The organism is Nonomuraea sp. NPDC001636, from assembly GCF_040298265.1.
Lineage (GTDB): Bacteria > Actinomycetota > Actinomycetes > Streptosporangiales > Streptosporangiaceae > Nonomuraea.
This window is the reverse complement of sequence record NZ_JBEOZT010000001.1, coordinates 57,353-172,695: the sequence shown is the minus strand read 5'-3', so window position 1 is coordinate 172,695 and position 115,343 is coordinate 57,353. Positions and strand designations below refer to the sequence as shown.

The window sequence follows — 115,343 nt, the reverse complement described above, 5'->3', positions numbered from 1 at the left end:
CCGAGCCGGGCACGAGGGGCTCGAACATCTGCTTGAACGCCGGGATGCCGGTGATCGACAGGGCGCCCTGAGGGGTGCCGTGGTAGGCGATCTGGCGGCTGATGACCTTGTGCTTGAGCGGCTTGCCGACGAGCTTGTAGTACTGCTTGGCCAGCTTCCACGCGGTCTCGACGGCCTCGCCGCCGCCGGTGGTGAAGAAGACCCGGTTCAGCTCGCCCGGCGCCTGCTCGGCCAGGCGGGCGGCCAGCTCGGCCGCCTTGGGGTGCGAGTAGGACCACAACGGGAAGAAGGCCAGCTCCTGGGCCTGCTTGGCGGCGGCCTCGGCCAGCTCGCCACGCCCGTGTCCGACCTGGACGACGAACAGCCCGGCCAGGCCGTCGAGGTAACGCTTGCCGTGGATGTCGTAGATATAGGACCCCTCACCGCGCACGATGGTCGGGATCTCGTTCTCCTGGTAGGCGCTGTGCCTCGTGAAGTGCAACCACAGGTTGTCCTGCGCGGCCTTCAGGACGTCGTTTTCCGGCTGCGTCATGGTTATCTTCCCTCGTGTCGAACTCTCCACAGTGTGCATCTTCACCTGCGGTTTGCCAAGCGAATCGGTCGCAGCACTATGCAAGAAAATCGAGATCCGCAGAACCGTTGTGTAACCGCAACGAAATCCGCAGGTAGATTAACGCGCGGGTCATGTCCGTTTCCATACTGTGGAACCTTCTGTGATCCAATGAGACCAAACTGCCCAGAACGACCCCCGGGGGACCGTCCCGTGACTCCTGACCAGATCGAGAGCGCCGTCGCCGCCGCGATGCCCCGAGCCATCGAGGAGCTCAAGCGGCTCGCCTCCATTCCCTCCGTGGCCTTCCCCGGGCACCCGGAGGAGCCGGTCTACGCCGCCGCGGCGGCGACGGAGGAGCTCGTGCGCTCGGCGGGCCTGCCGCACGTCCAGCAGGTCGCCGTCGAAGGCAGCTTCCCCGCGATCTACGGCGAGGCCCCGGCCCCTCCCGGCGCGCCCACCGTCCTGCTGTACGCGCACTACGACGTGCAGCCCGCCGGCGACCTGGCCGCCTGGCGCACGCCGCCGTTCGAGCCCACCCTGATCGACGGCAAGCTGTACGGCCGCGGCTGCGCCGACGACAAGTCGGGCATCATCTCCCACATCGCCGCGCTGCGCGCCTTCCAGGGCCGGTTCCCGGTGGGCATCAAGGTCATCATCGAGGGCCAGGAGGAGTACGCGGGCGAGCGCCTGGAGGCGTTCGTCGAGCGCAACCCCGAACTGCTGCGGGCCGACGCCATCGTGGTCGCCGACACCGGCAACCCGCGCGTCGGCGACCCGGCGGTCACGACGTCGCTGCGCGGCATGGCGGCCTTCACCATCGAGGTGCGCACGCTGCGCGAGGCCGTGCACAGCGGCTCGTTCGGCGGCGCCGCCCCCGACGCGCTGGCCGCCCTGATGCGCATGCTGACCGCGCTGCACGACGAGAACGGCGACATCCGGGTGCCCGGCCTGCCGCGCGGCAGCTTCCTCGGCCAGGGGCCCTCGGAGGAGGAGTTCAGGAAGACCGCCGGCGTGGCGGACGGCGTGTCGCTGGTCGGCTCCGGCTCGCTGGCCGACCGGCTGTGGGCCTCGTACGCCATCACCGTCACGGGCCTCGACGTGCCGACCGTGTCGGGCGCCGTGAACGCGGTCCAGCCTGCGGCGCGGGCCCGGGTGACCGTCCGGGTGCCTCCGTCCGGCGACCCGAAGACCACGGTCAACGCCGTGGTGGAGTTCCTGCGCCAGGTGGCGCCGTGGGGCGTGCAGGTGTCGTTCGACGACTTCACCGTCGGGTCCGGCTTCCAGGCCGACTCCGGCGGCAAGGCGCGGGCGGCGCTCAACCGGGCGATGGAGCGCGCGTTCGGCCGCCCGCCGCGCGACGTGGGCGCGGGCGGGTCGATCCCGCTGGTGAACACGCTGCTCAAGCAGTACCCGGCGGCCGAGATCCTGCTGTTCGGCGCCGAGGACGAGGACGCCGCCATCCACGCCCCCAACGAGCGGGTCGACCTTGAGGAGCTGCGCCGGGTGGCCACCGCCGAGGCGCTGTTCCTGCAGGAGCTGAGCCTGCCGTCGGCGCTCGGCGTCTGAGCCGCGTCCCTCGGGGCCTCGCCCTCGGGCGGAAATTGCGTTGCCCTTCCTGGCCGCCGTTCGTCAGGCTGCACGACGTTCCGCGGAAATCGCCAGGAGGGGCTGCGCATGTTGACCGACGAGCAGGTCGAGTCGTTCGTCGAGGACGGGTTCGTCCGGCTGCCCGGCGCGGTGCCCCGGGAGACGGCCGAGCAGTGCCGGGCCGAGCTGTGGGCGGCCAGCGGCTGCGACCCCGACGACCCGTCGGGCTGGACCCAGCCGGTCGTGCGGCTGGGCTGGATGGCGACCCCGCCGTTCCGCGCGGCGGCCAACACGCCGGCGCTGCACGAGGCCTACGACCAGCTCGTGGGCGCCGGGCGGTGGACCGCGCCCATGGGCCTCGGCACCTTCCCGCTGCGTTTCCCCAGCGACGAGGAGCCGGGCGACGACGGCTGGCACCTGGAGGCGAGCTTCGCCGGTGACGCCGGCGAGTACCGGGTGAGCCTGCGCTCGCGCGGCCGGGCCCTCCTCATGCTGTTCCTGTTCTCCGAGGTCGGCCCCGACGACGCCCCCACCCGGGTACGCGTCGGCTCACATCTGGACGTGCCCGCCCTGCTCGCCGATTCCGGGGACGAAGGGCGTGAATGGTTCCCGCTGTGCGGGGAGGCCGTGCCGCTCAGCGAGGGGCGCCGCGAGGTCAGCGTCACCGGCTCCCCCGGCGACGTCTTCCTGTGCCACCCGTTCCTGATCCACGCGGCCCAGCCGCATCGCGGCACCGTGCCGCGGTTCATGGCCCAGCCGCCGCTGATGCCCACCGGCCTGCTCGACCTCACCGGCACCGCGCCGACGCCGGTCGAACGCGCGGTCCTGAAGGGGTTGAACGGGACCGCTCCGGCTTAGAACGCCCGGCGGCCCAGGCGGCGGAGGCTTGGCGGCTTGCGCCGGGCGGGTCAGGCGTGGTGGTCCGCCAGGCGTGGTGTCTGCTTGGTCGTGCCGCGGCTGACCAGGCGCAGGCCGGTCTCCACCAGGGCCCAGCCCAGCCGTCGTTCCCAGGCGCGGGCGACCGTCCCCGGGTGTGTCCGGCCCGTTCGCCGGGGTGTCCGGGCGGCGGCGCGCAGCTCTTGCCCGCGTACTCGCTCGACAAGTAGGTATAAGTCGGGATTCATCCTGCTCTCTCCTCACGTCGTGAACGGGAACCCGTACAGGTGCACGGCCACGTTCTCGCGGCCCTCGGTGTCACCCGCCTCGCCGGCCGCCCTGCCGCGGGCCGTCCACTTCGCGACCACGTCGTCGATCTCCTGCCTGAGGTCGCGCAACTCCTCCGCGGTCAGCGACAGCAGGAACTCCGACCCGAAGGACGAGTCCTGCCAGGCTTCGCTCCAGGCCCACTGCGCGTCGAGGTAGGCGTCGTACATCTCGGCGAGCTGGCGGGCGTGCAGGCGGGACAGCGTCTGGTGGACCACGACGCCCTCGGGGCTGTCGCGGAAGTCGGAGTTGCGGGTGGAGAAGCTCTCCGCCGACGTCCGCCACCAGCGCTCCCGGGCGTCCCCCCGGCCGCCCTGCGTCTCCTCGATGAGGCCGTGCGAGGCCAGCTTGCGCAGGTGGTAGCTGACCAGGGAGACCGCCTCGTCCACCTGCTCGGCGAGCTGCGAGGCGGTCGCCAGCTCGGCGACCTTGAGCGCGCGGTACAGCTTCATGCGCAGCGGGTGCGCCAGCGCCTTGAGCGTGCCGACGTCCTGGACGCGGGGCCGATCGTGGCTTGCCATGCTCTCACGCTAGATGCGAAAGGAAAATTGCGCAATAAATGTTGCGAGATTTTTCTGTCGCAGGCGCTCGCCATACTGCGTCGGGAACAGGGACACGACGAGGGGAGCAGCAGCCATGAGCAAGGCATCGCGGGGCGTTTCCGGCACGACGGCGCGGGGGTGAGGCGGGTGGCGACGTTCGCGCTGATCCACGGCGGCGGCAGCTCCGCCTGGGACTGGCACCTGGTCGAGGCCGAGCTGCGCGCCCGGGGCCACCGCACGGTGGCCGTCGACCTGCCGATCGAGGACGAGTCGGCCGGCCTGGCCGACTACGCCGACACGGTGGCGCGGGCCGTCGGCGAGGCGGACGAGCTGGTCGTGGTGGCCCACTCGTGGGGCGGCTTCGTCGCTCCGCTGGTCTGCGACCGCCTGCCCGTCAAGCTGATCGTGCTGGTCACGGCCATGATCCCGGCGCCGGGCGAGCCGCCGGGCGAGTGGTGGGCCAACACCGGCTACCAGGGCGCCGAGGGCTTGGACACGATCGCCGAGTTCATGCACGACGTCCCGGAGGAGCTGGCGCAGGAGGGGTTGTCGCGGGGGCGTCCGCAGGCGGAGAAGTCGTCCGTCGAGCCGTGGCCGGGCGCGGCGTGGCCCGACGTGCCGACGCGCTTCCTGCTCTGCCGGGACGACCGGTTCTTCCCGCCCGAGTTCATGCGGCGGGTGGTCCGGGAACGACTCGGTGTCATGCCCGACGAGATCGGGGGCAGTCACATGGTCATGCTGTCGCGCCCGAAGGAGCTGGCCGAGCGGTTCGAGGCGTATCTCACAGCGTGACGCACCCCATCACGAGGTAATCTTTTGTACTGACCAGTCAGTTCAAGAGATGGGGTTGTGGTGATCGTCGCGGAGGGCTTGTCGATCGAGGGGGTGTACCCGGCGGTCTCGCTGAAGGCGGGCCCCGGGACGCTCACGGCGGTCGCCGGGCCGGCGGGCAGCGGGCGGACGAGCCTGCTGCTCACGCTGGCCGGGCGGATGAGGCCGACGACGGGCACGCTCTCCGTCGCCGGGCACACCAGGCCGCGGGCCATCCGCAAGGCGGCGGCGCTCGCGCTGGTCGACGGCGTCACGGATCTCGATAGAGCGCTGACGGTCAAGGAGCACCTGCGCGAGCGCAGGCGCAAGCCGTACCAGGAAGTCCTGAAGCGGGCGGGGCTCGCGGCGCCGGACACGACGCCGGTGAGCGAGCTGGACCGCGAGCAGCAGGTGCGCCTCGGCGTCGCCCTGGCCCTGCTGGACGAGCCCGCGGTGATCCTCGCCGACAACGTGGACGCGGGCCTGCCCGACGACCGCGTACGAGCGCTCTGGGACCTCCTGCGCGACCTCGGCGCCGGTCTCGGCACGGCCTTGGTCGCGAGCTGCGTGCGCCCGCCCGCCCGCTACGACCACCTCGTGGAGCTGTGATGAAGGGCATGCTGCGGTCCCGGTTGACCCGGGCTGCGCTGGCGGCGGTGATCGTGCTGCCGCTGCTGTACGCCGGACTGTACCTGTGGTCGTTCTGGGACCCCCAGGGCAACCTCGACCGGGTCCCCGTCGCGCTGGTCATGGAGGACCGCCCGGCCACGGTCGACGGCAAGACCCTGCACGCGGGCCAGGACCTGGCCGACGAGCTGCGCAAGCGCCGGACGTTCGCCTGGCACGAGGCCACGCCCCGGCAGGCGGCCGACGGTGTCGCCGACGGCAGCTACTACCTGTCGCTCACCGTGCCCGCCGACTTCAGCGCCCGCCTGGCCTCGCCGTCCGACGACACGGCGACCCCCACCCCCGCCCAGCTCGGCCTGCGCGTGGACACCGGCCGCAGCTACATCGTCGGCAGCATCTCCGACGCGGTCTTCAACGAGGTGCGCGCCGCCGCCGAGCGCACGGCCATCCACGACTACTTCGACAAGGTCTTCGTCTCGATCGGCGACATCCACGAGGCCACCACCGAGGCCGCCGACGGCGCCGGCAAGCTGCACGACGGCGCGGTCAAGGCCGGCGACGGCGTCTCCCGGCTCAACTCCGGCCTCGGCACCGCCGAGAACGGCGCCCAGCAGCTCTCCGTCGGCCTGAACAGCGCCAACACCGCCACCGGCAAGCTGCGGAACGGCTCGGCCCAGGTCACCGGCGGCATCGGCAAGGCGCAGCAGGCCATCGGCGAGCTGCGCGACGGCCTGCGCAAGCTCCGCAGCGAGGGCACCTCCGAGCTGCGGAAGGGCACCCGGAAGGCGGCCGACCAGGTCCACACCCAGACGCGCGCGGTCAACCAGCTCGCCGACAAGTACGTGCCGGTGCTGAACGAGTGGGGCCCGAAGGTCGCCGACGCCGCCGAGCAGGTGGCCGACGCCGCCGACCGGCTGGCGGACGGCTCCGGCACGGGCGCCGGCGCGACCCGCGCGGCGGGCAGCGCCCGCGAGGCCGCCTCCCAGGCCCAGGCCGCGCTCGACCGCCTCGGCGCGGACGCCGACCCCGAGGTGCGCTCCCTGCTGCGCAGCGCGGCGAACGCCGCAGAACGCGCCGCCGAGCAGGCCGGCTCGGCGGGCACCGGCGGCACCGGCGGCACGGGCGGCGCCTCCGCCCTGTCCGCCCAGGCCCGCGAGCTGGCCAGGAACGCCAGGAAGATCGCGTCCGTGGCCCCGCAGATCGGCCCCAAGGTCGACCAGGTCAGGACCCAGGTGAACGCCCTGGACGACGGCCTGGCCAAGCTGGCCGCCGGCGCGGCGACCGTGGACGCGAGCCTGGCCAAGGCCGGCACCGGCGCGGGCGCCCTCTACCAGGGCGCGACCAAGCTGCACGACGGCTCGGCCCAGGTCACCAGCGGCCTCGGGCAGCTCGGCGGCGGGCTGGTCAAGCTCAGCGACGGCGCGAGCACCCTGCGCACCGGGGTCGGCCGGCTGCACGACGGCGCGGGCCAGGTGGACAAGGGCATGGACCAGCTCGCCAAGGGCTCGAAGGACCTGGCGGGCGGGCTCGGCGAGGGCGCGGAGAAGATCCCCGACTACGACGCCCAGCAGCGGGCCGCCCGCGCCGACGTGATGAGCGACCCGGTGCGGCTGGCCAAGACGGTCGACAACGAGGTCCCCAACTACGGCACCGGCTTCGCGCCGTTCTTCCTGCCGCTGGCGCTGTGGGTGGGCGCGATGATCACCTTCATGGTGCTCAAGCCGCTGAACCAGCGACGGCTGGCCGGGACCCAGGGCGCGGTGCGCATCGCGCTGGCCGGCTGGCTGCCCGCGGTGGCGCTGGGCGCGGCCCAGGTCGGCGTGCTGGCGGCGGTGCTGCGGTTCGCGCTCGGCCTGGAGGCGGCCCACTGGCTCGGGGTGATCGGGCTGCTGCTGCTGGCGGCGGCCGCGTTCCTGGCGGTGGTGCAGGCGGTCAACGCGCTGCTCGGGCCGCCCGGCCGGGTGGTGGGGCTGGCGCTGCTGATGCTCCAGCTCACCTCGGCGGCGGGGACGTATCCGATCGAGACCTCGCCCGGGTTCTTCCAGACGATCTCGCCGTGGCTGCCGATGAGCTGGGTCGTCTCGGCGCTGCGCAGGCTGATCAGTGGCGGCGATCTGACCGTGGTGTGGCAGGCTTGCGGCGTGCTGTCCGCATTCCTCGTGCTCGGGCTCGCGCTGACCACCCTCGCGGTGGAGCGGGGCCGCGTCTGGTCCATGAAGCGCCTGCACCCCGAGCTGTCGCTGTGAGCAGGCAGGACACCCGGGCGAAGGTGTTCACGGCGGCGGTCGAGCTGATCGCCGAGCAGGGCTACGCGGCCACCACGGTCGACGCGATCGCCGAGCGCGCCGGGGTGGCCAAGGGCACCGTGTTCTACAACTTCGGCAGCAAGGAGGGCCTGTTCTCCGCGCTGCTGGAGCACTCGATCGAGCGGCTGGCGGGCGCGCTGGCCGCCGCCGACACCGGCGAGAGCGGCGTGGCCGCCCTCGACTCGGTGGTGCTCGGCCAGCTGCGCTTCTTCGAGGAGCACGGCCCGTTCGCCCGGGTGTTGCTGGCCGAGATGTGGCGCACCGCCTGGCAGGAGGCGGTGGCGCGGCTGCGCGAGAGCGCGCTCGGCGTGTACGCGGGCGTGCTGCGCAGGGCGGCGGCGAGCGGCGAGATCCGCGCCGACCTCGACGTGGAGACGGCGGCGACCGCCCTGTTCGGCATGGTCCTGACGGTCGCCATCGAACGCCGCGCCCTCTACCCCGAGCGGCCGATCGAGCAGACCCACCAGACCCTGGTGGAGCTGCTCCACGGCCGCATCAGGTGAGGCGGGCTCAGCGCACCGGCAGCTCGTAGACGCGGCGCACGCTGCTGCCCAGCTTGCCGACGTCGGCGCCGTACACGTGCAGCGACACCCCGACCTCGTCGCTGGTGTTGAGCACCATGTGGATGTCGCCGGGCGGGGCGAAGCCGCTGACCTCGCCCGGCCGGTTGTCGGCGCGCCCGATCTCCAGCAGGTGGTCGCCCATGTCGCGGTAGAGCGTCTCGTGCTCGATGCCGCTGAGGATGCCGAACGTGCACCACGACACGTGGTCGTGGATCACCGTGTACTGGCCGGGACGCCACACCACGGCCACGATCGAGAACTCGTCCTGGGCGTGCAGCAGGTGGGAGGCATAGCGGTCGGGCGTGCCGAGGCGTTCCTCGGGCGTGAGGATGTCCATGCCGGGCAGCCGGTCGCGCAGCAGGTCGGCGACGGCGAAGGCGGTCTCGCGGCCGCCGAGCTTCCTCGCCACGATCTCGGAGATGCCGGACACCAGAACGTCGAGCCCTGGCCTGGTGGTGGTCGCGACCATGTTCACGGCGTCCTCCTAGGGGGAATGTGGCAATTTGTCCTCCCTCTCTACGGTGGCCCATGGCGATCGATAGGTCCAACAGAAGTCTTCTGGCCTATTGATAGATACGATTGATGAATGCTCGACGTCGCCCGGCTCCGCGTCCTCGTCGCGGTGGCCCGCAAGGGGTCGCTCACCGCGGCCGCCAAGGAGCTGCACTATTCCCAGCCGTCCATCAGCCACCACCTGGCCCGGCTGGAGGCCGAGACCGGCGCCAAGCTCGTCCAGCGGGTGGGGCGCGGCATCCGGCTGACCGAGGCGGGCCGGCTGCTGGCCGACCGCGCCGCCGACATCATCGGCCGGATCGACGCCACCGCCGAGGAGCTGGCCGCCCACGTGGGCCTGCGGGAGGGCCGCGTCCGGCTGGCCGCCTTCCCGTCGGCGCTCGGCACGTTCATCCCGTCCGCCGTCCGCCGCCTGTCGGCCGCCCATCCCGGGCTGCGGCTGGAGCTCACCGAGACCGAGCCGCCCGAGGCCCTCAGGCTGCTGCGCGCCGGCCGCGTCGACGTCGCCGTCATGTTCCGGTACGACGACACCGCCCCCGAGGACGCCGGCCTGCACCTGATCCACCTCCTCGACGACCCCAGCTACCTGGTCTCCCCCGAACCCGGCGGCGAGCTGGCCGACCACGCCGGCTCCCCCTGGATCGCCGGCTGCGACCGCTGCCGCAGCCACCTGCTCGACATCTGCGCCAAGGCCGGGTTCGAGCCGCGCATCTCCTTCACCAGCGACGACATCGTGGCCGTGCAGGCGCTCGTGGCGGCCGGCATGGGCCTGACCGTGCTGCCCGGCCTGGCGCTCAGCGCCCACCGCAACCCCGAGGTCGCGGCGACCCAGGTGCCCGGCTCCACCAGGCACGTCTACGCCGCCGTCTACGGCGAGCCGCCGCACCCGCCGGCCACCGGCGCCCTGCTCGAAGCGCTCGGCGCGAGCCTGCCGCCCGCCGCCGAAGGCCGTTGACGGCGTCCATGTGACGGGCTTGAGGAAAGCCGTTGACGGTGTCTTTACCATGAGCACATGCCGGACATCACGCATATCGCGCTGTTCTGCGGGGTCACGCTGGGACTGCTCCTCGTCCCCGGCCCCGCGGTGCTCTACATCGTCACCCGCAGCGTCTCCCAGGGCCGCTCCGCCGGGTTCGTCTCGGTGCTGGGCGTGCACGCCGGCTCCCTGGTCCACGTCGGCGCGGCTGCCGTCGGCATCAGCGCGCTGATCGCGGCCTCGGCGACCGCCTTCACGATCGTCAAGTACGTGAGCGTGGCGTACCTGCTCTGGCTCGGCCTGCGCAAGCTGATGAAGCGCGGCGGGGAGTCCGAGGAGGTCGTCGAGCTGAAGGTGCAGTCCAGGCGGCGGCTGTTCTGGGAGGGGTTCGTGGTCAACGTGCTCAACCCGAAGACGGCCGTGTTCTTCCTGGCGTTCCTGCCGCCGTTCACCGACCCGTCGGCGGGGCCGGTGGGGCCGCAGATCCTCCTGCTCGGCGGTTTGTGGCTGGTGCTCGGGATGGTCAGCGACGGCGCGTACGCGCTGCTGTCGTCGGCGGTGGCCGGACGGCTGCGCGGGTCCGTACGGGCGCGGCGGCGGCTCGACGTGGGCAGCGGCCTGGTCTACCTCGGGCTGGCCGCGTGGCTCACAACCGAGAAGGCATGACAAGCCGCGAAATTTCCCGCTCTTAATGCGATAGTGAGATCGATCGGGGGACGAAAAGCCGGGACGTAGCAGCTAGGCGGACCCATGGACGCGCCACCGCACCGCCTCGGCCTCGAACGAGTCGTCGAGGTCTACTCGGGTCACGACGACGTGGTCGGCGTGACCGGGACCGGCCATGTGATCGGCACGGATCTCGTGCTGACCGCGTCCCTCGTGGTGGACCCCGGGGCGCCCTGCCAGGTGCGCCCGCCGTGGTCGTCCCGGTGGGCGGCGGCCGAGCAGGTCTGGCGCGGGCACGGCGCGGTGCTGCTGCGGGTGCCCGGACCGCCCTGGGCCGACGTGCCCGGCATCGGGCACCTCCGGTGGGCCGCCTTGTCCGGGGAACGGGTGCCGTGCCTGGCCATGGGGTTCCCGCGGGCCCGGCGGCGGTCGGGGTTCAGGGACGTCCGGGTGCTGTCCGGAACCGCCGCCGCCCCCACGGGCCCGGCGTCGCGGACGCTCAGCATGGACGTGCCCGGCCCGCCGCCCCCCATGGAGGTGTGGGCGGGCCTGACCGGGGCCGCGCTGCTGGCCGAGCCCGCCGGGCAGGTCGCCGCCGTCGTCACGGCCTCGGCCGCCGGGCACGCCCGTGGGCGGCTCGACGCGGTGCCCGTGGGCGTGCTGCTGGGCGACGACCGGTTCCGCGAGCTGACCGGCGCTGCGCCGGGCTCCCTGGAGCGCGTCTCCGCCGGTGACGGGCGGGTGGTCCTGTCCGGGCTGCTGCTGCCGGCGCGGGAGCCGTTGCCGTCCGACTGCCCGGACTGGCGGCTGCTGCTGCCGCGGCACGCCGTGGTGCCGTACTCCGGGCGGGACGGGCAGCTCGCCGCCCTGCGGGCCTGGGCCGGGGAGCCGGCCGCGCTGTCGGTCGCGGTGGTGACCGGGCGCAGCGGCACGGGCCGTACCCGGCTGGCCGGGGAGCTGTGCGAGGAACTGCGGGAAGCCGGCTGGGACGCCGGTTTCCTGACCCTGGACGCCGCGCTCGCCGCCCTGTCCGGGCGCGCGGCGCTGTCGCTGGAGGCGGTGCGGCCCTCGCTGGTGGTCGTGGAGTCGCCGGAGCCGTCCGCTCCGCTGGTGGGCGAGCTGGTACGGCGGCTGGCCAAGCACGGGCACAACCCCCGCGTACGGGTGTTGCTGCTGGCCCGCGAGCCCGGCGAGGCGGAGTGGTGGCGGCGGCTGGACACGGCGGCGGGCGGCTGGCTGCGCCGGCTCAACACCACGACCGTGCAGCTCAACCAGGACCCGCTCACCCTGAACGAGCGCACCGAGCACGCGTTCACGGCGATGAAGGCGTTCGCGCCGAGCCGGGCCGCGCTCCCCACGCCCCCGCGCCTGGACGACCCCGAGTACGGCCTGCCGCTCCGCGTCCACCTGGCCGCCCTGCTGCGGCTGCGCGGCGGCGAGACGGAGGTGCTGCCCGCGCCCACCGTCCCGGACGCCCTGCCCGGCGGCGGGATCGGCGCCCCGCCCTACCGGACGGCGCCCGAGCCCCGCCCCGGGACGTCCTGGAACGCCTTCCGTCCCGGCGGCCGGAGCGTAACCCGGGCGCGCGCGGTGGTGACCGTCGGCGAGGAGCTGCTCAGCCGCTTCCTCGACCGCGAACGCGACCAGTGGGCCACCGTCTGGCCCGCCGGCCGCGCCCAGGTGGACGAGACCACCGCCCGGCAGTCCGTCGCCCTGCTCACGCTCACCGCCCCCACCCCCGCCGAGCTGCCCGGCCTGCTGTCGGCCGTGCCCGCCCTGCACGACGACCCGCAGGCCGCGGCGGTCGTCGCCGACTGGCTGGGACGCGTCTTCCCCGGCGTGGACCGGCTGTGCCCGCTCGGGCCGGACCTGGTGGCCGAGCAGGCGCTCGCCGAGACCGAGGGCCTGGACGCGCTGGTCCTGGCCGTGCACGACCACGAGCGGCGGACGACCGGGCACCTGGCACGCCTGCTCGACGTGCTCCGCCTGGGGGCGGATCGGGCGGAGGTGGGGCGGGCGCTGCGTTCGCTGGTGACGTCCAGGATAGGGGCGCTGGTCGCGGAGGCGGCGGCGAACCCCGCCACCCGGCTCGGCGACCTGCTCAACGCCGCGCTCACGCAACTGCCGGCCGACCGGGCGACGACCGCGGCGGTGGCCGCGCTGCCCTTCGGCGCGCCGGTGGACGCGCAGGCGGATGCGTGGGGCCCTTCCCTTGCTGGGCCGCCGCTCGGGTTGCGGGCCCTTGAGGTGACGCTGGCCGAGCTGGCCGTACGGCACTTCCGTGCAGGTGGCAGGCGGACCGCGCTGGCGGCGGCGCTGGCCCGGCTGTCGTCCCGGTTGTCGGCCGTGGGCCGGGTGGGTGAGGCGGTGGTGGCCGCCGCCGAGGCCGTGGAGATCTTCGCGGCCGCTCCCCCGTACGAGGAGGCGGCCGGGCAGGCGGAGGCGCTGTTCGTCCTGGGGGCGTGCCTGCTGCTCGCGGGCGAGTCCGGCAGCGCGCTCCGGCCCGCCCAGGAGGCGGCGACCCGGTTCCGCATCCTGTCCGAGGACGACCCCCGGTACGCGGGACGGGCCGGGCAGGCGTACCACAACCTGGCGTGCGCGCTGCTGGACTCGGGGCGGACGGCCGAGGCGGTGGAGGCGTTCGCGGCGGCGGGCGGTGCCGGCGAGGTCGCCACGGCCCTGACCGACGTCCTCACAGCGCACGCCTCCCCCACAAGCCCCACCCTCGCTCCCCCGCCCCAGCCCCCCGCGCCTGTCCCGCCATTTGCCTTTTCCGGCCCCGAGCCGGGGGCGTTGCCCGAGTTGGCCGCCTGTCTTGCCGTCGCGGCGACCGCCGCCGTGGCGGGCGCGGCGCCGACCGACAGGGATCTGGCTCAGCGGTTGTGCCTGCTGGCCGGATGGCTCGGAGCACATGGCAGGGCGGCCGAGGCCGTCGCTCCCGCCGCAGAGGCCGTCGTACGGCTGCGCGGCCTGGCGGACGAGGAGCCGGGCCTGCGGCTGATGCTGGCCGAGGCCGCGGGCCTGCTGGCCGGGCTGCACCGCGCGCTGGACGACCTGGACCCGGCCGAGCGGTTCGCCGCCGAGGCGGTGCGGAACCTGCGCTCGCTGGTCGCGCTCGAACCCGACGAGCACCGCCCGGCCCTGACCGTCCAGCTCCTCGACCTGGGCGAACTGCTGCTGACCGACGCGCGCCCCCGCGACGCGCTCGACCCGCTCCAGGACGCCGCGATCCTCGCCGCCGAACTGGACGAACCGCACACGGCCGTCAGGGCCCGCTCCGGACACCTGCTCGCCCTCTGCCTGGCCGAACTCGACCGCCCCGCCGACGCCCGAGCCCATGCGGAGGCCGCGGCCGCTCTGTACGACGCCCTGAGCACCGAAGACGCGTCCTACCGGCGACACCGGGAGGAGATCCGAGCCTGGCAGGAGTCGACGACCGATCCCACCGCCGCCACGGCCGGAGAACCCGAACAGCCCTGGATGACCAACCTGATCACCCCGCCACCCGATGTGGCCAGAGCCGAACGAACCCTCATCGAACGCCGCGCCGCCCTGGAGCCCGCGGACAGCCCTGCGTCCGCCGACGACCCTGCGGTCCTGGAAGGTCCACAGGTCGTGGGAGGGCCTGGAGCAGGGGAAGGACCGCACGTCCCCAACGGACCGCAAACCGCGGACAGGCCGCAGACCCCGGACGGGCCGCAGATCGCGCGGGTGCGAGCGTACGCCGCCGCCCAGGCAGCACTGGCCCGCGCCTGGGCCGAGACCGGACGCCCCCGCGACGGCCTCCACCTCGCAACCCAAGCCGCCGACCTGCTACGACGCCACGCGACACCTGACGACCCCGACGACGGGAATGGCGCGAACGGCGCAGGTGGCGCGGGCGCGGGCAGCGGGGGCATGAGCGGCACGGACCTGGACAACGCGGGCCTGGGCGGCTCGGGCGTGAGCGGCACGGGCGTGAGCGGCGGGGGTGCCGAGCGGGCTGGGGGCCGCGGGGCGGTGGTGGGTGGGGCGGTGGTGGGTGGGGCCGTTGTGGGGGCGGTTGGGCGGGCGCTTGTGGGGTTGGGGCGGTATTCGGAGGCGGTGCCGTATTTGCGGGGTGCTGTTGAGGCGTGCGGGCCGCAGGCCGAGGTCAGCTTCGTGGTGCAGCAGGAGCTGGCCAAGTTGCTCGTCCTGGAGGTCGTGGCGCTGGAGGCCACGGGCCGCCTGGAGGCCGCCGACGGCGAGGCGGAGCGGCTGGTCGCGGTGTGCGAGGGGCTGGTGGCCGAGCGGCTGGAGTCCCCGGTCGTGCTCGCGGGGGCGCTGCGGCTGCACGCGGGCCTCCGGCTGGCCGCCGGGAACGTGGCAGGAGCGCTCCAATCGGTCACCCGCGCGCTGGACATCCTCGTGCCCGAGCCGCCCGAGCGCACCCGTCTGCTCACCGCCACCTGCCTGGAGCTCAGCGGCCTGTGCCACGCCGACCTGGACGAACGCGACCTCGCCGCCGCCGAGCTGGCCAAGGGCGTCGCTCTGATGGCCGAGGAGGGCCCGCTCACCCGGGACCTGGCCGGCGTGCACGTGCGGGCGCTGGCCCGGCTGGCCCGGCTCCGCGTGACCGGCCACGGCCCGTCCGCCGGAACCGACCTGTACGCCCAGATCCTCCGGGTACGCCCGATGCCGCCCCCCGACGTGCTCACCACGGCCGTGGACGAGCTGTCCGCCCACCTGCGCGCGGCCACCCCGAGGACGGCGGCCAGGCTGCTGCCGCTGCTGACGGCGTTCGCCGAGGCGTTGGAGCGCGAGGCCCCGGTCAGCGAGAACCCGCTGCTGCACGAGCGGTTCGGCCACTGCCTCATGCTCGGCGGCGCGACGGCGGCTCCGGCCGTACGCGTCCTCAAGGGGCTGGCCGCGTTCGACGTCCGGCACCGGCATTCCCTGGGCCTGGCGCTGGCCGCGCTCGGCGACGCCGACCTGACCGTCCTTGAGCAGGCCGTGGACCTGTTGTCCGAGGACGGGAGGGCGCTGGCCGACACGCTGAACAGGTACGCGGTCAGGCTGTTGGAGGCCGGGCGGCCGGTGGAGGCGCTGGCCCACTCGGAACGCGCCGCCGACCTCTGCGACGAGCTGGACGAGCCCGCCGTCGCCGCCGTCACGTACGCCCAGCTCGGCGCCGCTCTGGCCGCCCTCGACCGCCCCCAGGCCGCGCTGGAGGCGGTGACCTGGTCGCTGGCCGAGCAGGAACGCGCCGCCGAGGCGCGGGGCGGCGAGGCCGGGCTGCTCGGCGTGCGCGCGCAGGCGCTCCAGGTGCGCGGGCTGGTGTTGCGCGCGTCCGGCCGGACGCAGGAGGCGCTGGCGCATTTGGTGGAGGCCATGCGCCTGCACGTCCGGCTCGCCCGGCCCGCGGCGGCGGCCGAGGTGGCCGGGACGGTCGCCGACGACCTGCTGGCCGCCGGGCGTCCGGAGGAGGCCGCCGAGTACGCCAGGATCGCCGTCACCGGCCTGCCGCCGCGCACGCTCAGGCATGCCCTGGCCACCCAGCGCCTGGTCAGGTGCCACATGATGCTGGGCGAGGCGCGGGAGGCGGGCGCGCTGGCCGAGGAGCTGATCCGGCTGGCCAGGCGGTCGCCGGGCGAGCTGACGTACCGGGCGATCCTGGCCGATTCGCTGGCGCAGAGCTCGGAGCTGCTGCCCCTGCTGCGGCCCGGCGCGGCGGCGGAGGCCGAGCAGCGGGCCCGCGAGGCCATCGCGATCTACGACGAGCTGCTGACCACGGGCATGAACGCCGAGGCGCTGCACGTCAGCCGGGCGGGCGCCGGGCTGACGCTGGCCGCCGCGCTCCGGCTGCGTGAGCAGCCGGCGGCGGCGGTGGGGCCGCTGCGCGAGGCCGTCGCCGCGCTGGAACGCCACGCCCCCGCGAACCCCCTGCTCGGCGGCGTCCTGTCCCGCGCCATGCTCATGCTGGGCGACGCGCTCATGGAGTCGGGCCGGGCGCTGGAGGCGAGCCTGGTCTTCCATCGCGGCGCCCAGGTCATCGACGACGAGCCGGCCGCCGCCGTCGCCCATGCCCGGCTCGGCTTCTGCCAGCAGGAGCTGGGCAGGGACGACGCGGCCGACACCGCGCTCCGCGTCGCGCACGGCCTGCTGCGCGGCCTCCTGACCGCCGGCGGCACCGCCCCGAACGCCGGGACCGGCGAGCTCACCGAGCTGCTGCGCGACGTGCTGCGCGGCCGGCTGCGGCTGCTGGAGAAGTCCGGCAGGCGCGAGGAGGCGGCCCAGGTGGCGGCCGAACTGCGCACGACGTAGCCCGCCGACCGGCCGGAGCCCGCGAGCGACGACGCCGCACAGGAGCAGGTCAGGTGGTGGCGGCCTCGGCGGTTTCCCTGGCCCAGCGGTAGTCGGCCTTGCCGGCGGGCGAGCGGACCATCTCCTTCACGAACGCGTACGAACGCGGCACCTTGTACCCCGACAACGACGCCCGGCAGTGGGCGTCCAGCTCGGCGGCGGTCACCTCGACGCCGGGACGCGGCTCGACCACGGCCGCCACCCTGCTCCCCCACCGGTCGTCCGGCACGCCGGTCACCACCGCGTCGAACACCGCCGGATGGCCCTTGAGCACGGCCTCGACCTCCTCGGGGAAGACCTTCTCGCCGCCGGTGTTGATGCACTGCGAGCCGCGGCCGAACACGTGCACGGTGCCGTCGGCGTCCACGGTCGCCAGGTCGCCGGTGAGCAGCCAGCGGGTGCCGTCGGGGTCGGTGACGAACGTGCGCGCCGACTTGTCCGGGTCGTTGTAGTAGCCGAACGCCACCCGCCCGGACCTGGCCACCGTCCCCATCTGCCCCGAACCCGGCGGAACGGGACGTCCCCGCTCGTCCAGGACGCTGATCCTGGCCGACGGGTTGGGCTGGTAGCGCAGCCCGGTCTCGGGCGTGGAGCCGGGCAGCGCGGAGGCGGTGTAGCCGGACTCCGTCGAGCCGAAGCTGTCCACGATCATGACGTCGGGCAGCAGGCCCTGGAGCCGGTCGCGGACCGCGCCGCTCAGGATCGCGCCGGTGGAGCTGACGACGAACAGCGACGACAGGTCGTACGTGCCCGTCTCCAGCGCCTCGGCCAGCGGCCTGGCCATGGCGTCGCCCGTGATGCTCATGGTGAGCACGCGCTCGCGCTCGACCGCCCGCCACACCTCGCCGGCGTCGAACTTGGGGACGAGCACCATCGTCCCGCCCGCCCACCAGCTGATGAAGGTGGCCATCTGCGCGGCGCCGTGCATGAGCGGCGAGGTGGCCATCATGATCATGGGGGTGGCCTTGACGGCCTCGTCGACGACCTCCTGCGGGGTGGTGCGCGGGTCGCCGTACGGGTTGCCGCCGCCGAAGGCCATGAACAGGTCCTCGACGTGCCACATCGCGCCCTTGGGCATGCCGGTGGTGCCGCCGGTGTAGATGATGTAGACGTCCTGGCCGGTGCGCGGGGCGAAGCCGCGTTCCGGCCTGCCGCGCTCCAGCGCCGCCTGGTACGGCACCGCCGAGGCGATCGACGACTCGCCGCCGACCGCGATCAGGTGCTCCAGCAGCGGCGCCTGGTGCGCGACGGCGGCCACGCGGGGGTCGAACTCGACGTCGTAGACCAGCGCGCGCAGGTCGGCGTCCTGGTAGAGGTAGAGCAGCTCGGCCTCGACGTACCGGTAGTTGACGTTGATCGGCACGGCCCGGATCTTGAGCGCGGCCAGCAGCCCGGCCAGGTACTCCACGCCGTTGTACAGGTGCAGCCCGACGTGCTGGCCCGGCCGCACGCCCAGGCCCGCGAGGTAGTGGGCGAGCCGGTTGGCCTCGGCGTCCAGCTCGGCGTAGGTGCGCCGGCGGTCGCCGCAGATGACGGCGGTGCGGTCCCCGATCGCGTCGGCGAGTGCTTCGAACAGGTCCGCGTGGTTGAACTCCATCAGGGTCTCTCCCGTCCGACGATCCACATCGCGAAGAACTGGGCTCCGCCGCCGTAGGCGTGGCCGAGCGCCGTGCGGGCGCCGTCCACCTGGTGCTCGCCGGCCTGGCCGCGCACCTGGAGCGCGGCCTCGGCGAACCTGATCAGCCCCGAGGCCCCGATGGGGTTGCTGGACAGCACGCCGCCGGAGGCGTTCCACGGGATGTCGCCGTCGAGGGCCGTGGCGCCGGACTCGGTCAGCTTCCAGCCCTCGCCCTCCGCCGCGAATCCCAGGTTCTCCAGCCACATCGGCTCGTACCAGGAGAAGGGCACGTACACCTCGGCGACGTCGATCTCGCGGCGCGGGTCGGTGACGCCGGCCTGGCGGTAGACGTCGGCGGCGCAGTCCTTGCCGCCCTGGGGGCTGACGGTGTCGCGGCCGGCCCGGAAGATGGGCTCCGAGCGCATGGCGGTGCCGTGCACCCAGGCGGGGGTGCCGGTGACCTTGTGCTCGGCGGCCAGGACCATCGCGCACGCGCCGTCGCTGGACGGGCAGGTCTCCAGGTAGCGGATCGGCTCCCAGAGCATCGGCGTGGACTCGACCATCTTCTGGTCGATGCCGGGGATCCTGAGGTGGGCGTAGGGGTTCTTCAGGGCGTTGAGCCGGTCCTTGACGGCGACCAGCGTGCCGATGTGGCCGGGCGCGCCGGACCTGCGCATGTACTCGCGGATGTGCGGCGCGAAGTAGCCGCCCGCGCCGACCACGAGCGACGCGCTGAAGGGCAGGTGCGTGGACAGCGCCCAGGTGGCGTTGGACTCCGACTGCTTCTCGAAGGCCACCACGAGCACCCGCTCGTGCACGCCGCCCTGGATCAGGCTCGCGCCGACCAGCGCCGTCGAGCCGCCGACGCTGCCCGCGGTGTGCACCCGCATCATCGGCTTGCCCGCCGCGCCGAGCGCGTCGGCGAGGTACGCCTCGGGCATCATCACGCCCTCGAACAGGTCGGGCGCCTTGCCGACCACGACGGCGTCGATGTCCTTGAACGTCAGCCCGGCGTCCTCCAGGGCCCGCAGCGCCGCCTCGCGGACCAGGCCCGCGATGGAGACGTCCCTGCGCTTGGTGGTGTAGTGCGTCTGCCCGACCCCGATCACCGCGCAGCGGTTGCCCATGATTCACGCCTCCAGGACCGTGACGAGGTTGTGCTGCAGGCAGGGGCCGCCGGCGGCGTGCCCGACGGTGCGGCCGGCGCCGCCGTCGAGGATGCGCCGCGCGGCCTCGCCGATGCGGATGAGCCCCGTGGCCATGACGGGGTTGGCGGCGAGCGGGCCGCCGGACGGGTTGATCAGCGTGTCGCCGCCCAGTTCGAGCGCCTCGCGCAGGATGAGCTCCTCGTGCGGGAACTGGGCGTGCAGCTCGGCCACCTCGACCGGGCCCTTGCCGACGCCGGCGGCCCGTGCGGCGTCGGCCGCGGAGGCCGACCTGGCCAGGTCCCGCATGCCCAGGTAGTGGGGCTCGATGCGGTGGGCGATGCCCTTGACGAAGGCGGGGCGGCTGGTGAGCCGTCCGGCCAGTTCCGCCGTGGCCAGCACGATCGCCGCCGCGCCGTCCGTGACGGGCGGCACGTCCGTCTTCCTGAGGGGTTCGACCGCGACTTCCGCGCCGTCCGGTTCGGGCAGGTCGAGCGCGTACGGGTTGCTCCTGCCGTCCGCCCTTGACCTGCGGACGATCTCGTCGAGCTGCTTCCGGTCCGCGTCGAGCGCGTTCGCCTGGAGCGCGGCCAGGGAGAGCTGGTCGAGGCCGAGGGGTTCCAGGTAGTAGGGGTCGAGCTGGAGGGTCGTGATGGTGCGCAGGTCGCCGAGCGACGACTTGCCGAATCCGTAGACCAGGGCCGAGTCGATGTCGCCGTGCTGGAGGCGGACCCACGCCTCGTACAGGGCCCAGGCGCCGTCCATCTCGACGTGGCTCTCGGAGATGGGCGGCCAGGCGCCGAGCGCGTCCAGGGCGCTGACGAACGAGAACGGCGCCCCGGCCAGGTAGTCGCAGCTCCCCGAGCAGGTGAAGCCGAACCTGGTCAGCCCGGTCCGCTCCTTGACCTCGCTGATCACGGGCAGGATCAGCTCGGGCTCGGTGAGCCCGGTGTCGTGGTCGGTGTGGACGGTCTGCGCGAACGCGACGATCGCGACCTCTCTCATGACAGCTCCACGTCGGGCTCGCCGGTGGGGGCGAACCAGCGGATGTTCGCCATGGACTTGCTCCGCTCCTCCTCGGGCACCCAGACGGCCCTGACCCGCATGCCCTGGCGCACCTCGTGCGCGGGCACGCCGCCGATCAGGGCGATCATGGGGATGTCGGCGTGGTCGAGCAGGATGTAGGCGGAGACGAACGGCACTTCCGGCGCGCGCGGATCCGGCAGGTTGTTGATGGCGAACGTGGTGATCGTCCCGGTGTCGGGGAGTTCGAGCGTCTCCGGGATGAGACCTCCGCACTGGGGGCAGGACATCCGGTACGGCACGTACACCTGGTCGCACTGCTCGCAGCGTCCGCCGAGGAAGACGCCGCGCTCGACGCCCTCCAGGAAGACGCGGAGCGAGCCGCCCGCCTGGAGGCGGTACTCGGCCCGCACGTTGGACACGATCTTCGTGACCTCGGGCGCGAAGTGGGCGATGTCGGTGATGTGGCCCGTGGGCCGGTCGCGCCACACCGGCCAGACCCGGGTGCCCTTCGACAGCGCCTTGGGGTCGTCGGCGGCGACGGCGTGCACGAGCGCGGTGTCGGCGCCGTCGAGCAGGATCGTGGCCCAGGCGAAGGGCCGGTCGAGCGGGTGGTTCTGCAGGGGCTCGGGCACCCAGGCCCAGGAGGTCACCGTGCCGGCCGGGCCGACCTCGACGTACTCGGAGGTGACGGGGTCGCCGGTGGCCGGGTCGTATTCGAGGGGCGGCACGAGCACCTTGCCCTCTTTCGTGCGCACTCCGACGATGCGGCGGCCGCGCAACTCGGTGAGGAAGCGCCCGATCACCGGCCCGGTCGTGCGGGTGTAGCCGCCGGGGAACTCCAGGACGTGCTGGGCGACCAGCGGATCGTCAGATGGCACGGTCGTGACCCTCCCAGTACGGTGCGCGGAGCTTGCGCTTGAGCAGCTTGCCGTTGGGCTCGCGGGGCATCTCGGCGATGAAGTCGACGCTCTTGGGCCACTTCATCCGGGCCAGGCGGCCCTCCAGCGAGGCGATCAGCTCGGCCGCGAGCTCGGGCCCCGGCGCGACGCCCGGCGCGGGCTCGACGACGGCCTTGATCTGCTCGCCCCAGTCGTCGTCCGGGATGCCGAACACGGCCACGTCGGCGACCTTGGGGTGGATCATGAGCTCGTTCTCGATCTCGGCCGGGTAGATGTTCGTCCCGCCGGAGATGATCATGTCGGCCTTGCGGTCGCAGAGGAAGAGGAAGCCGTCCTCGTCCAGGTATCCGATGTCGCCGACCGTGAAGTAGTCCTTGAGCCGGTTCGCGGCGGTCTTGTCGGGGTCGCCCTTGTACTCGAAGGGCACGCCCATCATCTTCATGTAGATCGTCCCGGGGGTGCCGGTCGGTACGGGTTCGCCCTCGTCGTCCGCGATCAGCAGCTCGCTGATCGGCCAGGCGGAGCCGACCGTGCCCGGGTGCGCCTTCCAGCCCTCGGGTGTGGCCAGGGTGCCGCCGCCCTCGGTGGCCGCGTAGTACTCGTAGATGCAGTCGCCCCACCACTCGAACATCGCCCATTTGACCGGGACCGGGCAGGGGGCGGCGGCGTGGATCATCCACTTGAGCGAGGACAGGTCGTACTTGGCCCTGGTGGCCTCGGGGAGCGCGAGCAGGCGCTTGAAGTGCGTGGGAACCATGTGGGAGTTCGTGACGCGGTAACGCTCGCACAGCCGGAGCGTCTCCTCGGCGTCCCATCTGTCCATGTAGACGAGGGTGTGTCCCATGTGCAGGGCGCTGCCGCCGAACTGGGTGACGGCGGTGTGGTAGCTGGGCGAGGTGACCAGGTGCGCGTTGGGCGGCCCGGCCGTGATGCCGAACAGGCCGAGCAGGAAGGTCATCAGCTCGGCGCCGTCGTCGGGGTCGAGGCCGCTCAGCGTGCGCCTGACGCCCTTGGGCCGGCCGGTGGTGCCCGAGGTGTAGTGCATGGTGGCGCCGGCCGTGCGGCCGGGCGGCGCGGTGTCCGGTTGCCCGGCGGTCAGCTCGCTCGCCGGGCGGAAGCCGTCCTGGCCGCCGTCCCCGAGGAGGAAGCGGCGGTGCGGCTCGATCGCCTCGGCTCCCCTGGCGCCCTCCTGGAGGAAGCGAGGGTGGACGAAGAACGCCTTCGCCTCGCTGTCGGACACGATGTAGCCGATCTCCGGGCCGGTGAGGTGCCAGTTGATCGGCGTGTAGTACCAGCCGGCCTGGAGCGCGGCCAGATAGAGGACGAGGCCGTCCGCGCCGTTCGGGACCAGGCCGCAGATCCCGTCGCCCGGCTCCAGGCCGAGCTCGCGTAACCCGTGGACGAGGCGGTTCGAACGGGCCAGGAGGTCACCCGCGCGGTGCTCCGTGCCGTCGGGGTCGACGGCCGCGATCCACCCGGGATCCGCCTGCGCCAGCCTCCAGAAACCGAGCGTGCCCATCTGATCTCCTCAGCTCAGGCGTAGCAAAACAGGAACTTGTTCTCGTTTGCTGTGGGGAGCGTATCCCGCGGGTAAAGTTCGTAGCAAGCGCTTGATTCAGTAGCTTCTGGGACTTGGGAGGCGTACATGGAGCTTCTGCCGATCAGCACCCCGCACTGCCGGGTGGAACGCGACGGCCACGTCCTGACCGTCACGATGAACCGGCCGGAGGCCCGCAACGCCCTCTCCTCGGACATGCTGATCGGGCTGGCCTCGGCGTGGGCGTACGCGTCGGCCGAGCCCTCGATCCGGGTCGCGATCCTGACCGGGGCGGAGGGCACGTTCTGCGCCGGGGCCGACCTCAAGGCCATGGGCCAACCCTCGACCGATCCCGAGGTTCAGGCAAGAGCCGCCCAGATCGCGAATTTTCACTGGAAAGGGCTTCTGAGGGAGGACTTGCCGACAAAGCCGATCATCAGCGCTGTCGAGGGGTACGCGGTCGCCGGCGGCACGGAGCTGCTGGTCGGGACCGACCTCAGGGTGGTGGCGGAATCGGCCACCCTGGGGCTGTTCGAGGCCAAACGCGCACTCTTCCCCATGGGCGGCTGCGCGGTCCGGCTGCCCCGCCAGATCCCGTACTGCCACGCCATGGACCTGCTGCTCACCGGCCGTTCCGTGACCGCCGCCGAGGCCCTGGCGATGGGGCTGGTCAACCGGGTCGTGCCGGACGGACGGGCGCTGGAGACGGCCCGGGAGCTGGCGGCGGACATCGCCGCTTCCGGGCCGCTGGCGGTCCAGGCCATTCTGCGGACGTACCGGGACACCCTGGGCATGCCGGAGCCCGAGGCCCTGAAGGTGTCGGACGAGCTGGGCTGGCCGGTGATCGGCTCGGAGGACGCCAAGGAGGGTACCCGGGCCTTCCGCGAGAAGCGCCCGGCCCGCTACGAAGGCCGCTGACCACTCGCCGGGAGGAGAGACGCACGTCACATCCGTTCCTGTCACATCCCGTCCGGCTGCCCCGTCCGAGAGGTGGAAGCAGTCGACGACGACAAGGAGCGCGTCATGGAAGCCCGTCTCAACCTCTTCGAGAACCAGGTCGCGGCCAAGGTCATGAAGCACCTCATCGGCACCAACAAGGTCATTATGGACTCGGGCCTGCCCCACGCCACGCAGGAGCTGGTGAAAATCCGGGCCAGCCAGATCAACGGCTGCGGCTTCTGCACCGACATGCACACCAAGGACGCCGCGCACGCCGGCGAGACCTCGGTCCGGCTCAACCTGGTCGCCGCCTGGCGGGAGGCCAAGGTGTTCACCGAGGCCGAGCGGGCCGCCCTGGAGCTGGCCGAGCAGGGCACCCGCATCGCCGACGGCGCCGGCGGCGTCCCGGACGAGGTCTGGGCGAACGCCGCCAAGCACTACGACGAGGAGCAGCTCGGGGCGCTGGTGTGCCTGATCGCCCTGATCAACACCTTCAACCGGGTGAACGTCATCATCCAGCAGCCCGCGGGCGACTACGTCCCCGGCATGTTCGGCTGACCGAGAGCTGACCGAGAGCTCCCGGGAAGCCGGTGGGGAGCCGCGGCCTGCGGGAAGGAGTCAGTCCCGCAGGCCGCCGAGGACCGTCGTCACCAGGTGCGCACGGACGCCGCCGGGGTCGTCCCGCCCGGATGCGGCAACAGCCGGGCGATCAGTCCCGGGTGATGCGGTCGAGGCGTTCCAGGGCCTCCGCGTACTCCTCCACGAGCCCGAACACCACGTCCTTCGTCGAGCGCACCTGGTTGGTCAGGCCGATGACCTGCCCGGCGGGGAAGGTGGCCAGCTCCGAGGCGTCCGAGCGGCCGATCCGGCGCAGGGCGTCCGAGACGAGCATGAACTGCAGCGGCATCGGCAGCGTGCCCGGCGACTCCTGCGACTCCCACGCCTCGGTCCACTCGTTCCTGAGCAGGCGGGCGGGCTTGCCGGTCCAGCTCCGGGAGCGCACGGTGTCGCGCGAGGTGGCCTCCAGGATGCGGCGTCGCGCCATCTCGGGGGTGTCGGCCTCCTCGACGGTGAGCCAGAGTGAGCCGGTCCAGACGCCCTCCGCGCCCAGCGCCATGCCGGCCGCCATCTGCCGGCCGTTCCCGATGCCGCCCGCCGCGAGAACGGGGACGTCCACGGCGTCCACCACCTGGGGGATGAGCACCATGGTCGAGATCTCGCCGGTGTGGCCGCCGGCCTCGGTGCCCTGGGCGACGACGACGTCCACGCCGACCTCGACCTGCTTGAGCGCGTGCCGCGGGGTCGAGGCGAGGGCGGCGACCTTGACGCCGTGCCGGTGGGCGAGGTCCACGACGTCGGCCGGGGGCGGCCCGAGGGCGTTGGCCAGCAGGGCGATGGGATGGCGGAGCGCGACCTCGACCTGGGGACGCGCGGTGGCGTCGGTCCAGCCGAGCAGCACCCGGCCGGGGTCGGCGTCGGACGTCAGGGGCGGCACGCCGTGCCTGCCGAGCAGGGTCTCGACGAACGCGCGGTGTCCCTCGGGGATCATCGCCTGCAGCCGGCCGACCAGCTCCTCGGGGGCGAAGTCGGCGCCCTCGTAGGAGGCGGGCATGACCACGTCCACGCCGTACGGTTTGCCGTCGACGTGGTCGTCGATCCACTTGAGCTCCATTTCGAGCTCTTCCGGGGTGAAGTAGAGCGCGCCGAGCACTCCCATGCCGCCCGCGCGGCTGACCGCGGCGACCACGTCCCTGCAGTGGCTGAAGGCGAAGATCGGGAGCTCGATTCCGAACATGTCCGTGACCCGTGTCCGCATGGCCCGACGATAAGCCGCCCCGCAGCCGAACTGCAACGTGTTCTACTCTAGAACCTTTCGTCGGTAGGCTTCCGACTTGGAACGCGTTCTAGCGCGGCAGCCGCCGCCAGAGCGGCCGCGGCAGCAGGCGCAGCAGGCCGAACGCCGGGCCGAGCGCCCGCGGCACCCACACGGACGACGCGCCCTCGCGCAGCGCGCGCACGGTGGCCAGGGCCACCTGGCGGGGCGTCGAGGACAGCGGCGCCGGGGGCAGGCCCTTCGTCATCCGGCCGATCACGAAGCCCGGCCGGACGATCAGCACGCGCGCGCCCGACCCGTGCAGCGCGTCGCCGAGCCCCTGCGCGAACCCGTCGAGCCCGGCCTTGGCCGAGCCGTAGACGAAGTTGGCCTTGCGCACCCGGGCCCCGGCGACCGACGAGAGCACCACGAGGGTGCCGTGCCCCTGCTCGCGCAGGACCCTGGCGGCGTGCAGGTCCACCGAGACGTGGCCGCCGTAGTTGACCGCGACGGCCTCGGCGGCGGCGGCCGGGTCGGCGTCGTAGTCGTCCTGGCTGCCGAGCACGCCGAACGCGGAGATCACCACGTCGAGGTCGCCCACCAGCTCCACAGCCCTGGCCAGGACGGCGGCGTGCGACCCCACGTCGAGCGCGTCGAACGGCAGGACGTGCACCTCGGCGGCGAGGTCCGCGGGCGGCGTGAGCTCGCCCCTGGCGGCCAGCACGACCCTGGTCGCGCCCAGCCCGACCAGCAGCCGGACGATCTCCAGGCCGATCTCGCTCCGCCCGCCCAGCAGCAGCACGCTGTCCACGGCCCCGAGCGCGTTCCTCACGACGCCCCCCGCCCCGGAGCGGCGGCCGCCCGGCTCGCGTCAGAAGTGGTGGTCACAGTCGTAGTCTCCTGGACAGGTCCGAGCGGAACAGGCCCTCCGGGTCGGCCTCGTCCCTGATGCTCCGCCATCGTTCCAGTTCGGGGTACATCGCCGCCATCATGTCGGCGCGCAGCCGGGCGTCCTTGGCCAGGTACACCCGTCCTGCGGCCTGCGCGACGCGCTCGTCGAAGCCGCGCAGGAGCCCGCTCAGGCCGCGCTGACCGGCCGGGATGTCCAGGGCCAGGGTCCAGCCGGGCACGGGGAAGGACAGGAACCCCCCCGAACCGGGTCCGAACCGCTTGAGCACGGTCAGGAAGGACACCGTCCCGTGCGCCGACAACGACCCGACGATGCCGCGCAACGTCTCCTCCGCGCCGAACGGCACCACGAACTGGTACTGCACGAAGCCGCGCGGGCCGTACATGCGGTTCCAGCCCTCGACGAAGTCGAGCGGGTGGAAGAACGGCGCGATGCCCTGCGTGACGGTCGCGCTCGCGGGCGCCTTGCGGTACCAGATCTCGTTGAAGGCGCGCACGCTGAGCCCGTTGAGCAGCCCGTCCGGCGCCCACGGCGGCGCGTGCAGCCGGGCGCGCGGCGCGAAGGCCGGCGGCGCCTTCTCCGCGTCGCGCGGCGCGTGGTCGCCCCTGGTCAGGACGCTGCGGCCCATCCGGCGGCCGCGGGCGAGCAGGTCGATCCAGGCCACCGTGTAGCGGTAGCGGTCGTCGGTGCGGGCCATGACGTCGAGCGTCTCGTCGAGGTCGGCGGTGCGCCGGACGTCCACCCGCATCCGGGACGACTCGACCGGCACGCAGCCGAACGTCGCCTCGGCCACCACCCCGGTCAGGCCCATGCCGCCGACGGTCGCCCGGAAGAGCGGATCGCCGGGGCGCAGCACCCTGGCGGCGCCGTCGGCGGTCACCAGGGTGAGCGAGCGCACGTGCGCGCCGAAGGAGGAGTCGCGGTGGTGGTTCTTGCCGTGCACGTCGGCCGCGACGGCCCCGCCGACCGTGACGTGCCTGGTCCCGGGGCTCACGGGCACGAACCAGCCGCGGGGCACCAGCTCCGTCATCACCTCGTGCAGGCTGACCCCGCCCGCCGCGGTCACCACGCCGGTGCGCTCGTCGAAGCTCCAGGCGTCCAGGCCGGTGCAGTCGAGGACGAGGCCGCCGGCGTTCTGGGCGGCGTCGCCGTACGAGCGGCCGAGCCCGCGGGCGACGACGCCGCGGCCCGGCGCGGCCACGACCAGGTCGCGCAGCTCGTCCAGGGAGCGCGGGCGGCGCAGGACGGCGGGGGTGGGCGAGGTGCGGCCCCAGCCGGTGAGGAACGTGCTCACGCGTAGATCCCGAGCCCCACCAGGACGACCAGCGCGGCGGCGAAGACGAGGGTGGGCCGGTCGCGGATCACCAGTTCCTCGGGCTCCTCGCCGCCGCCCCGCTCGACCAGCAGGTTGTGCCGGAGCACGAGGAGCAGGAACGGGACGATGCTGAGCCCGTAGAACACGTTCTCGTGCGCGTTCAGCGCCCACAGGCAGTACGTGACGATCATCGCCCCGGACGCCATGATCCGTACGTGCGTCAGGTACGCGGCCGGGTAGGCGGCCAGCGTGGCCCGCGTCCCCGACACGCCCCGCGCCCGCAGCTCGGCCTCGCGCTTGCCGGCCACCAGCTGCAGCGCGGCCAGCGAGACGACCACCAGGAACCAGCCGGTCACCGGCACCCCGACGGCGACGGCTCCGGCGTAGGCCCTGATCACGTGGCAGCCGGCGACCGCGATGAGGTCCACGACCTCCTGGTGCTTGAGCCAGGTCGTGTAGGCCAGGGTCAGGGCGACGTACCCGGCGACGACCGCGGGCGACTGCCAGCCGCCGGTGAGCCCGGCGACCGCGGGCGCGAGGACCAGCAGGACGACGCCCGCCACCCGGGCCGTGCGCACCGACACCGCGCCGGAGGCGACGGCCCGGCGGCGCTTGCGCGGGTGCAGCCGGTCGGCCTCCACGTCGGAGGCGTCGTTCAGCAGGTAGGAGCCGCTGGCGGCCAGGCAGAAGGCGGCCAGGACGAGCAGCGCCGCGAGCAGGCGGCCCGGCTGCCCGAGCACCCCGGCCGCCATGGGGGCGGCCAGGACGAGCAGGTTCTTCAGCCACTGGCGCGGCCGGGCCGCCCTGACCAGGGCCAGCACGGGCGCGGGCGACCAGGGCCGGGCGACCACGCCCTGGCTCATGCGGACCGGCGGCCGCGCAGGGCGAGCAGCAGCCCGCCCAGGAGCAGGACGACCCCGACCACGCCGAGCACGATCGGCAGCGTGGTCCTGATCAGGTTGATCTGGCTCTTGCCCTCGGCGGCGCTGTCGACCAGGCCCTTGACCGTGTCGTCGGTCATCTTGGCGGTGGCCACGAACGCCTTGGAGCGCTCGATGCCGTCCTGGCTCTTGAGCACCTCGTTGCGCACCTGCTCCTGCTTGACGGGCGCGCCGGTGGTGGGCTCGATCCAGTAGGTGACGGTGCCGGAGTAGAACCGGTTCAGCTGCACGTCGCCCGAGGTGCCCATGCCGAACCAGGCGGCGGGCGCGTTCAGCGTCTGCGTCCTGGTCTCGGGGACGGTCTGCTCGAACTTGTACGTGGCCAGCCCGTTGACCTGCTCCTCGCCGACGAACCTGGCGTCGAACGCCTTGCCCGCGCTGGCGTTGAACACCTGGTAGGTCTTCTTCTCCACGTCGAACGGGAACTTGTAGATCTGGCCCTGGAGCTGCACCGGGGCCTTGTCGATGCTGGCGCCGCAGCAGTTGAGGCCGACGCCGGAGCGCTTGTCGAAGGCGCTGCGCCGCTCGCTGAAGTTGATGCCCGGCTTGCTGTTGGTGACGTCGTTGACGGCGGTGAACTCGTCCCAGACGACGCGGTCGTCGTTGGCCTCCTTCACGTCGCCGCGGGTGGTGACGATGATGTCGAGGTCGGCGGTCAGCACCTTGCCGTCCGGGATGCTGAAGTACTGGGCGCCCGTCGCGTGCAGCTTGCTGATGCTGTACTGGTCGCCCTTGGCGGCCATGAAGGCGGGCGCGACCTGGAGACGCACCAGGGGAGCCAGAACGATGAGGAATGCCCCGACGGCGATGAGGACGCTGCCAACGACGACCCGGTTCATGGACCCTCCATGTGCGCAGGTGCACTGACGCCTGTTTGGGTGGTTAAGTACTGAAACGAACTACCTACTCGCCGGTATGTTATTGCGACGAGTGACCGACGTCACCAGGGATGCGGAAACGTGACCGAAACAGGTTCTACTTCGGGCGGGGTGCCGGTGGTCTCAGGACACCAGACCTCGCTCGACGGCGTGCGCGCCGTGGCCGCCTTCGCCGTCCTGCTGTTCCACGTGTCCATGGAGGCGGGGACGGCGCTGGACCCGGGGTTCCTGGGCGGCGTGCTGTCCAGGGGCGAGATCGGCGTGCCGATCTTCTTCACGCTCTCCGGCCTGCTGCTGTACCGGCCGTGGGCGGCCCAGGCGCTGCTCAGCGACCGCACCCCGGACACCCGCCGCTACCTGTGGAAACGCTTCTTCCGGATCATGCCGGCGTACTGGCTGGTGGTCGCCGTGGCGCTGCTGCTGTGGGGCGACGCCCACCGCGCCGACCCCTGGACGTGGGCGCAGATGTTGTTCCTCGTGCACACCTACGACATCACCCCCTGGTGGTACGGCCTCGGCCCCAAGGGGCTCGGCCAGATGTGGAGCCTCGCGGTCGAGCTGACCTTCTACCTCACGCTCCCGCTGATGGCGGCGGTGCTGCGCAGGTTCGCCCTGCGCGGCGACCCCGACCTGCGGACCAGGGGACGGCGGCTGCTCATCGGCCTGGCCGTCTTCGGCGCGCTGTCCTACGTGTACACGGTCTTCGAGTACTTCCCCGACTACCGGCCCTGGATGAACGTGTGGCTGCCGCGCTCCTGGACGTTCTTCGTGCCCGGCATGGCGCTGGCCGTGCTGACCGTCTGGGCCAGGGCCGAGGACGGCCGCGCACGGCGGCTGAGCGCCGCGCTGGCCTCCTCCTGGGGCACGTTGTGGGTCATCGCGGGCCTGGCCTACCTCATCGCCGCCACGCCGCTCACCGGGCCGCGCGCGGTCGGCCTGGGCAGCATCTGGACCGCGTTCACCGAGCAGGGCCTCTACACGCTCGTCGCCTTCTGCCTGGTCGCCCCGGCCGCGCTGGCGGCCGGACGGCCCACGCGGGTGCACGAGCTGCTCGGCGGCCGGGTGATGAGCTACCTGGGCCAGATCTCCTACGGCGTCTTCCTGTGGCAGTTCGTCATCCTCTACCTCTGGTACGACTTCACCGGCCAGCGGCCGTGGACCGGCAACCTCCTGGTCAACCTGGTCGCCGTCACCGCCGTCACGGTCGCCATGGCCGGGCTCACCCACCGCTACGTGGAGGAGCCGGCCAGGCGGCTGATCCGCCTGCTGCCTCAGCGCGCCGCCGGGCCCGGCTCGCCGAAGGCCACCGCCCTGAGGCAGAACGCCTGACCCTGCGCCCCGGCCGCGGTGATCCGCATGCCCTTGCCCGGCCCGTCGTGCGGCACGTAGAACAGCGCGCCCATGGCGCCGGTCGCGGGCAGCGTGGCCGCCCGCTGGGCCTCGCCGACCTCCACCACGACCTGCACGGGCCGCGGGCTGACGTACGACATGGCCACCACCACGCCGGGCCCGCCGAAGGACTCGACGGGGAACTCCTTGCCCGCCGGGTAGCACTTGCGGCCCTTGACCGCGTCGAAGAACGGCACCACCCGGCCCACCGGGACGAGCTTGCCCGTGTCGTCCAGCACGTACGGCTCCGCCGACGGCCGCGGGTCGCGCATGCGCTCCCTGGTCGCGTCGTCGGCCAGCGGCGCCAGCACGTACGAGGTCATCCGGCGCTCCCCGTTCCACGGCAGGACGATCTCCGGCGGCACGGGACGGGGGTAGATGTCGGCCTCCCCCGCCGCCGCGGCCAGCGAGGCCTTCGCGTTCTCCAGGTACGTCCTGACCCGGTCGCCGGTGAGCGTGTCGCCGAAGGTGTTGATCGAGATCAGCGACACGACGAGGAAGACGGCGGTCAGCGCGCCGCCGACGGCCGGCAGGCTCGCCGGCACCGGCCGGCGTAGGACGTCGGGCTCGTCCTCCACCGGCATGACGGCCAGCGCCAGGCAGAGCGCGAAGAGCACGGCGGCGTCGGCGACGTACCGGGTCTCGGCGCCGACCAGGTCCCAGGCGGTGGCCCGCGCGATCACGGTGGGCACCGCGTCGGCGACCACCACGTAGGCCGCCAGGATCGCCCACGCCCGCCAGGCCCGCCTGCGGTACACGCAGGTGGCCACGACCAGCGCGGCGAGCACCGCCCACGCCACGACCACGGTCACCGGGGCCGGGTCGGCCAGCCCGCCGGTCGAGGTGACGCCGCCCCAGCGCAGCGGGCCGCCGACCGCCCCCGTCGGGAACGTCTCGCCCAGCAGCCTGCGCAGCAGCCCCGGCACCACCTCGGCCTTCGGGCCGGTCAGCGCGTCGGCCCCGGCGGTGTCGCGGCGCAGCCAGTAGAGCAGCGCGTACCCGGCCAGCAGCAGGCCGTGCGCCCACCAGACGGGCCTGCGCAGCTCGGCGAGCAGGGCGCGGGCCCACAGGCCACGCCCGAGGTAGGCGCTGCTGACACCGAGCACCACGAACGGGATGAACACCCCCTTGGTGGAGAAGGCCATCCCGACGGCGGTCCAGGCCAGGGCCCGCCAGCGGCCCTTGCCCTCGCGTACGTACCTGACGTGCGCGGCCAGCGCCGCGATCAGCGCGAGCTGCAGCGGCACGGCGTTGAGCGCGGCCGACCACCAGCTCATGGCGGGCACGGTGAGCGGCGCGAACGCGTAGACGGTCAGCGCGGCGAGCACCGCCGCCCGGTCGCCGAACAGCCGCCGCAGCAGCACCAGGAACATGACCGAGGCCGCCCCCTGGATCGCGACGGTCACGAACGACACCAGCGCCCAGCTGTACGGCGCCACCGACGTGAGCAGCCACACCAGGCCGAGCGCGCCCGGCATGAGGTGCCCCTTGTGCACCCTCATCAGGTACTCCCAGGTCGGCCCGCTGTCGCCGGCCCCGGCCACGAAGAGGAAGTCGTCCTCGACGAAGTAGGCCTTGCTGAGCAGGCTCGCCCGGAACACCAGCGAGATCAGCACGATCAGCAGGCCCACGCCGATGACCGGCCCGGTGCGCACCGCCGGGATGGTGATCTGGAAGGGCTCGGCTCGCTTGACGTCTTCAGCCATGGACGTATCCCTCCACTGCAGTAAGCTCCGCGCCGTGGACACCGAACCGTTCCGAGCGGATCTCGGCAGATCCGTCCGGTTGCTGCGCGCCTTCCGTCTGGAGCAGAGCGACCCCGACTTCTTCTACGGCACCCTGGCCAGGGACACGGTGGCCCAGCTCGCCACCTACACCGACCTGGCCGGCGCGACCGTGGCCGACATCGGCGGCGGTCCCGGCTACTTCGCCGACGCCCTGCGCGCGGTCGGCGCGCGGCCGCTGTGCGTCGACTGCGACGCCGGTGAGATGCGCCTGCGCGACGGCGTGCCGCCCCGCGACGCCGTGCTCGGCAGCGCGCTCGACCTGCCGCTCGCCACCGGCTCGGTGGACGTGTGCTTCTCCTCCAACGTGCTGGAGCACGTGCCCGACCCGCTGCGGATGGCCGACGAGATGGTCCGGGTGACCCGGCCGGGCGGCGTGGTCTACCTGTCGTACACGATCTGGTTCTCGCCGTGGGGCGGCCACGAGACCTCCCCCTGGCACTACCTCGGCGGCCACTACGCGGCCCGCCGCTACGCCCGCACCCACGGCAAACCGCCCAAGAACGTCTTCGGCGAGAGCATGTACGCCATCGGCGTGGCCAAGCCGCTGGCCTGGGCCCGCAGGAGGCGCGACGTGGAGGTCCTCGACGCGATCCCCCGCTACCATCCACGCTGGGCCAGGCACGTCGTCCACCTACCTGGCATCCGCGAGCTGGTCACCTGGAACCTGCTCCTCGTCCTGCGCCGCAGGTGAGCGCCGCCGCGACAACCACACGGCGGCCGCCACGCAGCCCGCGCCGAGCAGGCCGCCGCCGACCGGCGCCACCGTGCCGAGCAGCAGGATCCAGCGCTTGTAGGCGGCCGCCGTCGCCAGGGCCGCGACGACGTCCGGCTCGGCGGTGCGGAAGTCCGCGTCGAGGGCGGTCAGGCGGCCCCGGCCGTCCGCGGTGACCAGCGTCTCGGTCACCTCCTCCAGCGTCCTGACCGGCAGGCCGCTGACCGGTTCGACCCAGTACGTGCGCCGGATCTCGGCGTAGCGGCCGAGGCCGATGTCGCCCTTGCCGGGCAGGCCGAGCAGGCGGCGCGGCAGCGGCGGCGTCTCGCCCGGCACGAGCCGGCGCGGCGTGCGCTGGACGTAGCGGTAGGTCTCGACGCCGCGCACCCGCTCGACCCCGTCGAAGACGGCCGTGACCGGGCGGCGCAGGCGCAGGTCGAACAGCGGGTAGTCGCGGCGCTCCGCGTTGAACGGCCAGCGGAAGGCCTGCCCGCTCTGCCGGACGGAGACGTCCTCGTCCAGGTACTCGCCGCAGCAGTTCACGATCTCGCCGGTACGCCGGTCGAAGGCCAGGCGGCGCTCGTGGTAGTCCAGGCGGTGGCCGTCGCGGGTGGCCAGGGAGACCGACTCGCCCCACACCGCGCGGTCGTCGTCGCCGGCCAGCACGTCGCCGATCAGCCACCGGGTCTGGACCAGGTCGCCGGTCGTCTGCCGCATGGTCGCCGGGTCCACGTACGTGGCCGACTCGGCGGTCGCCCTGGTCATGCTCTGCTGTTCCAGGGGGGCCTTGAGCACCCGGTCGTAGACGTACAGGCGGCTCAGCGGGATGAGCGTCAGCAGGAAGGCCCCCACGGCGGCCAGCACCAGCGCGAGGCTCCTTCGGCTCGGGGCGGTCACGGCCGGGGCACCGCCTGTCCCGGCGTCACGTCGCCCAGGCACAGGCCGGGCGGCACGTCGTGCACGACGATCCGGTCCGCGCCCGGCACGGCCAGCAGGAAGACCCGGCCGAAGCCCGCGCGCAGCTTTAGGTCGGTGGCGCGGTCGCCCATCCACAGGGTGACCGTCGTGTCGGACCGGGCCGCGTACCCCAGCCTGACCAGGGTGCCCTCGACGCGGGTGACGCGGTTGTCCAGCGGCACCTGGACGGTCCCGCCGGTCACCGGCCAGCACCGGTCGCGGGTCGTGGGCACGAGCGGGATGCCCTGCACGTCCACCGGCCGCAGGCGGCCCTGGTCGTCGAAGACCAGGCCGTCGAGCGCGGCGGGCGGCGCCTGCATCCTGGCCCTGAGCGCGGGCGTGGCCAGCGCGCCCAGCACCCGCGAGGTCAGGCTGTAGGTCCGGTACGAGTCGGGCAGCACCTCCGTCGGCACCAGCCGGTCGTAGATCACGCTGTCGGGGGCCGCCCTGGCCAGCTCGGCGCGGGCGGTCTCGATGTAGTCGTGCCGCCGCTCGGCCCCCAGGTACCCGGCGAAGAGCGTCACCGTGACCAGCGACGCGCCCGCGAACAGCCCGAGCGTCGCGCCGGCCGCCCCGGTCACCCGCTCCCGCGCCGGCAGCGCCCTGCGGTACGGCTCCTCCTCGCCGCGCAGCGGCAGCAGCACCAGGCCCACGACCAGCGCGAGCAGCGGGACGGCGTCGGCGACGTACCGGGTGTCGGTGCCGACGAACGAGCCCAGCAGGTGGACGCGTCCCCACAACACCGGCAGCGCGTCCGCGACCAGCAGGTAGCCCAGCAGCGTGGCCCAGGCCAGGACCGCCCGCCTGCGGTACCGGCTGGTGATCACCACCAGCGCGGCCAGGACGACCAGGGAGGCGATGACCAGCGGCAGCGGCGGCGAGGCCACCCCCCAGTCGCCGCCCGCGAACCACCGCCACGGCCCGCCGAGCACGGTGGTGGCGAACGTCTTGCCCAGCAGCTCCCACAGGAAGCCGAGGGCCTGGTCGAAGATCGGCAGCGCCCCGGTGCTGGGCGCCGACGAAGACCGCTGGACGTAGAGCGCGCCGAAGGCCACCAGCACGGTGCCGTACATGGCCCAGGCGGCCAGGTGACGGCGCAGCGCGGCGCGCAGGCCGCCGTGGTAGATCGCGGTGAGGGCGAACAGCAGCAGCGGCAGCGCGAACCCCTTGACGAAGCCCAGCAGCCCGACCAGCACCCACAGCGCCGCGGCCACGGCGTGCCGCAGCCGGCCCGTCCGCAGGTGGTGCCAGTGCGAGGCGACCGCCATGGGCAGCGCGACCTGGAGGAAGACGGTGTTGAGCCCGGCCGCCCACCAGGCCAGCGCGGGCACGGTCACCGGCGCGAGCAGGAAGACCAGCAGCGGCACGAGCGTCGCCGGCCGCCTGCCGAAGACCACCCGCAGCATGCGCAGCACGCCCAGGGCGGCCAGGGCGTGCAGCGCCAGCACGGTGCCGGCCGCCCAGCCCCAGTCGAAGGGGTGCAGCCGGGAGACCAGCCAGGCCACCAGGAAGCCGCCCGGCATGAACTGGCCGAAGTGGATCCGGGTCAGGTAGTCGAAGGACAGGTCGCTCTCCATCGCCCTGGCCACGAACTCGTAGTCGTCCTCCTTGAAGTACGCCTCCTGGACGACGGCCGCCTTGCCCGCCACCGCGGCGGCGACGAGCACGAGCCCGGCCAGCAGGACGCCGTGGCGGCGGGCCCACCGGGCGGCGCGCGCCACCGGGCCGGGAACCGTGATGACGGTCCCCGCCCGCGGCTTGATCGTGTCGGTCACGGAACACTCGTCATGGTCGGGCCGCCTGCGGCGACGGTGATCGGTACGGTGGTCTGCCGGGCCGGCGCGCGCCTGGCCGCCACCTCGACGAGGAGCTGGCCGAGCAGCGGCAGGCAGAGCAGCTGCGCCCACAGGCCGCCCGCGCCGAGCGCGACCGCGACCGTGGCGGCCAGGTAGAGCGCGAGCCCGCCGGGCGGCCCGAGCAGCAGGGTCCAGCGCCGTCGCCCGCGCAGGTGCTCGGCCTCCCGCAGCGGCCGCGACCAGGCGCCCAGCACGAACGCCACCCCGGCCACGCCCGCCCCCGCCGGCCCGCCGACCCAGTAGCCGAGCGCGACGGCGAACACCGCGACGTGCCGGACCCGCGGCCGGGCGGCCAGGACGGGCGCCAGATGGCGTCCCGGCCGGCCCCTGCCCACCAGGGCCAGCCCGGCGACGAGCAGCGCCAGCGCCCCGCCCGCGGCCAGCCCCGCCCGGTACGGCTCGTCCGGCTCGTAGGTGAGCGTCACCGTCCCGGCCGTGAAGGCGGGCAGGAACCAGGCCTGCCGCCAGCCGTCGAGCCGGACCGGCTTGAGCGCCGCGGCCCCCAGCGTGGCCTTCCAGCCGGTGTTGAAGTTCTCGTTGACCACCAGGTAGGCGTCGTCCTGGACGTTCACCTGGACGACCCGCTCGCCGGCCGCCCACGTGGTGACCGGCGTGCGCCGCATGACGGTGGGCCCGGCCGCGGGGCTGCCCGGCTCGTGCCGCACGACCGCCGACTCGACCCGGTACGACTCCCCCGGCCGCACCGACAGCCGGGTCGGACCGGCCACGAGCTGCAGCCGCTCGCAGGTCTCGAAGGTCACCGGCCGGCCGGTGACCACGTCGTGCAGGGTGCCGCCGGTGACGGCGGTGTGCACCTCGTTGCCGTCGACGGTGAGCGTCGGCCCGAAGCCGCACGGCAGCGTGAGCTTGAAGCCGGTCAGCGCGCCGAGCGGCCGCACGCCGGGGAAGGCCACGTCGCTGATCTCGATCGGCCGGCCGCCGGACGCGCCGAACTCCAGCGCGATCTTCCTGGCCTTCATCTCCGGGAAGCGGACGAGCCCGTCCGTGCCGACCCAGCTCTGCCGGACGCCGCCCTCCGCGCGGATCGTCACCCGGACGGGAGGGGCGCCGAGGTAGGAGTCGGGCGTGATGACGCGGATCTGCGACAGCTTCGTCTCGCGGGCCAGCTCGACGTTCAGCGTGGGCCTGGGGTCGAGCGGGTCGGCGAACCAGGCCGTCTTCGGGTCGCCGTCGAAGGCCCAGCGGCCGCCCGCCGCGCCGCTGTCCACCGCGGTGGAGGAGGCGCGCACGCTCAGGGAGTCGCCGGGCAGCGTGCTGAGGCGTTCGATCGTCGCGCGGTCGGTGACCGTGGCGCGGCCCGAGATGCCGTACGCGCCGTCCTTGCCGGTGACGAAGGAGCGGTCGAAGCCGTTGCCGTCGTCGCCCAGCACCTCGTGGCCCTTGGCGCAGCTCCAGGCGGCCGAGCCGCGGACGCAGCCGGGCACGTCGCCGGTCCTGGCCACCGCGACCGTGGCCGGCTCGCCGGTGTCCTCGCGCGGGTCGGGCACGACGATCGAGCGTCCGGGCCGGACGCCGGGGATGGCGAGCTCGGTGATGCCGACCCGGCCGCCGAGGCGGCTCGCCGGTTCGTACGCGGTGGCGACGACCTTCACCCGCAGCCGATCGACCGGCCCCTTCGGCACGGCCAGCTCCTGCGGGTCGGCGGTCGCGCGCACCTTCTGGCGCAGCGAGCCGGCGCCGGTCTCCACGACGACCTCGCTGGGCGGCGGCCCGATCGGCGAGTTCTCGAACGCCACCTGGATCGTGGGGATCGTCAGCGGCTCGGCGAAGGTCACCTCCAGCCACTCGCCGACGGCGCCGTTCCAGCCGGTGGAGCGCCAGCTCGTGCGCCGGTCGCCGTCCAGGGCGGCGAAGGGCTGGTGGCCGGGCTCGCGGCTGTTCGCCGCGGCGCCGACGTCGGCCTCGGAGCTGGAGGCGGTGACGCTCGCGACGCCGGTGAGGCCCGCCGTGGAGACGTACCGCGCCCAGCCGGGGTCGAGCAGGTCGTTGGAGGGCGAGCTGCCGCGCAGGGGCTCGTCGGCGGTGAGCGTGGCGCTGGCGTTGCGGCGCAGGTCGGCGAAGGCGACCTCCCTGCGGCGCAGCGTGTCGGTCAGGATCGTGTCGTGCGCGGGCACCTTGACCACGCCCGCGTCGTCGTTGAGCAGGACGGGCCGGTCGTCGTCCAGGAGGCCCTGCTCGGCCAGGGAGAGCACGGACTCCGGCGCGCCGCCGACGCGCAGCGGGCGGGTGGCGTCCACGGTGCCGACCAGCGGCGCGGCGCCGGCCACGCGGTAGATCTCGACGGCCGGGTAGGGCTGGTCCAGCCAGGCGGCGGCCCGGCCGTACTGGGCGATGCCGACGCCCAGCCCCATCTGGGCCACGAGCGAGACGCCGGGCGAGTCCTCCAGCGCCTGGTGCACCCGGACCGGCCAGGCCGTGCCGATCGTCGCCCGGTCCAGGTCGTTCCGGACGACCAGGTACGACACCCCCATCCGGCGCAGCGTGGCGGACAGCCCCGGCGAGCCCTTGCCGGTGGCCAGGCGGTCGTCCACGGCGGCCATGAGCCGCGAGATGCCGGCCGAGCCCCACGGCACGATCGTGTGCGTGGCCCAGCGGGCCTGCGAGAGCGCCTGCAGCGGCTCGTCCAGGGGACGGCCCCACAGGTACTCGCCGCGTTTGGCGCCCGGCACGGCCAGCACCATGCCGTCGCCGGCGTTGCGGTTGAGCCAGGTGATGGCCTGCCGCCAGTAGTCGGGGATGGCGGTGAAGCCGCCGGCGGGGGCGAGACCGGCGTACAGGACGGGCAGGCCCGACAGGGTCACGAGCCCGGCGGCCAGCACGGTCAGGGGCGTGCGCAGGCGCGGGCGGGCCAGTGAGAGCAGCCCGGCGAGGCCGAGCGCGACGGGCAGCCTGATCAGCGCGTCGAACTTGTGCAGGTTGCGGAAGGCGGCGAGCGGGCCGTCGAGCAGCCCGACCATGAGCTGCTCGTGCGGCGTACCGGGATGGCCGGTGGTGATGATGGCGATCCCGCACAGCAGGCTGATCAGCAGGAACGGCCGCTCGGGCAGCCGGCGCAGGGTGAGCCCGGCCAGGCCGAGCGCGGCCACGGCGGCGGTGACCACGATCAGCCACGGGACGGTGGACTGCTGGTGGGCGTCGGGCAGCCAGGTCTGGCCGTCCACGGTCAGGAAGCTGAGCCAGCTCGACGTGCCGCGCAGCGCGTTGACCAGCGACGTCACGCCGGTCGTCGCGGTGGCGGTCTCGATGTAGGGCAGGAAGGAGAAGATGTAGCCGCCGAGCGTGAGCAGCGGGACGACCCACCACAGCGAGGCGAGCGCGACCAGCGGCAGCCACCAGGCGATCAGGCGGCGCTTGACCGGCCCGCCGCGCCTGGTCAGCAGGTAGACCATCGGCACCACGAGCACGGCCGCCTCGGCCACCGCGTTGACGCCGCCGCAGAAGAGGAAGGCGAACGCCGACAGCGCGGCCGCCCGGCGCGGCGTCAGCTCGCCCTTGGCCCCCTTGACCAGCGGGAGCAGGATCCACGGCAGCACGGCGCTGGGCAGGAACTCCGAGGAGTTGATGCCGATGAGCGCCTGGGCGTGCGGCGCGAGCGCGTACACGAAGCCGGCCAGGACGCGGGTGTGCGGGCCGCCGACGCCGAACGCGCGGGCGAGCTGGACCACGCCGAGGAAGGCGACGCACAGCACGAGCGACATCCACAGCCGCTGGACGGCCCACGACTCCATGCCCAGCTTGAGGAAGATCGCGTAGAACGGGCCCATCGGGAACAGGTAGCCGTACGCCTGGTTCTGCAGGTGGCCGAAGTAGGCGCCGTCCCACAGGTGCAGCGCCCGGCCGAGGAAGCCCAGCGGGTTGACCGCCATGTCGAGCTTCGTCTCGGGGATGATCTTCTCGGTCGAGGTGTTGAACGCGATGGCGCCGAGCAGCAGACAGGAGGCGAGCAACCGCAGCCTGTGCCTGATCCGGGCCTCGTAGCTCTCGACGGTGGAGTCCCCGCGTTCCCCCGGGGGTCCAGGCGAGGCTTGGGTCACTGAGGGGCTCCGCCGCAATCTTGGAGTTTCGCCAGGATAAGTCCGGTCATGTTAGCCCCAGTTCGGGCCCACGTAAATTCCCCGGCCCAGGCGCGGCAGGCCGCGGCCACCTCCGCCCGCCGCCGCGGGTCGGCCAGCTCCTCCAGCGCGCGGGCGGTCACCTCGGCCAGGCTCTCGCCGTCCCGGACGAGCCAGCCGGTGACGCCGTCCCGCACGGAGTCGCGCAGCCCGGCCACGTCGTAGGCCACGGTCGGCACGCCGAGCGCGGCGGCCTCGATCACGGTCAGCCCCCAGCCCTCGAACTCCGAGGCCGTCACGTTGAGCCGGGCGGCGGCCAGCAGGGCGTTCTTGCGCGATTCGGGCAGGAAGCCGTGCAGCTCGACCCGGCCGTCCAGGCCCCGGCCGGAGATCCGGGCGGCCAGGGCGTCGTGCTCGGGGCCGCGGCCCACGACGTGCACCCGCAGGCCCGGCCAGGCGTCGCCGAGCTCGGCGGCCAGGTCCACGACGCGCTCGATGCGCTTGTGGCCGATCAGGCGGCCGGCGTACACGAGGGCGGGCTCGCCCACGGGGGCCGGCGGCTCGCTCCGCACGGGCTCGGCGCAGCCGTTGGGCACGACGGTGACCGGCGCGAGCCAGCGCAACTTCGTGGCCAGGTCGCGCCTCGACGACTCCGAGACGGTGACCGTCAGGCAGCGCCGGTAGACCAGCCGGGCCACCTCGCCCTCCACGAAGCACCCGATCCGGGCCAGCCAGGCGGGCAGGAAGGCGTGGAACTGCCGGTCGTGGACGTGGTGCACGAGGCTGATCACGGGCGTGCGGCGGCGGACGACGAGCGGGGAGAAGAAGGGGATGCCGTTCATGGTGTCGATGACGACGTCCACGCGCCGCCGGTGGATCAGCAGCCAGAGCGGGACCAGCAGGTAGACGAGGTACGGGTTGCCCATCCTGCGCAGGTCGACGCCGTCGAGCACCTCGGCGCGCCGCTGCCCGCGCTGGCGGCCGGTGACGAACACGACCGAGGCCCCCTGGGTCAGCAGGAACCGGCTGACCTGCCAGGCGTACTCCTCGGCGCCGCCGGCCGTGGACTGGCAGGGTTCGCGGAAGTTGAGCATCGCCACGCGGACGCCCGCGAGTGGCCGCTCTCCCGCCGTCGCGTCGCTGGTCCGCGGGTCGATCAGCCGTGCCGTGTCCGCCTTGCGCTCACCGGTAAAGACCACCATCACTCCTCGTCGGCGGGCATGCGGGCATGGCGGAGCCACACTCCGTGCTCGCTGTGCATGGCCCCGCGTCAAGCGGGATGGATCACCTGGTGCCGTAGTTGTAGAGCGGCTGGTTGGGCGGGGTGAGCGACGGTGAGGCCACGTTGACCACCGCGACGGAGGCTCCGACCGCCAGCAGGGCTCCTATCGCCAGGGCCACGAGAAGTCGCAACACGAAGCTCTCCCTTCCTTCCGGTGACGCGGTGTGCCGAGACTAGAACGTGTTTCGTCTTGAATCCATAACATTGGTCAAACCGTGATAAAGCAAGTTACCCTCCGGTACATCATGAAACAGCCGGTCAACGCCGCAGCAAGCGCAGCTCTTCGCCGTCGAAAACCGTTCGCCAGCCGGGCGGCGCGGACGGGAACCCGTTCTCGCCCGCGGCCATGAGGAGATACCTGGCGGGCAGGTCGCCGTAGGCGCCCGCGGCCAGCAGGTCACCGGCGATGCGGTTCAGCGGGTCCTCGCCGCGCACCCGCAGCCGGCCGCCGCCGGGCAGGCCGACGAGCAACGTGTCGTCCCAGAGCACCCGGCGCCGGAACAGCTTGGTCGCCGGGTCGAGCACCACCCGGCCGCCGTTCCAGGCGAAGGCCCGGTGGGCGCCCCACGGCAGCGACACCAGCGCGCCCGGCGCGGGGTCGCCGTCCACGATCCGCTGGACCGCCGTCCATTCCGCCGGGTACGTCACCGCCGCCAGCCGGCCGAACGCGCCCAGCGCGAACGTCGGCAGGGCCAGCACCGGGGCCAGCACCCCGACCAGCGCGAACGCGCCCGACCTCAGGACCGAGGCCAGGCCGACCGCCGTCAGCAGGGCCAGCGGGGCCAGGTACACCTGGCCGTCGCGCAGCGGCCCGAACCCGGGCCACAGGGCGATGAGCCACTTGAGCGCGTCCCGTCCCGGCTGGAAGGCGCCCAGCCCGGCGACGCAGAACCCGGCGGCCGCCGCCACCGCCAGGCCGCCCCACCAGGCGGGCCGCTCGGGGGCCGCTCGGAGGCGGGCGTAGCCGTACAGGCCGGCGAGGACCAGGAGGAGCCGGGCGGTCGCCGTCCACCACGCCTCCTGGCCCGGCAGCCCGGCCTCGGCGTTCCAGATGCCGCCGAGCGAGAGCAGGCTGCCCAGCACGCCGAAGGGCCCGTCGGCGCGGGCCGCGAACGCCTCCACGCCCGCCGGGTCGGTCACCGCGCCCGAGCCGAGCGCGGGCACCGCCCACGGCAGGCTGTACGCGACCAGCACCCCGGCGGCGACCGGCACCCTGCGCCGGGCGACGGCGATCGGCATCAGGGTGAGCCAGGACACCAGCATCGCCTGGAACCCGCCCACCGCCGCCGGCAGCAACGCCACCCCCAGCCGCCCGAACCGCGCGAACCCTCCGGGGGGCTCCCGCGTGAGCGCGCGGATCGCCCACGGAAGCCCGGCCACGCCCAGGAGCAGGGCCCACTGGCCGAGCATGAGCCGCTGGGCGAGGTAGAGGTTCCAGGCGTAGAACGCGGCGGCCACGAGCCGGGCGAGCCTGCGCTCCGGCGGCACCAGCGCCGCCGCCCCGGTCGCGGCCAGCACGAACACGGCGACCAGGGCCGCCTTCTGCACGATCTCCACGGGCAACGCCCTGGACAGCAGCGCCACGACCAGGTCGCTGGGCACCGCCCGGGGGAAGCCGCCGCGGTCGGGCCACAGGGGCGGATCGGGCACGAAGAGCAGGTCGTACCGGAGCACCAGCCCCCAGCCCAGCGCCGGGCCGAGCGCCAGCACGGCCAGCCCCAGCCCCAGCGCCGCCGGCCCCCAGCGGCCCGCACGGCCTTCGCGCACCGTGACACCGCCTCTCCCTCGTGCCAGGACCGGCAGTCCGGGCACAAGGGAGATTAGCCGCCGACGCCTCACATGTGTTACTTACCGGGCTCGGGGTCCCGGGGCAGCCCCAGCATGCGCTCGCCGATGATGTTGAGCTGCACCTCGGTGGTGCCGCCGTAGATGGTCATGGCCCTGGTCGCGAGCACCGCCCGGTTCCAGTAGCCGGCGTCGCCGAGCTTCATGTCGGCGGCCACCACGGCCTGGGCGCCGAGCAGGCCCACGGCCGTCTCGGAGACGTGCTGGGCGTGCGAGGTGGACAGCAGCTTCCGTACGGAGGCGTCGGCGCCCGGCTCGTTCCCGGCCAGCTGCTTGAGCGTGACCCGCAGCGACAGCGCGTTGATCGAGTGCCCCTCGCACACGACCCCGGCCACCTCCTGCTCCTCGGCCGGCGTGAGCTCGCGCCCGAGCCGGCCGATCAGCCCGAGCAGGTCGGGCACGGACGCGCCGGTGCCGCCCGATCCGGACGACAGCGAGACGCGCTCGTTGGACAGCGTGTTGCGGGCGACCTTCCAGCCGTCGCCGACCTCGCCCACGACCAGGTCGTCCGGGACGAAGACGTCGTCAAGGAAGACCTCGTTGAACAGGTTCTCGCCGGTCATCTCGGTCAGCGGCCGGACCGTGACGCCGGGCGCCTTCATGTCCACCAGGAAGTACGTGATGCCCTCGTGCTTGGTGCCCTCGGAGGAGTTGCGGGCGATGCAGATGCCCCATTCGGCCACGTGCGCGACCGACGTCCAGATCTTCTGGCCGTTGAGCCGCCAGCCGCCCTCGACCTTCTCCGCCTTCATCTGCAGCGAGGCCAGGTCGGACCCGGCGCCCGGCTCGGAGAAGAGCTGGCACCAGATCATCTCGCCGCTGAGCGTCTTGGGCAGGAAACGTTCCTGCTGCTCGGGCGTGCCGTACACGGCGATGGACGGCACCACCCAGGCCCCGATGATCATCGCGGGCAGCCTGACCTTGGCGGCCTTGAGCTCCTGGGCGATGAGCACCTGCTCCAGCGGCTTGGCCGCGCGGCCCCACGGCCGGGGCAGGTGGGGCATGACGAACCCGCGGTCGGCGAGCGCCCGCTTCTGCTCCTGGCCCTCAAGGCGGGCGATCTCGGCGATCTCCGCGCGGATGCCCTCGCGCAGCTCCTCGGCGCCCTCGGGCAGGTCGATCTCCATCTCCCGGCCGACGCCCTGCAGGGCGAGCGCGGTCACCGAGGCGGCCCACTCGGCCGACGAGCCGAGCAGGGCGCGCAGGGTGAGGGCGCGCCGGTAGTAGAGGTGCACGTCGTGCTCGAAGGTGTAGCCGATGCCGCCGAACGTCTGGATCGCGTCCTTGGCGCACTGGACGGCCGCGTCGGGGGCCATCACCCCGGCGACGGCGGCGGCGTACTCCAGCTCGCGGCCCTCGGCCCTGGTGGCGTCCCAGACGGTGGCGCGGGCCTGCTCAAGCGCGACGAGCATCCGGGAGATCTTGTGCTTGATGCCCTGGAACTGGCCGATCGGCCGGCCGAACTGCTCGCGCACCTTGGCGTAGGCGGCGGCGGCCGTGACGCACCAGGACGCCAGCCCGGCGGCCTCGGCCCCGAGCAGGATCGCGGCCAGGTTGAGCACGTCGGGGCTCTCCACGCCGTCGAGCACGCGCTCGGCGGGCACGCGCGCCTCCGACAGCTCCACCTTGGCCACCGGCCGGGTCAGGTCGAGCGACCGGACCGGCGTGACGGTGACGGCCGAGGCGTCGACGGCGATCCACTCCTCGCCCTCGGACGTGGTCACCGGCAGCACCAGCACGTCGGCCAGCGAGCCGGCCAGCACCGGGTCGGCCGTGCCGGACACGACCAGGGAGCCGTCGTCGGCACGGGAGCCGGTGAGCGAGCCGGACAGCGCGACGGCGCCCGTCAGCGTGCCGTCGGCCAGGGCTTCGAGCAGGTCGTGCCGCTTGGAGGCGTGGATGACCGCACTGGCCAGCACGGTCGGCACGTACGGGCCGGGGGCGAGCTTCTCGGCCAGCGCCTCGACGGCGACGGCCGCCTCCAGCAGCCCGTAGCCCGAGCCGCCGGACTCCTCGGGCAGGTGCAGGCCGAGCAGCCCCTGCTCGGCCAGCCCCGGCCAGAAGGGCGGACGTTCGTCCGACCCGGACCGCAGCAGCTCCGAGGGGATGTTCCGCTCGGCCCAGCCGCTCACCGAGTCGCGGAGCGCCTCGTGCTCCTCGCTCAATCCGATCGCCATTGCTCATCCTCCAGCCAGGTCAAAGACAGTGCCCGATGCCCAGAACCATATTCTAGAGCATGCTTCTGGCCTAGAGGGGCCGCACCTGCTGGACGAGTGTCTTCAAATCAGCCCATCGCGCCTTGTTCTTCTCGGGGATCGAGGCCAGCAACATCGCCGGCTTGGTCTTGCCCACCTCGACGACCGTCACCACGGCCTGGGCGGTCTCGGTCTTGCCGCCCGAGACGTAGGTGACCTTGTAGCCCAGCGACCAGCCCTTGCCGACCGGCACCTTCGCGGACCCGGTCCAGGAGGTCAGCTGGGCGCCCGCCGGATACTGCGTGCGCAGCGCCCAGCGGGCCGCGCGGACGGCCATCTCGCGGTAGTCGGCGTCCTTGGAGGGCTTCTTGTCCGGGGCGTCGCCGGGGAACATGGCCGAGGCGATCACGGTGTGCGGCACCGCCACCTTGCCGATGCGCTGGGCGACGGTGAACGGCGCGAACGACTTGGCGTCCCAGGGCGCGGCCAGGCGCGGGTAGCTGATGCCGCTCGTCTTGTCGGAGATGATCCCGCTCACCACGGACGCCTTGCCCGGCAACGTGGGGAACGCCTTGCTCGCCGGCACCGAGGGGAGCACGACCGGCGTCTCGCTGGGGGTCGGGGAGGCGGTCGGGGTGGCGGTCGCGGCCGGCACGGGGGCGACGGAGACCGTCGTCCCGGCGGGGTCGCCGGTCGAGGGCACGTCGCCGGAGAACACGACGAAGATCAGCAGCACCGCCGTGACGGTGACGAGGATGGCGCCCGCGAGATAGATCGCGCGGATGGGGATGTCCCCGATGCCACGCTTGTGCGGCTTGGTGACGAGCGGCGTCACGGAACCGGCGGCGCCCGGCTGGGGCTGAGGCTGCGGCGACCTGGGCGCTCCCGGCGGCCACACCTGCACGGGCTGATGCTGCGACGCCTTCCCCGGCCCCGGCCGCTGCCCCGGCCCTTGCACAAGCCCAGGCCCTTGCGCGTGCACCTGCCCCGGCCCCTGCGCAGACCCTGGCACTGGCCCTTGCGCGTTGACCTGCCCCGGCCCCTGCGCAGCCCCCGGCCCTTGCACAGATCCCGGCCCTTGCACAGACCCTGGGCCTTGCACAGGCCCTGGGCCTTGCACAGGCCCTTGCGCAGGCCCTGGCCTTGTTCCTTGTGCGAGCCCTTGCCCCGCCCCTTGCCCCGCCCCTTGCGCGACCCCCGGGCCCGGGCCCTGCGCCTGTCCCGGCCCCTGCCGGCCGGCGCCTTGGAGCTGCTGGTTCCCGCCCGGAGACTGCGGCGGGTGCGGCGGGCGTCCCTGCGGCCCGGACGGAGGCTGCGGACGCGCCTGCGGACCCGAGGGCGGCCCGGGGTAGGGACGCGGCTGCGGACCGGACTGAGGCTGCGGACCGGACAGAGGCTGAGGACCGGACGGCGGCTGCGGACCAGATGGCGACTGCGGGCCAGGCTGAGGCTGGGGGCCGGAGGGCGGCTGTGGAGTCGGCCGGACCGGCTGGGACGCACCCGGCCGCGGCGGGCGCGGGATCTTGACCGTCTGCTCCGCAGGCGGCACGACTTGCTCGGCAGGCGGCACGACGACCTTGCGAAAAGGTTGGGTGTCCTGTGCTGATCTCTCGTCGCCGACGTCCGCCATGGCCTTGAGGTTACGTCACCGAAGAGCGGGATAATTCCTCTATTCCCCCAGCAGAATCTAATTCTGTATGGTCTGCGGACATGAGGGGTTTCTACGAGATCGCGGCCGCCGACCCGGACCGTCCCGCCCTGCTCGGCGACGACGGCGCGACCTACGGCGAGCTGCTCGCCCGCGCCAACAGGGCCTCCCACGGCCTGGTCGCGCGGGGCATCCGGCCGGGCGGCGCCGTGGTGACCGTGCTGAAGAACGGGCTCGACGCCCTCACCATGATGCTGGCCACCTACCAGATCGGCGCCTACCTGGTGCCGGTCAACTGGCACTTCACGGCCGAGGAGATCGACTACATCGTCGCCGACTGCGGCGCCGACGTCGTCGTCTCCCCCGGCGCGCTCACGGTCGCCGACCTGACCGACGGCCGGCCCGGCACCGCGCCCGAGCACCGCCGGGCCGGCTCGATGATGCTCTACACCTCCGGCACCACGGGCCGCCCCAAGGGCGTGCGCCGCCGGCTGCTCGACCTCACGCCCGAGGACCTCCACCCCATCCTGATGCGCAAGAGCTGGCGGCACTTCGGCCTGCCGTCCGACGGGGTGCACCTGGTGTGCTCGCAGCTCTACCACTCGGCCCCCTACGGCCAGGCGATGATGGCGCTGCAGTTCGGCCACTCGATCGTGGCGCCGGAGCGGTTCGACGCCACCGAGGCGCTGGCGCTGATCGAACGGCACCGGGTGACGAACGCGTTCATGGTCCCCACGATGTTCCACTGGCTGCTCGCCGTGCCGGACCGGAAGAATTACGACCTGTCCTCCCTCACTCACCTCTACCACGGCGCCGCCCCCTGCCCGCCCGCCACCAAGCAGGCGATGATCGACTGGCTCGGTCCCGTCCTATGGGAGTACTACGGCTCGACGGAGGCGGCGGTGGCGACGATGGTGTCGTCCCAGGAGTGGCTGGAGAGGCCGGGCACGGTCGGCAGGGCCCTCGACGGCATGGCCTTCACGATCATCGGCGACGACGGCCAGGAGGCGGCCCCCGGCGAGCCCGGGACGGTCTACATCGGCGGCATCAACCGCTTCGAGTACCACGGCGACCCCGTCAAGACCGCCTCGGCCATGCGCGGCGCCGCCTACACCCCCGGCGACATCGGCTACCTCGACGCCGACGGCTACCTGTTCCTGCTGGACCGCAGGACCGACCTGATCATCTCGGGCGGCGTCAACATCTATCCCGCCGAGATCGAGGCCGCGCTGCTCGAACATCCGTCGGTGGCCGACGTGGCGGTGATCGGCGTGCCCGACCCCGAGTGGGGGCACAAGGTCGTGGCGCTGGTCCAGCCCGTGCCGGGCGTGACGGGCGGCGCGGAGCTGACCGCCGAGCTGCTGCGGCACTGCGCGCCCCGGCTGGCCAGGATGAAACACCCCCGGGTGATCGAGTACCAAGAGTCGCTGCCGCGCACCCCGACGGGCAAACTCAGCAGACGGGACGTCCGGGAGGCGTATCTTTCTCGCTGAGCTGGGCAGAGACCTCCCCATGAGGGAGATCGTCGCCGGACTGGCAGCCGTCGTACTGCTCACCGCCTGCGGGCGGTCCCCGTCCGTCCCGGCGTCGACCTCCACGGCCACCGCGAGCCCGGCCACGACCACGCCGGGCTCCCCGACCGCCTCCGCGGAGGCGCCGGGGAGCGCGCCACAGTCGCTGGAGAGCGCGTACGAGCGGGTCATCACGGACGTCCTGCCGTCGATCGTGCAGATCAACACCAAGGTGGGCCTCGGCTCCGGCATCGTCTACGACACGGCGGGTCACATCGTCACCAACGCCCACGTGGTCGGCGAGGCGACCGAGATGAACGTCACGATCGCCACCGGCGGCGCACCCCGCCCGGCCAAGCTGGTCAAGGCGTTCGGCGCCGGCGACCTGGCGGTGATCAAGGTCGATCGGCCCGACGGGCTGCGCCCGGCCAGGTTCGGCGACTCGGGCAAGCTGCGGGTGGGCCAGATCGTCCTGGCCATGGGCAACCCGCTGGGCCTGTCGGGCAGCGTCACGAACGGGATCGTCTCGGCGCTCGGCCGTACCGTCAGCGAGCCCCAGAGCCCCGAGTCGCCGGGCGCCACCATCAGCGGCGCGATCCAGACCTCCGCCGCGATCAACCCCGGCAACAGCGGCGGCGCGCTGGTGAACCTGGCCGGCGAGGTCATCGGCATCCCGACCCTCGCCGCCACCGACCCTCAGCTCGGCGGCGGGGCCGCGCCCGGCATCGGGTTCGCGATCCCGAGCAACACGGCCACCGACATCGCGGCCCAGATCGTCAAGAACGGCAAGGTCACCAACAGCCACCGGGCCGCGCTCGGCATCCGCGGCAGCACGGTCATCGGCGCCACCGGGCAGCCGAGCGGTGTGGGCGTGGCGAGCGTGGAGAAGGGCGGGGGCGCGGAGAAGGCCGGGATCCGGGCCGGTGACGTGATCCTCTCGATCAACGGCAAGAAGACCACGACCATGGCCGCGCTGTCGGAGGAGATCACCGCCTTCAAGCCCGGCGACCAGGTCAAGGTCGAGATCCTGCGCCCCGACGGCGGCACCCAGACCGTCACGGTGACCCTCGGCGAGCTCAAGGCCGAGTGACGGCCCGACCGGGCCGCCGCGTCACCGCCGGGCCGGCGTGACCCTGCCGGGCCGATCCCTCACTGCCGGGCCGTGAAGACGATCTCCACGCGCCGGTTCTTCGCCCGGTTCCGCTCCACCGGCTTGCCCTCGACCAGGTTGGGCAGCTTGGGCCGCGTCTCGCCGTATCCGGCCGCCTGGAGGGTCACGTTCCCGCCGCCGAGCAGGCTCTCCAGGGCCGTGCGCACGGCCTGCGCCCGCCGCCGCGACAACGACAGGTTGTACGCGTCGCTCCCCTGGTCGTCCGTGTGCCCCTCGATCCTGACGACGCCGCCCGCGCCCTCCGCCTCGACCTTCGCGGCCACGTCCGCCAGCCGTTTCCTGGCCTTGGGCGTGAGCCGCCACTTGTCCAGCGCGAACAGCACGTCGCTGGTCAGCGCGACCGTCACCTCGCGGCCCTGCCTGGTCTCGCTCTGCGCGCCGTCCATGGACTCGACCTCGCCGACGATGTCCTCGACCGGCAGCACCAGGTCCTCCACCGGCCCGGCGGCGTCGGACGGGACCGGGGCAGGCGTGGGCGTCAGCACGAGGGCCAGCGCGAGGCTAAGAGAGCGGAACATCGGTGAGCACGCCCAGCATCGGCATCTCGACGTTGACCTTGGTGACCTCCGGCGGCGGGGCGGCGAAGACCGCGTACAGCGTGCTGGACTCCCCCGCCTCCAGGAACTGGCCCTGCGTGCCGGAGCACACGCAGGTGGCGTCGGCGGCGGTGCCGTTGCGGGCGACGCGGTAACGCTTGGCGTTCACCGGGTCGATCAGGGAGACGTTGGAGACCGTGTAGTCGAAGCCGCCGCCGCCCAGGCCGTTGTGCACGTTGATCTTGCCCTCGATGGCGGTGATCGTCCAGTTGAGGGTGACGGTCTTCCCCTGGCGCAGCAGGGCGGTGATCTCGACGCGGGCCTTGCCGTACTCGTCGCCGGAGCCGACCTTGGCCTCACGACTGGCGATGACCACGTCCGCCTGCGGCGGCGCCGTCTGCGCGGGTGTCTGCTGCGGCGCGGGGGCGGTGGTGGTCACGTCCTTGGCGGCGGTCTGCGGCTGCCCGCCGGGCGACATGCCACACCCGGACAGGACGACGGCCGCCCCGACGAGCACGATCGTCTTTCGCATCTGCTGATCACCTTAATGCTCAGAAAAGGATCAAGTCAGACACACTAGCCCGGATTGCCCATTTCGGGCGGGACAAACGGCGATCAGCCGGTCGCGGACGACTGGGTCAGCCGGTAGCGGGAGGGCGGGATGCCGTACCGGTCCACGAACGCCTGGCGCAGCGTCTCGGCCGTCCCGAACCCGCAGCGTGCGGCGATCGCGGACATGGGCAACAAGGTCGAGGCCAGCAGCTGAGCCGCCCCCTCGGTACGGGCCCGCCGCACGAACCGGCCCGGCGTCTGCCCCAGATGCCTGAGGAACAGCCGGGTGAGATGGCGTTCGCTGACGCCCGCCGCGGCGGCCAGCGTGGCCGCGGTGAGGTCGGCGGCCAGGTTCGCGCTGATGTGCTCGACGATCCGCCTGACCAGGCCGTCGGCGGGCGCCGGAGGGCTGACGAACATGCTCATCTGGGCCTGGTTGCCCGGCCGTTGCAGGTAGGTGACCATGCCGCGGGCCACCGTCCTGGCCAGTTCGGCGCCGTTGTCCTCCTCGACCAGGGCGAGCGTCAGGTCGAGCGCGGCGGTGACCCCCGCGGACGTGGCCACCTCGCCGTCGCGGACGAAGATCGGGGCCGGGTCCACTGTGACGCGCGGGTAGCGGGCGGCCATGTCGGCCGCCTCCCGCCAGTGGGTGGTGGCGCGCCTGCCGTCGAGCAGGCCGGCGGCGGCCAGCACGTACGCGCCGGTGCACACCGACGCGACCCGCCTGCTCTCCCGCGCCAGCCTGCGGACATGGCCGACGACCAGCGGGTTCGCCGCGGCGTCCACGTGGCCGGTGCCGCCGGAGACGATGAGCGTGTCGAGCGGCCCGGTGATCCGCTCCAGCGTGAGCTGGGCCTGCAGCACGAGCGCGCCGGCGGTGGTCACCGGGTGACCGCCGGGGGTGGCCAGCCGTACCTGGTAGTACGGTGAGGCGCCGTGCCAGTTCGCGTTCTCCAGCGTCGAGCTGACGCACGCGATGTCGAGCAGCTCGGCCGCCTCGTAGGCGACGACCACGACCCGCCGGTACTCCATGGCACGACTGTAGGTCCACAAGACCAAGAACCCAAGTTTCCGGACATGTATGGATTCGCCCCCTCGTCCCCGTCCCCCCGCCCGGCCACAGTCGGAGCCATGACACCGACGCCCCCTGCACCCGCGACCCCCTCTGCGGCCGGACGCCGCTGGTCGAAGTTCGCCCTCCACTACGTGGAGATGATCGTCGCCATGTTCGTCGGCATGTTCGCGCTCGGCGCCCTCCAGTCGGCCGTCGGCCTCTCCGTCTCCCACGACGAGTCGCCGGAGCTCGCGTACCTGATCATGGCCGTCGACATGTCGGTGGGCATGGCCGTGTGGATGCGCTTCCGCGGCCACCGCTGGCCGGCGACGCTGGAGATGTGCGCGGCGATGTTCGTCCCGATCGTGCCGCTCTATCCGCTGCTCTGGCTCGGCGTCATCGACGGCGGCGTCCTGATGCTCGTCGCGCACGTCGCCATGTTCCCGCTCATGCTGGCCGCCATGTTCCGGCGCCTGGACGAGTACGCCGGCTGCGCCCACTAGCCCGGCCCCCTCGGCCCCGCGCCCACGGGGATCCCTAAGATGCCGCCATGGCACGTTTCGAGACCGTGACCCTGGTCTTCGCTCCCCCCGACGTGCTCTTCGACACGTCGCTGTCGGTCGAGACCCACACCGCGTCCATGGCCGGCTCGTCGGAACGTGCCGTCGCGGGCGTCACCACGGGCCTGCTCGGCCTCGGCGACCAGGTCACCTGGCAGGCCCGGCACTTCGGCCGCACCTGGCGGCTGACCTCCACGATCAGCGCCTGGGAACGGCCCGCGTACTTCGTGGACGAGCAGGTGTCCGGGCCGTTCCGCCACTGGCGGCACGAACACCGCTTCGAGGCGGCTCCGCACGCGGGCGCCACCCTCATGACCGACGTCGTCGACTTCGCCGCCCCCGCCGGCCCCCTGGGCCGCCTGGCCGAGCTGCTGGTCCTGCGCCGCCACATGACCCACCTCATCAACATGCGCAACCAGCACATCAAGACGATCGTCGAACCGTCCCGTTGACCGAACCCGCGCCGCCCGGCGATCGTCAAATGCAGCGGCAAAACCTGACGGACATCGGGACCGACCGTCCACCCGGCGGGGTCGCGTCGAAGCCGCTGCTGGTCCTGGCCCAGCTCGTCGCCGCCTGGGCGGCCGGATCGGTCTTCCTGCCGACGGCGTGGCTGGTGCTGCTGGCCGTGCTGTTCGCCGGCGACGAGGCGGTGCTCCTGGCCGCCGCCGCAGTGGGCGTGGCGGCCCTGCTCGGCTACCTGGTCATCGTGATCAGGGCCACCCGCGGCGTGTCCGTCCTCGGCGCGACGCGCGGCGGCCGGCTCCTGTGGGCGCTGCTGGTGCTGGGCCTGGGAAGCGCCGGCTGGGCCCTCGGCTGGGCGGTGATCGACGTCGCCGGCCTCGGGGTGAGCCGCGACATGCTCCTGGCGGCCGTGCTCGGCGGCGTTCCGTACGCCCTGGTGGCCGGGACGCTGCTGCGCGGGTGGCGCTGCAGCGGGGTCGCGCTCGGGCTGAGCGTGGCGCTCCTGGGGGCGGGCGTGGCCGTGCTGCGCCAGGAGCCGCCGGACGACCTGGAGGCACGCCTGGCGGCGGGCGACCTCCACCGGGAGAGCGCGTACGTGGTCGCCGTCCCCGGCTACCGGCCCGACGACCGGGACTACGGCGGCGGGCTGGGCGGCTCCGGCTTCACTCCGGCGGACCCGGCCGCCGTCCCGCCCGACCGGTACGTCAGGATCGTCGCCCACGACCGGCTCCTGCCGGGCGCCGCCGTGTGCGGCCAGCCCACCGCGCAGGACGCCGACCTGCCGACCGGATCCTGCACGGCCGAGCCCGGCGGCCTGGTGCACCGGCAGGGCGCGGTCGAGCACGGCTACCAGGTGCGGGTGGGCCGCCGGTACGTCACGGTGGTGGGCAGCACCGCCGTCCCCCGCGACCTGCTCCGGTCGGCCGCCCGGAGCCTGCGCCCGGCCACCGCCCGCGAACTGGGCGTCCAGGAACAGACCGGCGACTACTACGCGGCGCGCGTCCCGGGCTACACCCCCCAGCTCATGGGCATCCCGCCGGGCCAGGTCTACACGCCCGCCGACCACACCGGCAACGGCGGCCAGAGCGTCCACATCACGTTGTCCGTGAGCCAGGCCGACGACGACTTCTGTCATCTCGCCCGCAAGTGCACCCCGGCCGGCTCCGGCCTCACCTACGTCCGCCGCGAGGACACGCACGGTTACGCGGTGCGTCGCGGCACGGTGACCGTCCAGGTGCTCGGCGGCCTGCGGGTGGACGCGGAGCCGCTGCGCCAGGCCGCGCTCGACGCCCGCCCCGCCACCGACGACGAGCTGCGCCGCCTCCTGCCCCCGTCGGAGCCGCGCACCGCCCTCGACCGCCTCCGCCACTGGCTGCGCACGTTCTGAGAACCTCGGACGCGCACGCCCCTGGACAGCGAAAAGCCTCCGACCCGCCGAGTAATCGGCAGGTCGGAGGCTCTTGATCACGTGGAGGTGGCGGGAATCGAACCCGCGTCCTTCAACCCCAAGTCAGGGCTTCTCCGGGCGCAGCCTGCTGTGCTTTTCTCAGCCCCGGCGATCACGCAGGCGAGTCGCCGACGGGCTCAGCCACTGTTTGATTTCCCGATCTCCCCCGTGGCCGGGTCGATCGGTTGAGCCTTCTAACGATGCCAGACACCGGGCCGAAGGCGCTCCCGGGCTGACAGAGGTTTCGCTACTTAGGCAGCGAGGGCCAGGGAACCCTGGCCGACCTCAGTGCGCTTGGAATTGGCACTTATTGTTTTGCGGTCACAGGATTAACGAGGTTATGTCCGCAGTCCTCGGCCCGCTTCACCTGGCTTGCAAGATCGAAGTCGAAGCCAGTCACCCCCTGTGCAGTTGTCAACACGCCTCACGCTGATCATCACGCAGAGACGAGCAACACTGAATCTACAGGGGACAACGCCCCCAACGCCAACTTAATTCCAGCATGGCGAAACCCCCGGGAGCGTGGCACAGCAGCACGCGCTCCCGGGGGCCGACCGGCAGGGTCGAGCCGGTCCGGACGGCAGGACTTCCCCCGAGATGAAGTCCTGATCTCATCACGGCGACTGAGTCCGCAACCCCCCGAGCGGGCCCAGTCATTAAGTAAGACGCAGTCACGGCCACGGAAGGTTGCTCGCCGTCACAAGATTTTCACGCAGGGTCACGAAGGCCTGAGAAGAAGCTGCCCGCGACGGCCGCCGCGTCGTAGTTCTTGGCCAGGACGGCGATCGCCACGTCTCCCTGCCAGCCGACGAACCAGGTCATGGGCTTGTCCTGGGTGCCCGCCGTCGCGCGCACGCCGTAGACCCTGCCCCGGCCCGCCTGGGCGGGGCTGCCGATCGCCCCGGCGCGCATCATCGCGGTCAGCGCGGTGCGCACCTTCGGATCCATCGGGACGGCGTCCGGCTGCTTGGCCGGGACGACCTCCGCCGCCGGATCGGGCGACGTGGGCGAGGTCACGAGCACCGGCGGCCGCCAGGTGCCCGACCCCACGGCCGCCGCGACCAGCGCCATCGACAGCGGGCTGACCTCGACGGTCTGGCCCGCGATGGCCCTGGCCTTGTCGGCGTCGCTGGACAGTTCGGGCATCGCCCCGCTGAACGACTTCAGCGGCAGCCGCCACGGCTGGCCGATGCCGAACGCCTTGGCGCTCGCGGCCAGGCCGCCGGCGCTGGCCCGGCGGGCCAGCGAGGCCAGCGCGGTCACGCAGCCCTTGGCGAAGTTGTCCTGGAACGTGGCCGACGACGTGACCCCGGCGGCCTGGCTGGTGTGCACGAACTTGGCGCCGCCCACCGTGCGCTCGGCCGGGCAGGCCAGCCGCTGCTTGGTGCTGACGCCGCTCTTGATCAGCGCGTCGGCCGCCACGATCGAGAAGGCCGTGCCCGCGGGGAACCTGCCCGCCAGCGCGTCCTTCTCCTGGTTGAGCCCGCTGGTGCCGACCGCGAGGATCTGGCCGGTGTCGCGCTGCACGGCCACCAGCGCGCTGGTGGCCGTCTCGGCCACCGCCCGCTCGGCCGCCGCCTGGGCGCGGCTGTCGATCGTGGTCTTGACCGAGACGTTCTGACGCCCCGGCCACTCCTGCAGCTTGGCCACCTGCCGGCCGGTCTTGAGATCGAGGGTGATCACCTTGGTCTCGGTGGAGCCGGTCAGATAGTCCTGGTACGCCTGCTGCAGGCCGCTCTGGCCGATCGAGTCGCCGGCCCGCTGGGGGCCGCCGAGCTTCTGCTCGTCCTCGGGGGTGAGCGCGCTGACCTTGCCGACGATCTGCTTGGGGGCGGCCGGGTCGATGGGCTGCGGCTGCGGGTCGGTCTGGATGCCGGAGATGCCGGCCAGCTCCGACTTCATCGACAGGTAACGCGAGCGCCCGAACGTGACCAGCGGCACGAACTTGTCGGGCGGCGAGGACCTGATCCGGCTCAGCAGCCGGTCCTGGGCGTAGCCGGTGATCTTCGACAGCTTGGCCACGACGCCCTCGGCCCGGTCGCCCAGCGCGGACGGCACCACGCCCACGACGTAGACGTAGAGCTCGTTCTGCAGGGGGTCGTCGGCCCGGTCGACCACCGGCTGGCGCGGCTTGGGGTTGGTCTCGACCGCGAACCGCTGGCCCTCCTTGAGCTGCGGATGCAGCACCGACGGCGACCAGCGCACCTTCCAGCTGCCGTCGACCAGGTGCAGCGGCAGCGAGCCGTCGTACGCCCAGAGCGGGGTGTTCTCCCCCAGGTCGACCTCGGCGCGGAAGTCGGCCTTGGACTCCTCGCCGTTCACGCTCACGCTCTTGATCTTGAAGCGGAACGAGGCCGCGTCGAGCTCCAGCTTGGCGTTGGCCAGGGCCTTGCCCACCTTGGCGGGGTCGCCGTCGGTGCGGCCCGCGGCCAGGGCGTAGTCCTCGGACTGCCAGCCCACGAGGAAGTCGCGCACCGCGTCGTGCGGCGAGGACTCCTCGAAGCAGCCGGTCAGCGTCATGCTCGCGACCGCCAGGGTGACGGTCGCGGCAAGGGTGCGGCGCGCGCGTGTCATCGGTTAGAGTGCCGCCGCTCTCATCGGTTGCGGTGCCGCAGGGCCCGCGCCATCTCCCGCTTGGCCTGCTGCTCGGCCAGCGACTGCCGCTTGTCCCAGTCCTTCTTGCCCCGGGCGACGGCGATCTCGACCTTGGCCCGGCCGTCCTGGAAGTACAGGAGCGTGGGGATGATCGTGAGGCCGCCCTCCTTGGTGATGGCGGCCAGCTTCTCGATCTCCTTGCGGTGCAGCAGCAACTTGCGCTTGCGGCGGGCGGCGTGGTTGGTCCACGTGCCCTGCGTGTACTCGGGGATGTGCACGTTGAGCAGCCACGCTTCGCCGCCGTCGATGCTGGCGTAGCCGTCGACGAGCGAGGCGCGGCCCTCGCGGAGCGACTTCACCTCCGTGCCCTGGAGCACGAGCCCCGCCTCGAAGGTGTCCTCAAGGTGGTAGTCGTGCCGGGCCCGCTTGTTCTGGGCGATGACCTTCCGCCCGGTCTCACGTGGCATGCTTCGACCTTACCGGCGATTCCTCACACCCTGAGGTATCGGCGGAGCGTCACGAACGAGGCCAGCACACAGATCACGACGCCGATGGCCATGGTGAGCGTGATGGTCTGGGCCACCGCGTCCCAGCCGAGCTGGGCCATGCCGCTGCCGAAGTAGCCGGCGATCTCCTCGAACAGCAGGACCTTCGTCACGATCAGGATGATGGCCGCGAAGACGCCGCCGATCAGACCGGCGATCACGCCTTCCATGACGAACGGCAGCTGGATGTAGAGGTTCGAGGCGCCCACCAGGCGCATGATCCCCGTCTCCCGGCGCCGGTTGAACGCCGACAACCGCACCGTGTTGCCGATCAGCAGCGCCGCGGCCAGCACCAGCACGATGGCGACGGCCAGCGCGTAGAAGGACAGCTTGTCGAGCAGGTCGAAGAACTTGCCGATGAGCTGCTTGTGGTCCATCACCTGGGACACGCCCGGCTGGCCCTTCACGGCGTCGATCACCGGCTGGTAGTTGTCGGGGTCGACCAGCTTCACGCGGAACGACTGCGGCATGTCCTCGACCCTGGTGGCCTGGACGAGCGTCGGGCTGGCCTGGTAGGCCGTCTTGAAGTTCTCGTACGCCGTGCTCTGGTCCTCGTAGAAGACCTCCTTGACGCCCTGGAGGCTCTCAAGACGGGTCTTCAACGCCTTCGTCTGGGCCGGCGTGACGGCCTTGCCGTTGCACTCGGGGATCGCGGTGCCCTTGGTGCACAGGAAGACCGAGATCTCGACCTTGTCGAACCAGAAGGACTTGAGCATGGAGACCTGGGCGTTGATCATCAGGCCGACGCCCAGCATCGCCATGCCGACTGCCACGGTGATGACGACCGCGATCGTCATGGTCAGGTTGCGACGGAGGCCGATCCAGACCTCGGAGAAGATGAAGTTCGCCCGCATGTTGTGTCTGCCGCTCCCTGTCAGTACGCCTGGCCGTACACGCCACGCGACTGGTCACGGACGATCTTCCCGTCCTCCAGCTCGACGACGCGTTTGCGCATGGAGTCCACGATGGCCGCGTCGTGCGTGGCCATGACGACCGTGGTGCCAGTTCGGTTGATGCGGTCGAGCACCTTCATGATGCCGATGCTCGTCGCGGGGTCGATGTTGCCCGTGGGCTCGTCGGCCAGCAGGATCATCGGCCGGTTGACGAACGCGCGGGCCATGGCGACCCGCTGCTGCTCGCCGCCGGACAGCTCGTCGGGCATGCGATGGGCCTTGCCCTCCAGGCCGACCAGCTCGATGACCTCGGGCACGACCTTGCGGATGAACCGCCGGGGCTTGCCGATCACCTCTAGGGCGAACGCCACGTTCTCGTAGACGTTCTTGTTCGGGAGCAACCTGAAGTCCTGGAAGACGCAGCCGATGCGGCGGCGCAGGTGAGGCACCTTGAAGTTGGAGAGGCGGGCCAGATCCTTGCCGGCGACGTGAATCGCCCCGGAGTTGGGCCGCTCCTCCTTCAGGACCAGACGCAGGAACGTGGACTTGCCTGACCCCGAAGGGCCGACGAGGAACACGAACTCGCCCTTGTCCACGTCGACGGAGACGTGGTCGAGAGCGGGCCGGTTCTGGTTCGCGTAGACCTTGGTGACATTATCGAAATGGATCACGAGAGCATCACGGCATGCCAGTCTAGGGGTCAGGACGGAAGCGAGGGTGGCACATGCCCATTTCCCGCCGCCGGCCGATCGGGGGCGCCTTCTTTACTGATGATCGACGTTCCGATTGGCCAGACGACAGTCTAGGGGGAAGACTGGCATGGAACGTCCATAACGGAAACAAAACGATTGTGCGGCTAGACTTGGGGCTGTCATGAGTTGTGAACACCTCGTATGCGCGCAGTGCGCCCACCCCGTGATCGAGGGCCGCTGCCCCCTCTGCCGAGCCAACAGGGAGCGGATGCACAATCACGGCTTCGCCGGACTGTCACCCGCCCTCGTCGTCGTCCTGCTCCTCGTGCTGCTCTTCGCGACGCTGGTGCTCAGGCACCTAGTCGGTGCCTGACTCCGCCCTGCGCATCCAGCGGATCTCCGACTCGATGAACCCGTCGAGGTCGCCGTCGAGCACCGCCGACGGGTTGCCCGCCTCCGTGCCCGTGCGCAGGTCCTTCACGATCTGGTACGGGTGCAGCACGTAGTTGCGGATCTGCGTGCCCCACGACGTGGTGGTCGCGCCACGCAGCTCCGACATCTTCTCCGCCTCCTCCTGCCGCTTGCGCTCCAGCAGCTTGGCCTGGAGCACGTTCATGGCCGAGGCGCGGTTCTGGAGCTGGGAGCGCTCGTTCTGGCAGGAGACCACGATGCCGGTGGGCAGGTGGGTGATGCGCACCGCCGAGTCGGTGGTGTTGACGCCCTGGCCGCCGGGGCCCGAGGACCGGTAGACGTCGATCCGCAGGTCGTCTTCGTTGATGTCGATGTGGTCGGTCTGCTCGACGACCGGCACGATGTCGACGCCCGCGAACGAGGTCTGGCGGCGGCCCTGGTTGTCGAACGGGCTGATGCGGACCAGCCGGTGGGTGCCGTGCTCGCCGCGCAGCGTGCCGTAGGCGTAGGGGGCCTTGATGGTGAACGTGGCCGACTTGATGCCGGCCTCCTCCGCGTAGGAGGTGTCGTAGACCTCGGTGGAGTAGCCCTTGCGCTCGGCCCACCGCAGGTACATGCGCAGCAGCATCTCGGCCCAGTCGGCGGCGTCGACGCCACCTGCCTGGGAGTTGATGGTGACGAGCGCCTCGCGGGCGTCGTACTCGCCCGACAGGAGCGTGCGCACCTCAAGGGCGCCGATGTCGGTCTTGAGTGACTCCAGCTCCTTGTCGGCCTCGAGGCGCGTGTCGTCGTCGCCTTCCTCGGCCGCGAGCTCGTAGAGCACCTTCAGGTCGTCGAGACGGCGTGCGACGCCCTCGACGCGGTTGAGCTCGCCCTGGAGATGGGAGAGCTTGCTCGTGACCTTCTGCGCCTGCTCGGGGTCGTCCCACAGGTCTGGGGCGGCAACCTGCTGCTCCAGCTCCTCGATCTGCTTGCGCATCGCGTCGAGGTCGAGCACGTCCTGGATGCTGCGGAGCGTGTTCGCGAGCTCGTTGATCTCTTCTGCCGGATCGATGCCTGCCACGTCTCCCTAGGGTACGCGACCCTCGCGTGCCCGAATAACATGGCGAGGTGCGTGCATACGGTCGGGGGAAGATGCTGGCGCTCGCCGTCGGCGTGCTGGCCGCGGCGACCGCGTGCACAGGCCCTGCTCAGACGTCCCCGGCGGTGCCCCAGGGAAAGGCGGGCGCCACCGGCGCGGCGAGCCCCTCGCCCAGCGCGCCGCCGCCCGCCGTCACGCGTCAGGAGGCGGCCGAGGCGGTCGCCGAGATCCTGCCCACCGACGACGTGCTGCGCGTGGAGAGCCCCGTGACGGGGCGGCTGTTCCTCGGCACCGACCTGGTCCGCGACGGGCAGCTGGCGCTCACGCAGGCCGCCTTCGAGTCCACCGGCGACCGCCCGCCGCGCTACTCCTGGGGCTCGCCGACCCTCTACGTGCCCAGGTTCGCCCAGGGCGAGCGGGCGCCCTGGTTCAGCGCGCTGGCCACGCGCAACGGGCAGCCGACGCTGCTGACGTTCGCCAAGAGCGGCGACGACTGGCTGCTCAGCTCGGCCGCGCAACTGCTGCCGGGCCAGGAGCTGCCGCGGGTGCGGCTCGACGCCGACGGCTACGCCACCGCCCTGACGCCCGACGACAAGACCGTCACGATCAGCCCCCAGTACATGGGCCCGGTGCACGCCAGCGTGGCCGAGACCGGGGCGGCCGGGATGACGGCGGGCCTGCTCGCCGACGGGCCGTACACGACGGACGTCGCCAAGCAGATCGCCACCGACCGCGAGAAGGCCAAGAAGGACGGGTTCAGCTACGACTCGATCTTCAGCGCCGACAACTGGCCGGTCTACGCGCTGCGCACGGCCGACGGCGGCGCGCTGATCCAGTACTCGCTGTCGCGCAACACCTCGACCCGCACCGTCGCCAACAACACCTACATCATCCCGGTGCCGCCGGAGGCGGGCTGGGCCATCTCGACCTCGTCGGTGCGCCGCAGCCTCAAGCTCACCGAGGTCCACCAGTACGCCACGGCGGTGCCCCCGCTGTCGGCCCCGGCCGCCGCCCGGGTCGTCGCCCACGACGGAGCCCTCACCCGCGCCAGCGGCGAGTGAGGGCCCCTCCGGGCGGTTCCTACGCCTCCGTGTGAGGCAGGTTGCTGGCGGCCACCAGCGTGCGGATCGCGCGCAGGGCCACCGAGAGCGTCGCCAGGTCGAAGTGGTCGCTCTCCCAGATCTCCGACAGCGTCTGGCGGGCGCGTCCCACGGCGGCCGCGTTGCCGTCGGTCCACCGGGCCAGCCGCTCCTCGGGCGGCAGGCCGGACGTGCTGTGGGCCAGCACGTCGCGGGTCAGCGAGGCGTGCGCGGCGTACAGGTCGTCGCGCAGCGCCGAGCGGGCGATGGAGTTCCACCGGTTGTCCCTGGGCAGGGCGACGACGCGTTCGCGCAGGCGGGCCAGCTGCAGGCGGTCGGCCAGGTCGAAGTAGACCTCCGCCACCTCGTTCACCGGACGGCCCGTCAGGGACGCCACCTCGACCAGGTCCAGGGTCGAGTACGCGGGCACCATCGCGGCCACCCGCTCGGCCAGCTCCTGCGGCACCCCGCGGGCCACGAAGGAGTCGCGGCGCTCCTCGTAGGCGGCCAGGTCGGGCCCGGTGAGCAGCTTGGGGATGTGCGCGGACAGCCCGTTGACGCCCTTGAGGAAGAAGCCGACCGACCCGGCCAGGTCGAGCGGCGGACGCCGGTTGACCAGCAGCCAGCGGGTGCCGCGCTCGACCAGCTTGCGGCCCTCCAGCAGCATGGCGATCTGGGTGGCGGTGTCGACCTCGTTGTCCAGGGCCTCCACGGCCCGGTAGAAGCTCGGCAGGTCGAAGACCTCCCGCGCCACCAGGTACGCCCGCACGATGTCCGACGTGGAGGCGCCGGTCTCCTCCGCGAAGCGGAACATGAACGTGGTGCCCATGGCGTTGACCAGCTCGTTCACCACGCAGGTCGTGATGATCTCGCGCCGCAGCGGATGGGCGTCCATGTACGTCCGGAACCGCTCGCGCAGGTCCGACGGGAAGTACGACACCAGCCAGGAGGCCAGGTACGGGTCGTCGGGCAGCTCGGAGCCCAGCACCTCGGCGTCGGCCACCAGCTTGGTGTAGGCCAGCAGGACCGAGAACTCCGGCGCGGTCAGCCCGAGCCTGGCCTGCCGCCGCTCGGCCAGCGTCTTGTCCGAGGGCAGGAACTCCAGCTCCCGGTTGACCAGCCCGTCGCGTTCGAGCTTGCGCAGGTAGCGGGCGTGGATGTGGAGCATGTCGACCGCCTGGGCGCGGGTCGCGTCGAGCACCACGTTCTGGGCGTGGTTGTCGCGCAGCACCAGGTCGGCGACCTCGTCGGTCATCGACGTGAAGACCTGGTTGCGCTGCTTGTCGGTCAGCTCGCCGTCGCGCACGACCTGGTCGAGCAGGATCTTGATGTTCACCTCGTGGTCGGAGGTGTCCACGCCGGCCGAGTTGTCGATGAAGTCGGTGTTGACCAGGCCGCCGTTCAGGGCGAACTCGATGCGGGCGAGCTGGGTGAAGCCCAGGTTGCCGCCCTCGCCGATGACCTTGCAGCGCAGGTCGCCGGCGTCCACCCGGAGCATGTCGTTGGCCTTGTCGCCGACGTCGGCGTGGGACTCCGAGCCGGCCTTGACGTAGGTGCCGATGCCGCCGTTCCACAGCAGGTCGACGGGGGCCCGCAGGATGGCGCTGATCAGGTCGTTGGGGGCCAGCGAGCTGACGCCCGCCTCGATGCCCAGCGCCTCGCGCATCTGCGGGGTGATCTGGATCGACTTGGCCGTACGCGGGAACACGCCGCCGCCGGCGGAGATCAGCGAGGGGTCGTAGTCGTCCCAGGAGCTGCGCGGCAGGTCGAACAGGCGCTGCCGCTCGGCGAACGAGCGGGCCGCGTCGGGCGACGGGTCGATGAAGACGTGCCGGTGGTCGAAGGCGGCCACCAGCCGGATGTGCTGGGAGAGCAGCATGCCGTTGCCGAACACGTCGCCGGACATGTCGCCGATGCCGGCCACGGTGAAGTCGGTGGTCTGCACGTCCACGCCCATGGTGCGGAAGTGGTACTTGACCGACTCCCAGGCGCCGCGGGCGGTGATGCCCATGGCCTTGTGGTCGTAGCCGACCGAGCCGCCGGAGGCGAAGGCGTCGCCGAGCCAGAAGCCGTACTCCTTGGCCACGCTGTTGGCGATGTCGGAGAAGGTGGCGGTGCCCTTGTCGGCGGCGACGACGAGGTAGGTGTCGTCGCCGTCGTGCCTGACCACGTCCGGGGGCGGCACGACCTTGCCGTCGACCAGGTTGTCGGTGATGTCCAGCAGGCCGGAGATGAACATCCGGTAGCAGGCCACGCCCTCGGCCAGCACGTCCTCGCGGGTGCCGGAGGCGGGCGGCTGCTTCACCACGAACCCGCCCTTGGACCCGGTGGGCACGATGACGGTGTTCTTCACCATCTGCGCCTTGACCAGGCCGAGGATCTCCGTCCTGAAGTCCTCCATGCGGTCGGACCAGCGCAGGCCGCCGCGGGCGACCTTGCCGAAGCGCAGGTGCACGCCCTCGACGCGGGGCGAGTACACGAAGATCTCGTACTTCGGCCGCGGCAGCGGCAGCACGCTGATCGCCTGCGGGTCGACCTTCAGCGAGATGTACGGCTTGCGCTGCCCGTCGACCGTCTGGAAGTAGTTGGTGCGCAGGGTCGCCTGGATCATCTCCAGGTAGGCCCGCAGGATGCGGTCCTCGTCGAGGGAGGCCACCTCGTCGAGGGCGCCCAGGATCTCCTCGTTGAGCGCGTCCACGAGGTCGACCCGCACGTCGTCGCCGCGCCTCGGGTCGAGCTTGGCCTCGAACAGGCGGACCAGCAGCCGGGCCAGCCGCACGTTGCCCAGCAGCACGCGTTCCATGTAGAGCTGCGAGAACGTGCTGCCGGCCTGCCGCAGGTACTTGGCGTAGACCCGCAGGATCTCGACCTGCTCCCAGGTCAGGCCCGCCCGCAGGATGAGGGCGTTGAAGTTGTCGGCCTGGACGCGGCCCTGCCACAGGGCGCTCAGTCCGTCCTGGAAGAGCCGCTTGAAGTCGTTCCTGTCCACCTCGCCGGAGGGGGTGTAGCGCAGGCCGAAGTCGTAGATCCAGGCGTTCTTGGTGCTCGCGTCGCCGTCGCGGTCGATCTCGTACGGCCGCTCGTCCACGACCTCGACGCCGAGCCGCTGGATCAGGGGCAGCGCCTCCGACAGGGAGATCGGCGAGCCTACCTTGTAGATCTTCAGCCGCCGCTCGCCCTCGGAGGCGTCGTACGGCTCGTAGAGGTTGATCGCCACCTCCTCGCCGTCGGCGACCAGCTGCTCCAGGCGGCGCAGGTCGACCACGGCGACCTTGGGCGGGAAGTCGGCCTTGTACCCCTCGGGGAAGGCGGAGACGTACCTCCTGGCCAGCCCGGGGGCCTCCTCCTCGGAGGTCATCTCGTCGAGGGCGGTGGCCAGGTCGTCCTCCCAGGAGCGGGTGAGCGCGGCCAGGCGCGCCTCCAGCTCCTCCACGTCGACGCTCGGCGCGGGGAGCTGCTTGCCGCGCTCGCCGCGCACGACCACGTGCAGCCGGGCCAGCACGGACTCGCCGATCATCGCGCTGTAGTCGAGCGACCGGCCGCCGAGCGCCTTGAGCAGCACCTCCTGCATCTTCAGCCGCACCTTGGTGGTGTAGCGGTCGCGGGGCAAGTAGATCAGGCAGGAGATGTACCGGCCGTAGTCGTCGCGCCGCAGGAACAGCTTGACCTGCTTGCGCTCGCGCAGCCGCAGCACGCCGAGCGCGATCGGCAGGAGCTGGGCGACCGAGGTCTGGAACAGCTCGTCGCGCGGGAACGTCTCCAGGATCTCGATCAGGTCCTTGCCGTCGTGGCTGTCGGGCGCGTGGCCGGCGGCGTTGAGCACCTCGGCCAGCTTGCGCCGCAGCACGGGGATCCTGGAGATCGACTCGTTGTAGGCCACGTGCGTGAACAGGCCCAGGAAACGGCGCTCCCCGATCACCTCGCCCTCGGGCGAGAACAGCTTGACCCCGATGTAGTCGAGGTAGGTCGCGCGGTGGACGGTGGCCCGGCTGTTGGCCTTGGTGATGATCACGAGCTGCTTCTCGCGGGCCTTGGCGCGCACCTCCGCGGGCAGCGCGGAGAAGCTGTCGGAGCCCACCTTGTCGTCGCGCAGGATGCCGAGCGCGGCCCCGGGCAGGGCCTTCAGCATCTCGCCCTGGTCGGTGTGCTCCAGCCGGTACTCGCGGTAGCCGAGGAACGTGAAGTGCCCGTCGGCGAGCCAGCGCAGCAGGTCGAGGCTGTCCTCGACCTCGGCGGGCTCCAGCGGCGGCGGGTTCATGCTCAGGTCTTCGGCCGTCTGGACGGCCAGGGCCCGCATCTTCCTGAAGTCCTCGACCGCGTACCGCACGTCGGCGAGCACCCGCTGCAGGTCGGCCTCGACGCGCCTGAGCACCGCGGGGTCGGCCTGACGGTCGATCTCGATGTGGATCCACGACTCGACCAGCATCTGGCCGGTGACGTCCTCCTGGCCGCGGCCGAGCAGCCGGCCCGTCATGTCGCGGCGCACCCGCATCTGGGGGTGGACCACGAGGTGGGTGCCGATGTCCTGCCGGTCGAGCTCCATGGTGACCGAGTCGACGAGGAACGGCATGTCGTCGGTGACCACCTCGACGACCGAGTGCCCCGGGTCCCAGCCGTTCTCCTCCAGTGTGGGGGTGTAGGCGCGGACCACGGCCCGGCCCTGGGGGCGTACCTCGGCGAGCTGCCGCTGGGACATCGCCGGGCCGTACACGTCGACGGGGTTGCGGTCGAGCAGGTCCTCGGGTGCGACATGGCGGTAGTAGAACCGCAGGAAGGAGAGGGCCTCCTCCGCGCTCATGTGCTCGCTGCCGACCGCGCAACTTTCCGCGGCTCTTTGCAGCAGCTCATCCTTGGCCTCGTCGAGCGGCATTTCGCTCTCACTCCTTTGTGAGGGTTTGCCATGGCTGTTCATAGCCAGGCTCTTAGTTCCCATAGCGAGGGGAAGTAGTGCAGACGGGTACGTCCGGGGAGATGGGCGACAGCGGGTCGCCTTCCTCGCCGGACCGCCGGCGCGGGGGGAACGGGCGCATCACCGTCGATGCCCACCGAACACCTCCCCCTGACCGCCCGGCCCTGATTCCGGGCGTGTGCCTCGCCGTACCGATATCACCCGAAAAGGGCATAGACGTCAACGTGACATCGACATGGGGGGATCGTCGCCGGAGGCCGAGGGGGCGGTCTTGAGATCGTCGAGCCGGTCGGGAAGCTCGGCCAGCTCCATGAGCTCGGCCTGGCACCGCTCGCACGCGTCGAGGTGGCGTTCGAACGCCTCGTGCTCCTCCTCGTCGAGGACGCCGAGGACGTAGGCGGCCACCCCGTCGTGCATCAGCCGGCTACCCCCTTGTCACGCAGCTGTTCGCGGAGAGCCCGGATGCCGTAGTAGAGCCGGGACTTCACCGTGCCCGGCGGAATCCCCAGAATCTCCGCCGCTTCACTTATCGTACGGTCTCGGAGGTAGGTCTGCTCAATGACTTCTCGGTGTTCGGCGGACAGGCTGCGCAGCGCGTCCGCGACGACGATCGCCGACAGCGCGCGCTCGGAGCCGTCCGGCACCGACATCTGGTCGACTTCGGGCGGCTCGACCTCGTGAGGCCGGGCGCTCTTCCGTCGGCGTCCGTCGATGACGATGCGGCGGGCCACTGTCAGCAGCCACGCCCATAAAAGGCTCGGTTCCCATTGCAGTCTTGCCGAGTTTCGCCAGGCCCTGACCAGCGTCTCCTGGACGACGTCCTCGGCCCATTGCAGATCGTTTCCGGTCGATTTGCGTACGTGGCGCAGCAGAGGGCCGCCGAACTCCTGGTAGAGCACCGCGATGCGATGTTCCGCCTCGGCATCCGCACTCTCGAACCTGCCGTCGAGGTGACCTAGCACGGGGCACATCTTTACACCTTCGTTATCGGTCCGGCAGCCACTCCGATAACTCCAGTTATTTCTAACTATCTCCGGTCATGGGTGAACCTGATGGTGTAAGCCCGCGTACCTCCCACCATGCAACGGCTGACAACCATGAGAACCGGGCGCATGGCCGCGGCCATGACCGCTCTTGCCGTGGCGGCGGGCGGCCTGGTGTCCGCCGCCGTCATCGGCGTGGCCCCGGCGCGGGCCGACCACTGCGACCCGGCCCAGGCGAGCCAGGACGCCCCCCGCCGCCAGCGCGACCGCGCCCCCGACCAGCAGGCCCCGGACGAGCAGGCGCCGGACCAGCAAGTGCCTGACGAGCAGGCGCCCGACCAGCAGGCCCCAGAACGGCAAAGGCCCGACCAGCAGGTCCCGGACCAGCAGGTCCCGGATCAGCAGGCGCCGGACCGGCAGGGGCAGGGCGGGGATCAGCAGGTGCAGGGCAGCGGGATCGTGCTGCGCGACCCGGCGCAGTCGCCCGAGCCGGACGACTCCGGCGACGCCCTGTTCCGCCGCAACCGCTCCCCCCGCACCCCCACGGCCGCGCCCCAGGACCCCCAAGATCCGCAGGACCCCCAAGACCCCCAGAACCCCCAGGACCCGCAGGACCCCCAGAACCCTCAGAACCCGCAGGACCCCGGTGACCAGTCGCAGGACCGGCGTGGCCGGCCGACCCGGACCGCCTCCCCCTCCCCGACGGCCTCCCAGGACGACGACTGCAAGGACCTCGGCCCGTTCGTCACCGACTTCGTGGACATCCGCCAGGTCCAGCCCCTGCGGCTCGACGCCGGCATCGGCAGGAACGGCTCACGCGGCACATTCGTCGCACAATGCGGCACCAATCGCAATGGTCACAACAACCCCGACAATTTCATCGTGGCCCCCGGCGTGAGCAACGGCGCCCATCACCTCCACGATTACGTCGGCAACCTGTCCACGGACGGCTTCTCCACCGACGAGAGTTTGGCCGCCGCCGGAACCACCTGCCGCCTAGGGGATAAATCCACTTACTTCTGGCCAGTTCTGCGCGACCGCAAAGTGGACGCGAACACCCAGGACCCCGACGGCAACGTGGGCCGGGTGATCCGTGCCGGCACGGTGAGCCTGCAGTTCCGGGGCAACGCGACCTCCAGGGTCGTCGCGATGCCGAGGTTCCTGCGCCTGATCACCGGCGACGCCAAGGCAGGCACGAACGGCGCCGCGAACGCCCGCGCCCGCTGGAGCTGCACAGGATTCACAAATCGCATAAGTCCCGATAAATATCCGCTTTGCCCGCGCGGAAGTCAGGTTCTTCGTATTCTGGATTTCCCCAGCTGCTGGGACGGTCAGAACACCGACAGCGCCAATCACCGCACGCACGTGGTCTTCCCCGGGCAGAACGGCGCTTGTCCGCAAGGCACCACGGCGATTCCGCAACTGCGCATGCTCCTCGCCTACACAGTTCCACAGGGTCCGTCGTTCGCCGTGGACGCGTTCCCTGAACAGAAGCACAACCCGGTCACCGACCACGCGGACTTCGCCAACGTCATGCCCGAACGGCTGATGCAGTTCGTCGTCTCGTGCATCAACCGGGGTCGCCGCTGCTGACACGTCCCCATCAGCCTTCCGAGTCGTACCCTCACCCGACCTTGGAGGGAAATAGATGCTCCACAGACGACACCCCCGGCACGCCCCCACCAAGCTGGACACCAGGAACGTCCGGCTGGGGGCGAGCGCCTCGTTGACGGCCGTCCTGTTGTCGGTGTTCGCGCTGGCCAGGACAGAACGCGGCGTCGCGCTGCTCGGCCGCGGAGTGAGTTTCCTAGAGTTCTACGCGGGCGTGTTCGCCCTGGTGCTGCTGACCGCGACGGTCGCGCTCGGCCTGGTCACCACCGAACGCGTGTTCCTGTCCCCGCCCAACCGGGTCAGGGCCCAGCTCGCGCACCGCGCCACCGCCCTCATCGGGCTCGCCTACCTGGTCACGCACATCGTCCTCATGATCAGCCTGGGACACGCGCCGCCGGGCGCGGCGGTCGTGCCGGTCGCCGGGATCTACGTGGGGTTCGGCGCGCTCGCCTTCGACCTGATGGTCGTGGCGGTGGCCACGGGGATGCTCCGTGGCCGCTTCGCCGTGCGGGGCACGCCGTGGTTGTGGCGGCTGCTGCACTCGGCCGCCTACCTGGCCTGGCCCATCGCGATCATGCACGGGCTGACGGCGGGCCGGTCGCCAGCCGGCTGGGTGGCCTGGTCGTACGTGGCGTGCCTGGCCGCGGTCGGGTCCGCGCTGATCGTGCGGGTGCTGGCCACGCTGCGCAGGCCGCCCGTCGTACCGGAGAGGGTCGAGGCGCCCGCCGTGACGGCCGGGGTGGCGGCGGACGTGCCCGTCGAGCGGCCGCGGGCGACGGCCGCGGCCACAGCGGCGGCGACGGCGGCGGCCGACGCGCCGGTGAGCCTGGCCGACGCGCGGCGCAGGTACCGGGAGGCCGGATGAGCCCGCGCGGCGCGACCTCGGGGAGCCGGTCGTGATCCCGCACCGGGTGCCGCGCGTGCTGCGGATGGGCCCGGCGCGGCTGACCGCCGGGCTCGACCACTGCCGGCGGCTCGACCTGCCCGCGCACCGGACGCTGCACGGCGAGCCGCGGCCGCGCGAGCTGGCCGAGCTCATCTCCATGGTGAACGAGGTCGACATGCGCGGACGGGGCGGCGCCGCCTTCCCGTTCGCCCGCAAGCTGCGGGCCGTGGCCGACGCGGCGGGCACGGGCGAGAGCGTGGTGCTGGTCAACGGCGCCGAGGGCGAGCCGGCCAGCTCCAAGGACGCCATGCTGCTCACCCGCACCCCCCACCTCGTGCTGGACGGCGCCATCCTGGCGGCGGAGGCGCTGGGCGCCCGCGAGGTGGTGGTGGCCACGGTCGAGGGCGAGGTGGCCGAGTCGTCCGTGGCGGCGGCCGTGGCCGAACGCCGGGCCGCGAACGTGTCGGGCGGTTCGGAGAGCCGCATCCCGATCCGGGTGGTCGGGCTGGCGGAGAGGTTCATCAGCGGGGAGGGCGGTGCGCTCGTCCGCGGCGTGAACGGCGAGGAGGCCATCCCGCCGGGAAGGAAGCGGCGGGCCGCGACGAGCGGCGTGGACGGGCTGCCGACCCTGCTGTCCAACACCGAGACCTTTGCCCAGTTCGCGCTGCTGGCCGAGTACGGCCCCCACAAGTACGCCGAGGTGGGCACCAGCAAGGAGCCCGGCACGATCCTGCTCACGGTGAGCGGCGGCGCGGCCAACGGCGCGGTGATCGAGGCGCCGACCGGCGTCCTGCTGGCCGACGTGCTCGCGTTGTGCGAGGCCGAGGCCGGGGACGGTGTGCTGGTCGGCGGCTACCACGGCGCGTGGCTGTCGGCCGAGGTGGCCGGGTCGGCGGTGATCTCGCGGGAGGGCATGAAGCTGGCCGGCGCCACGCTGGGCGCGGGGATCGTCGTGCCGCTCGGTGACGCCACCTGCCCGCTGGGCGAGGCGGCCAGGGTGGCCTCGTACCTGGCCGCCGAGTCGGCCGGGCAGTGCGGACCCTGCCGTCTGGGGTTGCCCGACGTGGCGCGTGCCCTGTGCGCGATCGCCGAGGGCACGGGCTCCGTGGACGCCGTGCGCCGGTGCGTGCGGGCCGTCGAGCGGCGTGGCGCGTGCTTCCATCCCGACGGCACGGCCAAGTTCGTGCTGTCGGCGCTGGACGCGTTCGAGAGCGAGATCGCGCTGCACCTGGAGCACGGCTCGTGCGGCCGGCCGGTGCGCGGCGTGCTGCCGATGCCCGAGCCGGAGGTGGAGCCCGAGTACCGGCTGGAGGTGGACTGGACCCGCTGCCAGGGGCACGGCCTGTGCGCGCACCTGCTGCCGGAGTTCGTGGACCTGGACGACTACGGGTTCCCGTCGTTCCGGAACGTGCCGGGGTGGATGGTCAAGGACGCGCGGCGGGCGGTCGAGATGTGCCCGGCGCTGGCCCTGCGGATCGTCCAGACGAGCGGGGAGGCGCCGAAGCCGCCCACGTCGCCGCTGCGGCTGGTCAAGGACGGCGTGCTGCGGAAGGCTCCCGGGCTGACGCGGGTGGCGGCCAGTACCAACATTTTCGGATTTGGCGGGACAGCGGGGTGATGTCGGTAGTGATGTAGTTGTGACGAACTTGTCCGAAGGGCCAGGCGTCTCATCGATCGGTTCGACACGACCGACGGGGGACGCCCATGGACCGCCGCGACTTTCTCCACCTCACCGCGCTCGCGCCGCTGGCGCTGGCCGCCGACGCGCGGCGGTCGGCGCCGCCCCCGGACTGGGCGCGGCTGCGCGGGCGGCTCGCCGGCACGCTGGTGCTGCCCGGCGACTCCGGGTACGACGCCGCCCGCCGCCTGGTCAACCCGGCCTACGACCGGATCAGGCCGGGCGGGGTGGCCTACTGCGCGAGCCCGGCGGACGTCTCGGCGTGCCTGGCCTTCGCGCGCGCGAGCGGCGTCGCGGTCACCCCACGCTCCGGCGGCCACTCCTACGCGGGCTGGTCCACCGGGACCGGCCTGGTCATCGACGTGTCCCGGATGAACACGGTCGCCTACGCCGCCGGACGGGCCACGATCGGGGCGGGCGCCAAGCTGGTCGACGTCTACGACGGGCTGGCCAGGCACGGCGTGAGCATCCCCGCGGGCTCGTGCCCCACGGTCGGGATCGCCGGGCTGGCGCTGGGCGGCGGCATCGGGGTGGTGTCCAGGAAGTACGGCCTGACCTGCGACACCCTGGAGTCCGTACGCGTGGTCACGGCCGACGGCCGCCTGCTGACGGCGGACGCCACCCACCACTCCGGCCTCTACTGGGCCTGCCGCGGCGGTGGCGGCGGCAACGTCGGCGTCGCGGTCTCCTTCACCTTCCGCACCCACGCCACGCGCGACCTGACCGTGTTCTTCCTGCACTGGCCGTGGTCCAGGGCCGGGGCCGCGGTGCGCGCCTGGCAGTCGTGGGCGCCGTCCGCGCCGGACGAGCTGTGGTCCTCGCTGCACCTGGCGCGCGAGGAACGCGACCTGGACGTGCTCCTCGTCGGCACGTACGAGGGCACGAAGGCGTCGCTGGACCGCCTGCTCGCCCCGCTGGTCGCGCGGGTCGGCGCGCCGTCGTCGAGGTCGGTGCGGACGACGTCGTACCGGGAGGCCATGATGATCATGGCGGGATGCGCGTCACGGTCCGTGGCGCAGTGCCGCCTGCCGCGGCGGGAGGCGTTCGCCGCCAAGTCGCACCTGGCCTACGCCGAGCTCCCCGCCGACGGCGTGCGCCGCCTGGTGGACGGGGTGGCGAGCGGCGGACGGCACGCCGTGCTGCTGGACGCGCTCGGCGGCGCGGTGGGCCGGGTCAGGCCGGCGGCCACGGCGTTCCCGCACCGGGCCGCGCTCTACAGCGTGCAGTACTACGCGAAGGGCACGGACCGGACGTGGCTGCGCCGGCTGCACGGCGAGCTGACCCCGCACTTCGGCGAGCACGCCTACGTGAACTACGTCGACCCCGACCTGACCGGCTGGCGCGGCGCCTACTACGGCCCCAACGCCGCCCGCCTGGCCGAGGTGAAGGCCACCTACGACCCCGACCGGCTGTTCCGCCTGCCGCAAGGCGTCTGACCTACTTCTCCCGCACATAGACCGGCTCGCCGACCTGCACCATGTCGAACAGCCGCTTCGAGGTGGGCAGCGGCAGGCGGACGCAGCCGTGCGAGGCGGGCCGCAGCGGCACCTTCGACGAGCCGTGCATGGCGATGCCCCCGACGAAGTAGAGCGAGTCGTACATCGTGCCGAGCGGGCCCTCGGTCCAGCCCGGCGCGCGGCTGGTGACGTGGAAGTCGCCGGTCGGGGTGATCGCGTTGCCGCAATGACCGTTCTCGCAGTAGTTCACCCGCGCGCCCGTCGAGACGTGCGAGATGAGCGCCGGGCGGCGGTGACGGTAGACGATGAGCAGCTGGTAGCGCAGGTTGATCTCGATCCGGTCCGCCTCGCCGCGCGGCACCAGCGGCTTCATCCGCACCGGACGGTCGAAGGCCCGCCACACCTCCGGCCCGACCGCACCCTGCGGACGCAGGTGCCGGTGCTTCTGGAAGGCCCACACGCCGAACTTGGTCTGCTCGTCGTAGACGCCGTTGAGCCTGCCGTAGTAGTAGCCGTTCCGGTGCAGCCGCTCCTGGAGGCGCCTGACGGTCTCGCCGCGGTCGCCCGGCCGCAGCACGATCTCCCCGCCGGGCACCGCCTTGACCGCCCGGTCCGCCCTTTCCGGCCGGTCCACCCGTTCCGCGCGGTCCACCCCGTCCGTCCGGTCCACTCTGTCTGGCCGGTACGCCCTGTCTTCTATGTCAACCATGTCCGCCGCGTCCGCCGCGTGCGCCCTGTCCGCCTTGTCCGGCGTGTCCGCCACGGCGGGCGTACCGGCCAGGAAGGGAAGCCCACCACACCCGAGAGCGGCGAAAACAACCGCTCTCCGAACCTTTGTGATCATAGGTCAACGCCTACCCAGATCGCCGACAATTCACGACACCGGTAAATCCCGCTAAAAACCGGCATATCGCTTTTATGCGACGGCACGGTCAAACCTTTAGCAAGCATGGACCGAGGCGAGACACGCGCGAAATCAGCGGAACAAGAAAAGGCGGATGCGCCATGGACGCATCCGCCTTTTCTCCAGAGGCCGGGGAGCGAGCTGCGCGTTCACCCGCCCGGCCTCTGTTCACCCCTCCGAACAGCCCCAACCTTAACCAAGGCGACACCCGGAACGCGCACCGTTCCGCAAAACCTTTCCAGGAAAGCTCGGGACCGGGCAAAAAACGAGTCGCGCACGCCGGGGTACGCCTGGAAGTATGCCGGAATATGCGTAACTGGCCGCTCTTTGAGCTCTCCATCACCACGCCGCGGCTCGAACTGCGGCACCCCACGCTCGACGACCTCGACGACCTGGCCGACCGGGCGGCCGAGGGCATCCACGAGGCCGGTTTCATGCCGTTCATGTTCCCGTGGACCGAGGCGGCCCCGGCCGAGCGGGCCCGCCGTACGGTGCAGTACCACTTCCGCAACTGGGCCGGGTTCACCGCCGACGACTGGTCGCTGGAGCTGGTCGTGGTGCACGAGGGCCAGGTCGTCGGCACCCAGGGCGTCATGGCGACCGGCTTTCCCGTCACCCGCGAGGTCAAGACGGGCTCCTGGCTGGGCCGGCGGTTCCAGGGCCGCGGCATCGGCACGGAGATGCGCAGGGCCGTCCTGCACCTCGCCTTCGCCGGCCTCGGCGCGCGGCACGCCGTGACGGAGGCGTTCGAGGACAACCACCCCTCCCTGGCGGTGACCAGGAAGCTCGGCTACCGCGAGGACGGCGTTACCGTTCACGCGCGCAAGGGCGAGCCGGTCGTCACCCGGCGCTTCCGCATGACCCGCGAGGACTGGTCGCCGTCCCCCGACGTCGAGATCCGCAACCTCGACGCCTGCCTGCCGCTGTTCGGGCTGGAGTCCTGAGCCCTCGCCGTCACGGCCTGAAGTGCCGCAGCACCTCCGGGTTGGCCATGGCGTCGGGGTTGGCCGCCTCCTCGACGGGCGTGCCGAGCAGGATCTTGCGCACCGGCACCTCCAGCTTCTTGCCGGACAACGTCCGGGGGATGCCGGGCACGACGCGGATCTCGTTCGGCACGTGCCGGGGCGACAGTTCCTGGCGCAGGGCCGCGCACAGGGCGCGTTCGAGCCCCTCGCCGAGCTCGGCGCCCTCGGCGAGGGTGACGTAGAGCAGCAGGCTGCCCTCCTGGCCGAGCTGCCCGGTGTCGATCACGAGGCTGTCGGCGATCTCGTCGAACCGCTCCACGACCCGGTAGAACTCGCTGGTGCCCATGCGCACGCCGCCGCGGTTGAGCGTCGAGTCGGAGCGGCCGTAGATGACGCAGCTGCCGTCCTCGTTGATCTTGATCCAGTCGCCGTGCCGCCACACGCCCGGGTAGACGTCGAAGTAGCTGTCGAAGTAGCGCCGCCCGTCGGGGTCGTTCCAGAACATCACCGGCATCGAGGGCATCGGCCGGGTCAGCACCAGCTCGCCCACCTCGCCGACCACCGGCTCGCCCTTGGGGTCGTACGACTCCACCTTGGCCCCCAGCGACCGGCACGGGATGATCCCCGCCCTGATCGGGTGGAGCATCGTGGCCCCGACGAACCCCGTGCACACGTCGGTGCCGCCGGAGAACGACCCGATCGGCGTGCCGGGCAGCTCGGCGGCGACCCAGGCGAAGCCCTCGGGCGGCAGCGGCGAGCCGGTCGAGCCGATGCCGCGCAGCCGCTCCAGCCCGTCCGGATGCAGCCCGGCCTTCAGCGAGGCCATGATGTACGGCGCCCCCACCCCGAAGTACGTCACCTTCTCCGAGGCGGCGATCCGCCAGAGCGCGGCGGGCGAGGGATGCGTGGCCGAACCGTCGTAGAGCACCGGCGTGGCCCCCACCAGCAGGGCGCCGACGAGGTAGTTCCACATCATCCAGCCCGTGGTGGTGTACCAGAAGAACACATCGCCCTCGCCCAGGTCCTGGTGGAAGGCGAGCGACTTGAGGTGCTCCAGCAGCACGCCGCCGTGCCCGTGCACGATCGGCTTGGGCAGCCCGGTCGTGCCGCTGGAGTAGAGGATCCACAGCGGATGGCCGAACGGCACCCGCTCGAACTCCAGCGGCCCCGCCTCGGCCCGCAGCGCCTCCCAGCCGATGACCTCGCCGTGCGGCACCGAACGGGTGTGCGCGGCGGCCGGCTCGGCCTGCTGGGGGGCGCGCCCCTCGCCGGCCGCCGACAGGTAGGGGATCCAGACGGTGGCGCGCAGCGTGGGCAGCTCGGCGGCGATCTCGTTCACAGCGTCGGAACGGTCGTAGGTCTTGCCGTTGTAGTGGTAGCCGTCGACCGCGATGAGCACCTTGGGCTCGATCTGCCGGAACCGGTCGACGATGCTCGGCACCCCGAAGTCGGGCGAGCCGGCCGACCAGACGGCGCCGAGCGAGGCCGTGGCGAGGAAGGCGATCAGGGCCTGCGGGATGTTGGGCAGGTAGCCGGCCACGCGGTCGCCCCTGGTGACGCCGAGCCTGGCCAGGCCGGTGCGGACGCGGGCCACCTCGTCGCGCAGCTCGGCGTGGGTCAGCTCCTGGCGGGCGCCGTCCTCGGAGACGAAGACCAGGGCGGTGCCCTCGGTGCGCCGCAACGCGTTCTCGGCGTAGTTGACCTCGGCGCCCGCGAACCACGTCGCGCCCGGCATCTCCCCCGACAACACCGGCCCGTCGCCGCGCTCCCCGACGACGTCGAAGTAGTCCCAGATCGACGTCCAGAACTCCTCAGGACGGTCGACGGACCACTGCCACACCTCCTCGTAGCTCGCGCCGGACCGCCCCAGCCACTCCAGGTAGCGGGTCAGCTTGGCGGCGGACACGACCTCGCCGGTCGGTTCCCAGAGAAGCGCACCTTCAGCAACCATGTGCCCCATCCTGTCGCCCGTCAGGTGGAAAGTCATACCTGACCTCCCCCATAACTTGCTACCTCCGTAGGTGGTCCACCGCCATACGGGCGGCGGTGCCGATCACCGCGTCCGCGCGCGGCTGGATGACCGCCGTGCTGAACGAGCGGGTGAACACCGCCACCGCGTACCGGCCGCCGTCGGGGTACTCGACCACGCCGACCTCGGTGCGCAGCGTCGGCAGCGACCCGGTCTTGCCGCCCACCTCGACGTCGTCGTACGGGAAGCCCGAGGCCAGCCGGTGGGGCCACACCTGCATGTTGAGCACGCCGCGCATCCAGGAGCACGACTGCGGCGAGGCGGCCTCGTCCCGCCAGATCATGGAGAGCAGGCGGGTCATCTCGCGCGGGGTGCTGCGGTTGGTGTGCGCGGGGTCGAGCGCCCGCATGCGGGAGATGTCGTCGGGATCCAGGTACGGCCACCCGTGGCCGGTGTCCAGCTCCATGGTCTCGTACAGGTCGCGGCCGCTCTGCCGCATCCGGGTGCCGTCGAGGCCGAAGGCGTCCAGCATGGCGTTGACGTTGTCCATGCCCACCCGGTCGAGCAGCACGTCGGCGGAGGTGTTGTCGCTCACCGCCATCATCAGGTACGCCAGGTCGCGCAGCGACATCGTCACGTCGTCGAGCATGGCCGACAGGCCCGTGGGCCCCGAGACCCGCTGGCCGGACGTCACGGTCGTCGGGGCCGTCGCGTCCAGCCGCCCGGCGTCGGCCTGCCGGCAGAACTCGACCAGCAGCGGCAGCTTGTACACCGACGCCAGGGGCATCGGCTCGTCGGCGCCGTGGCCGGACTCCCGTCCGGAGTCGATGTCGCGGGCGTGCAGCCAGCCCGTCACCCCGGCCAGCCGGAACAGCGCCGCGTAGTCGGGATCGCTCATGCCACCATCCCCGGCCTCCGGCTGATCCGCCGCGCGGGCGCGGCGCCCTCGTCGGTCATCCCGGCGCTCTCCTTCAACGTGCGTACGGCGACGTCCGAGAACCCGGCGACCCAGTCCTGCTTCGGGCCCGTCGCCGCGCGCCAGGCCGTGGAGACCCGGCACGCGATCGGCGAGCCTAGCAGCGGCCGCCAGGCCAGCCCAGGGACGTCCGCCCCGGGCCCGAACGCCACCGCCTGACCGGCGAGCACCAGGCCGAGCCCGGCGCCCTGGTGCACCTGGCCGGGCACGTACCCGTGCCGGCGGCACTCGGCCAGCGTCTCGGCGTGCCAGCCCGGCTCGCCCTCCTTGGGCGGCATCAGCAGCTCGCGCCCGGCCAGATCGGTCAGGTGCACCTCGCCGGCCGCGGCCAGCGGGTCGTCCTCAGCCAGCAGCACGCCCAGGGGCTGGACGAGCACCTGGCCGAAGTCCAGGCCGGGGGCGGCGACCGGATGGCGGACGAGCCCGACGTCGATCGTGCCCCCGGCCAGGGCGGACACCTGGTCGGCCGTCCAGTTCTCGACGGGGACGAGCCGTACGTCCGGATTGACCGCGCGGAAGCCCGCGACCAGGGCGGCGATCACGGAGGCGGCCAGGTCGGGCGGCACCCCGATCTTGAGCACGCCGCCGTCGCCGTGGCGGGCCAGCTCGCGCAGCCGCTCGACCCGGGCGACGATCTCGCGGGACTCGCCGAGCAGCAGCCGGCCGGCCTCGGTCAGGCGTACCTGCCGGGCGGAGCGGTCGAAGAGCTGCACGCCGAGCTCCTCCTCCAGACGTTTGATGCGCTGGCTGAGCGGCGGCTGCGCCATGCCGAGGCGGATCGCGGCGTTCCCGAAGTGCAGTTCCTCCGCCACGACGACGAAGTAGCGGAGATGCCGGACCAAGTCCATGACCAGCCACTATATCCAGATTTATATCCATAAGACCGTCATATCAATATTGGACGGGACTCTTCCGGCTCTGGTGTTCTCGGGCCATGGCATCACAAACGGGGACACTGTACGGGCGCGCCCGGCCGGAGGGACCACGTCGCGGACGGCGGCGCAGGTGGCCGCTGGTCCTGGCCGTCCTTGTCGTGCTGATCGTGGCGGCGGGGGCCGCGGTCTGGCTGTTGCGCACGAAGGGCTCACCCGAGCAGACGACCGACGAATACCTCGCGGCCTGGTCCGTCCAGGATTATGCGAAGATGCGCGGGCTCGTCGCCGACCCGCCCGCCGACTTCGAGTCCTGGCACCGGCGGTTCCGCTCCGACCTCAAGATCGACCAGGCCGCCTTCGCCCGCTACCGCTCGACCGGTCCCTTCGCCGACAACGGCCCGGACGACGACGGCTACCTGGACTTCATCGTCAGGCTGACCGGCCCCCGGGACTGGACGTACGGCAGCCGGCTCAAGCTGGTCGAGCGGGACGGCGCCTGGAAGGTCGCCTGGACCCCCGCGACCATCCACCCCAAGCTCAGGAAGGGCCTCTCGCTGCGCCTGGTCGCCCAGAAGCGCGACTCCACCCGCGTGCTGGCCGCCGACGGCACCGAGATCGGCGGCGCGGACGCCCCCGGCTCGGTGCAGCAGCTGGTCGAGGGCATCAAGCAGACCTACCCCGACCGCTTCGACCTGGGCGGCGACTCGATCATCGGCCTCTACCAGGGCGACGAGCTGGTCGAGACGCTGGCCAAGCCGGGCGGCACCAAGCCGTTCAGCACCACGATCGACCTGAAGGTGCACGCGGCGGGGGCCGCGGCGCTGGAAGGCGTCACCAAGCCGGCCTCGCTGGTGGCGCTGCGCGCCTCGACCGCCGAGATCCTGGCCGTGGTCAACAAGCCCGGCGGCTTCAACCGGGCGCTGCTCGGCAAGTACCCGCCCGGCTCGACGTTCAAGGTCGTGACGGCCTCGGCGCTGGTCGCGGACGGGGTCGAGCCCGGCAGGACGGTCACCTGCCCGGCCGAGAAGAACATCGGCGGCTTCCCCTTCCACAACGCCGGCTTCAAGGACTACGGCACGCTCTCCTTCAAGGACGCCTTCGCGCACTCGTGCAACACGACGTTCGGCGAGATGAGCGTGGCCGAGCTGAACGGCGGCAGGCTGGCCGAGGTGGCCAGGAGCTTCGGCTTCGGCGTCCCGATCAAGCCGGGCGTGCCGGCCGTGCGGGCCGAGTTCCCCGACCCCAAGGACGACACCGACCTCGCCTCGGCCTCCATCGGCCAGGGCCGGGTGCTGGCCAGCCCGCTCAACATGGCCTCCGTCGCCGCCGCCATCGCCTCGGGCGCCTGGATCCCGCCGCGGATCGTGTCCAAGGAGATGGCCTCCGACGACCGTCCGCGCCCGCTGGAGCGGGGCGTGGTGTCGGCCCTGCGCAAGCTCATGCCCGCCGTCGTCACGGACGGCACCGCCAAGGGCGCGCACTTCCCGGCGGGCACCGCGGGCAAGACCGGGACGGCCGAGTACGGCTCGGGCAAGGAGCCGCCCGCGCACTCGTGGTTCATCGGCTACAAGGGGGACCTGGCGTTCGCGGTGATCGTGGAGGGCGGCGGCGCCGGCTCGGCCGTGGCGGCCCCCGTCGCCGCCCGCTTCCTCGCCGCCCTGCCCTGACGCGCCGCACAGAGGCGCGTCAGCCGGCCTTGCGGTCCAGCGGGGAGGTCAGGCCGGCCACCGCGGCCACCACCTCCGAGGCGTCCGACAGGTCGGGCAGCACCAGGTCGGCGCCCGCCTCGCGCAGCTCGGCGGCCGTCGACCGCCCCGAGGCGACCCCGATCACGGCGGCCCCGCCGATCCTGGCGGCCTGCACGTCGCGCGTGGAGTCGCCGATCACCACCGTGTTGGCCGCCGTGAACGGCGTGCCCAGCCGCTGCTTGGCCCTCCCCTGCGCGACCTGCAGCAGCGTCGCCTTGGGGTAGACCTCCTCGCCGTAGCCGCCGAGCTCGAAGTCGACGTACCTGTCCAGCCCGAACGCCTTGAGCTTGTGCACGGCGTTGCCTTTGATCGTGCCGGTCAGCACCGTCTGCACGACGCCGTCGAGCCGGGCCACCGACTTCAGCGCGTCCTTGGCCCCCGGCATCATCCGGCCCTCCTTGGCCAGCCGGCCGCGCCGGTCGGCGAAGGCGAGGGCGAGCGCGGCCAGGAACCTGGGCAGGTGGTCGTCCTCGGCCGCGATGCCGTTGACGGCCAGCGTCTCGAAGACGATCTCGGAGTCGGGACGGCCGAGCGGCGGCACGAGCTTGACCAGCGGCCGGCCGGTCACGGCGCGGAACGCCTCGGCGTAGGCGTCCCGGGTCACGATGGCGACGTCGACCAGGGTGAGATCGACGTTCCAGAGCACAAGGCGGTTGATGGCGACCTCCTGAGGGGTTCCCGGCAAGGGTACGGCCCCGGCCCGGCCGGGGGCTGCCCCCCGGCGGATCCGGCATATCCCCCTCAGGCGTACTGAAGCGCCTGGGCGAGCGTGTCCACCACGGGCAGGCCGGTGCCCTCCAGCTCGGCCCGCGTGGTCATGCCGCCGGTGTAGAGCACCGCCCGCGCCCCCACGTGCCGCGCGGCGAGCCCGTCGTCGACGCTGTCGCCGATCACCAGGACCTCGCCGGGGTCGAGGTCGAGGGCCTGGATGTGGGCCGTCATGTGCACGGCCTTCTCGCCGCCCGTGGTGCCGACCAGCCCGTCGATCCGGGTGAAGTGCCGGGTGATGCCGAAGGACTCGACGATCGGCACGAGATGGGCGTGGGGGGCCATCGAGCACAGCGACTGGGTGCCGGCCCAGCCGGCGAGCACCACCTCGGCGTCGGGGGCCAGCCCGCAGGCGGCGCTGAGCCTGAAGTAGTGCTCGTGGAACCCGTCGTCCAGCAGCTCCCACTCCCCCTCGGCCAGCGGCCTGCCGAGCAGCCGCTCGTAGGCGACCCAGATGGGGCGGGTGTAGACCGCGCGGAACCCGTCGGCGGTCAGCTCAGGCAGCGCGTACGGCTTGAACAGGGCGTTGGTGGCGCCGACGACGGCCTCGACGTCGTGGAAGAGCGTCCCGTTCCAATCCCAGATGATGTGTTTTGTCATGTCCCAGCAAGCTTATTCGACAAGGGTGACGATCCTATGAACCCAGCAGGTCCGGGATCTCCTGGGTGGCGTACCACATCAGCTCGTGGGCCTCGGCGCCGTCGACCGTGAAGCGGGCGTCGTCGTCGCCGTCGTCGGCGGCGGGCAGCGCCTCGACGGCGGCCTCGACGTCGCCGACGGCGTCGTGGTCGTCGACGTGCACCGCGGCCACCTTGGCCATCGGGACGGCCGCGGCCAGGCGCACGCGGGCCCGCTCCTCCAGGTCGACGCCGGCCGAGACCGAGCCGTCGGGCACCTCGGCGGCGACCACCACCCGCCGGTGCGCGGCGGGCACGCCGTCGGCGCGGTCGGCGGCCAGCATGCGCAGCGAGGCGCGGGCCGCCTCGGTCAGCGCGACGTACTCCAGTTCCTCGGTGTCGCCCGAGGCGTACCACTCGGTCAGCGCGGGGGTCACCGCGTAACCGGTCAGGGGGGCCGGACCCAGCTCCCCCGCCTCGACCGCGCGGGCGAGGGCGGGGAGGGTGCACGGCAGATAGACGCGCATCACGAACCTTTCCGAAATCGCAAGGGCACCATCATGCCCGTCGCAGCGTGAGCCGGAGTACGGTCTCCAGCTCTGTGAGGGTCGTGTCGGCGTCGCGGTGGTGGATGCCGGTGATGCCGAGCGCGCGGGCGGCCAGGATGTTGGCCTCGATGTCGTCGATGAAGACGCACTGCTCGCCGGGCAGTCCGACCTGGTCGAGGGCGTGCCGGAAGATGCGTTCCTCGGGCTTGCGCATGCCGACCTCGCCGGAGATCACGACCGCGTCGAAGAGGCCGTCCCATTCGTGGCGGGGGTAGCTGTTCGACCAGGAGTTAGACAACAAACACGTCTTAACACCATTTTTCCGTACGTCGCGGAGCATGTCGTACATGGCGTCAACCCGTTCGAAGCCCGCGAACATGCGCTCCAGCAGCCCCTCGGCCACCGGCGGCACGCCGTCCACGGTGAGCAGCCGCGCGGCCAGGTCGCGCTCGAAGGCCGGGCCGTCGAGCTCGCCGCGTTCGAGCGCGTGCACGACGTTCTGCCCCTCGCCGCCCCGGTAGGCGTGGTCGACCAGCTCGCGCATCACCGAACGGTAGTGCTCGGCGTCGATCCGGTCGGCCGCGAGCCACCGGGCGATGGAGTCCGTCAGGCTGGTCGTGAGCACGCCACCCCAGTCGATGAGCACCCCTGCGACCACGACCGCCTCCTCGCGCGAATCCGGTTCTAGGATAGAACCCCGCGAATCGGTCTTCGCGCCTACCCCGCGGCCCGCACCTTGGCGGCCAGCCTGCGGTGCTCGGGCGAGCGCAGCACGCCGGCCGCCTGCTGCGCCGACGCGACGGGCGCCGCCGACAGCAGGCCCCTCTTCTGCTTGAGCCTGAGCAGCCGGACCACCGACTGGTCGAGCCGGTCCTCGGAGACGCGCCCCGCCTTCACCGCCGCCAGCACCGCCTGGTACGCCTTGCCCAGGTCGTACGGCATGAGCAGCAGGTCGGCCCCGGCCAGCACGGCGCGCACCGCCACCTCGCCGTCGCCGTACTTCTTGCGCACGCCCTCCATGTTGAGCGCGTCGGTGGAGATCACGCCCTTGAAGCCGAGCTTCTGCCGTAGCAGACCGGTCAGGATGGGCTTGGACAACGTCGCCGGGTCGCCCGACGGGTCGAGCTTGGGGAAGACGATGTGGGCGCTCATCACGGCGTCGACCCCGGCGCCGACGGCGGCCCTGAACGGCGGCGCGTCGATCCTCTCCCACTGGGCCATGGTGTGCTTGATCACCGGCAGGCCGGTGTGGCTGTCGACGGACGTGTCGCCGTGGCCCGGGAAGTGTTTGGCCGTGGCCGCCACCTTGGCGTCGCCGAAGCCCTTGACCGCCGCCGCGACCATCTTCGCCACCGCGGACGGGTCGTCGCCGTAGGCCCGCCTGCCGATGACCGGGTTCCGCGGGTTGACGTTGACGTCGGCGACGGGCGCGAAGTCGAGGTTGACCCCGAGCGCCCGCAGCTCCTCGCCGGTCGCCCTGGCCACGGCCCTGGAGTTCGCCGGGTCCTTCGTGGCGCCGATCTCGGCCGCGCCCGGGAAGTCGGTCATCAGCGCGGACATGCGGGAGACCAGGCCGTTCTCCTGGTCGGTGCCGACCAGCAGCGGGACCTTCTTCGACGCCTCCTGCAGACCGTTGGTGAGCTGGACGACCTGGGCCGTGGACTTGACGTTCGCCGGGAAGAGGATCACGCCGCCCAGGTGGTAGCGGGCGATCACCTTGGCCGGGGTCTGGACGCCGTAGCGGGCCTGGTTCTCGCCGGAGACGGTGTCGGCGGCGGTGCCGTAAAGGACGGGCATGAACAGCTGGCCGACCTTCTCCTCCAGCGTCATCCGCCGCAGCGCCCGCAGCACCGGGTCGGACGCGGCCTGGGGCGGGCTCTGCGGGGTCGTGCTGCCCGCGGGGGTGGCGGCGGGGGTGGCCCCGTCGCCCGCCGGGGCCGCGCTCGCCGGGGCGCCACCGCCGCCGCCGCACGCGGTCAGCGCCAACACCAGGAGCCCTGCCGGGCCGATCCGTCTGAACATGCCTTCCAAGGTATCCATGCCGCGGCCCGCACGAGTCCGGCGACCCGAAAACGGCCCGTTCACAACCCCAGCGCCGCGAGCCCCGGCAGGTGGGTGCGCGCGACCGCGCGCGCGTTCGCCGCCGTGACCTGGGCCCGCGCGTTGCGCGCCGCCAGCCTGCACTGCTCCAGCGTGTGCGCGGCCAGCGCCGCCCGTACGGCCCCCAGCGCCCCCGCCCCCATCGACAGCGTGGTCGCCCCCAGCCCGACCAGCACGCACGCCAGAGCCGGATCGGCGGCCGCCTCACCGCAGATGCCCACCGGCTTGCCGTGGCCGCAGGACATGGCGATCAGGTCGAGCAGCGCCGGCTGCCACGGGTCCTGGAGCCCGCTCACCGTGCCGAGCTGGCGGTCGGCGGCGAAGGCGTACTGGGCCAGGTCGTTGGTGCCGAGCGAGACGAAGTCCACCACCCCGGCCAGCTGCCCGGCCCGCAGCGCCGCCGACGGGATCTCGATCATGACGCCCACCTTGGCCAACCCGCGCGCCCGGCAGGCGTCGGCGAACCATCTGGCCTCCTCGGCCGTGGCCACCATGGGCGCCATCACCAGCAGCTCGGCCGGCGCGTCCTCGGCCGCCGCCGCCAGCGCGCGCAACTGCGCGTCCATCACCTCGGGAAAGCGCCGGAACAGGCGCAGCCCGCGCTCCCCCAGCGCCGGGTTCGGCTCGGCGGGGGCGGGCAGGAACCGCAGCGGCTTGTCGGCGCCCGCGTCGAGCGTGCGCACGACCACGGTGGCGCCGGGCACGGCCTCCAGCGCCGCCCGGTAGGCACGCTGCTGCTCCTCGACGGCGGGGGCCTCGGCCCGGTCGAGGAAGAGGAACTCGGTCCGGTAGAGCCCGACGCCCTCCGCCCCCGCGGCCAGCGCCTCCGCCAGCTCGGCGGGACCGGCGACGTTGGCCAGCAGCGGCACCGCGTGCCCGTCGGCGGTCCGGCCCGGCCCCTTGGCCGCGCCGATCGCCGCCTGCTTCGCCGCCGCCGCGTCCCGCGCCCCGGCCACGTGGTCGTCGGACGGCTCCAGGCTCACCTCGCCCGTCGTGCCGTCCACCAGGACCGGGACGCCGGCGGGGATGCCGGTCGCCCCCGGGCAGGCGACCACGGCGGGCACGCCCATCGCCCGGGCCATGATCGCGGTGTGGCTCGTGGGCCCGCCCTGCTCGGTGACGAACCCGGCCACGTCCCGCCGGGACAGCAGGGCCGTGTCGGCGGGCGCCAGGTCGGTCGCGACCAGCACGTACGGCACCTCGGGGGCGGCCGGCAGCCCCGGCATCGGGTGCCCGGTCAGCTGGGCGATCACCCGGTCCCTGATGTCGTCGAGGTCGGCGGCCCGCTCGCCCAGGTAGCCGCCGGCCCCGCTGAGCACGTCCCGGTACTTCGTGAACGCCTCGAAGACCGCCCGGGGAGCGGCGAGGCCCCGGTCGATGAGGGTCCTGACCTTCACCACCAGACCGGGGTCCTCGGCCATCAGCGCCTGGGCCTTGAGGATCTCCCCGGCCTCGCCGCCCGCCTGGTTGCCGCGGGCCTCAAGCTCGCCCGCGACCTGGGAGAGCGCGGCCGCGGCCCGCTCCTTCTCCTGCTCCGCCTCACCGGTGTAGGTGCTGCCCTCGGGGGGTTCGGGCACAGAGGCGGTCAGAACGTACGCGGGGCCGTGCCCGATTCCCGGGCTGACCCCAACCCCCCGCAGGTTCATGGCGCTCCGGCGATCGTGGCCAGTTCGTCCAGGATCTCCTCGGAGCCGTCGCCCTCCGCCGTGATCACGACGGTCTCGCCCTGCCGGACGTCGAGCGCCATGATGGCGAGGATGCTCTTGCCGTTGACCGGGGCCCCGCCGCCGCTGGCCTTGGCGACGCTGATGTCCATCGGGGCCAGCTGGGCCCGTTTCACGAACGTCGCCGCGGGACGGGCGTGCAGACCCACCTCCGCCGCGACCGTGACCTTGCGCTCACCCATGAGCCTCTCCTTCTGTACCCGGTCCAGACCAGCTGGACCCTTGCGTGAATGGCGGCCGGCCGCTCGCGGTCGGGGCGGGCGCCGGCGTGGCTGGGGGCACGCCTATTGTGACGTCTTCTGCCGGTACGGCCGTGCCGCCGAGGCGTCGCACGCCGGTCTCGGGGACCGCGCCGACGCTGTCTACGTCCATGTGAACAGCTCGTCCCCCACGTGCACCGCCCCCTGGACGATGCCGGTCACCGACTCCGAGAGGGCGTCCAGGGCCACGACGGGGCAGACCGGGGACCGTCCGCCGGCCTCGACGACGGACGGGTCCCACGCCACCACGGGCTGCCCCGCGCTGACCCTGTCGCCCTCGGCCGCCAGCAGCTGGAACCCCTTCCCCTTGAGCTGGACCGTGTCGATGCCCAGGTGCACCAGCACGCCCCTGCCGTCGTCCCCCACGATGACGTAGGCATGCGGATGCAGTTTCATAATTTTTCCCGCTATGGGGGCTACGGCCTTGCCGGGCCCCCGCAGCGGGTCGATCGCCGTTCCCGGTCCCACCATGCCCGCGGAGAAGACCGGATCGGGCACGGCGGCCAACCCCACAGCCGCCCCCTCGACCGGGGCGAGAACAGTCGTCATGGTCTCGCCCTTAGCCGATGATGTCCTCGATGTCGCTGGCGATCGTGTCCGCCTCGGGCCCCACGACGACCTGGACCACGTTCCCCGCGGCCATCACGCCGTGCGCCCCCGCCGCCTTGAGAGCGGCCTGGTCGACCTTGGACGCGTCGTGCACTTCGGTGCGCAACCGGGTGATGCAGGGCTCGATCTCGATGATGTTGTCGGCACCGCCGAGACCGGCGATGATCGCATTCACATCCGCCGCCATCCGGTCCTCCCTCGTTCCAACTCCGTGACCAGGCTAAACGAGGCGCCTCGCTCAGTCCGTCTGCGTGACCTTGTTGAGGCCGCGCGGCGAGTCGGGGTCGATGCCGAGGCGCCGGGCCAGCGCTTCGGTGAGGAGCTGGCCGGGGATGATCAGGCCCATCGGCGCCACCCATTCGGGCAGGTCGGGGCCGTTCAGCGCGGCCGTGCCGGCCTGCGCGAGCGCGTCGCCGCCGCCGATCGTGTACGCCGCCGCGCCCGCCGCCACGACCCGCTCGGCCAGGGCCACCGTGCCGGACAGCGTGGGGCTGTTCTCGGCGGCCACCAGCAGCGCCGGGGTGTCGGCGTCGACGACGGCGATCGGGCCGTGCAGCAGGTCGGCGTAGGACAGGCCCATGGCGTGCAGGTAGCAGGCCTCCTTGAGCTTGAGCGCGGTCTCCAGGGCCGTGGAGAAGGCGAGCCCGCGGCCGGACACCACCACGCCCGGCTTGTCCAGCAGCCCTTCGACGACCGCGTCCAGGTCGCCCGGCTCGGCGATCAGCTTCTCCACCGCGTCGGGCACCCGCCGCAGGTCCTCGGCGTCCACGTCGGCGCCCAGGCCCAGCGCGAGCACGCCCAGCGCGGCGAGCTGCGTGGTGTAGGTCTTGGTCGCCGGGACGGCCTTCTCCTCGCCGGCCAGCGTGCACAGCGCGACGTCGGCCGCCTGGGCGAGCGGGCTGTCCTCGCCGCCGTTGGTGATGCCGACCGTCTTCGCGCCGCAGTCCTTGGCCCAGGCCAGGGTCTCGACGATCTCCTCCGTCCGGCCCGACTGGGAGATCGCGACGGCCAGCACGCCGTCGAGGTCGAGCTTGCGCCGGTAGGTCGTCGCGATGGACGGCGCCGCCAGCGCGCCCATCCGGCCCGCGTGGGACTCGACCAGGTAGCGGCCGTAGACTGCGGCGTTGTCGGAGGTTCCACGCGCGATGAACAGCAGCTGGCGAGTCTGCTCGCCCACCGCCTTCACCTCGCCCACCCTGGGGAGCAGGGCGTCGAGCGTGGCCCGCAGCGCTTCCGGCTGCTCGGCGATCTCACTGCGCATCTTGGTGGTCATCCTGAGCTCATCCCTCGATTCATACGGTGTCGGACTTGACCGTCTTTCGCGACATGTGGTCTAGTCCGGACTAGACCAGTACGAACCATAGCCCATGGCCACCAAACAAGAAATCTGCCCATAGACTGCCGCACCACCAGATCCAGATTTCTTCTTTGCCGATCGAGGGGAGGATCCGTGGCGCACATCGATCCGGATAGCCCGGTGCCCAAGTACTTCCAGCTTCGCGAGATCCTGCTGGACCTCATTGACAGCAACGAGCTCAGCATCGGCGCGGCCATCCCGTCCGAGCGGGAGCTCTGCCAGCGGTTCGGCCTGTCCAGGATGACCGTACGGCAGGCCGTCGACCACCTGGTCTCCGAGGGCCGCCTGCACCGCGTGCCGGGCAAGGGCACGTTCGTGGCCAGGCCCAAGATCGAGCTGGCGTTGCAGCTCACGTCGTTCACCGACGACATGAGGGCGCGCGGGATGATCCCGGGCTCGCGCGACCTCGACCGCCGCATCGTGCGGGCCAGCGCCCACCTGGCCAAGGAACTGGGGATCCAGCCGGGTGAGGAAGTGCACTTCATCGAACGCCTGCGCACGGCCGACGGCGAGCCGCTGTCCATCGAACGGGCTCACATCCCGGTCAAGCTCGCCCCCGACCTGGCCGATGACGACCTGTCGGACAAATCGCTGTACGAGCTGCTGGAGAGCCGCTACGGGCTGGTCATGGACGCCGGCGAGCTCACCATCGACGGCGGCATCGCCGACCCGAGCGACGCCGACCTGCTGAAGCTGCCCCGCGGCGGCGCCGTGCTGCTGCTCCAGCGCAGGTCCTTCTCCGGCGGCGTCTGCGCGGAACTCGGCGTGTCCACCTACCGCGCTGACCGCTACCAGCTGCGGACCATCCTCGAAATGCCCGTTAGACGGGGCTAGGGCCACTCCGCCGGGCCCGGACGGCCTGCCCGGCGGACGCCTGACTCCCACCCCCCGGAGGAACGCCCGGTGAACGAGACCACCGCCGCCGCCCGGCCTTCGCCGTTCGCACGCGTGATGAACGTGCTCCAGCGGCTGGGCCGCTCGCTGATGCTGCCCATCGCGGCCCTGCCCGCGGCCGCGCTGCTCTTCCGGTTCGGGCAGGCCGACATGCTGGGCTCCAACGGCCCGGCCCCCGGCGGCCTGGCCGACGTGCCCGGGTTCGCGTGGATGAGCCAGGTCGCCGAGGTGCTGGCCGCGGCCGGGGACGCGCTGTTCCAGAACCTGCCGCTGCTGTTCGCGGTGGGCGTGGCCATCGGCTTCGCCCGCAAGGCCGACGGCACCACGGCGCTCGCGGCCGTCGTCGGCTACCTGGTGTTCGACCGGGTGACCAAGGTGATGTTCTTCGGCTCCGACATCCGCGACACCGTGGCCATCCGCCAGGTCCAGGACCAGGGCATCAAAGAAGTCATCAACTACGGCATGCAGAACCCCACCAAGGTGCTCGGCGGCATCGTGATGGGCCTGGTCACCGCGCTGCTGTGGCAGCGCTTCCACCGCATCAAGCTGCCGCCGTGGCTGGCCTTCTTCGGCGGACGCCGGTTCGTGCCGATCATCACCTCCATCGTCGCGCTGCTCCTCGGCGTGCTGTTCGGCTGGCTCTGGCCGGTTCTCGGCGAGTGGATCCGGCACGCCGGCGAGGCCCTGGCCGCCATCGGCCCGATCGGCACCGGCATCTACGGCCTGATCAACCGCCTGCTCATCCCGCTCGGCCTGCACCACTTCGTGAACTCGGTCGTCTGGTACGTCGTGCCGCAGTGCGAGGTGGGCGGGCACGTGCTGGGCGGCGACTGGAACTGCTACTTCGGCGGCGCACCGCACTCCGGCCAGTTCATGGCCGGCTTCTTCCCCGTCATGATGTTCGCCCTGCCCGCCGCCGCCCTGGCCATGTGGCGGGCCGCGCCCCCGCACCGCCGGGCCACGGTGGGCGGCATCATGCTCTCGGCCGGGCTGGCCTCGTTCGTCACCGGCATCACCGAGCCGATCGAGTTCGCGTTCATCTTCGTCGCGCCCGCGCTGCTGGTCGCGCACGCCGTCCTGACCGGCCTGGCGATGGCGCTCACCACGCTCATCGGCGGGCAGCTCGGCTTCGGCTTCTCCGCCGGCCTGCTCGACATGCTGCTGAACGCCAGCAAGTCCAACACCCAGAACCTGCCCGGCATCCTGCTGCTCGGCCTGATCTACGGCGTCGTGTACTACGTCGTGTTCACCTTCCTCATCCGCAGGTTCGACATCATGACGCCGGGCCGGGAACCCGAGCCCGACCTCGACTCCGGCGAGACCTAGCGGCCGTTTTCCGCCACGCCCGCCGTGGTAGGAACCTGGCATTCCCCCGCTGACGGACCACCGAGCGGGGGTGAGGACCATGGGCGCGTCGCCCTGGTCGGCGACCTTCGCGGTGCTGCAGCGTATCGGCCGCTCGCTCATGATGCCCATCGCCGTGCTGCCCGCCGCCGGCCTGCTCTTCCGCTTCGGCCAGGACGACCTGCTCGGCAAGGACGGCCTCGGCGGCCTCCTGCCCTGGATGCTGCCCGTCGCCAACGTCCTGGCCGCGGCCGGGGGCGCCCTGTTCGACAACCTGCCCGTCCTGTTCGCGATCGGCGTCGCGATCGGGTTCGCCCGCAAGTCCGACGGCTCCACCGCCCTGGCCGCCCTGGTCGGCTACCTGGTGTTCGACCGCGTCAGCCGTACGCTCTTCTATGACGCGGGCCACGGCGCGGTCTACGACAAGGTCGTCGTCACCACCCCTCAGGGGCCGATGCTCAACCTGGGGGCCCAGAACCCCACCGGCGTGCTCGGGGGCATCGTCATCGGCATCACCGCGGCGCTGCTCTGGCAGCGCTTCTACCGGCTGAAGCCGCCCCCGTGGCTGGCCTTCTTCGGCGGACGCCGCTCGGTCCCGATCATCACCGCCGTCGCCGCCCTGCTGCTCGGCGTCGTGTTCGGGCTGGTCTGGCGGCCGGTGGGCGACTGGCTCTCCGGCGTCGGCGACTGGCTCTCGGCCCACGGCACCGTGGGCACCGGCATCTACGGCGTGGCCAACCGCCTGCTGATCCCCGTCGGCCTGCACCACTTCCTCAACACCATCGTCTGGTTCACCCTGCCCGAGTGCCACGCCGGCGTGAACGGCGCCACCCGGGACGCCGCCGGCGACCTGAACTGCTACTTCGCCGGCGAGCAGGGCGCCGGCATCTTCATGACCGGCTTCTTCCCCGTCATGATGTTCGGGCTGCTCGGGGCCGCCATCGCCATGTGGCGGGCGGCCCCGCCGGAACGCCGCAAGTCCGTCGGCGGCATCATGTTGTCGGCCGGGCTGACGGCATTCATCACCGGCATAACCGAACCGCTGGAATTCGCCTTCATTTTCGTCGCGCCGGTGCTTTTCGTGGTGCACGCCCTGCTGACCGGGCTGTCGATGGCGCTCATGGCGGAATTGGGCGCGCGGCTCGGCTTCACCTTCTCCGGCGGGGCCATAGACCTGCTGCTGAACGCCAGCAAATCGAACACCCACCGGCTCGGACTGATCATCGGGTTCGGGCTGCTGTATTTCGTTCTCTATTACCTGATCTTCGCGTTCCTGATCCGCCGCCTGAACATCCCCACCCCCGGCCACGAGCCCCCCGCCCCGCAGGCCCCCTAGCCGCCCCGCGCGCGAACGACGAAGCCCCCGCCCTCCCGCTCGCGCAGGGGGACGGGGGCCCGCTCAGGCCCGCCTCAGCGGGTCAGACGGCGTTCTTCGGGTCGCCGTGGCAGCGCTTGTACTTCTTGCCCGACCCGCAGGGGCAGGGCGCGTTGCGCTCGACGTTCCCGTACGCGGCCCGCTCGGCCGACGTGGTGCGCACCCGCGTGTGCTCGACGTCGCCCTGCTCGCCGGGGGCGGAGTACTCCAGCTCGGTCGGCCGCTGCGGCGCGCGCAGGGCGGTGGAGATGATCGACCGCGTCTCGGTGACCGCGGCGTCCTCCTCCTCGACGATCGGGTTCTCCTGCACCTCGACCTCAAGGTTGAACAGGAAGCCGACGGAGTCCTCCTTGATGCCCTCCAGCATCGCGGAGAACATCTCGAAGCCCTCGCGCTGGTACTCGATCTGCGGGTCCTTCTGCGCGTAGGCCCGCATGCCGATGCCCTCGCGCAGGTAGTCCATCTCGTAGAGGTGCTCGCGCCACTTGCGGTCGAGCACCGACAGGATGACCTGACGCTCGAAGTTGCGCGTGGCCTCCGCCCCGAGCTGCTCCTCGCGCCTGGCGTACGCCTCCAGGGCGTCGGCCTTGATCTTCTCGGAGATGAACTCGGCGGTCAGCTCCTCGCGGCCGCCGGCCTCCTCGACGAGGTTGTCGATGGTGACCGTGACCGGGTAGAGCTCGCCGAACGCCTTCCACAGCCGGTCGAGGTCCCACTCCTCGGCGAAGCCCTCGGAGGTGGCGCCCGCGACGTAGCCGTCGATCACGTCGCCGATGAAGCCGCGCACCTGGTCGTGCAGGTCGGCGCCCTCCAGCACGCGGCGGCGCTCGGAGTAGATCACCTTGCGCTGCCGGTTCATGACCTCGTCGTACTTCAGAACTTCCTTGCGGATCTCGAAGTTCTGCTGCTCGACCTGGTGCTGGGCGGAGGCGATGGCCTTGGAGACGATGCCCGACTCGATCGGCTGGTCGTCGGGGATGCTCAGCCTGTTCATGATCAGCTCGACCCTGGCCGCGTTGAACAGGCGCATGAGGTCGTCGCCGAGCGAGAGGTAGAAGCGCGACTCGCCGGGGTCGCCCTGACGGCCGGAACGGCCGCGGAGCTGGTTGTCGATGCGGCGCGACTCGTGCCGCTCGGTGCCGAGGACGTAGAGGCCGCCGAGCTGGGTGACCTCGTCGTGCTCGGCCTTGACGGCCGCCCTGGCCTTCTCCAGCGCCTCGGGGTAGGCCTTCTCGTACTCCTCCGGCGTCTCGACCGGGTCGAGGCCGCGCTGGCGCAGCTCGAGGTCGGCGCGGAACTCGGAGTTGCCGCCGAGCATGATGTCGGTGCCTCGACCGGCCATGTTCGTGGCGACGGTGACGGCGCCCTTGCGGCCCGCCTCGGCGATGATCGACGCCTCACGCGCGTGGTTCTTCGCGTTGAGCACCTCGTGCGGCACGCCGCGCCGCTTGAGCGCCTTGGACAGCCGCTCGGACTTCTCCACCGACGTGGTGCCCACGAGGACCGGCTGACCGGCCTCGTAACGCTCCTTGATGTCCTCGACGACCGCGTTGAACTTGGCGTCCTCGGTCTTGTAGACGACGTCCGGCTGGTCCTTGCGGACCATCGGCCGGTTGGTCGGGATCGGGACGACGCCCAGCTTGTACGTCTGGTGGAACTCGTTGGCCTCGGTGGCGGCCGTGCCGGTCATGCCGGACAGCTTGGCGTAGAGGCGGAAGTAGTTCTGGAGGGTGACCGTGGCGAGAGTCTGGTTCTCGTCCTTGATCTTCACGCCTTCCTTGGCCTCGATGGCCTGGTGCATGCCCTCGTTGTAGCGCCGGCCGTGCAGCACGCGGCCGGTGAACTCGTCGACGATGAGCACCTCGCCGTCGGCGACGATGTAGTCCTTGTCCTTCTTGAACAGCTCTTTCGCCTTGAGCGCGTTGTTCAGGAAGCCGACCAGGTGGGTGTGCTCGGGCTTGTAGAGGTTGTCGATGCCGAGCCAGTCCTCGACCTTCTCGACGCCGGCCTCCAGGACGCCGACCGTGCGCTTCTTCTCGTCGACGATGTAGTCGCCGGTGCTCTCCTCGCCCGGGTTCTTCGCCTCGACGCCCTTGCGCAGCCGGGGAACGATCTTGGCGAACTCGCTGTACCACTTGCCCGACTGCTCGCCGGGGCCGGAGATGATCAGCGGCGTGCGGGCCTCGTCGATGAGGATCGAGTCGACCTCGTCGACGACCGCGAAGTTGTGGCCGCGCTGGACGCACTCCTCCAGCGACCAGGCCATGTTGTCGCGGAGGTAGTCGAAGCCGAACTCGTTGTTGGTGCCGTACGTGATGTCGGCCTCGTACTGCTTGCGACGCTCGTCGGGCGCCTGCCCGGACACGATGCAGCCGACCTCCAGCCCGAGGAAGCGGTGCACGCGGCCCATGGTCTCGGCGTCGCGCTTGGCCAGGTAGTCGTTGACCGTGACCACGTGGACGCCCTTGCCGGACAGGGCGTTGAGATAGGCGGGCAACGTACAGGTCAGGGTCTTGCCCTCACCGGTGCGCATCTCGGAGATGTTGCCCAGGTGGAGGTTGGCGCCGCCCATGATCTGCACGTCGAAGTGCCGCTGGCCGAGGACGCGGCGGGCCGCCTCGCGGACGGTCGCGAACGCCTCGGGAAGCAGGTCGTCGAGACTCTCGCCGTCGGCGTAACGCTGCTTGAACTCGTCGGTCAGCGCGCGCAACTCCGCGTCGGACAGGCTCGTGAAGTCGTCCTCGATGGAGTTGACCTGATCGGCGATCCGCTTGAGCTTGCGCAGAGTCTTGCCTTCGCCGGCACGTAGGATCTTGTCGAGAATGGCTGCCACTTTATGTAAAGCTCCTCGCAGGTCTACCCCGGCGGCGCCGCCAGGAGGAGAGGCCGAGACAAACTTCCCCGGTTGCCATCGTAGGCGGTTCCGCAACCAGACACAGCCACCGTGACGACGAGGGCGCCGGACACGTCTGGGAGAATGGGGTCAAGGCAGAGGGTATGCCGGTTGAGCGCCGGTTCGCACCAATAGCGGGATATCCGGCAAAGGAAGGATTAGTCATGGTTGAGGGGAAGAAGTCCGAGCACACGGAGAATCTCGGCAGCCACGGCGGCCGCGCCTCCTCGTGGCTGGCCGTGACTGTCATGGTGGTGGGCACCATCGTGGCCGGCTTCGGGCTGACGGCCGACAACTGGACGCTGGTCTGGATCGGCGCCGGCCTGTTCGTCGTCGGCGGCATCCTCGCCCTCGTCTTCGACATCTTCACGGACGTGGTGATCGACGCGCCCCGCGTCGGCATGCGGGCCGAAGACCACCGCTGACCCACCCGGCACACGGCGGGCCCCGGCGGACCGGGCGCCCGCCGTTCGCATGCCCGGCCCCTCCTGGACTCTTTGTTCTCGGCATCCAATTCCCCAACCCCGGTACATCGGCGTGTCGCCCCGGCCCTCCTGCCCCTCGCCCGGCGCGTCTCTCCCGGGCCGGCACATGCCGGGGAGCGGCCCGATTCTGTCGGTGGGCGCCGCTAAATTCCTCCCATGGATAGCTCTACCGTCCCCCAAAGCCTCCCGGGGTCCGCCGCATGACGAACGTGACCGACCTGACCGCCGACGAGGCGCGCCGGGTCATCCTGCGCGCCCAGGGGCTCATCGGCGCCGACGCGCGCAAGGGCGGGGTGCGCGGCATGCTGCGCCGGCTCGGCGCCGTACAGCTCGACACGATCTCCGTCCTGGCCCGCTCCCACGAGCTGGTCGCCTACGCGCGCCTGGGCGCGGTGGGCAGGCCCACGGTCGAGCGCGCCTACTGGCACGATCCCGCCCAGAGCTTCGAGTACTGGTGTCACGCCGCCTGCATCCTGCCCATCGAGCACTGGCCGCTCTACGCCTTCCGGCGCCGCGCCTACCGCGACCGGCGCTACCGCTGGCACGAGGTGCCCGACAGCGTCGACAAGCTGCTGCAGCAGGTGCGCGACTCGGGCCCGCTCACGACGTCCGACGTCGGCGGCGCCAAGAACGGCGGCCCGTGGTGGGACTGGTCCGACTCCAAGATCGGGCTGGAGTGGCTGCTCGACATCGGCGAGATCACCTGCGTGCGCCGCGTCGGCTGGCGCCGCGTCTACGACCTGACCGAGCGCGTCGTGCCCGCCGACCTGCTGGCCGACGACCTGCCCGACGAGGAGTGCGTCGTCCTGCTGGCCGCCATCGCGGGCCGGTCGCTCGGGGTGGCCAACCGTACCGACCTGCTCGACTTCCTGCGGCTCAAGGGCAAGTACGCGGCGATGCTCGACCAGGCCCTGCTCAGCGGCGCCGCCGGGCTGGTGCCGGTCAAGGTGGCGGGCTGGCCGGCCAAGAAGGGCCAGGCCAACGCGTGGGCCGATCCGCAGGCGCTGGAGTCCGAGCCGCGCGGCCGCCACCGCACGACGCTGCTGTCGCCGTTCGACTCGCTGATCTGGCACCGCGGCCGCACCGAGCGTGTCTTCGGCTTCAAGTACCAGCTTGAGCTCTACGTGCCCAAGGAGAAGCGCGTCCACGGCTACTTCACGATGCCGGTGCTGGCCGGGGGCCGCCTGATCGGCCGGGTCGACCCGGCCCGCGAGGGCACCACCCTGGTGGCCCGCCAGGTCCACCTGGAGCCCGGCCTGTCCCCGGCCAAGTGGGCCGACGCCCTGCGCGACGCCCTGTGGTCGGCCGCCGACTGGGTGGGCTGCGACGCCGTCCGCGTCGAGCGCACCGACCCTCCGGAGCTCGCCCACCTCCTGACCGCGCCCCGGCCGTAGGTCACCGGCGGGCCGGCGCTAAGGCCGCGCCCGCCACGGCCGGAGAAGGGGAACAGGGGACGAGGGGCGGCGATCCCGCCGGCTCACCGTCCCCGGATGCCCCGGAGGACCCGGAGGACGGGTTCGCGCGCGCGGGCCCGCGCCGGGGTCATGTGATCTCCAGCATGCGTTCGCGTACCGCGTAGACCACCGCTTCCATCCGCGAGTGCAGCTGAAGCTTGTCGAGGATGTTGCGGACGTGGTTCTTCACCGTGTTCTCGGAGATGAACAGCTGCTTGGCGATCTCGCGGTTGTTCATGCCCTTGGCGACCAGGCGCAGGACCTCCATCTCGCGGTCGGTCAGCCGGGGCACGGGGAGCTGCGGCGGGCGTTCGGCCTCCTTGCGGCTCATGTTCGCGAACTCGCTGATGAGCTTGGCGGCCATCGCCGGGTTGATTAAGGACTGGCCCTCGTGCACGCCCCGCACCGCGGCGGGCACGTCGTTGATCTGCACGTCCTTCAGCAGGTAGCCGGTGGCGCCGGCCTTGATGGCCTCGAAGAGGTCCTCCTCCTCGTCGCTCACCGTCAGCATGATGATGCGGGTGCTCGGGACCGAGGCCCTGATGCTCCTGGTCGCCTCGATCCCGTCCTGCCGGGGCATGCGCACGTCCATCAGCGCGACGTCGGGCATGAGGCGATCGGCCAGTTCGACCGCCTCCTGCCCGTCGCTCGCCTCACCGACCACCTCGATGTCGGGCTCCGCGGCCAGCGTCAACGCCAGGCTTCGCCGGATCAGCTCGTGATCGTCAACGATCAGCACGCGGATCGGCTCGCTGTCTGCCGTGCGGACCTCGCCGGACTCGGTCACGAGCCCTCCTCGGTCCGGCTCGCGCCTGCCTTGCTCACGGGGAACCTGCTCATCGGACGGCCGCTCCGCTGTCACGCCCGGTCGGGGCCGTAGCGGCGGTCCGCATGGCGGTTGTCCCGTCAGTACCCTCGCTTCGCTCGCTCATCTGAACCTGACTGAGCTCGCTCACGTCTCCTCCTCGTCGGGGGGCCAGAGCCGTCGGACCGCCATGATGGCACGTATGGCACGGTCCTCGGGTGGTCGAGAAGATCTTCCGGTGTGCGATCAGGGCTCTACGAGCCGCAACACGCCGTAGTTGTACCCGCGCCGGTTGTAGACCACGCTCGGCAGGCCGCTCTCCTTGTCACGGAACAGGTAGAAGTCGTGCCCGACCAGTTCCATCTCGAGCATGGCCTGGTCGATGGTCATGGGTTCCGCTCTGTGGAACTTCTCCCGCACGACGAGCGGGCCGTCGCCGTCCATCTCGATCGGGACGATGTCGTCGTCGAGCTTGTCCTCCTGCACCGGCAGGTCCTCGTAGGACTCGGCCGGCTCGGGGACGGGCTTGGTTCCCCGGGACGGCGTGCCGGCGACGTCAGGGAGCGTCGCGGTGAGCTCCGCCACCGAGGGCGGGCAGTGGTTGCCGTGATGGACCTTGCGCCGGTCGGCCAGCCGGCGGAGGCGGCCTTCCAGCTTGTCGAGGGCGAGGTCGAGGGCTACGAACCGGTCGTCGGCCGAGGCTTCGGCGCGGATGGCCGGGCCTTTCGAATGGATGGTGAGTTCGACGCGCTCGCGCTGGTCGGCGAGGCGAGGGTTGCGTTCTTTGGACACCTCCACATCGACTCGGATGAGTTTGTTGTCCAGACGTTCGATCCTGGCCAGCTTGGTCGTCACCTGGTCTCGGAACCGGTCACTCACTCCTGTGTGCCGACCCTTGACGATGATGTCCATGCAACAGCCCCCCTTCGTCTAACGACTGAGCAAGAGCGCCCGACGATGTGCGTACCGGACGGGGTTTCCTGTCCGCCTCTCTGTCACCGCTACCCTCTTCCGCCACGACGTCACCGGGATCTCGGGTGGCACCCGTCCGGCCGACCTGGTCTTCGACCCCACATTCGCCTGCTGAGGATTTCGCAGCTCTGTTGCCACTACTGCCCTTCTCTTCTGGCGAGGGACATCTGGACCCTCGGGAAGGCAGGACTTACCCCTAAGCCGCACCGTGATCGGTCGACAAAGAGTCGCCTTACGTGGACCGTTTTGCCTGCGGCTGGCCTCGGCTAGCAGAGCCGGGGACACCGGCTCTGCGCAACCACGGACCCGGACGGGTGCCATGTCAGAACGCTATCCGCATCCTGGGCGAATGTCAGCCGGAGGCTCGGCCAAAGGATCACTTTCCGTGATTTTCCCGGAGTTCCGGGCGTCCGAATGACCCTGGCGCCGGCGGTCGCCAACCCCTGCGGCCACGCGGCTTCCGGCCGCCTGAGCTGTGCCGCTTCTTGTTCCCGGGAAGAGACATCCCCCCTTCAAGACGCCCCCAAGAATTGGATCTTTCTTTACCGACAGTGATGCCGAGCAGTTTCAAGATCTTCGGCGTGTCGCGGCGACGGTGGCCGCCATCGGCGCCCGCAGACCGGCGGCGCGCAGTGCTCGCGCGGCTTCGGTGAGCGAGGCGCCGGTGGTCACGACGTCGTCCAGCAGCACCGCAGACGGCGCTGGAGGGCCTTTCGCGCGCTTGGCCACACAGAGGGACCCGGCGAGGTTCGCGGCGCGCTGGGTGGAGCTCAGGCCCGCCTGGTCGGCCACCCGCCGCGCCTGCCGCAGCGCCGCCCACGGCTCGGCCCGCACGCCGGACGCGACCAGATGACGGGCGACGAGCACCGCCACCCGGCCCATGGGATCGTGGCCACGGACCCGCAGCGCCCTGTTCGCGCTCGGCACCGGCACGACGGCGAACGGCCCCCGCGCCCACCCCGCCCCGGCCCCGGCCGCCGCGCCCAGCGCCGTGAGCACGGTGAACGCCAGCACCTGCGCCAGCACGCCGGCCAGCCCCACCGCCCCCCGCTCCTTGTACGCCAGGATCGCCGCGCGGGCCGCGCCCTCGTACGGCGTGGCCGACCAGCACTCGGGCAGGCCGGGCGGGCCCGGCTCAGGCCCGCGCCTGGCGGGCGCGACCGCCATCCCGGCCGCGCACCCGGCGCAACACCGCGCCCCGGCACGCCCGCAGCCCACGCAGGACTGCGGCAGAAACACATCAAGCACCCCCGCCAACACGCCCCCCAGCATGCCCCCCACCGCCGACAGTTCCCCGACTCCGATCCGGAGGCCCCTGGCAGTCCAGGCGAAGGACCACCCCAGGGACGACCAAACCCAGGCGAAAGAGGACACCTTCCGCGTCCAGGCGGCGGACCCTTCCGGGGACGCACCCCGAGCCCAGGCGAAAGAGGACGCCCTCCGAGTCCAGGCGGAGGACCATGCGCCCCCGAGCCCAGGCGAAAGACGGGACGCCTTTCCAGGCGGAAGGCGGTCCGGGGGCGGGTTCAGCCCAGGGGGAAGAACGGGTTCTTGGCGTTGGGTTCGATCTTGCTGGTCCAGCCCTGGCGGTCCTGGTTGAGCTCGATGATCTTGGGGCCCTTCTCGGTGCTCGCCTCCGCGAGCACCCGCCCGTTCAGCGCCGTCACACCCGCCAGCCGGTCCTTCAGCGGGATCCCGATGGTCTCGCCGTCGCCGATGTCGATCTCGTTCAGGATCTGCCCGGCCTTGCTCTTGATGAGGACGAGCAGGTGCTCGTCGTCCTCCCAGGCGATGTCCTCGATCTCGTACTCGACCTCCGTCGAGGTCAACGTCTGGAGGTTGCCGAGCATGGGCCCGTTGAGCCCCTCGCTCAGCGCCCCGAGCTGCACGGTGTTCTTGCCGGTGCGCAGGGCCACCCGCACGCCGTCCCTGGCGATCCGGAACGCGGTGACGTCGAGGCCGTCGAGCCCGGGGGCGGAGACGCGCTCGGGGCCGCGCCCGCCGTTGGGGTCGTACCGCAGGACCACCTTGTTGTGCTGGTCGAACGTCCACAGGGAGCCGTCGCGGCGCCAGGTGGGGTCGGTGAGGTCGGCGCCCTCGACGACCTGCTGCCAGCGGCCCTCGGGGGTGAGCCCGGCGATCGAGATGCCGGTGGAGGTGCGCGCCGCGACGATCGCGCCGGTCTGCTGCGTGGACAGCGCGAACGCCTTGAAGTCGGTGTTCCCCTCCCCCGCCGGCCCGGACACGGCGACGCCGGGGCCCTCGTTGCTCATGACGTGCACGGACCCCTTGCTGGTGTAGTACGGCGTGCCGCCGCCGTTCTCCAGCCAGTGGGCCTCCAGGTTGGGCGGCTCGGTCCAGTACTGCTCGCCGTCGACCTGCACCTCGATGGTGCGGCTGTTGGCGACCTTGTTGCTGGTCAGGCTGTACTTGAGCTGCGCCACCAGGGCGGCCTTCTCACCCAGGTCGAGCGGCAGGAGCGGGCCCGAGAAGTTGATCAGGACGCGCTCGTCGCCGGTGCCGACCGACTCGACCTGCGTGCCCTCGGGGAAGACGGTGCCCACGGCGCCGCGCAGCGCGCCGCTCGGCCCCTTGAGCAGCCGCTTGACGATGGTCAGGGCGAAGGTCTCGGTCGGCTTGAGCCGCAGGCACACCCGGTCGACGACCAGGCGCTCGCGGGCGCTGTTGAGGTAGTACAGGTTGGTCAGCCGGTACGCCCGCGCCACGTCGGACTTGGTGAGCAGCAGCCCGTCGGGCAGGTCGTCGACCCGGTAGACGCCGCGGGCGTCCTTCTTCAGCACGAACAGCCGCTCGGGCGCGTTCCCCGACAGCGGCACGTACGCGTCGTCGGGGTCGATGCGGGCGACCTGCTTGCCCTTGAGCCCGTACGTCTCCGCCTCGTCGCCCTCCCCCGGGGGCTCCACCTGGAACGCGTCCTCGATCACCGTCACCGGCCCGGACGCCTTCCACTTGGCCTGGGCCTTGGGCGTCAGGTACCTGGCCAGCACGGTGGGGTCGTCGGGGTAGGCCGCCATGGCCGCCTGGAGCCCCCTGATGAGGAACTCGGGGTTCCAGTCGTCGCGCGGCGGGACGGCGATCATGCGCTGGAACGGCTTGTTCAGCGGATCGCCGCCCCCGGTGTCGCTCACCGTGTACGGCCCGCTCACCGGGATCACGGTGCACCCCGAGCCCGCGCAGGCCACGGCCGCGGCGAGGGCGACCGCGGCGCCCACCCGTCTAGTCCTCCTCATGGCCGCCTCCGTCCCCCGAGGCCGGGAGCAGCACCGGCGTCATGTGGCTGCGCCAGGTGCGCCGCATCTCGATCTCGGGCGGCACGAGCGACAGCGGCGAACCCTTCAGGTCGGCCCCGGCCAGCCTGGGCAGCGTGAGGCGGAACTGTGAGCCCTCGCCCGGCTGCCCCCACGCCTGCAGCCAGCCGCCGTGCAGCGTGGCGTCCTCGCGGGAGATGGCCAGGCCGAGCCCGGTGCCGCCGATGGTCCTGGCCCTGGACGGGTCGGCCCGCCAGAACCGGTCGAAGACCATCGTCTCCTCGCCCGGCTTGAGCCCGATCCCGTGGTCGCGCACGGCGACGGCGACGGCGTCCCGGTCGGCCCCCACGGTCACCACGATCTCCCTGCCCTCGCCGTGCTCGATGGCGTTGAACAGCAGGTTGCGCAGGATGCGCTCGACGCGGCGGTTGTCGACCTCGACCATGCACGGCTCGTGCGGCAGGCGGATGTCGAAGCGGGTGGAGTGGCGCTCGGCCAGCGCCTCGGAATCGGCGATGGCCCGGTGGACGACGTCGCGCATGTCCACGGAGTCGACGTCGAGCGTGGCGGCGCCGGCGTCGTAGCGGCTGATCTCCAGCAGGTCGGCCAGCATCGACTCGAACCGTTCGAGCTGGGCCTGCATCAGCTCGGCCGAGCGGGCGGCCATGGGGTCGAAGTCCTCGCGGGCGTCGTACAGCAGGTCGGCGGCCATGCGGACGGTGGTCAGCGGCGTGCGCAGCTCGTGGGAGACGTCGGAGACGAACTGGCGCTGGACCTGCGACAGCTCCTCCAGCTGGTGGATCTTGAGCGCCAGGTTGGCGGCCATCTCGTTGAACGAGTTCGCCAGGCGGGCCAGGTCGTCCTCGCCGCGCACCTTGAGGCGTTCGTCCAGCTTGCCGGCGGCCAGGCGTTCGGCGGCCTGGCGGGCCAGCCGCACGGGCGTGACGACCTGCCGCGCGACCAGGTACGCGATGGCGGCCAGCAGCAGCACGAGCCCGAGCCCCACCACGACGATGGCCAGCCGGACGTTGGACAGCAGCTGCTCTTCCTCGCTGAACGGGAAGAAGTGGTAGACCTGGTAGTCCTCGCCGGTCGTGGGCTCGTGCACGACGCCGCCGACCACGAACGTCAGCGTGGCCTGGCTCTGCCCGGCGAACCTGATCGACTCGATCTGGGCCTCGGTCTTGCCGTACTCTTCCCGGTTCATGTACTTCTGCAGGCGCTGGCGGAGCGAGGCGGGCACGTCGGCCTGCACCACCCGGCCCGAGGCCCGCGACATGCCGGGCTTGGCCTCGTTGAGTATGAGAACGTCGTAGCGCTTCTTGGAGCCGTCCTCGCCCGACCCGGTGACGGTGTCCATGACCTCGTCGAGCGGGTTGACCTTCTGGTCGGTTTCGGGGGCCTTGCCGCCGTCGTCGGAGGGCGGGATCAGCGCGTCGGCGATCTGCAGCCGGTCGGCGTACGCCTCGTTGAGCGACGACTGCTGGCTGCTCGCGACCACGGACCGGTTGATCTCGTCGGACAGGAACGTGCCGAGGACGACCACGACGGTCACGGAGATCACCAGTGTGCTGGTGACCACCTGAAGCTGGAGCGAGCGCCGCCACACGCTGCGCACCCGGCTCGCCGCACGGCGCACCCTCCGGCGGACGCCGCCGAGAATCTGGCGGATCGTCCGTCGGCGGGCTTTTCTGGTCGGGGGCATGGCGGGGCGGGGCGAAGGCTAGGCGGGGCCGGCTTTGTAGCCCACGCCGCGGACCGTCACGACGATCTCGGGGTGCTCGGGGTCCTTCTCGATCTTGGCGCGGAGCCGCTGCACGTGCACGTTCACCAGCCGGGTGTCGGCGGCGTGCCGGTAGCCCCAGACCTGCTCCAGCAGGACCTCGCGGGTGAAGACCTGGCGCGGCTTGCGGGCCAGGGCGACGAGCAGGTCGAACTCCAGCGGCGTGAGGTTGATCGTCTCCTCGCCGCGCTTGACCGAGTGGCCGGCCACGTCGATGGTGATGTCGCCGATCTGCAGGATCTCCGGCGTCGGCTCGTCGGTGCGGCGCAGCCGCGCCCGCACCCGCGCCACGAGTTCCTTGGGCTTGAACGGCTTGACGATGTAGTCGTCGGCGCCGGACTCCAGCCCGAGCACGACGTCGATCGTGTCGCTCTTGGCGGTGAGCATCACGATCGGCACCCCCGACTCCGCCCTGATCCTGCGCGCCACGTCGATGCCGTCGGCGCCCGGCAGCATCAGGTCGAGCAGGACAAGGTCCGGGCGTGTATCCCGGAACGCGTCGAGGGCCTTGTCGCCGTCGGAGACGAAGGACGGCTCGAAGCCTTCTCCGCGCAACACGATGCCGAGCATCTCGGCGAGAGCGGCGTCGTCGTCGACGACCAGCACGCGACCTTTCATGGCCCCTCATTCGTTCTACGCATTGTGGGACATACCCGCACGATCGCTGAAGGTTACCCTTGGTCGGCCCATGTGTGGGACATGAGCCCTGCGAAAGGCGAATTTTAGGTTCCCCCGGCAACCACAAACCCAGTCTGCGGTAACGGAGCGACTTTCGGCCATCCCCGGCTGCCTTCCTTGCCCCGTTTCGCCGATAAATGAGGGCAAGATGAGCCGGCGAATCGCCTCGGTGACACCAGCCACCCGCCCAGCGTGCCAGGATTGGGATATGTCAGACGGTCACGGACGCACGCCCGAGACGCCCCCAGGCTGGTCTGCCGAACAGCCCCCGCCCTACAGCGCCCCGCAGGCTTCACCGTGGACCGCGCCGGGATCGCCCACGCAGACGCCGTACGGCCAACCGTACGAGCCGCAGGGCGAAGCCCCCCAGCCGCCGCCCTACGGCCCGCCGGGGCCTCAGCAACCCTACCCCCAGCCGGGCCACCCGCAGTCCGGTCATCCGCAACCCGGCTACCCCCAGCCCGGATATCAGCAGCCCGGATATCAGCAGCCCGGCTACCAGCAGGGCGGCTACCAGCAGGGCGGCTACCAGCAGGGCGGCTACCAGCAGCCCGGCTACGGCTACATGCCGCCGCCCGCGCTGCGGCCCGGCATCATCCCGCTGCGGCCGCTGGGGCTCGGCGACATCCTCGACGGCACGATCAAGCTGATCAGGTCCAACCCCAAGGCCGTGCTCGGCCTGTCCGCCGTCGCCGCCCTGCTCGGCGCGGTGCCGCTGGCCGTGGGACAGGCGGTGATGCTCGGCTCGATGGGCGACATCATCAACGACCCGCAGGCCGCCTCCGCCGGCCTCGACAGCTTCTACGGCATCGTCGCCCAGTACGGCGGCATGCTGGTCTCGTACGCGATCCAGTTCGTCGTGGTCACGGTGCTGACCGGCGTGCTGACGCGCATCCTCGGCCGGGCCGTCTTCGGCGGCAACATCACCGCCGCCGAGGCCTGGCACCTCAGCAAGGGCCGGCTCCCGGCGCTGTTCGGGGTCGTCGGGCTGATGGCCGCCATGATGGTCATTCCCCTGATCGTCGTCACGCTGGTCGTGGTGGCGCTGGCGATGAACGTCTCCTCCTCCGAGGGCGCCGGGCTGATCATCGGCGTGATGGGGCTGTTCGTCCTGCTGTTCATCCCGTACTACCTGTTCATCACCACGCGCTTCGCGTTCGCCGCGCCCGCCGTGGTGCTGGAGGGCAGGGGGCCGATCGACGCGATGCGGCGCTCGTGGCACCTGGTGACCGGCGACTTCTGGCGGGTGCTCGGCATCCTGCTGCTGACGTCGCTGCTGGTCGGCCTGGTGGCGGGGGTGCTGTCGGTGCCGTTCTCGTTCGGCGGGACGCTGATCGGCATGCTCGGCGCCGGCTCGCCCGGCTCGGCCGTGGTGGCGGCGGTGTTCATCGCCGCCGGCGCGACGCTGAGCGCGATGTTCTCCTACCCCTTCCAGGCCGGCGTCTCCGGCCTGCTCTACGCCGACCGGCGCATGCGCGGCGAGGCGTTCGACCTCGTGCTGCAGACCGCGGCGATCGAGCAGCAGCGCCAGGGTTGGGTGCACGCCTCCGCCGACGACCTCTGGCACCCGTCCAACTCAGCCAGGTCGTGAGCCCGGTCGGCCGGGAGGAGGCGGCGCGCAAGGCGGCCGAGGAGCTCCTCAAGCCCGGATACGAGAAGGAATCCCTGTTCGACCAGCTCTACCGGCGTCTGGTCCAGTTCATCGGTGACCTGACCGACGCCGTGACGGGCGGCGGCCCGGCCGGCGGGATCATCGCCGCGGTCGTGATCACGCTCATCATCCTGGGCGTGATCCTGCTGGTCGGCTGGCGGCTGCGCAGGACCGCCCGGCGGAACGCCATGGCCCCCGGCGGCCTCTACGGCGAGCGCCTGCTCAACGCCGCCGAGCACCGCAGGGCCGCCGAGCGCCTGGCCGCCGAGGGCGACTGGACGCAGGCCATCCGCGAACGCCTCCGCGCCATCGCCCGCGACCTGGAGGAACGCGCGCTGGTGGACGGCATGCCCGGCCGCACGGCCGACGAGCTGGCCGCCGAGGCGGGCAGGGCGCTGCCCGGCTTCGCCGCCGAGCTGGCCGCCGCCGCGCGCTCGTTCGACGACGTCAGCTACGGCGGCGTGCCCGGCACGCAGGCCGCGTACCAGGCGATGAGCGACCTGGACGAGCGGCTGCGCCAGGCGCGGCCCGTCCCGCTCGCCGTGGGAGGCGGGCCGTCGTGAGCGTCTGGAACTCCGAGCCGGCCGCGGCCGGCAGCGCGCCGAGCACGAACACCACCCCGGCCACCGCCCCGGTCGCCACCCCGGTCGCCACCCCGGTCGCCACTCCGGTCGCGACCTCCGCGCCGGGGGCCGCCGGGCCGTCCGCCGCCACCTCCCCCACCGCCCGCTCCACCTGGCGGGCGAGCCGCGTGATCATCGTGCTGGGCCTGGTCGTCGTCCTGGTCGCGGTGGCCGCGGTGCTGCTCGGCCCGCAGCGGGGCCCCTCGCGCTTCCTCGACCCCGCCGACAGCTCGCTCGCCGGGTCGAAGGCGCTGGCGGAGCTGCTGCGGGCGCGGGGTGTCCAGGTCGACCGGGTCGACTCGGTCGAGGCGGCCGCCGCCAAGGCCGCGGGCGGCGGCCGGCTGCTGCTGGTCACCGACCTGACCTACCTCGACGAGCACCGGCTCGCCGAAATCCCCGGCGACCGGCTGATCGTCGGCGACCTGCCCGGCCTCGACGTGCTGGCCCCCGGCACGAGCACCGAGCGCGAGCCGTCGCGGGTGCGCTCCCGCGAGCCCGGGTGCGCGCTGCCCGCCGCCACGCGGGCCGGCAGCGCGTACGTCGGCGGCCTGGTGCTGAACGGCCCGCCCGGCGCCGCCGCCTGCTACCCGGCCGGCGAGGGCTACTCCCTGGTCAGCTACCGCACCGGCGACGGCGCCACCACCACGGTCGTCGGCGACGGCCAGTTCATGACCAACCTGCGCCTGCCCGAGGACGGCAACGCGGCCCTCGCCCTCAACCTCGTCGGCACCGGCAGGCCCGTCACCTGGCTGGTCCGCCCGGACAATCCGCCCCCGCCCGACCTGCCCGGCTCCGAGGGCAAGTCGATGTACGAGCTGATGCCGCCGAGCGTGCCGTGGGCGATCCTGATGACCTGCCTGACCGTGGCGCTCGTCGCGTTCTGGCGGGGGCGCCGCCTCGGGCCGGTGGTGACCGAGAAGCTGCCCGTCGTCGTGCGGGCCGCCGAGACGGTCGAGGGCCGCGGCAGGCTCTACCGCGCCAGGAGGGCCAGGCAGCGGGCCGCCGACTCGCTGCGCGCCGGCACGGTCGACCGGCTCACGCCCCGCCTGGGCCTGGCCCAGGGCGCCGGGCCGCACGAGCTGGTCGCGGCCCTGGCGGCGCGGATCGCCGACGACCCGCAGGTGGTCGGCGCCGCACTGTACGGCCCGCCGCCGGCCGACGACGCCGGGCTCGTCGCGCTGGCCGGGTACTTGGACTCCATCGAAAGGCAGGTCAGTGAACTCTGAGGAGACTTTCCGCGTGGCCCCCTCGGGCGAGGCGGCCAGGGAGGCGCTCGGCGCGCTGCGGGCCGAGGTGTCCAAGGCCGTGGTCGGCCAGGACGCCGTGGTCACCGGGCTCGTCATCGCCCTGCTGTGCCGGGGGCACGTGCTGCTCGAAGGCGTGCCGGGCGTGGCCAAGACGTTGATGGTGCGCACTCTCTCAGCGGCTCTGGCGCTCGACTTCAAGCGCGTGCAGTTCACGCCCGACCTGATGCCGGGCGACGTGACCGGCTCGCTGATCTACGACGCGAAGACCAGCGAGTTCGAGTTCAGGGAGGGGCCGGTCTTCACGAACCTGCTGCTCGCCGACGAGATCAACCGCACCCCGCCCAAGACGCAGGCGGCGCTGCTGGAGGCCATGGAGGAGCGGCAGGTGAGCGTGGAGGGCGCGGCCCGTCCGCTGCCCGACCCGTTCGTGGTCTGCGCGACCCAGAACCCGGTCGAGTACGAGGGCACCTACCAGCTGCCCGAGGCCCAGCTCGACCGGTTCCTGCTCAAGCTGACCGTGCCGCTGCCGCCGCGCGAGCACGAGATCTCGGTGCTCGAACGGCACGCGCGCGGCTTCGACCCGCGCGACCTGTCCGACGTCAAGGCCGTGGCCACGGCCGAGGACCTGGCGGCCGGCCGCGAGGCGGTCTCCCAGGTGCACGTGGCCCCCGAGGTGCTCGGCTACATCGTCGACGTGGCCCGCGCGACCAGGAGCTCGGCGTCGCTGCAGCTCGGCGTCTCGCCGCGGGGCGCGACGGCGCTGCTGGCCGCCTCCAGGGCGTGGGCGTGGCTGTCCGGGCGTCCCTACGTGACGCCCGACGACGTGAAGGCGCTGGCCAGGCCGGCGCTGCGGCACCGCGTCCAGCTGCGGCCCGAGGCCGAGCTGGAGGGCGCGACCGCCGACGGCCTGCTCGACGGCATCCTGGCCTCGGTCCCGGTCCCGCGCTGATGGCCCGCTCCGACGCACGCTCCGACGCACGCGAGAGGTACGCGGCGGGCTCGGCCGGGAGGCGCCGATGGCTCTGACGGGACGCGCCGGGCTGCTCGCCGCGGCCGGGATCGTGGTCGTGCTGCTCGCGCCGCAGCCCGGGGCCGCGCTGGCCGGGGTCTGCCTGCTGCTGGCCGCCGCGATCATCGTGGACCTGGTGTTCGCGGGCGCCGTGCGGCCCCTGCGGTTCCACCGTTCGGGCGACACGCTCGTACGGCTGGGGCAGACGGCCACGGTGGAGCTGATCGTGGAGAACCCGGGCCGCCGGCGGGTGCGCGGCCGGATCAGGGACGCCTGGCCGCCCTCGGCCGGTGCCGTCCCCCGGGTCGCCGAGCTCGACGTGCCGGGCGGCGAGCGGCGCAGGATCGTGGTCACGCTCAACCCGACCAGGCGCGGGGACCGGTCGTCGGTGGCGGTGACCGTGCGGTCGGTCGGGCCGCTCGGCCTGGCCGCCCGTCAGGGCAGCCACCGTTCGCCCTGGTCGGTGCGGGTGCTGCCGCCATTCCTGTCGCGCAAGCACCTGCCGTCCAGGCTGGCGCGGCTGCGCGAGCTCGACGGCCGGCATCCGGCGCTGGTGCGCGGGCAGGGCACCGAGTTCGACTCGCTGCGCGAGTACGTGGTGGGCGACGACGTGCGCTCCATCGACTGGCGGGCCACGGCGCGCCGCAACGACGTGGTCGTGCGCACCTGGCGGCCGGAGCGCGACCGGCGCGTGCTGATCGTGCTCGACACCGGCCGCACGTCGGCGGGCCGGGTGGGCGACGCGCCGCTGCCCCTGGCCGGGGCCGCCGCGCAGGGCCCGGGGCTGCTGGTGCGTCCCGACCCGCGGCCCGCCCCCGGCTGGCCGCGGCTCGACTGGTCGATGGACGCGGCGCTGCTGCTGGCCGCACTCGCCGCCAGGGCCGGCGACCAGGTCGACTTCCTGGCCTACGACCGGGCGGTGCGCGCGTGGGTGAGCGGCGCGTCCCGTACCGAGCTGCTGTCGTCGCTGGTCAACGTGATGGCGCCGATCGAGGCCGAGCTGGTCGAGGCCGACGGGCAGGGCATGGTGGCCGCCGTCCTGTCCCGGGCCAAGCGGCGCTGCCTGGTCGTGCTGCTCACCGATCTCAACGCGGCGGCGCTCGACGAGGGCCTGATGCCGGTGTTGTCGCAGCTGTCCTCGCGGCACCTGGTGCTGGTCGCGGGCGTGTCCGACCCGCGGGTGGCGGCCATGGCGGCCAGGCGCGGCAGCACCGAGGAGGTCTACGACGCGGCGGCGGCCGAGCAGGCCCAGCTCGCCCGCAGGCGCATCACGGCCAGGCTGCGCCGGCACGGCGTCGAGGTCGTGGACGCGCCGCCCGAGGACATCGCGCCCGCGCTGGCGGACGCCTACCTGGCGCTGAAGGCCGCGGGCCGGCTCTAGACCGCGCTCTAGACCGCGCTCTAGACCGCGCTCTGGACCGGGGGCTGCTAGGCCGTGGGGGCGACGTCGGGGGCGCGTTCGACGTCGCCGGTCTCGTTCTCGCGCAGGGCTCTGCGGCCGAAGACGATCACGTACGTCAGGAAGGCCGCCTCGGCGAGCACGCCGATGCCCACGCGCACGGCCGTGGGCAGCCCGGACGGCGTCACGAACGCCTCGATCAGGCCCGACACGAACAGCACCACGACCAGCCCGAGCGCGACGCTCATCACCGCCCGGCCCTGCTCGGCCAGCGCCTCCAGCCGCCTGCGCGGCCCCGGGTCGATCACCGTCCAGCCCAGGCGCAGGCCGACGGCGGCGGCCAGGAAGACGCCGGTCAGCTCCAGCAGGCCGTGCGGTGTGATCAGGCCGAAGAAGATGTCCAGCTTGCCCCTGGAGGCCATCAGTCCGGCCGAGACGCCGACGTTCTCGGCGTTGCTGTAGAGGATGAAGGGGATGGGGATGCCGAGCAGGATGGCGTAGATGATGACCTGGGCCGACACCCAGGCGTTGTTGACCCACACGTGGCTGGCGAAGGAGGCGGCGGGGTGCTCGGAGTAGTAGTCGGCGAAGTCGTGGTCGACGAGCTGGGCGATCTCGTCCGGCGAGGCGATCGACGCCTGCACGTCGGGATTGGCGGCCACCCACGCCCCCAGCACCCACGCGACCGCGATGCTGGCCAGCGCCGCGGCCAGCCACCACCACCGCGCCCGGTAGGCCACCACGGGGAAGGAGACGGTGAAGAAGCGGGCCAGCTCCCGCCAGGCGGGCGTGTGCGCGCCGGTCACCGCCGACCTGGCCCTGGCGACCAGCGCCGACAGCCGTCCGGCCAGCACCGCGTCGCGGGAGGAGGAGCGCACGATGGACAGGTGCGTGGACACCCGCTGATAGAGGTCGACCAGTTCGTCCACTTCCGCGCCGGTCAGCGAGGAGCGGTTCTTGACCAGGTGGTCGAGCCGGTCCCAGACGGGGCGGTGTGCTGTGACGAACGCGTCGATGTCCACCCGACCATTGTGGCCGCTCGATCAGTGCGGCATTGCCGTTAGGCTCCACATATGTCAGAGGTTGTGACCGGGGACGCCGTCGTCGTCGAGGTGCGGGTGGCCCAGATGCCCTCGCGCGCGGTGGCGTTCGTCATCGACATGACGGTGCAGCTCGTCGTGCTGATCGGCGCGTACATGCTCCTGGGCGCGTTCGCGGCCGTCACGGACGACGCCATGCTCGGCGCGGCCATGATCGTGCTGCTGGTGCTGGTCATGATCGGCTATCCGGTGCTCTTCGAGACGCTCAGCAGGGGGCGCAGCCTCGGCAAGCTGGCGCTCGGCCTGCGGGTGGTCGCCGACGACGGCAGCCCGGAACGCTTCCGGCAGGCGCTGTTCCGCGGGCTGGCCGGGCTGGTGGAGTTCTGGATGTTCTCCGGCGCGCCCGCGCTGATCTCCTCGCTGGTCTCCCAGCGGGGCAAGCGGCTCGGCGACGTCTTCGCCGGGACCATCGTGATCTCCGACCGGGGGCCGCGCGAGAGCGGGCAGGCCATCCTCATGCCGCCGCCGCTGGCCGCGTGGGCCGCCACCCTGGAGCTCTCCCAGCTTCCCGAGGAGGTGGCGCAGGCCGCCCGCCAGTACCTGATGCGCTGGCACGACCTCACGCCGCAGGTCCAGCACGACATGGGGGTGCGCATCGCGACGCAGACCGCGTCCTTCGTGTCGCCGGCCGCGCCCGCGGGGGTGCCGCCGCACGCGTACCTGAGCGCGGTGCTGGCCGAGCGCCGGCGGCGGGAGGAGGCCCGCTTCGCGCGCCAGGCCGCCCTGGCAGCCGGCGCCGCGCCACGGCCCACGCCGTACGCGCCGTACCCGCAGCCTGGGCCGTACCAGCAGCCGGGGCCGTATGCGCCGCAGGGGCCGTACCAGCAGCAGGGGCCGTACCCGCAGGCGCCGCCGCAGCAGGCGCCCTACCCGCGGCAAGCTCCGCAGCGGCCTCAGCCGGGGCCCGCGCCGGAGCCGCCGAAGGCGACTCCGGGCGGGTTCGCGCCGCCGCAGTGAGCCGGCGGCGCGGGATCGTTCAGCGGATCAGTTGCCGCCGGGGACGCCGCGCCCGTGCTCGGGGTACGAGCCCTGCGTCTGCGCGTTCAACAGGTCCATCTTGACGCTGTTGGCCTGGTTCGTCCGCGGGTCGTTGAGCTTGAGCACGTCCAGGCCCAGGTTGAAGTCCGAGCCGTAGATGTAGCCGTTGTAGTAGTACGCCGACCAGAAGCCACCGTCGAGCGGCGGAGCGGTCTCGTCCGGCCCGCGCTCGAAGTAGGCGATCTCCTGCGGGTGGGCGGAGTCGGTGAAGTCCACCACCGAGATGCCGCCCTGGTACCACGCCTGCACCATGACGTCGCGGCCCTTGACCGGGATCAGCGAGCCGTTGTGCGCGACGCAGTTCTCGGTGTCGGCCTGGTGACGGGCGATCTTGAAGTAGCCCTTGAACACGAGCTGCCCGCCGACGATGTCGTAGTAGGCGTTGGCGCCCTTGTTCGGGCCGATGGCCGCGTTGCAGGTGGCCCGGCTGCCGCCGCCCAGCTCGTCGGTGAAGACGACCTTCGTGCCCTCGTTGTTGAACGTGGCCGAGTGCCAGAACGCGAAGTTCACGTCGTCGCGCACCTTCGCGGTGACCTTGGGCTGCTCGGGGTCGGAGATGTCGAGCAGGATGCCCTCGCCCATGCAGGCGCCCGCGGCGATGCCCTTCTCGGGGTAGGCGGTGATGTCGTGGCAGCCGGTGGTGGCCGACTTGCCGTTCGGGTACGGCAGCGGCAGGCCGGGGTTGCCGCCGTCGGGGAACAGGTTCGGCGTCGCGACGACGGCCGCGGCGGCCGGGTTGTCCAGCGGCACCTTGATGATCGAGATCAGGTCGTGCGGCGGCTTGCAGTCGGGGTAGTTCGCGTTGGGGCCGTAGGAGGAGACGTAGATGTAGACGTTCTTGCCGTCGCGGCCGGGCACCAGGGTGTTGGTGTGCGAGCCGCAGTTGGTCTCGACCGACTTGACGTACTTGGGGTTGGACTTGTCGCTCACGTCGAAGATGCGCATGCCCTCCCACGACTCCTTGACGGAGGCGCTCTGGGAGGTGCTGCTGCACGAGTCGTTGTTACGCGAGGAGTCGACGGACCCGAACAGCAGGTTGCCGTAGACGGACATGTCCATCTGGCCGCCGGGGCACACGACCGAGCTCACCAGCGACGTCTTCTTCGGCTGCTTGATGTCGTAGATCGAGAAGCCGTAGTAGTTGCCGACGAAGGCGTAGTCGCCCTGGAAGGCCATGTCGGTGTGGATGTCGGACAGCGCCTGTGGCTTGGGCACGTTCGTGACGTGCGTGATGTTGGAGCTCATGACGATCTCGCCGGGAGCCGGGATGTCCGCAGCCTGGGCGGGCAGTGTGGCGCCCGTTGCCGCCACGAGGGCGGCGACCAGGATGAGGGCCCTGCGGGGGGTGAACACTCCGTGGTCCTCCTATAAAGGGGGCATAAATCTCCGCCATCGTCGCTCACGTCCCTGGGACCTGGCCAGTGTCCAATGTGTCAAATCTTGTTCCGTTTCAACCTCTTTCGCTGGAGCGGTATATGGCCTAGAGTCCGCATTCTCGTCCCGAGCCAGTCAGGAGGCCGAGTGCGCGGCGCGCTCATCGTCATCGCGGGCACGCTGATTGCCCTGTCCGGCTGCTCCTCCGGCGCGTCCTCCGCGCCGCGGGCCGACTCCACCGCGCCGGTGCTCGCCCCCGGCCGTCCGGGCGAGCAGGCCCGCACGCTGGCCCCGGGCGAGGCGGCCACCGCCGTCCCCGGGCCCACGGCCAACGCCGCCGACATCACGTACGTCCAGGACATGATCGTCCATCACCGGCAGGCCCTCGACATGGCGATCCTGGCTCCCACCAGGGCGGACTCCGTCAAGCTCAAGGGCCTGGCCGACCGGATCAAGACGGCCCAGGGCCCGGAGATCCAGTTCATGACCACCTGGCTCAAGGAGCAGGACCAGAAGGTGCCCGACCACCACGCGGCGCACGGCGACATGCCCGGCATGGCCACGCCCGAGCAGATGGCGGCGCTGAAGGCGGCCACGGGCAAGGACTTCGACCGGCTGTTCCTGGAACTGATGATCAAACACCATCTGGGCGCCCTTGAGATGTCCGACCGGGTCCTGACCGCGGGCTCGCACATCAAGATCGAGGAGCTGGCCACGGACGTCAGCGTCACCCAGACGGCCGAGATCCGCCGCATGCAGGAGATGCAGGCGGCCCTCTAGGCTCCTAGGAGCCGACCCGCCAGGAGTGGAGGTAGTCCTCCTGCTCCGGGGTCAGCGTGTCGATGCCGATGCCGGCGGCGGCCAGCTTGAGCTTGGCCACCTCGTGGTCGATCTCCTCCGGCACGTCGTACACGCCGGGCACCAGGCCCGCCCGCTGCCCCGCCAGCCAGGCCACGGCCAGCGCCTGCGCCGAGAACGACAT

At 72.1% G+C, this 115,343-nt stretch carries 95 protein-coding genes and 1 other RNA gene (2 of these 96 running past the window's edge); 37 read left to right on the top strand and 59 right to left on the bottom strand.

Annotation, left to right across the window (positions count from 1 at the left end):
• On the bottom strand, window positions 1-532 hold the 5' portion of the coding sequence (locus ABT158_RS00735; protein ID WP_352349427.1) for an aspartate aminotransferase family protein. It extends 851 nt beyond the left edge of the window; only the first 532 of its 1,383 coding nucleotides appear in the window; it begins with the start codon at window positions 530-532; the stop codon falls past the left edge of the window.
• A gap of 231 nt (window positions 533-763) precedes the next feature.
• Between ABT158_RS00735 and ABT158_RS00730 the strand changes: the two genes are divergently transcribed.
• Both ABT158_RS00730 and ABT158_RS00725 read left to right on the top strand, forming a co-directional pair.
• Window positions 764-2,119, top strand: a complete 1,356-nt coding sequence (locus ABT158_RS00730; protein WP_352349425.1) for a dipeptidase — start codon at window positions 764-766, stop codon at window positions 2,117-2,119.
• Between the two features lie 108 nt (window positions 2,120-2,227).
• A complete protein-coding gene (locus ABT158_RS00725; RefSeq protein WP_352349423.1) occupies window positions 2,228-2,998 on the top strand; it encodes a phytanoyl-CoA dioxygenase family protein in 771 nt (256 codons plus the stop codon).
• A gap of 50 nt (window positions 2,999-3,048) precedes the next feature.
• Here the strand turns inward: ABT158_RS00725 and ABT158_RS00720 are convergent, their stop codons facing one another.
• Window positions 3,049-3,264, bottom strand: a complete 216-nt coding sequence (locus ABT158_RS00720; RefSeq protein WP_352349421.1) for a hypothetical protein — start codon at window positions 3,262-3,264, stop codon at window positions 3,049-3,051.
• 12 nt (window positions 3,265-3,276) lie between these two features.
• On the bottom strand, window positions 3,277-3,864 hold the full coding sequence (locus ABT158_RS00715; protein WP_352349419.1) for a helix-turn-helix domain-containing protein: 588 nt from the start codon (window positions 3,862-3,864) through the stop codon (window positions 3,277-3,279).
• A 168-nt stretch (window positions 3,865-4,032) separates the two neighbouring features.
• Here ABT158_RS00715 and ABT158_RS00710 point away from each other — a divergent pair, with 168 nt between their 5' ends.
• The 4 genes from ABT158_RS00710 to ABT158_RS00695 are packed head-to-tail and all read left to right on the top strand — an operon-like array spanning window position 4,033 to window position 8,131.
• Window positions 4,033-4,677, top strand: a complete 645-nt coding sequence (locus ABT158_RS00710) for an alpha/beta fold hydrolase (protein WP_352349417.1) — start codon at window positions 4,033-4,035, stop codon at window positions 4,675-4,677.
• Between the two features lie 57 nt (window positions 4,678-4,734).
• Window positions 4,735-5,304: an ABC transporter ATP-binding protein gene (locus tag ABT158_RS00705; protein WP_352349415.1), complete on the top strand. Its 570-nt coding sequence runs from the start codon at window positions 4,735-4,737 to the stop codon at window positions 5,302-5,304.
• Window positions 5,304-7,568: a YhgE/Pip family protein gene (locus tag ABT158_RS00700; protein ID WP_352349413.1), complete on the top strand. Its 2,265-nt coding sequence runs from the start codon at window positions 5,304-5,306 to the stop codon at window positions 7,566-7,568. Before ABT158_RS00705 ends, ABT158_RS00700 begins: the two co-directional genes overlap by 1 nt.
• Complete coding sequence (locus tag ABT158_RS00695) at window positions 7,565-8,131, top strand: TetR/AcrR family transcriptional regulator (RefSeq protein WP_352349411.1); 567 nt, start codon at window positions 7,565-7,567, stop codon at window positions 8,129-8,131. The genes ABT158_RS00700 and ABT158_RS00695 overlap by 4 nt, the downstream gene beginning before the upstream one ends.
• Before the next feature lie 7 nt (window positions 8,132-8,138).
• Here the strand turns inward: ABT158_RS00695 and ABT158_RS00690 are convergent, their stop codons facing one another.
• Window positions 8,139-8,660, bottom strand: a complete 522-nt coding sequence (locus ABT158_RS00690; RefSeq protein ID WP_352350465.1) for a cysteine dioxygenase family protein — start codon at window positions 8,658-8,660, stop codon at window positions 8,139-8,141.
• A 117-nt stretch (window positions 8,661-8,777) separates the two neighbouring features.
• On the opposite strand from ABT158_RS00690, the gene ABT158_RS00685 reads away from it, so the two are divergent.
• The 3 genes from ABT158_RS00685 to ABT158_RS00675 all read left to right on the top strand — a co-directional run bounded on the left by ABT158_RS00685 (window position 8,778) and on the right by ABT158_RS00675 (window position 16,628).
• A complete protein-coding gene (locus ABT158_RS00685) occupies window positions 8,778-9,659 on the top strand; it encodes a LysR family transcriptional regulator (protein ID WP_352349409.1) in 882 nt (293 codons plus the stop codon).
• 57 nt (window positions 9,660-9,716) lie between these two features.
• Window positions 9,717-10,346 (top strand): LysE family translocator, encoded by a 630-nt coding sequence (locus ABT158_RS00680; RefSeq protein WP_352349407.1) that lies wholly within the window; start codon window positions 9,717-9,719, stop codon window positions 10,344-10,346.
• Between the two features lie 84 nt (window positions 10,347-10,430).
• Window positions 10,431-16,628: a tetratricopeptide repeat protein gene (locus tag ABT158_RS00675; RefSeq protein ID WP_352349405.1), complete on the top strand. Its 6,198-nt coding sequence runs from the start codon at window positions 10,431-10,433 to the stop codon at window positions 16,626-16,628.
• A gap of 49 nt (window positions 16,629-16,677) precedes the next feature.
• On the opposite strand, the gene ABT158_RS00670 is transcribed toward ABT158_RS00675, so the two are convergent.
• From ABT158_RS00670 to ABT158_RS00650, 5 genes are read right to left on the bottom strand one after another with little or no spacing between them, the layout of a single operon-like run.
• Window positions 16,678-18,264, bottom strand: a complete 1,587-nt coding sequence (locus ABT158_RS00670) for an acyl-CoA synthetase (protein WP_352349403.1) — start codon at window positions 18,262-18,264, stop codon at window positions 16,678-16,680.
• A complete protein-coding gene (locus ABT158_RS00665; protein WP_352323091.1) occupies window positions 18,264-19,412 on the bottom strand; it encodes a thiolase family protein in 1,149 nt (382 codons plus the stop codon). The genes ABT158_RS00670 and ABT158_RS00665 overlap by 1 nt, the downstream gene beginning before the upstream one ends.
• A 3-nt stretch (window positions 19,413-19,415) precedes the next feature.
• Window positions 19,416-20,435: a thiolase family protein gene (locus tag ABT158_RS00660; protein WP_352349401.1), complete on the bottom strand. Its 1,020-nt coding sequence runs from the start codon at window positions 20,433-20,435 to the stop codon at window positions 19,416-19,418.
• Window positions 20,432-21,334: a Zn-ribbon domain-containing OB-fold protein gene (locus tag ABT158_RS00655; RefSeq protein ID WP_352349399.1), complete on the bottom strand. Its 903-nt coding sequence runs from the start codon at window positions 21,332-21,334 to the stop codon at window positions 20,432-20,434. The genes ABT158_RS00660 and ABT158_RS00655 overlap by 4 nt, the downstream gene beginning before the upstream one ends.
• On the bottom strand, window positions 21,324-22,874 hold the full coding sequence (locus tag ABT158_RS00650) for an acyl-CoA synthetase (protein WP_352349397.1): 1,551 nt from the start codon (window positions 22,872-22,874) through the stop codon (window positions 21,324-21,326). The genes ABT158_RS00655 and ABT158_RS00650 overlap by 11 nt, the downstream gene beginning before the upstream one ends.
• Before the next feature lie 126 nt (window positions 22,875-23,000).
• On the opposite strand from ABT158_RS00650, the gene ABT158_RS00645 reads away from it, so the two are divergent.
• Both ABT158_RS00645 and ABT158_RS00640 read left to right on the top strand, forming a co-directional pair.
• On the top strand, window positions 23,001-23,810 hold the full coding sequence (locus ABT158_RS00645) for a crotonase/enoyl-CoA hydratase family protein (protein WP_352349395.1): 810 nt from the start codon (window positions 23,001-23,003) through the stop codon (window positions 23,808-23,810).
• A gap of 105 nt (window positions 23,811-23,915) precedes the next feature.
• Window positions 23,916-24,389: a carboxymuconolactone decarboxylase family protein gene (locus ABT158_RS00640; protein WP_352349393.1), complete on the top strand. Its 474-nt coding sequence runs from the start codon at window positions 23,916-23,918 to the stop codon at window positions 24,387-24,389.
• 151 nt (window positions 24,390-24,540) lie between these two features.
• Here the strand turns inward: ABT158_RS00640 and ABT158_RS00635 are convergent, their stop codons facing one another.
• The 5 genes from ABT158_RS00635 to pgfA (ABT158_RS00615) form a co-directional block, all read right to left on the bottom strand.
• Entirely contained in the window at window positions 24,541-25,647 is a 1,107-nt protein-coding gene (locus tag ABT158_RS00635) for an NAD(P)H-dependent flavin oxidoreductase (protein WP_352349391.1), read from the bottom strand.
• 88 nt (window positions 25,648-25,735) lie between these two features.
• Window positions 25,736-26,476, bottom strand: coding sequence for a decaprenylphospho-beta-D-erythro-pentofuranosid-2-ulose 2-reductase (gene dprE2 / locus ABT158_RS00630; protein ID WP_352349389.1), 741 nt, complete (start codon window positions 26,474-26,476; stop codon window positions 25,736-25,738).
• Between the two features lie 52 nt (window positions 26,477-26,528).
• Window positions 26,529-27,848, bottom strand: a complete 1,320-nt coding sequence (gene dprE1 / locus ABT158_RS00625; RefSeq protein ID WP_352349387.1) for an FAD-binding oxidoreductase — start codon at window positions 27,846-27,848, stop codon at window positions 26,529-26,531.
• A complete protein-coding gene (locus tag ABT158_RS00620) occupies window positions 27,845-28,732 on the bottom strand; it encodes a decaprenyl-phosphate phosphoribosyltransferase (RefSeq protein ID WP_352349385.1) in 888 nt (295 codons plus the stop codon). Before ABT158_RS00620 ends, dprE1 begins: the two co-directional genes overlap by 4 nt.
• Entirely contained in the window at window positions 28,729-29,649 is a 921-nt protein-coding gene (gene pgfA, locus ABT158_RS00615) for a cell envelope lipid trafficking protein PgfA (protein ID WP_352349383.1), read from the bottom strand. The genes ABT158_RS00620 and pgfA (ABT158_RS00615) overlap by 4 nt, the downstream gene beginning before the upstream one ends.
• Window positions 29,650-29,769: 120 nt before the next feature.
• Between pgfA (ABT158_RS00615) and ABT158_RS00610 the strand changes: the two genes are divergently transcribed.
• Window positions 29,770-31,017 carry an acyltransferase family protein gene (locus ABT158_RS00610; protein ID WP_352349381.1) on the top strand — a complete coding sequence of 416 codons (1,248 nt, stop codon included), beginning with the start codon at window positions 29,770-29,772 and terminating at the stop codon, window positions 31,015-31,017.
• Here ABT158_RS00610 and ABT158_RS00605 read toward each other — a convergent pair.
• Window positions 30,960-32,783 (bottom strand): hypothetical protein, encoded by a 1,824-nt coding sequence (locus ABT158_RS00605; RefSeq protein WP_352349379.1) that lies wholly within the window; start codon window positions 32,781-32,783, stop codon window positions 30,960-30,962. The genes ABT158_RS00610 and ABT158_RS00605 overlap by 58 nt on opposite strands.
• Before the next feature lie 34 nt (window positions 32,784-32,817).
• Between ABT158_RS00605 and ABT158_RS00600 the strand changes: the two genes are divergently transcribed.
• Entirely contained in the window at window positions 32,818-33,555 is a 738-nt protein-coding gene (locus ABT158_RS00600) for a class I SAM-dependent methyltransferase (RefSeq protein ID WP_352349378.1), read from the top strand.
• Here ABT158_RS00600 and pgfA (ABT158_RS00595) read toward each other — a convergent pair.
• The 8 genes from pgfA (ABT158_RS00595) to ABT158_RS00560 form a co-directional block, all read right to left on the bottom strand.
• Window positions 33,496-34,473 (bottom strand): cell envelope lipid trafficking protein PgfA, encoded by a 978-nt coding sequence (pgfA, locus tag ABT158_RS00595; RefSeq protein ID WP_352349376.1) that lies wholly within the window; start codon window positions 34,471-34,473, stop codon window positions 33,496-33,498. The genes ABT158_RS00600 and pgfA (ABT158_RS00595) overlap by 60 nt on opposite strands.
• The gene (locus ABT158_RS00590) at window positions 34,470-36,308 is read right to left on the bottom strand and encodes a hypothetical protein (RefSeq protein ID WP_352349374.1); all 1,839 of its coding nucleotides are present in this window, start codon (window positions 36,306-36,308) and stop codon (window positions 34,470-34,472) included. The genes pgfA (ABT158_RS00595) and ABT158_RS00590 overlap by 4 nt, the downstream gene beginning before the upstream one ends.
• A complete protein-coding gene (locus ABT158_RS00585; RefSeq protein ID WP_352349372.1) occupies window positions 36,305-40,444 on the bottom strand; it encodes an alpha-(1->3)-arabinofuranosyltransferase domain-containing protein in 4,140 nt (1,379 codons plus the stop codon). The genes ABT158_RS00590 and ABT158_RS00585 overlap by 4 nt, the downstream gene beginning before the upstream one ends.
• A complete protein-coding gene (locus ABT158_RS00580) occupies window positions 40,441-41,664 on the bottom strand; it encodes a glycosyltransferase family 4 protein (RefSeq protein ID WP_352349370.1) in 1,224 nt (407 codons plus the stop codon). Before ABT158_RS00580 ends, ABT158_RS00585 begins: the two co-directional genes overlap by 4 nt.
• Window positions 41,665-41,746: 82 nt before the next feature.
• A complete protein-coding gene (locus tag ABT158_RS00575) occupies window positions 41,747-41,878 on the bottom strand; it encodes a hypothetical protein (protein ID WP_260477562.1) in 132 nt (43 codons plus the stop codon).
• A 124-nt stretch (window positions 41,879-42,002) separates the two neighbouring features.
• Window positions 42,003-43,511 (bottom strand): MmpA family trehalose lipid delivery protein, encoded by a 1,509-nt coding sequence (locus tag ABT158_RS00570; protein ID WP_352349368.1) that lies wholly within the window; start codon window positions 43,509-43,511, stop codon window positions 42,003-42,005.
• 77 nt (window positions 43,512-43,588) lie between these two features.
• Window positions 43,589-45,766: an acyl-CoA dehydrogenase family protein gene (locus tag ABT158_RS00565; protein WP_352349366.1), complete on the bottom strand. Its 2,178-nt coding sequence runs from the start codon at window positions 45,764-45,766 to the stop codon at window positions 43,589-43,591.
• A 70-nt stretch (window positions 45,767-45,836) separates the two neighbouring features.
• Entirely contained in the window at window positions 45,837-46,688 is an 852-nt protein-coding gene (locus tag ABT158_RS00560) for a hypothetical protein (protein WP_352349364.1), read from the bottom strand.
• Between the two features lie 806 nt (window positions 46,689-47,494).
• Between ABT158_RS00560 and ABT158_RS00555 the strand changes: the two genes are divergently transcribed.
• On the top strand, window positions 47,495-48,925 hold the full coding sequence (locus ABT158_RS00555) for an AMP-binding protein (protein WP_352349362.1): 1,431 nt from the start codon (window positions 47,495-47,497) through the stop codon (window positions 48,923-48,925).
• 19 nt (window positions 48,926-48,944) lie between these two features.
• Window positions 48,945-50,033 (top strand): S1C family serine protease, encoded by a 1,089-nt coding sequence (locus ABT158_RS00550; RefSeq protein ID WP_352349360.1) that lies wholly within the window; start codon window positions 48,945-48,947, stop codon window positions 50,031-50,033.
• A 59-nt stretch (window positions 50,034-50,092) separates the two neighbouring features.
• Here ABT158_RS00550 and ABT158_RS00545 read toward each other — a convergent pair whose 3' ends face one another.
• From ABT158_RS00545 to ABT158_RS00535, 3 genes are all read right to left on the bottom strand, one after another.
• Window positions 50,093-50,632, bottom strand: a complete 540-nt coding sequence (locus ABT158_RS00545) for an OmpA family protein (protein ID WP_352349358.1) — start codon at window positions 50,630-50,632, stop codon at window positions 50,093-50,095.
• The gene (locus ABT158_RS00540) at window positions 50,616-51,182 is read right to left on the bottom strand and encodes a hypothetical protein (protein WP_352349356.1); all 567 of its coding nucleotides are present in this window, start codon (window positions 51,180-51,182) and stop codon (window positions 50,616-50,618) included. The genes ABT158_RS00545 and ABT158_RS00540 overlap by 17 nt, the downstream gene beginning before the upstream one ends.
• 83 nt (window positions 51,183-51,265) lie before the next feature.
• Window positions 51,266-52,234: a GlxA family transcriptional regulator gene (locus ABT158_RS00535; protein ID WP_352349354.1), complete on the bottom strand. Its 969-nt coding sequence runs from the start codon at window positions 52,232-52,234 to the stop codon at window positions 51,266-51,268.
• A 99-nt stretch (window positions 52,235-52,333) separates the two neighbouring features.
• Here ABT158_RS00535 and ABT158_RS00530 point away from each other — a divergent pair, with 99 nt between their 5' ends.
• From ABT158_RS00530 to ABT158_RS00520, 3 genes are read left to right on the top strand one after another with little or no spacing between them, the layout of a single operon-like run.
• Window positions 52,334-52,759 carry a hypothetical protein gene (locus ABT158_RS00530; protein ID WP_352349352.1) on the top strand — a complete coding sequence of 142 codons (426 nt, stop codon included), beginning with the start codon at window positions 52,334-52,336 and terminating at the stop codon, window positions 52,757-52,759.
• Between the two features lie 47 nt (window positions 52,760-52,806).
• Window positions 52,807-53,268, top strand: coding sequence for an SRPBCC family protein (locus ABT158_RS00525; protein ID WP_352349350.1), 462 nt, complete (start codon window positions 52,807-52,809; stop codon window positions 53,266-53,268).
• A gap of 29 nt (window positions 53,269-53,297) precedes the next feature.
• Window positions 53,298-54,668, top strand: coding sequence for a hypothetical protein (locus ABT158_RS00520; RefSeq protein WP_352349348.1), 1,371 nt, complete (start codon window positions 53,298-53,300; stop codon window positions 54,666-54,668).
• A gap of 79 nt (window positions 54,669-54,747) precedes the next feature.
• Here the strand turns inward: ABT158_RS00520 and ssrA are convergent.
• The 6 genes from ssrA to prfB all read right to left on the bottom strand — a co-directional run bounded on the left by ssrA (window position 54,748) and on the right by prfB (window position 60,927).
• Window positions 54,748-55,132, bottom strand: a transfer-messenger RNA (tmRNA) gene (ssrA, locus tag ABT158_RS00515).
• A 304-nt stretch (window positions 55,133-55,436) separates the two neighbouring features.
• Window positions 55,437-57,302, bottom strand: coding sequence for a penicillin-binding transpeptidase domain-containing protein (locus tag ABT158_RS00510; protein WP_352349346.1), 1,866 nt, complete (start codon window positions 57,300-57,302; stop codon window positions 55,437-55,439).
• 20 nt (window positions 57,303-57,322) lie between these two features.
• Window positions 57,323-57,790, bottom strand: coding sequence for an SsrA-binding protein SmpB (gene smpB / locus ABT158_RS00505; protein WP_352349344.1), 468 nt, complete (start codon window positions 57,788-57,790; stop codon window positions 57,323-57,325).
• Window positions 57,791-57,813: 23 nt separating this feature from the next.
• Window positions 57,814-58,722: a permease-like cell division protein FtsX gene (ftsX, locus tag ABT158_RS00500; RefSeq protein WP_352321716.1), complete on the bottom strand. Its 909-nt coding sequence runs from the start codon at window positions 58,720-58,722 to the stop codon at window positions 57,814-57,816.
• 20 nt (window positions 58,723-58,742) lie between these two features.
• A complete protein-coding gene (gene ftsE, locus ABT158_RS00495; RefSeq protein ID WP_020541427.1) occupies window positions 58,743-59,432 on the bottom strand; it encodes a cell division ATP-binding protein FtsE in 690 nt (229 codons plus the stop codon).
• A gap of 379 nt (window positions 59,433-59,811) precedes the next feature.
• Window positions 59,812-60,927, bottom strand: coding sequence for a peptide chain release factor 2 (gene prfB / locus ABT158_RS00490; protein ID WP_352349341.1), 1,116 nt, complete (start codon window positions 60,925-60,927; stop codon window positions 59,812-59,814).
• A 47-nt stretch (window positions 60,928-60,974) separates the two neighbouring features.
• Between prfB and ABT158_RS00485 the strand changes: the two genes are divergently transcribed.
• On the top strand, window positions 60,975-62,006 hold the full coding sequence (locus tag ABT158_RS00485; protein ID WP_352349339.1) for a DUF8094 domain-containing protein: 1,032 nt from the start codon (window positions 60,975-60,977) through the stop codon (window positions 62,004-62,006).
• A gap of 19 nt (window positions 62,007-62,025) precedes the next feature.
• Here the strand turns inward: ABT158_RS00485 and ABT158_RS00480 are convergent, their stop codons facing one another.
• The 3 genes from ABT158_RS00480 to ABT158_RS00470 all read right to left on the bottom strand — a co-directional run bounded on the left by ABT158_RS00480 (window position 62,026) and on the right by ABT158_RS00470 (window position 67,904).
• Window positions 62,026-66,894 carry an NAD-glutamate dehydrogenase gene (locus ABT158_RS00480; RefSeq protein ID WP_352349337.1) on the bottom strand — a complete coding sequence of 1,623 codons (4,869 nt, stop codon included), beginning with the start codon at window positions 66,892-66,894 and terminating at the stop codon, window positions 62,026-62,028.
• Between the two features lie 258 nt (window positions 66,895-67,152).
• Entirely contained in the window at window positions 67,153-67,350 is a 198-nt protein-coding gene (locus tag ABT158_RS00475; RefSeq protein WP_352349335.1) for a zf-HC2 domain-containing protein, read from the bottom strand.
• A complete protein-coding gene (locus tag ABT158_RS00470) occupies window positions 67,350-67,904 on the bottom strand; it encodes a sigma-70 family RNA polymerase sigma factor (RefSeq protein WP_352321706.1) in 555 nt (184 codons plus the stop codon). Before ABT158_RS00470 ends, ABT158_RS00475 begins: the two co-directional genes overlap by 1 nt.
• 141 nt (window positions 67,905-68,045) lie before the next feature.
• Between ABT158_RS00470 and ABT158_RS00465 the strand changes: the two genes are divergently transcribed.
• The 4 genes from ABT158_RS00465 (at window position 68,046) to ABT158_RS00450 (ending at window position 73,527) form a co-directional block, all read left to right on the top strand.
• Window positions 68,046-69,509 carry a DUF1996 domain-containing protein gene (locus ABT158_RS00465; RefSeq protein WP_352349333.1) on the top strand — a complete coding sequence of 488 codons (1,464 nt, stop codon included), beginning with the start codon at window positions 68,046-68,048 and terminating at the stop codon, window positions 69,507-69,509.
• 55 nt (window positions 69,510-69,564) lie between these two features.
• Window positions 69,565-70,392 carry a ferric reductase-like transmembrane domain-containing protein gene (locus tag ABT158_RS00460; protein WP_352349331.1) on the top strand — a complete coding sequence of 276 codons (828 nt, stop codon included), beginning with the start codon at window positions 69,565-69,567 and terminating at the stop codon, window positions 70,390-70,392.
• Window positions 70,393-70,423: 31 nt separating this feature from the next.
• Entirely contained in the window at window positions 70,424-72,031 is a 1,608-nt protein-coding gene (locus ABT158_RS00455; RefSeq protein WP_352349329.1) for an NADH-ubiquinone oxidoreductase-F iron-sulfur binding region domain-containing protein, read from the top strand.
• Between the two features lie 86 nt (window positions 72,032-72,117).
• Entirely contained in the window at window positions 72,118-73,527 is a 1,410-nt protein-coding gene (locus ABT158_RS00450; RefSeq protein ID WP_352349327.1) for an FAD-binding oxidoreductase, read from the top strand.
• Window position 73,528: 1 nt separating this feature from the next.
• On the opposite strand, the gene ABT158_RS00445 is transcribed toward ABT158_RS00450, so the two are convergent.
• Window positions 73,529-74,218 carry a L,D-transpeptidase family protein gene (locus ABT158_RS00445; RefSeq protein WP_352349325.1) on the bottom strand — a complete coding sequence of 230 codons (690 nt, stop codon included), beginning with the start codon at window positions 74,216-74,218 and terminating at the stop codon, window positions 73,529-73,531.
• 542 nt (window positions 74,219-74,760) lie between these two features.
• Between ABT158_RS00445 and ABT158_RS00440 the strand changes: the two genes are divergently transcribed.
• Window positions 74,761-75,396 carry a GNAT family N-acetyltransferase gene (locus ABT158_RS00440; RefSeq protein ID WP_352349323.1) on the top strand — a complete coding sequence of 212 codons (636 nt, stop codon included), beginning with the start codon at window positions 74,761-74,763 and terminating at the stop codon, window positions 75,394-75,396.
• Window positions 75,397-75,406: 10 nt separating this feature from the next.
• On the opposite strand, the gene ABT158_RS00435 is transcribed toward ABT158_RS00440, so the two are convergent.
• From ABT158_RS00435 to ABT158_RS00425, 3 genes are read right to left on the bottom strand one after another with little or no spacing between them, the layout of a single operon-like run.
• Entirely contained in the window at window positions 75,407-77,368 is a 1,962-nt protein-coding gene (locus ABT158_RS00435) for an acetoacetate--CoA ligase (protein ID WP_352349321.1), read from the bottom strand.
• 58 nt (window positions 77,369-77,426) lie between these two features.
• Complete coding sequence (locus ABT158_RS00430) at window positions 77,427-78,284, bottom strand: serine hydrolase (RefSeq protein WP_352349319.1); 858 nt, start codon at window positions 78,282-78,284, stop codon at window positions 77,427-77,429.
• Window positions 78,281-79,210, bottom strand: a complete 930-nt coding sequence (locus ABT158_RS00425; RefSeq protein WP_352349317.1) for a LysR family transcriptional regulator — start codon at window positions 79,208-79,210, stop codon at window positions 78,281-78,283. The genes ABT158_RS00430 and ABT158_RS00425 overlap by 4 nt, the downstream gene beginning before the upstream one ends.
• An 86-nt stretch (window positions 79,211-79,296) precedes the next feature.
• On the opposite strand from ABT158_RS00425, the gene ABT158_RS00420 reads away from it, so the two are divergent.
• Window positions 79,297-80,904, top strand: a complete 1,608-nt coding sequence (locus ABT158_RS00420; protein ID WP_352349315.1) for a penicillin-binding transpeptidase domain-containing protein — start codon at window positions 79,297-79,299, stop codon at window positions 80,902-80,904.
• Window positions 80,905-80,923: 19 nt separating this feature from the next.
• Here the strand turns inward: ABT158_RS00420 and ABT158_RS00415 are convergent, their stop codons facing one another.
• From ABT158_RS00415 to ABT158_RS00370, 10 genes are all read right to left on the bottom strand, one after another.
• Window positions 80,924-81,631: an HAD family hydrolase gene (locus ABT158_RS00415; protein WP_352349313.1), complete on the bottom strand. Its 708-nt coding sequence runs from the start codon at window positions 81,629-81,631 to the stop codon at window positions 80,924-80,926.
• 95 nt (window positions 81,632-81,726) lie between these two features.
• A complete protein-coding gene (locus tag ABT158_RS00410; protein ID WP_352349311.1) occupies window positions 81,727-82,353 on the bottom strand; it encodes an HAD family hydrolase in 627 nt (208 codons plus the stop codon).
• 34 nt (window positions 82,354-82,387) lie between these two features.
• Window positions 82,388-82,897, bottom strand: a complete 510-nt coding sequence (locus ABT158_RS00405; protein WP_352349309.1) for a DUF6912 family protein — start codon at window positions 82,895-82,897, stop codon at window positions 82,388-82,390.
• A 31-nt stretch (window positions 82,898-82,928) separates the two neighbouring features.
• Entirely contained in the window at window positions 82,929-83,576 is a 648-nt protein-coding gene (locus ABT158_RS00400; protein WP_352349307.1) for an HAD family hydrolase, read from the bottom strand.
• A gap of 59 nt (window positions 83,577-83,635) precedes the next feature.
• The gene (gene nagZ, locus ABT158_RS00395) at window positions 83,636-84,940 is read right to left on the bottom strand and encodes a beta-N-acetylhexosaminidase (RefSeq protein WP_352349305.1); all 1,305 of its coding nucleotides are present in this window, start codon (window positions 84,938-84,940) and stop codon (window positions 83,636-83,638) included.
• Between the two features lie 59 nt (window positions 84,941-84,999).
• Entirely contained in the window at window positions 85,000-86,664 is a 1,665-nt protein-coding gene (ptsP, locus tag ABT158_RS00390) for a phosphoenolpyruvate--protein phosphotransferase (RefSeq protein WP_352349303.1), read from the bottom strand.
• Window positions 86,661-86,924, bottom strand: coding sequence for an HPr family phosphocarrier protein (locus ABT158_RS00385; RefSeq protein ID WP_352321677.1), 264 nt, complete (start codon window positions 86,922-86,924; stop codon window positions 86,661-86,663). Before ABT158_RS00385 ends, ptsP begins: the two co-directional genes overlap by 4 nt.
• Window positions 86,925-87,104: 180 nt before the next feature.
• Window positions 87,105-87,551 carry a PTS sugar transporter subunit IIA gene (locus ABT158_RS00380; protein ID WP_352349301.1) on the bottom strand — a complete coding sequence of 149 codons (447 nt, stop codon included), beginning with the start codon at window positions 87,549-87,551 and terminating at the stop codon, window positions 87,105-87,107.
• A 10-nt stretch (window positions 87,552-87,561) separates the two neighbouring features.
• Window positions 87,562-87,798 (bottom strand): PTS sugar transporter subunit IIB, encoded by a 237-nt coding sequence (locus tag ABT158_RS00375; protein WP_352349299.1) that lies wholly within the window; start codon window positions 87,796-87,798, stop codon window positions 87,562-87,564.
• Between the two features lie 51 nt (window positions 87,799-87,849).
• A complete protein-coding gene (locus tag ABT158_RS00370; protein WP_352349297.1) occupies window positions 87,850-88,884 on the bottom strand; it encodes an SIS domain-containing protein in 1,035 nt (344 codons plus the stop codon).
• A 177-nt stretch (window positions 88,885-89,061) separates the two neighbouring features.
• Between ABT158_RS00370 and ABT158_RS00365 the strand changes: the two genes are divergently transcribed.
• From ABT158_RS00365 to ABT158_RS00355, 3 genes are all read left to right on the top strand, one after another.
• On the top strand, window positions 89,062-89,802 hold the full coding sequence (locus ABT158_RS00365) for a GntR family transcriptional regulator (protein WP_352349295.1): 741 nt from the start codon (window positions 89,062-89,064) through the stop codon (window positions 89,800-89,802).
• Window positions 89,803-89,871: 69 nt separating this feature from the next.
• Window positions 89,872-91,188 (top strand): PTS transporter subunit EIIC, encoded by a 1,317-nt coding sequence (locus tag ABT158_RS00360; RefSeq protein WP_352349293.1) that lies wholly within the window; start codon window positions 89,872-89,874, stop codon window positions 91,186-91,188.
• 79 nt (window positions 91,189-91,267) lie between these two features.
• Window positions 91,268-92,542 carry a PTS transporter subunit EIIC gene (locus tag ABT158_RS00355; RefSeq protein WP_352349291.1) on the top strand — a complete coding sequence of 425 codons (1,275 nt, stop codon included), beginning with the start codon at window positions 91,268-91,270 and terminating at the stop codon, window positions 92,540-92,542.
• Between the two features lie 82 nt (window positions 92,543-92,624).
• On the opposite strand, the gene secA is transcribed toward ABT158_RS00355, so the two are convergent.
• Window positions 92,625-95,414 carry a preprotein translocase subunit SecA gene (gene secA, locus ABT158_RS00350; RefSeq protein ID WP_352349289.1) on the bottom strand — a complete coding sequence of 930 codons (2,790 nt, stop codon included), beginning with the start codon at window positions 95,412-95,414 and terminating at the stop codon, window positions 92,625-92,627.
• A 224-nt stretch (window positions 95,415-95,638) separates the two neighbouring features.
• Between secA and ABT158_RS00345 the strand changes: the two genes are divergently transcribed.
• Both ABT158_RS00345 and ABT158_RS00340 read left to right on the top strand, forming a co-directional pair.
• Window positions 95,639-95,899, top strand: a complete 261-nt coding sequence (locus tag ABT158_RS00345; RefSeq protein ID WP_352349287.1) for an HGxxPAAW family protein — start codon at window positions 95,639-95,641, stop codon at window positions 95,897-95,899.
• Between the two features lie 260 nt (window positions 95,900-96,159).
• Window positions 96,160-97,353, top strand: a complete 1,194-nt coding sequence (locus ABT158_RS00340) for a winged helix-turn-helix domain-containing protein (protein ID WP_352349285.1) — start codon at window positions 96,160-96,162, stop codon at window positions 97,351-97,353.
• A gap of 148 nt (window positions 97,354-97,501) precedes the next feature.
• On the opposite strand, the gene ABT158_RS00335 is transcribed toward ABT158_RS00340, so the two are convergent.
• The 6 genes from ABT158_RS00335 to mtrA all read right to left on the bottom strand — a co-directional run bounded on the left by ABT158_RS00335 (window position 97,502) and on the right by mtrA (window position 104,860).
• Entirely contained in the window at window positions 97,502-98,200 is a 699-nt protein-coding gene (locus ABT158_RS00335; RefSeq protein ID WP_352349283.1) for a response regulator, read from the bottom strand.
• 264 nt (window positions 98,201-98,464) lie between these two features.
• Window positions 98,465-99,130, bottom strand: a complete 666-nt coding sequence (gene hpf, locus ABT158_RS00330; RefSeq protein ID WP_352349281.1) for a ribosome hibernation-promoting factor, HPF/YfiA family — start codon at window positions 99,128-99,130, stop codon at window positions 98,465-98,467.
• Window positions 99,131-99,757: 627 nt separating this feature from the next.
• Window positions 99,758-100,357, bottom strand: coding sequence for a ComF family protein (locus ABT158_RS00325; protein ID WP_352349279.1), 600 nt, complete (start codon window positions 100,355-100,357; stop codon window positions 99,758-99,760).
• 359 nt (window positions 100,358-100,716) lie between these two features.
• On the bottom strand, window positions 100,717-102,441 hold the full coding sequence (locus ABT158_RS00320) for an LpqB family beta-propeller domain-containing protein (RefSeq protein WP_352349277.1): 1,725 nt from the start codon (window positions 102,439-102,441) through the stop codon (window positions 100,717-100,719).
• Window positions 102,428-104,164, bottom strand: a complete 1,737-nt coding sequence (gene mtrB / locus ABT158_RS00315; protein ID WP_502911459.1) for an MtrAB system histidine kinase MtrB — start codon at window positions 104,162-104,164, stop codon at window positions 102,428-102,430. Before mtrB ends, ABT158_RS00320 begins: the two co-directional genes overlap by 14 nt.
• 18 nt (window positions 104,165-104,182) lie before the next feature.
• On the bottom strand, window positions 104,183-104,860 hold the full coding sequence (mtrA, locus tag ABT158_RS00310) for an MtrAB system response regulator MtrA (protein ID WP_043620615.1): 678 nt from the start codon (window positions 104,858-104,860) through the stop codon (window positions 104,183-104,185).
• A gap of 268 nt (window positions 104,861-105,128) precedes the next feature.
• Between mtrA and ABT158_RS00305 the strand changes: the two genes are divergently transcribed.
• The 5 genes from ABT158_RS00305 (at window position 105,129) to ABT158_RS00285 (ending at window position 110,831) form a co-directional block, all read left to right on the top strand.
• Window positions 105,129-106,511: a DUF7847 domain-containing protein gene (locus ABT158_RS00305; RefSeq protein ID WP_352349273.1), complete on the top strand. Its 1,383-nt coding sequence runs from the start codon at window positions 105,129-105,131 to the stop codon at window positions 106,509-106,511.
• Window positions 106,508-107,134, top strand: coding sequence for a DUF4129 domain-containing protein (locus tag ABT158_RS00300; protein ID WP_352349271.1), 627 nt, complete (start codon window positions 106,508-106,510; stop codon window positions 107,132-107,134). The genes ABT158_RS00305 and ABT158_RS00300 overlap by 4 nt, the downstream gene beginning before the upstream one ends.
• Window positions 107,131-108,420, top strand: coding sequence for a DUF4350 domain-containing protein (locus tag ABT158_RS00295; RefSeq protein WP_352349269.1), 1,290 nt, complete (start codon window positions 107,131-107,133; stop codon window positions 108,418-108,420). Before ABT158_RS00300 ends, ABT158_RS00295 begins: the two co-directional genes overlap by 4 nt.
• 13 nt (window positions 108,421-108,433) lie before the next feature.
• Entirely contained in the window at window positions 108,434-109,390 is a 957-nt protein-coding gene (locus ABT158_RS00290) for an AAA family ATPase (RefSeq protein ID WP_352349267.1), read from the top strand.
• Between the two features lie 67 nt (window positions 109,391-109,457).
• Entirely contained in the window at window positions 109,458-110,831 is a 1,374-nt protein-coding gene (locus ABT158_RS00285; protein WP_352349265.1) for a DUF58 domain-containing protein, read from the top strand.
• A 47-nt stretch (window positions 110,832-110,878) separates the two neighbouring features.
• Here ABT158_RS00285 and ABT158_RS00280 read toward each other — a convergent pair whose 3' ends face one another.
• On the bottom strand, window positions 110,879-111,871 hold the full coding sequence (locus ABT158_RS00280) for a stage II sporulation protein M (RefSeq protein ID WP_352349263.1): 993 nt from the start codon (window positions 111,869-111,871) through the stop codon (window positions 110,879-110,881).
• A 51-nt stretch (window positions 111,872-111,922) separates the two neighbouring features.
• On the opposite strand from ABT158_RS00280, the gene ABT158_RS00275 reads away from it, so the two are divergent.
• Entirely contained in the window at window positions 111,923-112,906 is a 984-nt protein-coding gene (locus ABT158_RS00275) for an RDD family protein (protein ID WP_352349261.1), read from the top strand.
• Between the two features lie 27 nt (window positions 112,907-112,933).
• Here the strand turns inward: ABT158_RS00275 and ABT158_RS00270 are convergent, their stop codons facing one another.
• Window positions 112,934-114,340, bottom strand: coding sequence for an LVIVD repeat-containing protein (locus ABT158_RS00270; RefSeq protein WP_352349259.1), 1,407 nt, complete (start codon window positions 114,338-114,340; stop codon window positions 112,934-112,936).
• A 168-nt stretch (window positions 114,341-114,508) separates the two neighbouring features.
• Between ABT158_RS00270 and ABT158_RS00265 the strand changes: the two genes are divergently transcribed.
• Window positions 114,509-115,141, top strand: a complete 633-nt coding sequence (locus tag ABT158_RS00265) for a DUF305 domain-containing protein (protein WP_352349257.1) — start codon at window positions 114,509-114,511, stop codon at window positions 115,139-115,141.
• A gap of 4 nt (window positions 115,142-115,145) precedes the next feature.
• On the opposite strand, the gene ABT158_RS00260 is transcribed toward ABT158_RS00265, so the two are convergent.
• Window positions 115,146-115,343, bottom strand: the 3' portion of a protein-coding gene (locus ABT158_RS00260; RefSeq protein WP_352349255.1) for an adenosylhomocysteinase. 1,038 nt of this gene lie beyond the right edge of the window; the window shows 198 of its 1,236 coding nt (coding positions 1,039-1,236); its start codon lies off the right edge, out of view; the stop codon is at window positions 115,146-115,148.

What these genes read in the sequence shown, in the direction of transcription:
- ABT158_RS00725 (WP_352349423.1), top strand. Translation starts at nt 2,228, where the DNA reads ATGTTGACCGACGAGCAGGTCGAGTCGTTCGTCGAGGACGGGTTCGTC.
- ABT158_RS00720 (WP_352349421.1), bottom strand. Translation starts at nt 3,264, where the DNA reads ATGAATCCCGACTTATACCTACTTGTCGAGCGAGTACGCGGGCAAGAG.
- ABT158_RS00715 (WP_352349419.1), bottom strand. Translation starts at nt 3,864, where the DNA reads ATGGCAAGCCACGATCGGCCCCGCGTCCAGGACGTCGGCACGCTCAAG.
- ABT158_RS00700 (WP_352349413.1), top strand. Translation starts at nt 5,304, where the DNA reads ATGAAGGGCATGCTGCGGTCCCGGTTGACCCGGGCTGCGCTGGCGGCG.
- ABT158_RS00690 (WP_352350465.1), bottom strand. Translation starts at nt 8,660, where the DNA reads ATGGTCGCGACCACCACCAGGCCAGGGCTCGACGTTCTGGTGTCCGGC.
- ABT158_RS00685 (WP_352349409.1), top strand. Translation starts at nt 8,778, where the DNA reads ATGCTCGACGTCGCCCGGCTCCGCGTCCTCGTCGCGGTGGCCCGCAAG.
- ABT158_RS00680 (WP_352349407.1), top strand. Translation starts at nt 9,717, where the DNA reads ATGCCGGACATCACGCATATCGCGCTGTTCTGCGGGGTCACGCTGGGA.
- ABT158_RS00675 (WP_352349405.1), top strand. Translation starts at nt 10,431, where the DNA reads ATGGACGCGCCACCGCACCGCCTCGGCCTCGAACGAGTCGTCGAGGTC.
- ABT158_RS00670 (WP_352349403.1), bottom strand. Translation starts at nt 18,264, where the DNA reads ATGGAGTTCAACCACGCGGACCTGTTCGAAGCACTCGCCGACGCGATC.
- ABT158_RS00665 (WP_352323091.1), bottom strand. Translation starts at nt 19,412, where the DNA reads ATGGGCAACCGCTGCGCGGTGATCGGGGTCGGGCAGACGCACTACACC.
- ABT158_RS00660 (WP_352349401.1), bottom strand. Translation starts at nt 20,435, where the DNA reads ATGAGAGAGGTCGCGATCGTCGCGTTCGCGCAGACCGTCCACACCGAC.
- ABT158_RS00650 (WP_352349397.1), bottom strand. Translation starts at nt 22,874, where the DNA reads ATGGGCACGCTCGGTTTCTGGAGGCTGGCGCAGGCGGATCCCGGGTGG.
- ABT158_RS00645 (WP_352349395.1), top strand. Translation starts at nt 23,001, where the DNA reads ATGGAGCTTCTGCCGATCAGCACCCCGCACTGCCGGGTGGAACGCGAC.
- ABT158_RS00640 (WP_352349393.1), top strand. Translation starts at nt 23,916, where the DNA reads ATGGAAGCCCGTCTCAACCTCTTCGAGAACCAGGTCGCGGCCAAGGTC.
- ABT158_RS00635 (WP_352349391.1), bottom strand. Translation starts at nt 25,647, where the DNA reads ATGCGGACACGGGTCACGGACATGTTCGGAATCGAGCTCCCGATCTTC.
- ABT158_RS00620 (WP_352349385.1), bottom strand. Translation starts at nt 28,732, where the DNA reads ATGAGCCAGGGCGTGGTCGCCCGGCCCTGGTCGCCCGCGCCCGTGCTG.
- pgfA (WP_352349383.1), bottom strand. Translation starts at nt 29,649, where the DNA reads ATGAACCGGGTCGTCGTTGGCAGCGTCCTCATCGCCGTCGGGGCATTC.
- ABT158_RS00605 (WP_352349379.1), bottom strand. Translation starts at nt 32,783, where the DNA reads ATGGCTGAAGACGTCAAGCGAGCCGAGCCCTTCCAGATCACCATCCCG.
- ABT158_RS00580 (WP_352349370.1), bottom strand. Translation starts at nt 41,664, where the DNA reads ATGGTGGTCTTTACCGGTGAGCGCAAGGCGGACACGGCACGGCTGATC.
- ABT158_RS00565 (WP_352349366.1), bottom strand. Translation starts at nt 45,766, where the DNA reads ATGGCGATCGGATTGAGCGAGGAGCACGAGGCGCTCCGCGACTCGGTG.
- ABT158_RS00555 (WP_352349362.1), top strand. Translation starts at nt 47,495, where the DNA reads ATGAGGGGTTTCTACGAGATCGCGGCCGCCGACCCGGACCGTCCCGCC.
- ABT158_RS00550 (WP_352349360.1), top strand. Translation starts at nt 48,945, where the DNA reads ATGAGGGAGATCGTCGCCGGACTGGCAGCCGTCGTACTGCTCACCGCC.
- ABT158_RS00545 (WP_352349358.1), bottom strand. Translation starts at nt 50,632, where the DNA reads ATGTTCCGCTCTCTTAGCCTCGCGCTGGCCCTCGTGCTGACGCCCACG.
- ABT158_RS00540 (WP_352349356.1), bottom strand. Translation starts at nt 51,182, where the DNA reads ATGCGAAAGACGATCGTGCTCGTCGGGGCGGCCGTCGTCCTGTCCGGG.
- ABT158_RS00535 (WP_352349354.1), bottom strand. Translation starts at nt 52,234, where the DNA reads ATGGAGTACCGGCGGGTCGTGGTCGTCGCCTACGAGGCGGCCGAGCTG.
- ABT158_RS00530 (WP_352349352.1), top strand. Translation starts at nt 52,334, where the DNA reads ATGACACCGACGCCCCCTGCACCCGCGACCCCCTCTGCGGCCGGACGC.
- ABT158_RS00525 (WP_352349350.1), top strand. Translation starts at nt 52,807, where the DNA reads ATGGCACGTTTCGAGACCGTGACCCTGGTCTTCGCTCCCCCCGACGTG.
- ABT158_RS00520 (WP_352349348.1), top strand. Translation starts at nt 53,298, where the DNA reads ATGCAGCGGCAAAACCTGACGGACATCGGGACCGACCGTCCACCCGGC.
- ABT158_RS00510 (WP_352349346.1), bottom strand. Translation starts at nt 57,302, where the DNA reads ATGACACGCGCGCGCCGCACCCTTGCCGCGACCGTCACCCTGGCGGTC.
- smpB (WP_352349344.1), bottom strand. Translation starts at nt 57,790, where the DNA reads ATGCCACGTGAGACCGGGCGGAAGGTCATCGCCCAGAACAAGCGGGCC.
- ftsX (WP_352321716.1), bottom strand. Translation starts at nt 58,722, where the DNA reads ATGCGGGCGAACTTCATCTTCTCCGAGGTCTGGATCGGCCTCCGTCGC.
- ABT158_RS00480 (WP_352349337.1), bottom strand. Translation starts at nt 66,894, where the DNA reads ATGCCGCTCGACGAGGCCAAGGATGAGCTGCTGCAAAGAGCCGCGGAA.
- ABT158_RS00475 (WP_352349335.1), bottom strand. Translation starts at nt 67,350, where the DNA reads ATGCACGACGGGGTGGCCGCCTACGTCCTCGGCGTCCTCGACGAGGAG.
- ABT158_RS00470 (WP_352321706.1), bottom strand. Translation starts at nt 67,904, where the DNA reads ATGTGCCCCGTGCTAGGTCACCTCGACGGCAGGTTCGAGAGTGCGGAT.
- ABT158_RS00465 (WP_352349333.1), top strand. Translation starts at nt 68,046, where the DNA reads ATGGCCGCGGCCATGACCGCTCTTGCCGTGGCGGCGGGCGGCCTGGTG.
- ABT158_RS00460 (WP_352349331.1), top strand. Translation starts at nt 69,565, where the DNA reads ATGCTCCACAGACGACACCCCCGGCACGCCCCCACCAAGCTGGACACC.
- ABT158_RS00450 (WP_352349327.1), top strand. Translation starts at nt 72,118, where the DNA reads ATGGACCGCCGCGACTTTCTCCACCTCACCGCGCTCGCGCCGCTGGCG.
- ABT158_RS00440 (WP_352349323.1), top strand. Translation starts at nt 74,761, where the DNA reads ATGCGTAACTGGCCGCTCTTTGAGCTCTCCATCACCACGCCGCGGCTC.
- ABT158_RS00435 (WP_352349321.1), bottom strand. Translation starts at nt 77,368, where the DNA reads ATGGTTGCTGAAGGTGCGCTTCTCTGGGAACCGACCGGCGAGGTCGTG.
- ABT158_RS00430 (WP_352349319.1), bottom strand. Translation starts at nt 78,284, where the DNA reads ATGAGCGATCCCGACTACGCGGCGCTGTTCCGGCTGGCCGGGGTGACG.
- ABT158_RS00425 (WP_352349317.1), bottom strand. Translation starts at nt 79,210, where the DNA reads ATGGACTTGGTCCGGCATCTCCGCTACTTCGTCGTCGTGGCGGAGGAA.
- ABT158_RS00420 (WP_352349315.1), top strand. Translation starts at nt 79,297, where the DNA reads ATGGCATCACAAACGGGGACACTGTACGGGCGCGCCCGGCCGGAGGGA.
- ABT158_RS00410 (WP_352349311.1), bottom strand. Translation starts at nt 82,353, where the DNA reads ATGACAAAACACATCATCTGGGATTGGAACGGGACGCTCTTCCACGAC.
- ABT158_RS00405 (WP_352349309.1), bottom strand. Translation starts at nt 82,897, where the DNA reads ATGCGCGTCTATCTGCCGTGCACCCTCCCCGCCCTCGCCCGCGCGGTC.
- nagZ (WP_352349305.1), bottom strand. Translation starts at nt 84,940, where the DNA reads ATGTTCAGACGGATCGGCCCGGCAGGGCTCCTGGTGTTGGCGCTGACC.
- ptsP (WP_352349303.1), bottom strand. Translation starts at nt 86,664, where the DNA reads ATGAACCTGCGGGGGGTTGGGGTCAGCCCGGGAATCGGGCACGGCCCC.
- ABT158_RS00385 (WP_352321677.1), bottom strand. Translation starts at nt 86,924, where the DNA reads ATGGGTGAGCGCAAGGTCACGGTCGCGGCGGAGGTGGGTCTGCACGCC.
- ABT158_RS00380 (WP_352349301.1), bottom strand. Translation starts at nt 87,551, where the DNA reads ATGACGACTGTTCTCGCCCCGGTCGAGGGGGCGGCTGTGGGGTTGGCC.
- ABT158_RS00375 (WP_352349299.1), bottom strand. Translation starts at nt 87,798, where the DNA reads ATGGCGGCGGATGTGAATGCGATCATCGCCGGTCTCGGCGGTGCCGAC.
- ABT158_RS00370 (WP_352349297.1), bottom strand. Translation starts at nt 88,884, where the DNA reads ATGACCACCAAGATGCGCAGTGAGATCGCCGAGCAGCCGGAAGCGCTG.
- ABT158_RS00355 (WP_352349291.1), top strand. Translation starts at nt 91,268, where the DNA reads ATGGGCGCGTCGCCCTGGTCGGCGACCTTCGCGGTGCTGCAGCGTATC.
- ABT158_RS00345 (WP_352349287.1), top strand. Translation starts at nt 95,639, where the DNA reads ATGGTTGAGGGGAAGAAGTCCGAGCACACGGAGAATCTCGGCAGCCAC.
- ABT158_RS00340 (WP_352349285.1), top strand. Translation starts at nt 96,160, where the DNA reads ATGACGAACGTGACCGACCTGACCGCCGACGAGGCGCGCCGGGTCATC.
- hpf (WP_352349281.1), bottom strand. Translation starts at nt 99,130, where the DNA reads ATGGACATCATCGTCAAGGGTCGGCACACAGGAGTGAGTGACCGGTTC.
- ABT158_RS00325 (WP_352349279.1), bottom strand. Translation starts at nt 100,357, where the DNA reads ATGGCGGTCGCGCCCGCCAGGCGCGGGCCTGAGCCGGGCCCGCCCGGC.
- ABT158_RS00320 (WP_352349277.1), bottom strand. Translation starts at nt 102,441, where the DNA reads ATGAGGAGGACTAGACGGGTGGGCGCCGCGGTCGCCCTCGCCGCGGCC.
- mtrB (WP_502911459.1), bottom strand. Translation starts at nt 104,164, where the DNA reads ATGCCCCCGACCAGAAAAGCCCGCCGACGGACGATCCGCCAGATTCTC.
- mtrA (WP_043620615.1), bottom strand. Translation starts at nt 104,860, where the DNA reads ATGAAAGGTCGCGTGCTGGTCGTCGACGACGACGCCGCTCTCGCCGAG.
- ABT158_RS00305 (WP_352349273.1), top strand. Translation starts at nt 105,129, where the DNA reads ATGTCAGACGGTCACGGACGCACGCCCGAGACGCCCCCAGGCTGGTCT.
- ABT158_RS00285 (WP_352349265.1), top strand. Translation starts at nt 109,458, where the DNA reads ATGGCTCTGACGGGACGCGCCGGGCTGCTCGCCGCGGCCGGGATCGTG.
- ABT158_RS00275 (WP_352349261.1), top strand. Translation starts at nt 111,923, where the DNA reads ATGTCAGAGGTTGTGACCGGGGACGCCGTCGTCGTCGAGGTGCGGGTG.